The sequence below is a fragment of the Undibacterium sp. Xuan67W genome, assembly GCF_049340165.1.
GTDB lineage: Bacteria > Pseudomonadota > Gammaproteobacteria > Burkholderiales > Burkholderiaceae_D > Undibacterium.
Genome location: NZ_JBMPPN010000015.1, coordinates 1 through 104,306, shown reverse-complemented (window position 1 = coordinate 104,306; position 104,306 = coordinate 1). Strand labels below are relative to the sequence as shown.

96 protein-coding genes, 2 tRNA genes and 1 riboswitch are annotated in these 104,306 nt (G+C 48.3%); of the genes, 41 read left to right on the top strand and 57 right to left on the bottom strand.

The annotated features are described in order from the left end of the window. Window positions 1-455: 455 nt before the first annotated feature. Window positions 456-3,173, bottom strand: coding sequence for a TonB-dependent receptor (locus tag ACO0LE_RS14190; RefSeq protein WP_422961003.1), 2,718 nt, complete (start codon window positions 3,171-3,173; stop codon window positions 456-458). 884 nt (window positions 3,174-4,057) lie between these two features. Here ACO0LE_RS14190 and ACO0LE_RS14185 point away from each other — a divergent pair. Further along, window positions 4,058-5,029, top strand: a complete 972-nt coding sequence (locus tag ACO0LE_RS14185) for a cupin-like domain-containing protein (protein ID WP_422961002.1) — start codon at window positions 4,058-4,060, stop codon at window positions 5,027-5,029. A gap of 2 nt (window positions 5,030-5,031) precedes the next feature. Here the strand turns inward: ACO0LE_RS14185 and ACO0LE_RS14180 are convergent, their stop codons facing one another. After that, window positions 5,032-5,919 carry a pirin family protein gene (locus ACO0LE_RS14180; RefSeq protein ID WP_422961001.1) on the bottom strand — a complete coding sequence of 296 codons (888 nt, stop codon included), beginning with the start codon at window positions 5,917-5,919 and terminating at the stop codon, window positions 5,032-5,034. A 122-nt stretch (window positions 5,920-6,041) separates the two neighbouring features. Between ACO0LE_RS14180 and ACO0LE_RS14175 the strand changes: the two genes are divergently transcribed. After that, a complete protein-coding gene (locus ACO0LE_RS14175) occupies window positions 6,042-6,776 on the top strand; it encodes a YoaK family protein (protein WP_422961000.1) in 735 nt (244 codons plus the stop codon). A gap of 69 nt (window positions 6,777-6,845) precedes the next feature. On the opposite strand, the gene ACO0LE_RS14170 is transcribed toward ACO0LE_RS14175, so the two are convergent. Next, window positions 6,846-8,477: a peptide chain release factor 3 gene (locus ACO0LE_RS14170; protein ID WP_422961007.1), complete on the bottom strand. Its 1,632-nt coding sequence runs from the start codon at window positions 8,475-8,477 to the stop codon at window positions 6,846-6,848. Between the two features lie 145 nt (window positions 8,478-8,622). After that, complete coding sequence (locus ACO0LE_RS14165; RefSeq protein ID WP_422960999.1) at window positions 8,623-9,039, bottom strand: hypothetical protein; 417 nt, start codon at window positions 9,037-9,039, stop codon at window positions 8,623-8,625. 480 nt (window positions 9,040-9,519) lie between these two features. Here ACO0LE_RS14165 and ACO0LE_RS14160 point away from each other — a divergent pair, with 480 nt between their 5' ends. The 4 genes from ACO0LE_RS14160 to ACO0LE_RS14145 all read left to right on the top strand — a co-directional run bounded on the left by ACO0LE_RS14160 (window position 9,520) and on the right by ACO0LE_RS14145 (window position 14,291). Continuing rightward, entirely contained in the window at window positions 9,520-10,233 is a 714-nt protein-coding gene (locus tag ACO0LE_RS14160) for a PEP-CTERM/exosortase system-associated acyltransferase (protein WP_422960998.1), read from the top strand. Window positions 10,234-10,383: 150 nt separating this feature from the next. Then, window positions 10,384-11,397 carry a S1/P1 nuclease gene (locus tag ACO0LE_RS14155; RefSeq protein WP_422960997.1) on the top strand — a complete coding sequence of 338 codons (1,014 nt, stop codon included), beginning with the start codon at window positions 10,384-10,386 and terminating at the stop codon, window positions 11,395-11,397. A gap of 228 nt (window positions 11,398-11,625) precedes the next feature. Next, the gene (gene sppA / locus ACO0LE_RS14150) at window positions 11,626-13,482 is read left to right on the top strand and encodes a signal peptide peptidase SppA (RefSeq protein WP_422960996.1); all 1,857 of its coding nucleotides are present in this window, start codon (window positions 11,626-11,628) and stop codon (window positions 13,480-13,482) included. Between the two features lie 299 nt (window positions 13,483-13,781). Beyond that, window positions 13,782-14,291, top strand: a complete 510-nt coding sequence (locus ACO0LE_RS14145; protein ID WP_422960995.1) for a GAF domain-containing protein — start codon at window positions 13,782-13,784, stop codon at window positions 14,289-14,291. Window positions 14,292-14,411: 120 nt separating this feature from the next. On the opposite strand, the gene ACO0LE_RS14140 is transcribed toward ACO0LE_RS14145, so the two are convergent. From ACO0LE_RS14140 to ACO0LE_RS14120, 5 genes are all read right to left on the bottom strand, one after another. Next, window positions 14,412-16,109: a long-chain-fatty-acid--CoA ligase gene (locus ACO0LE_RS14140; RefSeq protein ID WP_422960994.1), complete on the bottom strand. Its 1,698-nt coding sequence runs from the start codon at window positions 16,107-16,109 to the stop codon at window positions 14,412-14,414. A gap of 160 nt (window positions 16,110-16,269) precedes the next feature. Then, on the bottom strand, window positions 16,270-17,034 hold the full coding sequence (locus tag ACO0LE_RS14135; protein ID WP_422960993.1) for an SDR family oxidoreductase: 765 nt from the start codon (window positions 17,032-17,034) through the stop codon (window positions 16,270-16,272). Window positions 17,035-17,138: 104 nt separating this feature from the next. Next, window positions 17,139-18,368: an acyl-CoA dehydrogenase gene (locus ACO0LE_RS14130; protein ID WP_422960992.1), complete on the bottom strand. Its 1,230-nt coding sequence runs from the start codon at window positions 18,366-18,368 to the stop codon at window positions 17,139-17,141. A gap of 62 nt (window positions 18,369-18,430) precedes the next feature. Further along, window positions 18,431-19,213: an SDR family oxidoreductase gene (locus tag ACO0LE_RS14125; protein ID WP_422960991.1), complete on the bottom strand. Its 783-nt coding sequence runs from the start codon at window positions 19,211-19,213 to the stop codon at window positions 18,431-18,433. A 10-nt stretch (window positions 19,214-19,223) separates the two neighbouring features. Beyond that, window positions 19,224-19,958, bottom strand: coding sequence for a histidine phosphatase family protein (locus ACO0LE_RS14120; protein ID WP_422960990.1), 735 nt, complete (start codon window positions 19,956-19,958; stop codon window positions 19,224-19,226). A gap of 104 nt (window positions 19,959-20,062) precedes the next feature. Between ACO0LE_RS14120 and ACO0LE_RS14115 the strand changes: the two genes are divergently transcribed. Then, entirely contained in the window at window positions 20,063-20,974 is a 912-nt protein-coding gene (locus ACO0LE_RS14115; RefSeq protein WP_422960989.1) for a LysR family transcriptional regulator, read from the top strand. A 164-nt stretch (window positions 20,975-21,138) separates the two neighbouring features. Here the strand turns inward: ACO0LE_RS14115 and ACO0LE_RS14110 are convergent, their stop codons facing one another. The 9 genes from ACO0LE_RS14110 to rpsP all read right to left on the bottom strand — a co-directional run bounded on the left by ACO0LE_RS14110 (window position 21,139) and on the right by rpsP (window position 27,461). Then, window positions 21,139-21,837 (bottom strand): hypothetical protein, encoded by a 699-nt coding sequence (locus ACO0LE_RS14110; protein WP_422960988.1) that lies wholly within the window; start codon window positions 21,835-21,837, stop codon window positions 21,139-21,141. 462 nt (window positions 21,838-22,299) lie between these two features. Further along, window positions 22,300-22,638: a DUF3579 domain-containing protein gene (locus ACO0LE_RS14105; RefSeq protein ID WP_422961006.1), complete on the bottom strand. Its 339-nt coding sequence runs from the start codon at window positions 22,636-22,638 to the stop codon at window positions 22,300-22,302. Window positions 22,639-22,960: 322 nt separating this feature from the next. Continuing rightward, entirely contained in the window at window positions 22,961-23,398 is a 438-nt protein-coding gene (gene yiaA / locus ACO0LE_RS14100; RefSeq protein ID WP_422960987.1) for an inner membrane protein YiaA, read from the bottom strand. 84 nt (window positions 23,399-23,482) lie between these two features. Then, window positions 23,483-24,433 (bottom strand): CobD/CbiB family protein, encoded by a 951-nt coding sequence (locus ACO0LE_RS14095; protein WP_422960986.1) that lies wholly within the window; start codon window positions 24,431-24,433, stop codon window positions 23,483-23,485. Between the two features lie 116 nt (window positions 24,434-24,549). Continuing rightward, window positions 24,550-25,215, bottom strand: coding sequence for a CoA pyrophosphatase (locus ACO0LE_RS14090; protein WP_422960985.1), 666 nt, complete (start codon window positions 25,213-25,215; stop codon window positions 24,550-24,552). Between the two features lie 119 nt (window positions 25,216-25,334). After that, a complete protein-coding gene (gene rplS / locus ACO0LE_RS14085; RefSeq protein ID WP_422957791.1) occupies window positions 25,335-25,718 on the bottom strand; it encodes a 50S ribosomal protein L19 in 384 nt (127 codons plus the stop codon). 115 nt (window positions 25,719-25,833) lie between these two features. Next, a complete protein-coding gene (gene trmD, locus ACO0LE_RS14080; RefSeq protein WP_422960984.1) occupies window positions 25,834-26,583 on the bottom strand; it encodes a tRNA (guanosine(37)-N1)-methyltransferase TrmD in 750 nt (249 codons plus the stop codon). Between the two features lie 47 nt (window positions 26,584-26,630). Beyond that, window positions 26,631-27,173 (bottom strand): ribosome maturation factor RimM, encoded by a 543-nt coding sequence (gene rimM / locus ACO0LE_RS14075; RefSeq protein ID WP_422961005.1) that lies wholly within the window; start codon window positions 27,171-27,173, stop codon window positions 26,631-26,633. A 36-nt stretch (window positions 27,174-27,209) separates the two neighbouring features. Beyond that, window positions 27,210-27,461, bottom strand: coding sequence for a 30S ribosomal protein S16 (gene rpsP, locus ACO0LE_RS14070; protein ID WP_262838614.1), 252 nt, complete (start codon window positions 27,459-27,461; stop codon window positions 27,210-27,212). Between the two features lie 197 nt (window positions 27,462-27,658). On the opposite strand from rpsP, the gene ACO0LE_RS14065 reads away from it, so the two are divergent. Beyond that, complete coding sequence (locus tag ACO0LE_RS14065) at window positions 27,659-28,075, top strand: NINE protein (protein WP_422960983.1); 417 nt, start codon at window positions 27,659-27,661, stop codon at window positions 28,073-28,075. A 66-nt stretch (window positions 28,076-28,141) separates the two neighbouring features. On the opposite strand, the gene ACO0LE_RS14060 is transcribed toward ACO0LE_RS14065, so the two are convergent. The 9 genes from ACO0LE_RS14060 to ugpQ form a co-directional block, all read right to left on the bottom strand. Continuing rightward, window positions 28,142-29,932: an acyl-CoA dehydrogenase gene (locus ACO0LE_RS14060; protein ID WP_422960982.1), complete on the bottom strand. Its 1,791-nt coding sequence runs from the start codon at window positions 29,930-29,932 to the stop codon at window positions 28,142-28,144. A gap of 153 nt (window positions 29,933-30,085) precedes the next feature. Beyond that, entirely contained in the window at window positions 30,086-31,015 is a 930-nt protein-coding gene (locus ACO0LE_RS14055) for an electron transfer flavoprotein subunit alpha/FixB family protein (RefSeq protein WP_422960981.1), read from the bottom strand. Window positions 31,016-31,086: 71 nt separating this feature from the next. After that, window positions 31,087-31,839, bottom strand: a complete 753-nt coding sequence (locus ACO0LE_RS14050) for an electron transfer flavoprotein subunit beta/FixA family protein (protein WP_422960980.1) — start codon at window positions 31,837-31,839, stop codon at window positions 31,087-31,089. Between the two features lie 309 nt (window positions 31,840-32,148). Continuing rightward, window positions 32,149-32,376 carry a sulfurtransferase TusA family protein gene (locus ACO0LE_RS14045; protein WP_422957783.1) on the bottom strand — a complete coding sequence of 76 codons (228 nt, stop codon included), beginning with the start codon at window positions 32,374-32,376 and terminating at the stop codon, window positions 32,149-32,151. Between the two features lie 178 nt (window positions 32,377-32,554). Then, window positions 32,555-33,076: an NUDIX domain-containing protein gene (locus ACO0LE_RS14040; RefSeq protein WP_422961004.1), complete on the bottom strand. Its 522-nt coding sequence runs from the start codon at window positions 33,074-33,076 to the stop codon at window positions 32,555-32,557. Between the two features lie 10 nt (window positions 33,077-33,086). Then, window positions 33,087-33,605, bottom strand: a complete 519-nt coding sequence (locus ACO0LE_RS14035; RefSeq protein ID WP_422960979.1) for a GNAT family N-acetyltransferase — start codon at window positions 33,603-33,605, stop codon at window positions 33,087-33,089. Further along, complete coding sequence (alaS, locus tag ACO0LE_RS14030; RefSeq protein ID WP_422960978.1) at window positions 33,602-36,214, bottom strand: alanine--tRNA ligase; 2,613 nt, start codon at window positions 36,212-36,214, stop codon at window positions 33,602-33,604. Before alaS ends, ACO0LE_RS14035 begins: the two co-directional genes overlap by 4 nt. A 224-nt stretch (window positions 36,215-36,438) precedes the next feature. After that, a complete protein-coding gene (locus ACO0LE_RS14025; protein ID WP_422960977.1) occupies window positions 36,439-36,774 on the bottom strand; it encodes a hypothetical protein in 336 nt (111 codons plus the stop codon). A 170-nt stretch (window positions 36,775-36,944) separates the two neighbouring features. Further along, window positions 36,945-37,676 (bottom strand): glycerophosphodiester phosphodiesterase, encoded by a 732-nt coding sequence (ugpQ, locus tag ACO0LE_RS14020; RefSeq protein WP_422960976.1) that lies wholly within the window; start codon window positions 37,674-37,676, stop codon window positions 36,945-36,947. 55 nt (window positions 37,677-37,731) lie between these two features. Here ugpQ and ACO0LE_RS14015 point away from each other — a divergent pair, with 55 nt between their 5' ends. Both ACO0LE_RS14015 and ACO0LE_RS14010 read left to right on the top strand, forming a co-directional pair. Continuing rightward, window positions 37,732-38,988 (top strand): CaiB/BaiF CoA transferase family protein, encoded by a 1,257-nt coding sequence (locus ACO0LE_RS14015; RefSeq protein ID WP_422960975.1) that lies wholly within the window; start codon window positions 37,732-37,734, stop codon window positions 38,986-38,988. Window positions 38,989-39,100: 112 nt separating this feature from the next. Then, a complete protein-coding gene (locus ACO0LE_RS14010) occupies window positions 39,101-39,664 on the top strand; it encodes a glycine zipper 2TM domain-containing protein (RefSeq protein ID WP_422960974.1) in 564 nt (187 codons plus the stop codon). A gap of 81 nt (window positions 39,665-39,745) precedes the next feature. On the opposite strand, the gene ACO0LE_RS14005 is transcribed toward ACO0LE_RS14010, so the two are convergent. Next, window positions 39,746-41,599, bottom strand: a complete 1,854-nt coding sequence (locus ACO0LE_RS14005) for a M2 family metallopeptidase (protein WP_422960973.1) — start codon at window positions 41,597-41,599, stop codon at window positions 39,746-39,748. A gap of 443 nt (window positions 41,600-42,042) precedes the next feature. Here ACO0LE_RS14005 and ACO0LE_RS14000 point away from each other — a divergent pair, with 443 nt between their 5' ends. The 4 genes from ACO0LE_RS14000 to ACO0LE_RS13985 all read left to right on the top strand — a co-directional run bounded on the left by ACO0LE_RS14000 (window position 42,043) and on the right by ACO0LE_RS13985 (window position 45,488). Continuing rightward, entirely contained in the window at window positions 42,043-43,131 is a 1,089-nt protein-coding gene (locus ACO0LE_RS14000; RefSeq protein WP_422960972.1) for a sensor histidine kinase, read from the top strand. Between the two features lie 54 nt (window positions 43,132-43,185). Beyond that, window positions 43,186-44,034: a LytR/AlgR family response regulator transcription factor gene (locus ACO0LE_RS13995; RefSeq protein WP_422960971.1), complete on the top strand. Its 849-nt coding sequence runs from the start codon at window positions 43,186-43,188 to the stop codon at window positions 44,032-44,034. Window positions 44,035-44,049: 15 nt separating this feature from the next. Next, the gene (locus tag ACO0LE_RS13990) at window positions 44,050-44,535 is read left to right on the top strand and encodes a GNAT family N-acetyltransferase (protein WP_422960970.1); all 486 of its coding nucleotides are present in this window, start codon (window positions 44,050-44,052) and stop codon (window positions 44,533-44,535) included. A gap of 389 nt (window positions 44,536-44,924) precedes the next feature. Next, complete coding sequence (locus tag ACO0LE_RS13985) at window positions 44,925-45,488, top strand: hypothetical protein (RefSeq protein WP_422960969.1); 564 nt, start codon at window positions 44,925-44,927, stop codon at window positions 45,486-45,488. A gap of 108 nt (window positions 45,489-45,596) precedes the next feature. On the opposite strand, the gene ACO0LE_RS13980 is transcribed toward ACO0LE_RS13985, so the two are convergent. Together ACO0LE_RS13980 and ACO0LE_RS13975 are read right to left on the bottom strand one after the other, a co-directional pair. Beyond that, a complete protein-coding gene (locus ACO0LE_RS13980) occupies window positions 45,597-46,388 on the bottom strand; it encodes a DUF1223 domain-containing protein (RefSeq protein ID WP_422960968.1) in 792 nt (263 codons plus the stop codon). Window positions 46,389-46,482: 94 nt separating this feature from the next. Then, the gene (locus ACO0LE_RS13975; RefSeq protein WP_422960967.1) at window positions 46,483-47,592 is read right to left on the bottom strand and encodes a DUF2157 domain-containing protein; all 1,110 of its coding nucleotides are present in this window, start codon (window positions 47,590-47,592) and stop codon (window positions 46,483-46,485) included. Window positions 47,593-48,038: 446 nt separating this feature from the next. On the opposite strand from ACO0LE_RS13975, the gene ACO0LE_RS13970 reads away from it, so the two are divergent. From ACO0LE_RS13970 to ACO0LE_RS13950, 5 genes are all read left to right on the top strand, one after another. Continuing rightward, a complete protein-coding gene (locus ACO0LE_RS13970) occupies window positions 48,039-49,817 on the top strand; it encodes a glutamine--tRNA ligase/YqeY domain fusion protein (protein WP_422960966.1) in 1,779 nt (592 codons plus the stop codon). Between the two features lie 54 nt (window positions 49,818-49,871). Then, on the top strand, window positions 49,872-50,675 hold the full coding sequence (locus ACO0LE_RS13965; RefSeq protein ID WP_422960965.1) for a pentapeptide repeat-containing protein: 804 nt from the start codon (window positions 49,872-49,874) through the stop codon (window positions 50,673-50,675). Beyond that, the gene (locus tag ACO0LE_RS13960; protein ID WP_422960964.1) at window positions 50,672-51,292 is read left to right on the top strand and encodes a nucleotidyltransferase domain-containing protein; all 621 of its coding nucleotides are present in this window, start codon (window positions 50,672-50,674) and stop codon (window positions 51,290-51,292) included. Before ACO0LE_RS13965 ends, ACO0LE_RS13960 begins: the two co-directional genes overlap by 4 nt. Next, window positions 51,289-51,570, top strand: a complete 282-nt coding sequence (locus ACO0LE_RS13955) for a hypothetical protein (protein WP_422960963.1) — start codon at window positions 51,289-51,291, stop codon at window positions 51,568-51,570. The genes ACO0LE_RS13960 and ACO0LE_RS13955 overlap by 4 nt, the downstream gene beginning before the upstream one ends. A 236-nt stretch (window positions 51,571-51,806) precedes the next feature. Next, on the top strand, window positions 51,807-51,941 hold the full coding sequence (locus ACO0LE_RS13950; RefSeq protein WP_422960962.1) for a hypothetical protein: 135 nt from the start codon (window positions 51,807-51,809) through the stop codon (window positions 51,939-51,941). 481 nt (window positions 51,942-52,422) lie between these two features. Here ACO0LE_RS13950 and ACO0LE_RS13945 read toward each other — a convergent pair whose 3' ends face one another. Further along, window positions 52,423-53,040 (bottom strand): SOUL family heme-binding protein, encoded by a 618-nt coding sequence (locus tag ACO0LE_RS13945; protein ID WP_422960961.1) that lies wholly within the window; start codon window positions 53,038-53,040, stop codon window positions 52,423-52,425. 181 nt (window positions 53,041-53,221) lie between these two features. After that, window positions 53,222-55,432, bottom strand: coding sequence for an OsmC domain/YcaO domain-containing protein (locus ACO0LE_RS13940; protein ID WP_422960960.1), 2,211 nt, complete (start codon window positions 55,430-55,432; stop codon window positions 53,222-53,224). 448 nt (window positions 55,433-55,880) lie between these two features. On the opposite strand from ACO0LE_RS13940, the gene ACO0LE_RS13935 reads away from it, so the two are divergent. The 3 genes from ACO0LE_RS13935 (at window position 55,881) to ACO0LE_RS13925 (ending at window position 58,080) form a co-directional block, all read left to right on the top strand. After that, window positions 55,881-56,192, top strand: coding sequence for a hypothetical protein (locus tag ACO0LE_RS13935; RefSeq protein ID WP_422960959.1), 312 nt, complete (start codon window positions 55,881-55,883; stop codon window positions 56,190-56,192). A gap of 508 nt (window positions 56,193-56,700) precedes the next feature. Beyond that, window positions 56,701-57,072, top strand: coding sequence for a hypothetical protein (locus ACO0LE_RS13930; RefSeq protein ID WP_422960958.1), 372 nt, complete (start codon window positions 56,701-56,703; stop codon window positions 57,070-57,072). Between the two features lie 147 nt (window positions 57,073-57,219). Then, entirely contained in the window at window positions 57,220-58,080 is an 861-nt protein-coding gene (locus ACO0LE_RS13925; RefSeq protein ID WP_422960957.1) for an alpha/beta fold hydrolase, read from the top strand. Between the two features lie 62 nt (window positions 58,081-58,142). On the opposite strand, the gene ACO0LE_RS13920 is transcribed toward ACO0LE_RS13925, so the two are convergent. Beyond that, a complete protein-coding gene (locus ACO0LE_RS13920) occupies window positions 58,143-58,745 on the bottom strand; it encodes a LysE/ArgO family amino acid transporter (protein ID WP_422960956.1) in 603 nt (200 codons plus the stop codon). 104 nt (window positions 58,746-58,849) lie between these two features. Between ACO0LE_RS13920 and ACO0LE_RS13915 the strand changes: the two genes are divergently transcribed. Beyond that, window positions 58,850-59,749, top strand: a complete 900-nt coding sequence (locus tag ACO0LE_RS13915) for a LysR family transcriptional regulator ArgP (RefSeq protein WP_422960955.1) — start codon at window positions 58,850-58,852, stop codon at window positions 59,747-59,749. A gap of 107 nt (window positions 59,750-59,856) precedes the next feature. Here the strand turns inward: ACO0LE_RS13915 and ACO0LE_RS13910 are convergent, their stop codons facing one another. After that, on the bottom strand, window positions 59,857-61,725 hold the full coding sequence (locus tag ACO0LE_RS13910; protein ID WP_422960954.1) for an AI-2E family transporter: 1,869 nt from the start codon (window positions 61,723-61,725) through the stop codon (window positions 59,857-59,859). A 310-nt stretch (window positions 61,726-62,035) separates the two neighbouring features. Here ACO0LE_RS13910 and ACO0LE_RS13905 point away from each other — a divergent pair, with 310 nt between their 5' ends. The 7 genes from ACO0LE_RS13905 (at window position 62,036) to ACO0LE_RS13875 (ending at window position 69,075) form a co-directional block, all read left to right on the top strand. After that, window positions 62,036-63,517 carry an aminoacyl-histidine dipeptidase gene (locus tag ACO0LE_RS13905; protein ID WP_422960953.1) on the top strand — a complete coding sequence of 494 codons (1,482 nt, stop codon included), beginning with the start codon at window positions 62,036-62,038 and terminating at the stop codon, window positions 63,515-63,517. A 367-nt stretch (window positions 63,518-63,884) separates the two neighbouring features. Further along, window positions 63,885-65,957, top strand: coding sequence for a M13 family metallopeptidase (locus ACO0LE_RS13900; protein ID WP_422960952.1), 2,073 nt, complete (start codon window positions 63,885-63,887; stop codon window positions 65,955-65,957). A 379-nt stretch (window positions 65,958-66,336) separates the two neighbouring features. Continuing rightward, window positions 66,337-66,717: a glutathione S-transferase N-terminal domain-containing protein gene (locus tag ACO0LE_RS13895; RefSeq protein ID WP_422960951.1), complete on the top strand. Its 381-nt coding sequence runs from the start codon at window positions 66,337-66,339 to the stop codon at window positions 66,715-66,717. Between the two features lie 100 nt (window positions 66,718-66,817). Beyond that, on the top strand, window positions 66,818-67,171 hold the full coding sequence (locus ACO0LE_RS13890) for a TfoX/Sxy family protein (protein ID WP_422960950.1): 354 nt from the start codon (window positions 66,818-66,820) through the stop codon (window positions 67,169-67,171). 276 nt (window positions 67,172-67,447) lie between these two features. After that, window positions 67,448-68,119, top strand: coding sequence for an energy transducer TonB (locus ACO0LE_RS13885; RefSeq protein WP_422960949.1), 672 nt, complete (start codon window positions 67,448-67,450; stop codon window positions 68,117-68,119). A gap of 141 nt (window positions 68,120-68,260) precedes the next feature. Next, complete coding sequence (locus ACO0LE_RS13880; protein ID WP_422960948.1) at window positions 68,261-68,695, top strand: hypothetical protein; 435 nt, start codon at window positions 68,261-68,263, stop codon at window positions 68,693-68,695. A 203-nt stretch (window positions 68,696-68,898) separates the two neighbouring features. Continuing rightward, window positions 68,899-69,075, top strand: coding sequence for a hypothetical protein (locus ACO0LE_RS13875; RefSeq protein WP_422960947.1), 177 nt, complete (start codon window positions 68,899-68,901; stop codon window positions 69,073-69,075). Between the two features lie 63 nt (window positions 69,076-69,138). Here the strand turns inward: ACO0LE_RS13875 and ACO0LE_RS13870 are convergent, their stop codons facing one another. Both ACO0LE_RS13870 and ACO0LE_RS13865 read right to left on the bottom strand, forming a co-directional pair. Then, a complete protein-coding gene (locus ACO0LE_RS13870; protein WP_422960946.1) occupies window positions 69,139-69,609 on the bottom strand; it encodes a WbuC family cupin fold metalloprotein in 471 nt (156 codons plus the stop codon). A 132-nt stretch (window positions 69,610-69,741) separates the two neighbouring features. Further along, window positions 69,742-70,308, bottom strand: coding sequence for a GNAT family N-acetyltransferase (locus ACO0LE_RS13865; RefSeq protein WP_422960945.1), 567 nt, complete (start codon window positions 70,306-70,308; stop codon window positions 69,742-69,744). A 353-nt stretch (window positions 70,309-70,661) separates the two neighbouring features. Here ACO0LE_RS13865 and ACO0LE_RS13860 point away from each other — a divergent pair, with 353 nt between their 5' ends. From ACO0LE_RS13860 to ACO0LE_RS13825, 8 genes are all read left to right on the top strand, one after another. Then, window positions 70,662-71,393: a flagellar brake protein gene (locus tag ACO0LE_RS13860; RefSeq protein ID WP_422960944.1), complete on the top strand. Its 732-nt coding sequence runs from the start codon at window positions 70,662-70,664 to the stop codon at window positions 71,391-71,393. Window positions 71,394-71,530: 137 nt separating this feature from the next. Continuing rightward, the gene (locus tag ACO0LE_RS13855) at window positions 71,531-71,902 is read left to right on the top strand and encodes a hypothetical protein (RefSeq protein ID WP_422960943.1); all 372 of its coding nucleotides are present in this window, start codon (window positions 71,531-71,533) and stop codon (window positions 71,900-71,902) included. A gap of 15 nt (window positions 71,903-71,917) precedes the next feature. Continuing rightward, complete coding sequence (locus ACO0LE_RS13850; protein ID WP_422960942.1) at window positions 71,918-72,256, top strand: single-stranded DNA-binding protein; 339 nt, start codon at window positions 71,918-71,920, stop codon at window positions 72,254-72,256. A gap of 62 nt (window positions 72,257-72,318) precedes the next feature. Next, window positions 72,319-73,194, top strand: coding sequence for a KPN_02809 family neutral zinc metallopeptidase (ypfJ, locus tag ACO0LE_RS13845; RefSeq protein ID WP_422960941.1), 876 nt, complete (start codon window positions 72,319-72,321; stop codon window positions 73,192-73,194). Between the two features lie 350 nt (window positions 73,195-73,544). Further along, on the top strand, window positions 73,545-74,369 hold the full coding sequence (locus ACO0LE_RS13840) for a DUF2726 domain-containing protein (protein ID WP_422960940.1): 825 nt from the start codon (window positions 73,545-73,547) through the stop codon (window positions 74,367-74,369). Between the two features lie 152 nt (window positions 74,370-74,521). Further along, window positions 74,522-75,310 carry a head GIN domain-containing protein gene (locus tag ACO0LE_RS13835; RefSeq protein ID WP_422960939.1) on the top strand — a complete coding sequence of 263 codons (789 nt, stop codon included), beginning with the start codon at window positions 74,522-74,524 and terminating at the stop codon, window positions 75,308-75,310. 325 nt (window positions 75,311-75,635) lie between these two features. Beyond that, window positions 75,636-76,145 carry a DUF1993 domain-containing protein gene (locus ACO0LE_RS13830; RefSeq protein WP_422960938.1) on the top strand — a complete coding sequence of 170 codons (510 nt, stop codon included), beginning with the start codon at window positions 75,636-75,638 and terminating at the stop codon, window positions 76,143-76,145. Between the two features lie 22 nt (window positions 76,146-76,167). Next, a complete protein-coding gene (locus ACO0LE_RS13825; protein WP_422960937.1) occupies window positions 76,168-76,782 on the top strand; it encodes an alpha-ketoglutarate-dependent dioxygenase AlkB family protein in 615 nt (204 codons plus the stop codon). A gap of 207 nt (window positions 76,783-76,989) precedes the next feature. Here ACO0LE_RS13825 and ACO0LE_RS13820 read toward each other — a convergent pair whose 3' ends face one another. Further along, a complete protein-coding gene (locus tag ACO0LE_RS13820) occupies window positions 76,990-77,592 on the bottom strand; it encodes a hypothetical protein (protein ID WP_422960935.1) in 603 nt (200 codons plus the stop codon). 304 nt (window positions 77,593-77,896) lie between these two features. Between ACO0LE_RS13820 and ACO0LE_RS13815 the strand changes: the two genes are divergently transcribed. Continuing rightward, window positions 77,897-78,484 (top strand): GNAT family N-acetyltransferase, encoded by a 588-nt coding sequence (locus ACO0LE_RS13815; protein ID WP_422960934.1) that lies wholly within the window; start codon window positions 77,897-77,899, stop codon window positions 78,482-78,484. A gap of 268 nt (window positions 78,485-78,752) precedes the next feature. On the opposite strand, the gene ACO0LE_RS13810 is transcribed toward ACO0LE_RS13815, so the two are convergent. The 14 genes from ACO0LE_RS13810 to ACO0LE_RS13745 form a co-directional block, all read right to left on the bottom strand. Next, window positions 78,753-80,210: a Ppx/GppA family phosphatase gene (locus tag ACO0LE_RS13810; RefSeq protein WP_422960933.1), complete on the bottom strand. Its 1,458-nt coding sequence runs from the start codon at window positions 80,208-80,210 to the stop codon at window positions 78,753-78,755. Window positions 80,211-80,416: 206 nt separating this feature from the next. After that, window positions 80,417-81,310, bottom strand: a complete 894-nt coding sequence (locus ACO0LE_RS13805) for a class I SAM-dependent methyltransferase (RefSeq protein ID WP_422960932.1) — start codon at window positions 81,308-81,310, stop codon at window positions 80,417-80,419. Window positions 81,311-81,457: 147 nt separating this feature from the next. Then, window positions 81,458-81,533: transfer RNA gene (locus ACO0LE_RS13800), tRNA-Lys, on the bottom strand. A 115-nt stretch (window positions 81,534-81,648) separates the two neighbouring features. Beyond that, window positions 81,649-81,724, bottom strand: a tRNA-Lys gene (locus ACO0LE_RS13795). Between the two features lie 91 nt (window positions 81,725-81,815). Beyond that, window positions 81,816-82,586: a tol-pal system protein YbgF gene (ybgF, locus tag ACO0LE_RS13790; protein ID WP_422960931.1), complete on the bottom strand. Its 771-nt coding sequence runs from the start codon at window positions 82,584-82,586 to the stop codon at window positions 81,816-81,818. A 156-nt stretch (window positions 82,587-82,742) separates the two neighbouring features. After that, window positions 82,743-83,282 (bottom strand): peptidoglycan-associated lipoprotein Pal, encoded by a 540-nt coding sequence (gene pal, locus ACO0LE_RS13785; RefSeq protein WP_422960930.1) that lies wholly within the window; start codon window positions 83,280-83,282, stop codon window positions 82,743-82,745. A gap of 60 nt (window positions 83,283-83,342) precedes the next feature. After that, entirely contained in the window at window positions 83,343-84,614 is a 1,272-nt protein-coding gene (gene tolB, locus ACO0LE_RS13780; protein ID WP_422960928.1) for a Tol-Pal system beta propeller repeat protein TolB, read from the bottom strand. Window positions 84,615-84,620: 6 nt separating this feature from the next. After that, entirely contained in the window at window positions 84,621-85,526 is a 906-nt protein-coding gene (tolA, locus tag ACO0LE_RS13775; protein WP_422960927.1) for a cell envelope integrity protein TolA, read from the bottom strand. Window positions 85,527-85,665: 139 nt separating this feature from the next. Continuing rightward, complete coding sequence (locus tag ACO0LE_RS13770; protein WP_422960926.1) at window positions 85,666-90,057, bottom strand: translocation/assembly module TamB domain-containing protein; 4,392 nt, start codon at window positions 90,055-90,057, stop codon at window positions 85,666-85,668. 30 nt (window positions 90,058-90,087) lie between these two features. Next, complete coding sequence (locus tag ACO0LE_RS13765) at window positions 90,088-92,058, bottom strand: autotransporter assembly complex protein TamA (protein ID WP_422960925.1); 1,971 nt, start codon at window positions 92,056-92,058, stop codon at window positions 90,088-90,090. A gap of 5 nt (window positions 92,059-92,063) precedes the next feature. After that, entirely contained in the window at window positions 92,064-92,504 is a 441-nt protein-coding gene (locus ACO0LE_RS13760; RefSeq protein WP_422960924.1) for an ExbD/TolR family protein, read from the bottom strand. Window positions 92,505-92,510: 6 nt separating this feature from the next. Further along, window positions 92,511-93,206, bottom strand: coding sequence for a protein TolQ (gene tolQ / locus ACO0LE_RS13755; RefSeq protein WP_422960923.1), 696 nt, complete (start codon window positions 93,204-93,206; stop codon window positions 92,511-92,513). Between the two features lie 242 nt (window positions 93,207-93,448). Then, on the bottom strand, window positions 93,449-93,847 hold the full coding sequence (gene ybgC, locus ACO0LE_RS13750) for a tol-pal system-associated acyl-CoA thioesterase (RefSeq protein WP_422960922.1): 399 nt from the start codon (window positions 93,845-93,847) through the stop codon (window positions 93,449-93,451). Window positions 93,848-93,999: 152 nt separating this feature from the next. Then, window positions 94,000-94,752 carry an SDR family NAD(P)-dependent oxidoreductase gene (locus tag ACO0LE_RS13745; RefSeq protein ID WP_422960921.1) on the bottom strand — a complete coding sequence of 251 codons (753 nt, stop codon included), beginning with the start codon at window positions 94,750-94,752 and terminating at the stop codon, window positions 94,000-94,002. Window positions 94,753-95,226: 474 nt separating this feature from the next. Next, window positions 95,227-95,363: riboswitch (ZMP/ZTP riboswitch) on the top strand. Between the two features lie 113 nt (window positions 95,364-95,476). Between ACO0LE_RS13745 and glyA the strand changes: the two genes are divergently transcribed. Both glyA and nrdR read left to right on the top strand, forming a co-directional pair. Beyond that, the gene (gene glyA / locus ACO0LE_RS13740) at window positions 95,477-96,727 is read left to right on the top strand and encodes a serine hydroxymethyltransferase (RefSeq protein WP_422960920.1); all 1,251 of its coding nucleotides are present in this window, start codon (window positions 95,477-95,479) and stop codon (window positions 96,725-96,727) included. Between the two features lie 294 nt (window positions 96,728-97,021). Beyond that, window positions 97,022-97,492, top strand: a complete 471-nt coding sequence (gene nrdR / locus ACO0LE_RS13735) for a transcriptional regulator NrdR (protein ID WP_422960919.1) — start codon at window positions 97,022-97,024, stop codon at window positions 97,490-97,492. 29 nt (window positions 97,493-97,521) lie between these two features. Here nrdR and ACO0LE_RS13730 read toward each other — a convergent pair whose 3' ends face one another. From ACO0LE_RS13730 to ACO0LE_RS13705, 6 genes are read right to left on the bottom strand one after another with little or no spacing between them, the layout of a single operon-like run. After that, window positions 97,522-97,992 carry a type IV pilin protein gene (locus ACO0LE_RS13730; RefSeq protein ID WP_422960918.1) on the bottom strand — a complete coding sequence of 157 codons (471 nt, stop codon included), beginning with the start codon at window positions 97,990-97,992 and terminating at the stop codon, window positions 97,522-97,524. A gap of 1 nt (window position 97,993) precedes the next feature. Next, window positions 97,994-101,497, bottom strand: coding sequence for a pilus assembly protein (locus tag ACO0LE_RS13725; RefSeq protein ID WP_422960917.1), 3,504 nt, complete (start codon window positions 101,495-101,497; stop codon window positions 97,994-97,996). Between the two features lie 7 nt (window positions 101,498-101,504). Continuing rightward, window positions 101,505-101,999, bottom strand: a complete 495-nt coding sequence (locus ACO0LE_RS13720; protein WP_422960916.1) for a pilus assembly PilX family protein — start codon at window positions 101,997-101,999, stop codon at window positions 101,505-101,507. Continuing rightward, window positions 101,996-102,928 carry a PilW family protein gene (locus tag ACO0LE_RS13715; protein ID WP_422960915.1) on the bottom strand — a complete coding sequence of 311 codons (933 nt, stop codon included), beginning with the start codon at window positions 102,926-102,928 and terminating at the stop codon, window positions 101,996-101,998. The genes ACO0LE_RS13720 and ACO0LE_RS13715 overlap by 4 nt, the downstream gene beginning before the upstream one ends. Window positions 102,929-102,939: 11 nt before the next feature. After that, entirely contained in the window at window positions 102,940-103,452 is a 513-nt protein-coding gene (gene pilV / locus ACO0LE_RS13710; protein WP_422960914.1) for a type IV pilus modification protein PilV, read from the bottom strand. A 12-nt stretch (window positions 103,453-103,464) separates the two neighbouring features. Beyond that, window positions 103,465-104,100 carry a GspH/FimT family pseudopilin gene (locus ACO0LE_RS13705; protein ID WP_422960913.1) on the bottom strand — a complete coding sequence of 212 codons (636 nt, stop codon included), beginning with the start codon at window positions 104,098-104,100 and terminating at the stop codon, window positions 103,465-103,467. Between the last annotated feature and the right edge of the window lie 206 nt (window positions 104,101-104,306).

Below are 104,306 nucleotides of genomic sequence, written 5' to 3'. Positions count from 1 at the left end.
AACTCGACTACTTTGACCCCTAATCCGTTGATCAGGGCGTACACGAGTACGACGTGAAATGCAACGACCAGCCCTATCCCTAGCAACTTCTTGCCCGGCTCTTGCTGGCGATTTGAAAAATCCATACAACAACTCCTGCGTCTCTTACGCTTATTCAGTTAACTCAAAAAAATGCACTTACGTCTTATCAATGAAGGAAGCAATTGATCATATGATCCAGGCAATCCAGGCAATCACTTGTCAATACAAAATGTGACAGGAACACATCTGCGGGAACTAGTTACAAATCACACGAGTATGGAAATCCACACAACCGGTCAAACTGGTTGCAGTCAGAATTTTTTATTGGTGAGACGATTCTGACAAAGAAGAAAGTGATGGAGCAACGCTCCATCACTTCGTGCCAGAGAAAAATATCGCAGGCGTGCTAAGGCTCAGCACGCCCTAAATATCTATTACATCTTCGCGCGCAATGTCAGATAGAACTGACGACCACTTTGATAAATCGAACGCGGCTGGTCTTCGTTCAGTGCATAGTATTTCAAAGTTGGATTATTTAGATTCTGCGCATCCAGAGAAATGCTGAAGTTGTCATTGATTTTATAGCCAAAAGAGGCGGACACTGCGCCCGTTGCTGCCTGGGAGAATGCTGTTTCACGATCAAGACCACTGAAGAAACTGGAACGATAGCTGTAAGATACGCGCGCATTGAACTTGTCGTCTTCATAGTAACCGCTCAAGTTAAATGTATTCTTAGATGCACCAACGACCTCTTTGTTATCTGCATCTTTTGCATCGGCATAGGTGTAGTTAGACGAGAAGCCGAAATGATTACCCAAAGGCTGTTCATAGGCCAGCTCAATACCTTTGACTTTAGCGCTGGTGTTGATCGGCACAGATAAGATGTAAGGAACCATCGCACCCTGTGGCACCTGAGCACTGTAAGTCATATAGCTCTTGGAAACTTGACCAATACCTACATAGCTAGTCAGATCCATGTAGAACAAACCAGCAGAAACCAGCGAACGTGGCGCGAAATACCATTCCAAAGACGCGTCAAAGTTGTTCGAACGAATTGGCTTCAGATCTGGGTTAGCACCACTACCGCTACCAACGCCGCCGACTACGGCAGGGGGACTCAGACTGATAGAGCTCGCTAGAGCACCGAAGTCAGGACGTGTCATCGTTTTAGAAACTGCAAAGCGAGCGACTACATCTTTTTGTACGTCAAAGCGTAAATTACCGCTAGGCAGAACATCATTGTAAGTATTATCAAACTGTTGACGCACGAATGGACCAAACAATGAAGTTGTGATGACGCCAGGTGCTTTTGCGTCAGCAGAGAAAGGTAACAAAACGCTTTCTTTGGTCTGTACAAAACGCAAGCCGACGTTTCCGCTCCAACCTTGGCCTTCCAGATTGCTTTGAATATACGCTGCTGTGGTATTTTCTTTCAGCGCAAACTCAGAAGCCCAGTTTTCGCGTGATCCATCAGTTGGACGCAATGCATATTTAGAGGCATAAGCTGCCAGTTGGTCCGCCGTGTAAGACCAGACATTAGTCGGGAAGTTGCCCCCTAGGCCGCTACCGAAATTACCTGGATAAGTTACTGTACCACCAGAAGGTAACGCACTCCATACTGCGCCACTCAGCTCAGGACGTTGATTGTTAACGAAGTCATTATTACGCTTATGCTCAGTACCGCGCACACCAAATTTCAATGTAGTGAACACACCTTGATTAATCGCATACTCACCATCAAGCTTTGCCCACGTTTCTTTGTCTTTAACGTTAATTTGCTGATCACCGAAAATCCAGTCAAGACTGGTGTTAGCGTTACTTGCATTATTCGCAGAACCCAGACCCCAGCTAGCGGCACTGCCGATACCGTTCAACGCCCATGATGCGCCAGTGCCCTTACCTGTATCCCATTCAGCGACGTCTTGTGTGGTCGTTTTGCCGACGCCACTTGAAGTGCCTAACTGCGCATTCAACTTCAACGAACTATTGACTTTCCAATTTGCATCAACGTTGTAGAAATTGGTTTCAGAACCAGCATCAGGACGAGAAATCTGATCGTAGATACCATATTGCGTACCAGCGACACCTGTAAAATTAGCTTTAGTCAAAGTCTTCACGCCGTTAGTTGTCGTGACAACATAACCGGCATCCGGTGCCTGACCATCGCCTTTATTGATGAAGTGAGTGCCCCACATCATGTAGTTGCGATTGTAGTTTGCGGCATCCAAGGTCGAGCTGAAAGCATTAAAATCAATCGAAAAATCATTGCTAGGCTTGAATTGAAAATCGATCAGACCACCTTGACGCTTACGTGTTTGTTCAAACAACGCGGAACCAACCAACACCGGATAATAAGCACCGGCTAAGTCGGGATTCGATTTTCCGACTTTGCTATTCGCACCAATCTGCTCGTAACCCAGTAATTCCTGACCATCGCGACGCAGGCTGCGCTTTTCCGAGAACGCCTGAACCATGACACCGAAAGTGTTTGTTTCATTTTTCCAGTTCAGCAAGGCACTGACTTGTGGATCTGTCTTTTTAGGCAGATCGGCATACACTGCGCCCAAAGTGACTTCTGCGGTGAATTGCTTTTTGAACTCTAGCGGCTTACGCGTGATGATGTCGATAGAACCGGCAACGCCGCCTTCTACCAGACTGGCTTCAGAGCTCTTATGAACTTCAATACGGCTGACCAGTTCGGATGGCAGCAGTGTATAACTGATGCTACGACCAACACCAGGACCACTTTGATTCAATACAAACCAGTCGCCTGCAGCCATATTGTGGCCGTTGATCAATGTCTGTGTCAGACTTGGGTTAGTACCACGCATACTGACGCGATCGTTTTCATCGAAACCACCTTCATTACCACTTGCGGAGCTGGTCGTTACGCCAGGAACGCGTTGCAGAGAATCAGCAACGTTCTTGTCCGGCATCTTGCCAATATCTTCTGCAGTGATCACTTCCAGATGTGATTCCGCATTACGTTTTTGATTTAAAGATTGTTGTGCCGCGGCACGGATACCAGTCACAACAACTTCTTGCGCTTTAGGTTCAACCTGTTGCGCGTGTGCCGACATCGCGGCTGTCATTACCAGCACAGCAACGCCAGAGGCAATCGGCGTCAGTTTAGGTGTCGAATTACTTTTCATTTACTCCCCCAAGATTGATCAATCAAAACTACTTGATGCTCCACTGCCAGAGCTTTTTTTTTTCCATGCAGATGAGCGTTTCGATACAACTTACCACTAAGCTTGAATTGCAAAACCACTTAAATGCCACAATTGAAAACATATTTTTTAATGCGCTCTATAAATGCCTGCTCTTTGAACTATTTCTGCTTTTTATGCGATTAAGATCAGGCTTCCTACACCAACCTTAGCAAAACCAGCAGAACCAATTGCGAAACCTCGTCGTACCGATACCAGATTCTAGTGGCACGACATTTTCCGAAATTTTCACCTCAAGATTTTTGCATTGAACTCACTGTAGATACCTCAAAAGTGGCTGTCAAGCGGTATCTACGTGGTATTATCGAAACCATTATTGGTATTAAAAATAGTCATTAAGAAAAACATATAAGCATATGTTTTTAAACTATTTTTATTTAAATAATTTAATTTTTTTAGAGAAGTGGACTGATTAGTTTTTACAACAGCAGAAAAATCTCACCTAGTCTTATGAGAAGAATGTTTTTGTGATGAAATTTTTAATATCTGTGCAACCAATACAATCAGGGATTGCCTGACAATCTGGTGCCGAGCGATGTTTTAAGTACCAGACAGATAGAAAAACAGGCCTTGATCATGTAGCCAGCAAGAAAATTGCTATTTGTTTCGTCAAAAATGCAAATAGTAAGCCCGTAATAGTCACATGTATTTTCATTCGTAAATTGGTATTAATGTCTTATTAAAAATTGGACTTTTGGGTACAATAAATACCAAATGCAAAGATCCCTGAACGAAGCCTATCGCCAGTAATCACAATTTCGCCCACCACTGATCAGTGGCGGCGATCAGTAACGACATATACAACCATGACAACAGAATTAGCCACCATACGTGAATGGCGCGACGTCAGCAAAACGACACTTCTGAACGAGATTATTCCGGGCGGACAACCAGCAGTATTGCGAGGGTTTGTCGATGCTTGGCCCGCCGTCCGGCATGCCAAAACATCGGTCGCAGCGATTAGCACCTATTTAAAAAAGCTCGACACGGGCAAACCTGTGGAAGCAATTCTGACTCCACCAGAAGTCAGGGGAAGGATTTTTTATAACGAAAATCTGGATGGTTTTAACTTTTTACGCAATCAGGTCAGCGTATCTTCCGTCGTCGATCAGGTACTGCGTTACGCACAATTTGCCACAGCGCCTTCTGTCGCAATACAAAGCGCGATGATTACCGAATGTATGCCGCGCTTTATCGATGAGCATGTACTGCCCTTTGTGGATACACAGATTTTGCCACGACTCTGGCTGGGCAATGCAATTACCACACCCGCACATATCGACACATCCTACAATATCGCTTGTGTAGTTAGCGGCAAACGTCGTTTCACACTGTTTCCGCCTAGTCAGGTCGCCAATCTATATATCGGTCCGCTCGACTTCGCGCCGACCAATTCACCAATCAGCATGGTGTCATTTACGCAGCCCGATTTTGTTCTCCATCCCAAATTTAAAGATGCACTAACACAAGCACAGTTCGCTGAACTGCAACCCGGCGATGCGATTTTCATTCCGCCCTTGTGGTGGCATCATGTGGAGTCACTAAATGCCTTTAATGTACTGGTCAATTACTGGTGGAGCAATGTAGTCGCTCCCGCGCAAGCGAGCACACCCTTCGAATGCTTGCTTCACTGCCTGAACAATTTCAAGCATCTGCCACCCGATCAACGCGAGGCCTGGGGAGCGCTTTTTCAGCATTATGTATTTGATGGCAGCGTCGATCCTGCAATGCATCTACCCGCCAATCGGCGCGGGGTACTTGCTGGCCGCTCGATATAAAATTAACGCTCCGGCAGCGGAATCCACTCGGACTCACCGGGTACTGGCGGAAAAATAGTGGCGTCCTGATTCGTCCATGCAATTTTTGCGGCATCAATTTTTTCCTTACTACTGGCGACAAAATTCCACCATAAAGCTGGTGGCGATTCCAGCGCCGCGCCGCCCAATAACATCAATGTCGTATCAGCAGTTGCCAGGAGTGTCGCATTCTGACCTTGCTCCAGCACAATCAGCGTACCAGCAGGAATAGGCTCGCCATCCAGAAGGACACTGCCCTCAACGATGTACACGCCGCGCTCGGGATAATTCGCGGTCTCACTTGAGATAAGCAAGCTGCGGCCTTCGGAAATCCAGCCTGCCACATACAAGGTAGGACTATGGCAAGCGACTGGAGAGATCTGTCCGTAAGCCTGTCCCGCCAGCACATGCAAACGCACGCCATCTTGATCTACCATTGGCAAAACCTTCGCGGGATAGTGATGAAAAACTGGCGCAATATCCTCATCACTGGCGGGCAAAGCTACCCACATTTGCAAGCCCTGAATTGCTATTTGCTGTTCACGGATGTCTTCCGGCATACGCTCAGAATGAACAATTCCACGCCCTGCTGTCATCCAGTTGATATCACCGGGAACAATGCGCTGCACGCTTCCCAGACTATCTCTATGCATCATCGCACCAGAAAACAAATAGGTAACCGTTGCCAGACCAATATGCGGATGTGGCCATACATCACCAACATGCGTTCCGGCCTCAAACAATGCAGGCCCCATATGATCAAAAAACACAAAGGGGCCGATACGGCGCACCTCTGCATCCGGCAAGAGGCGCCGGATAGGAAAGCCGATGTCACGAGTCTGTCCATGGATTAATTTACGGATGCTAGTCATTACATGTCCTTTGTATCTGGATGGTCGTTTTTCTAGATTAATTGAGGGTAGCAGCTTGCAAGATTTTCTGTCAGCGCGCTACACTGAGTTTTTGCCCAGCATAAAGTCTGTTAAAGCCTGCCATGCCAATTCAGTATCTCGCTCAACTTACCTCACCTAAGCGCACAGCTCAAGCGAATCTGCACTTGGGCGTCACGTTAGCGAGTATCGCAGGCGCATTGAATGCAGGCGGTTTTCTGGCAGTCGGTCAATATACCTCGCACATGACTGGCATTGTCTCATCCGCAGCCGATGACTTGATCCTTGGCAGACTGATTCCCGCCTTTGCCGCGACGTTGATGCTGTGCGCCTTTGTTCTCGGATCTGCTAGTACCGCACTCATGGTGAATTATGCCAAGCGTAATACACCACAGTATATTTACACCCCCGTGTTGTTGCTGGAAGCGAGTCTGCTAATCGTATTTGGTTTGGTTGGCACAAGTTTGCGCCAGCACGAAGTCATCACCGTGTCCTTCACAGCGGTATTGCTATGCTATGTAATGGGATTGCAAAATGCACTGATTACCAAAATATCCAATGCAGAAATCAGAACGACACATGTCACGGGATTAGTAACCGATGTGGGAATAGAGCTAGGCAAAATGATTTACTGGAACAGGGACAAAGTCAATCCAAGTCACGGGGAAGTTGCTGCTAACCGCTACAAACTGAGATTGCATCTCATGCTGATTAGCGCGTTTTTTTGCGGGGGATTATTGGGTGCGGCTGGGTTTAAATATCTGGGTTTTATTTCGACATTGCCCTTGGCTCTGGCACTGGTGGTGCTATCGATTGCACCACGATTCAAATCCGCATAAATACAGATAAACAAAGCGCCTCATCACGATCAGTGATGAGGCGCTTTTATTCTTTACTACAGACAAGGATCAATCTAATTTAGCAGCATGCTCACGCGTCGCATGGAACACAACACCTGGCCAGCGCTCCTGAGTGAGTTTTAAATTCACGCCCGAAGTCGCAAGATAAGCCATGTTTCCGGCTGCATCAAAAGCAATATTGCCACCAGCACTAGAGCGTTCAAAATCTGCCAGCATTTTTTTATCATCACAGGTAATCCAGCGCGCACTGCTGATGCTAGTTCCTTCAAATACGGCATCGACACCATATTCGTTTTTCAAACGACTGGCGACCACTTCGAACTGTAAGACACCAACTGCGCCAAGAACCAGATCGCTGCTGACTACAGGCTTGAAAACCTGTACTGCGCCCTCTTCACCTAGCTGCTGCAAACCTTTTTGCAATTGCTTTATTTTGAGTGGATTCAGAATACGCGCCGTGCGGAAAAAATCCGGTGCGAAGTAAGGAATACCGGTGAATTGCAACAGCTCACCTTCAGAGAAACTATCGCCGATCTGCATATTGCCATGATTCGGCAAACCAATAATATCGCCGGCATATGCTTCTTCCACTTGCTCACGTGAGGATGCCATAAAAGTCACCACAGACGATACTTTGATATCGCGGTTCAGACGCAAGTGTTTAAGTTTCATCCCGCGCTCAAAACGACCTGAGCAAACCCGCAGGAAAGCAATGCGATCCCGGTGAGCCGGATCCATGTTCGCCTGAATCTTAAAAATAAAACCGGAGAACGGCACTTCAGTTGGCACGACAGAACGCACACTAGCATCGCGCTCACGCGGTGCCGGTGCCCAGTCGAGCAGAGCATTCAGAATTTCACGCACACCAAAGTTATTGATTGCCGAACCGAAAAATACCGGTGTCTGCACACCGGCTAAGAAATCAGCAAGACTGAACGGATGGGACGCGCCATGTACCAGCTCGACCTCCATCTTCAGTTGTTCGATTTCCAGCGGAAACATTTCTGCCAGACGCGGATTATCGATACCTTTGATGACTTCGAACTCTTGATCCGCACGTTCACTACCGGGAGTGAACAACAAGATTTCGTCGCGCAAAATATGGTAAACACCGCGGAAAGTCTTGCCCATACCGATAGGCCAGGTAACAGGCGCGCACTGGATCTTCAGTACCGATTCCAGTTCATCGAGCAACTCCAGTGGATCACGTGTTTCACGATCCATCTTGTTGACGAAGGTAATAATCGGCGTATTGCGCATGCGGCAGACGTTCAGCAGTTTCAGTGTCTGCTCTTCCACGCCCTTGGCGGCATCGATCACCATCAGCGCAGAATCAACAGCGGTCAGCACACGATAGGTATCTTCGGAGAAATCTTGGTGACCAGGCGTATCCAGCAAGTTCACCACATGATCGCGGTACTCGAACTGCATGACCGAGGACGCAACGGAAATACCGCGCTGCTTTTCGATCTCCATCCAGTCAGAAGTAGCGTGACGACCGCTCTTACGTGCCTTTACCGTACCCGCCAACTGGATCGCGCCGGAAAACATCAGCAACTTTTCAGTCAGTGTTGTCTTACCCGCATCCGGATGGGAAATAATACCGAAAGTACGTCGACGTGCGACTTCACGCTGGATCAAATCGCTGGAGACAACACTGATATGAGCGTCGGACTGAATTGCTTCAGATTCGTTGGAAGGAGTAATGTCAGACACGGTAATGACCAAATTAAGCAAAGCTGACTAGTTTAACGGTGTTTGAGGTTTGTGTCGAATTAGCTGCTACTAGGCACTAGCGCGTTTCTAGGAAAGAATCGTGAAATGGTCATGCATGAGATTTCGGATAGTTAATGCATTGCTGCTGAATCCAGTTACGAGCCACATCGTAGTCATCGAAAAATTTGATTGGGCAAATACCTTGGTAAAATTTTTCGTAAATGGGTTCAATGAAATTTCGCCCCTCCACCTCGGGTGACGCGACATAGACACTGCCGACAAATTGGCGTTTATCAACGGCAATACGAGCTCTATCAGTAAGCAACTCCAAGGCTTCTTTTGGGCAAAGCAGAGAATTTTTGACGATAGCAATGGTTCCCCATGAGCCTTTTGCCGATAGCTCCTCGATCGTCGGCATCATTGCCTCTACCCATTGCGTTACGAGCTCTGTATTCCAGGGTCCGGTCACTTCTGAGACCAAAATCTGTCCATCTACATAAATTTTAAAACTTCCGTGGGATCGCATACACTATTCTTATAAATGTCATAACAAATTTTCAGAAATGCGTACTACTATTGGCATATCTTGAAAACCAAGTTGATTCAACATGTGTGTTCAAGGACTAAAGAAACTTTATCGACAAAGCGTCGATTGTTTCCTTAGAAAGAACGCTGTCGGCATAAGGCCACATCTTTTCAAGAAAAATAGAAATGAACGTTGATGTCATGTGTTAATTTTAGAGTTATTTATGATTTAACAATGTGAATGAACGTTACGCATTGGCTCAACAATTGTTAAACAATCTAAAACTTGATGTGCAACCAAATTGATTAAACTAAAAAAAGCTTTTTAAATGCAATGCGGCAAAAATTAACTGACACGACGTCATTGCAATCATCGAACGGAAATACAATTACAGGCGAGACTAGATCTGCATCGTCTCAGGTTTAAAAAGCGAGATGCTCGAAATCAATACTTTTTAGCCCCGTCTAAACAAGGCTGCTGATGTTTTATGTAAAAAGAGTAAAAAAGCAGGAAGAACTGCAGAAAATATTTGGATTGCGTTACCAGGTCTATTGTCTCGAAAAGATGTTCCTGGACGCTAAGGACTATCCAAAAGAAATAGAAAGTGACGAATATGATGAATCAGCGATTCATTTAGGTGCCTTTACCGAGGGCGATAACATCGTTGGATCATTGCGCCTTGTTCGCTCCACTAACATGCATTTTCCAATTTTTGATCACTGCAAAGTTGCCCAACTTCCCAAGGGAACGACCTCATTAGAATTTGCCGAAATTTCTCGCCTGATCATTAGTAAAAAAAAGAGAGCCATGATACGGCCTGCGAAGCCAACGACATCCGTCGCAATTGGCGCTATTCGCAGTGATTTCACCGATTTTGGTATTTCAGATTTACTGATGGAACTGTTTCGTGTGATGTTCACTTATTCCAAGCAGCGCGGTATCAAATACTGGCTTGCAGCGATGGAGCCAAGTCTGATGCGACTTCTTCAGTATCACCATTTTAATTTTCGACAAATTGGGCCGGCTACTGACTATTACGGTCAGGTCATTCCCTGTATTGCGTCTTTAGAAGAAATCGAGACTCAATTCTCACAAAAAAATCATGAATTCTTTTTGGAATTCGCCAAACACCTAACCGATCCGAGAATTGGAATTAATGAGGAAACCATGTGGCCTCCTAAAGAATTCAGATAATGGTTATATCAAAACGTGAACCCACGGCATAAAACTCCGTGGAACAATCCGGCAGACATAGCGGTCTGAGTAAAAAGATGGTTTAATCTTTCTCTTGGTTAATTTATTTCAGCGCTGAGATTAGCGCCTCTGAATTTCACTGGATTTCGCATGACAAAAAAATTTATTGCTGGCGTGTTAGCCAGTATCGCCCTGCTTCCGCAACTCGCCTTCGCGTGGGGAGCAGACGGCCATCAGACCGTTGGGGCTATCGCTGACAATATGCTCGCTGACACCAAGGCAGGTAGCAAAGTCAAAAATCTTTTAGGCACGCGCACACTGGAGCAAATCTCGGTCTGGGCGGATTGTGCCAAAGGGATCAGTCCCGAAAAAGATTTTGCCTATACTGTGACTGGCCGCTTCGCTGAATGTCAGCCATTTGAAAATCCTGAAGATATTCAAGCCTTCGCCGATTTTGTACGCCGAAATAACAATGCCTGCAATCCTGGCGCGGATGAAGAGACCTGCCACAAGCAATATCACTATACCGATATCAGCCTGCAGCATGATCATTACAAAACCGGTTTTGCCGGCACCAATGATCACGACATCGTGAACGCTATTCAAGCAACCATCGCTGTCTTGCGCGGGCAAAAAGCACCAGCCCCGTTCAATATCAAGGATGAGCGCGAAGCCCTGATGCTGCTGACTCACTACGTTGGAGATATCCATCAGCCTCTGCATGTAGGATCGATTTTTCTGGATGCCGACGGCAAAATCATCAACCCGGATGATAAGGGACTGGACAAAACCACGAATACGATAGGTGGTAATGCCCTGCAATGCCCTTGCGGCAATCTGCATTCCTTATGGGATGACCTGCCGCAGAACTTCAAGCGCGGCAGAATGAACGACTTCTTGACGAAGAAAGCCAAGACGATCGCAAAAGAAACAGCCCCTACTGAGCAATGGGCAGTCCTGTGGGCCGATGACGCCATTCGCAATGCGCGTATCGTTTTTGCCGGCGCTCAGTTCAGTGAACGCACGCCCAACGTCAAGGGCAATAACTGGTCAATCGCATTGCCTCTGGCGTATGAAAGAACGATGGCGCAAGTCAAAGAAGAGTCGCTGACCAAAGCAGGCGCTCATCTGGCTCAATTGCTGCAAACGATCTGGCCTGACTAAGCAGTAAGATGAATACCTCATCAGGATTACTGTCTTGCCTCAATAAATCCTGACAAACTGAGACATTCATTACTTTTTTGAACTAGTCGTTTGAGATGCTCGTTTTCTGTATTTTTGTTTATTGTAGTCGTTACGCGTAGTTGTTCGGATCGCCATAGATACGTCACTATTTCATTGAACGCTGTCGTCTTTCAGCAGCGTGTTTAAAATCTACAACCAGGAGTGCCCATGTCTTTCTCACCCTTTCGCTGGATCAAGAACAGTATCGTTTTTGTCTGGAGGACGCTGGATTTTGGCCGCCGGCTGATCCTCAATTTCATTTTACTGGCGCTCCTGATTGCACTGGCGGTAGGCATATTCGGTGGGTCTGCGAAAAAAATTGACGATAAAACGGCTTTGCTGCTAGATCTGAAAGGCGCACTAGTTGAACAGAATGCCGGCAGTCTCCGCGACAACGTCCTGGCTGAAGCGCAAGGTAACGCTAAAAAGACAACGCAACTGCGTGACATCCTGACCGTACTTGATGCAGCAGGCAAAGATCCCAAGATCACCAGCGCAGTCTTGCTGCTTGATGAGATGCAAGGTGCAGGCTTGCCGATGCTGCGTGAAGTCGCCGCCGCGATTGACCGCTTCAAAGCCAACGGCAAAACGGTCGTCGCCTGGGGCTCAAGTTACGATCAGCGCCAATACTATCTGGCCTCACATGCCACCGAAGTTTATTTGCACCCTATGGGCAACATCATGCTGAACGGCTTTGGCCGCTATCGCAATTACTATCGTGATGCGCTCGATAAAATCGGTATTACCGTCAATCTGCTGAAGGTCGGTACCTATAAGAGTTTTGCCGAACCGTATATTGCTAACGAACCATCTGCCGCCGCGACCGAAGCCGAGAGTTTCTTGTACAACGCGATGTGGGCAACATATACCGGTGATGTAGAAAAAGCGCGCAAGCTGCCTGCTGGCAGCATCATGCAAGGCATCGACCAATTACCAGAACTACTCAAAGTCACAGGCGGAGACATCGCCAAAATGGCTGTCAATACCAAACTAGTCGACGGTCTAAAAACACGCGACGAGTTGCGTCAGCTGATGATAGGCAAAGGTGTCAAAGACGATCAGAACAAGAGCTTCAAGCAGGTCGGCTTTGACGATTATCTGGCTCGTCAGGTACCTAAATTTCTCGGTGATGCCGTTGGTGTTGTGATTGCATCCGGCGAGATCAGCGAGGGCACTGCGCCAGCCGGATCAATCGGCGGACTGTCAACAGCAAATCTGATTCGCAAAGCGCGCGAAGACGACCAGATCAAAGCAATTGTCTTACGCGTCGATTCACCGGGCGGCAGCGCCTTCGGTTCAGAACTCATCCGTCGAGAACTTGAACTGACTCGCAATGCAGGCAAACCCGTGGTCGTCTCTATGGGCAATGTCGCCGCCTCTGGAGGTTACTGGATCTCGATGTCGGCAGATGAAGTGATTGCCGATGCCACGACAGTGACAGGATCAATCGGTGTGTTTGCCATTTTGCCGACGGCTGAAAAAGCTCTGGATAAAATTGGTGTGCATACCGGTGGTACAACGACGACCTGGCTGGGCGATGGTTTTAACCCGATGCGTCCTTTGAATCCAAAATTCGGTGAAGTCATTCAGGCAAGTATCAATCATATTTACGATGACTTCACAAGCAAGGCTGCCAAAGCACGCAAGACCACACCAGAAAAAATCGATGCTGTGGCACAAGGCCGCGTCTGGACGGGTCAACAAGCCAAAGAACGCGGCTTGATCGACACGGTGGGCAGTTATGGTGACGCGATTAAATCTGCGGCAACACGCGCCAAACTCGGCAAAGATTTCCGCGTTTCTTACATCGAACGGGAACCCTCAAAATTTGATCGCCTCTTCACTATGTTCGGCGCCTCTGTTACCCAAGTCTTGAATGATCAGTTTAAGCTCGCCTTAGTACCGACGGGTGTGCCGCCTGCGGCGGCAACGCAAATTGCTAAAGAATTGAGCTGGCTGGCAGATCTGAACAAAGAAGGCAAAGGTTACGCAGTGATGACGCATTGTCTGTGCGGCGTTCCCTGAATCGTCGATTCTCAGATGATCTGAAAAAGCGAGCCTGATAGCTCGCTTTTTTATTTTCTGTCTTTTTATTTTCAGCCTTTTTATTTTCAATGCTGACAGTTTGAGTTTTTTAAAATTCTGAGCCTCTGTATTTCCAAACACCAGGAAAAAAATAATAGCAAAACCAATTGGCAATTTTGTGAGATTAGTTGCACCCAATAATTACCATACGCCGTTACGCAAGCTAGAACTCGGGCCCAGCACTCACGTCAGCACAGCGATATAATGCTCAGCCCTAGTCATTATTTTTCAGTCCTACTATGTTCACACCTCCTGCCGCCAGCACACAACCCGATTACGCTCTGCTCGCCCGTCAGGTCAGCAGTATCCTTGAAGGAGAAACCGATCTTACGGCGAATGCCGCGCAATTTTCTGCGCTGGTGTATGACACGATTGCCGATCTTAACTGGGCCGGTTTTTATCTGGTTAAACCGGCGAAAAGTAGTTCCGGCGATACGCAGCAAGAATTATTAGTTGGTCCGTTTCAGGGTAAAGTTGCCTGCGCCCGTATTCCATTCAGTAAAGGTGTCTGCGGCGCATCGGCATCGCAACGCCGGACTATCCTGGTGCCGGACGTGCATGCGTTCCCTGGTCATATCGCGTGCGACTCGGCGTCAAATGCAGAGATCGTGATCCCTGTGATAAAAAATGGCGAGCTGTATGGTGTGTTTGATATCGATAGCCCGAGCCTGAATCGGTTCAATGAAGAAGATCAGGCGGGCTTAGAGGCAATGGTTGCGGCCTTTGTCGCTGCGACCGATTTCACATAATCGTTTTGCAAAAAAACAAAAAAGCACCGTGAATGCCGGTGCTTTTTTTACGCCTCAAATTTTGTTAAAACTGAGTTACTGAGTTACTGAATTTATTCGAATAAGCTCGAATTGCAATGATTAAGCACGGGACTTTCTTGCCTCTTCTTCATATAACTCTTTTTTAGATAATTTACCGACTGGTGTCTTTGGCAAATCCGCACGGATCTCCATTGCCTGCAACATCTCATGCTTGCCCAGTTTGTCTTTCAAGAACTCTTTTAATTCTTCCAGTGTAAAGCCCGCAGCGCCGGCTTTGAGCTTGATAAAAGCTTTCGGTGACTGGCCGCGATACTCATCAGGAATGCCGATCACGCTGACTTCGGCTACCGACGGATGTTCATATACCGCCTCTTCGATATTGCGTGGATAGACGTTGTAACCGCCGCACAAGATCATATCTTTCGTACGATCGACGATGTACACAAAACCTTCAGCGTCCATGTAGCCGACATCACCAGTACGGAAAAATCCGTCCGCCGTAAATGACTCGGCAGTGGCCTCCGGCTTCTTCCAATATCCTTTCATGATATTCGCTCCGGCGACGCAAATTTCTCCACGCTCACCTATGGGGACATATTTGCGTGCGTCATCAACGCTAGCAAATTTAAACGTAATACCCGGAGTCGGTAATCCGCACGATCCAGGCTTGCGCGGGCTCATGATCGATGTAAAGGTACCGGTCGGCGAGGTCTCAGTCATTCCCCAGCCTTCAAGCAAAGTACAGCCGGTGATGCTCTGAAATTGTTGCAGGACTTCCGCAGGCAAAGGTGCACCGCCGGAGTTGCAGAATTTTAGCGAACTCAGATCATGGCTCTTGATGTCGGGATAATGGATGATCGCGGTGTACATCGTTGGCACACCTGGGAATACGGTAATTTTTTTCGATGACAAATCTTTGACTACGGCATCGACATCAAAACGCGTATGCAAAACGATCTCGGCGCCCAGCCGTATGCCAAATAGCATGTCTACGGTGAGGGCATAGATATGGAATAGCGGCAGCACAGCAAGCAGGCGCTCTGCCCCCTCTGTTACTACGGGCGGATCGACATTCAGGGTCTCCATGATCTGACTGACCGCAGTGGTCAGGTTGCCATGCGTGAGCATCGCACCTTTTGGCAAACCCGTGGTACCACCGGTGTATTGCAAGACCGCGACCGTCTCTTTGGGATCTGTCGCAGCGATTGTCTGATACTGTCCGTCATTCGCCAATAACTGCGCGAAAGGCACGTGCAAGGCGTCTGCCGGAATGGCGCATAGCTGCTGCGCCTTGTCGAGACTGGCGCGCACTGCATCTGGGTAAGGCGACATTTCGGCAATGTTACCGATGATGAGTTTTTGCAAGCGCGTATGACCAAGCATTTTCGCCATCTGCGGATACAGCATTACCATATCTAGCGTGACGAGCATATCGGTCTCGCTATCGGCGATCTTATGTTCGAGGACTTTTTCAGCGTCGAGAGGCGAGTAATTGACGACCGTACCACCCGCTTTGAGGATTGCAAAAAAACTGATCACATAGTGTGGGGTGTTAGGCAAGAACAGACCAACATGAACGCCGGGCTTCACACCGATCTGCTGAAATCCTTTGGTCGCCTGATTGACCTGGGCATGCAATTCACGATACGTCGTTTTCTTGCCCATGAATTCCAGCGCAACATGATCCGGCCATTTGGCGAAGGCCTCATCGAGCAATTGCGGTACTGGCATGATGGGTAACTCCGCATCCCAACGTACACCAGCGGGGTAAGATTGTATCCAGGGAAAATCACTCATATTGTCTCTCTCACTCGGTTGGAAATGAAATATATTATGGGTAGCGAATTACTATACTCCCACCTGTATTTTTTAAGTGCCTAATTAAAACTTGAGGTATATGCCCTATTTTTAAGCATACTCCCTTTTAAATCCATATTTACTGGTGCAAAGACCAAGGTCAGATTGCCGTCAACCCTCCATCCACCGCCAGCTGATGTCCCGTCACAAATGATGATAAATCAGAACACAGCCACAGCGCTGCATTGGCGATTTCTTCGGCTTCGCCAATGCGGCCAATCGGATGAATACTCTTGATGGTTTTTTCGCGGCGAGGTTCGCGCTCAAGCGCATGTGTCAGCATCGGCGTACGGATCACACCGGGACAAACGGAGTTGACGCGAATACCGGCTCGACCGTATTCCGCCGCCGCAGTTTTGGTGAGGCCAACTACCGCATGTTTGCTTGCAGCATAAATAGGCTGCAAGGGTGCGCCGACCAGACCTGCGACTGAGGCAGTATTGACGATATTGCCACCGCCTTGTTTCAGCATCTGGGCAATCTCATACTTCATGCATAACCATACACCTTTGACGTTCACATTCATGATTTTGTCAAAGGTCGCCTCGTCCGAACCAGCGAGTGGTAAATGTTCAATCTCGATCCCGGCATTATTGAATGCGCAGTCAAGCCGTCCGTAAGTATCGACAATCCCGGTGATCAGTGCCTCTACTTCGGCGGCGTTCGCGATATCCGTTTTGACAAAACGTACCGTACCACCTGATTGCGCGATCATCGCCTGCGTCTCTTCAGCACCAGCCACATCAATATCCGCAATCGTCAGGCGGGCATCGGCTTTGGCAAATGCCAGTGCCGCGGCGCGACCAATACCGCTGGCCGCTCCCGTGACCAACACGGATTTTTCTTTAAATGTCATGTCTGTCATTGCTGCGTTCCCGTTGAATTAATTTATAGTCCTATGATGCGAAAATGCCCAGCAGCCTTCAACGTCGAATTGAAGGTTACCGGGGCGAAGAACAGCGTTGCTGATTAGTGGGCGCTGATCTTATATTTTTTCAATTCCATTTTGCCGATCTGGTTACGATGAACCTCGTCAGGGCCATCCGCCAGACGCAAGGTACGCGCTTGCGCATAGGCATAAGCAACTCCGAAATCATTCGAGACCCCGCCGCCGCCATGCGCCTGGATCGCCCAGTCGATGACGGTACAGGCCATATTCGGTGCAGCAACTTTGATCATCGCGATTTCTTTCGCGGCAGCTTTGTTACCCACGGTGTCCATCATCTGCGCAGCATTCAGAACCAGCAAGCGGGCCTGATCAATCAGGATGCGGCTATTGGCGATACGCTCCAGCGTGACCCCCTGCTCTGCTACCGGCTTACCGAAAGCAACACGCTGCAACGAGCGTTTACACATATCTTCCAGCGCGCGCTCTGCCAAGCCGATCAGACGCATGCAGTGATGAATACGGCCGGGACCAAGACGACCTTGGGCGATTTCAAAACCACGCCCTTCACCCAACAAAATATTCGATACCGGCACACGTACATTGTCAAAAACGACCTCGCCGTGACCATGCGGCGCATCGTCATAGCCAAAGACGGGCAAGGCGCGCAAAATCGTTACACCCTTGGTGTCACGCGGTACGATGATCATCGATTGCTGCTTATGACGATCGGCATTATCCGGATCGCTCTTACCCATGAAGATAAAAACTTTACAGCGTGGATCATTGGCGCCGGACGACCACCACTTGCGCCCATTGATGACATACTCGTCACCATCACGCACAATCGATGCTTCGATATTCGTGGCATCTGATGAGGCCACCGCAGGCTCGGTCATCGCGAAGCAAGAGCGAATCTCGCCATTCAGTAAAGGTTTCAGCCATGTTTCCTGATGCTCCGGTGTGCCGTAGCGGGCAAAGACTTCCATGTTGCCGGTATCCGGTGCAGCACAGTTAAAGACTTCAGCAGACCACAGAGAACGACCCATGATTTCGCACAATGGCGCATACTCAAGATTAGTGAGACCCGCGCCGTGGCTGGATTCTGGCAAGAACAAGTTCCACAAATCGGCTGCACGCGCCTTGGCTTTCAGTTGCTCGACAATCTTCGTCGGAATCCAAGGATTGCCGGCTTTACGGTTCGCTTCGATCTCACCATAGAAGGTGACTTCATTTGGATAAATATGTTCATCCATGAAGGCGATTAGACGCGCCTGCAGCGCTTTTACTTTTGGGCTGTATTGGAAATCCATGCTGTGTCCTTGCTAAAAAATGGGAGCGTCGTTTGTTTTACAGAAATGAGTTAATGAGCTAATCAGCTGATCAGGTAACCACCATCAACGTTAATACAGGCGCCAGTGGTATAGCTTGCGGCCTGCGACGCGAGATACAGGACAGTGCCCGCCATCTCGCTGGGTTCGGCAATCCGTTTCATCGGAATACGGCTTAAGGCTTTTTCCAGAATCACCGGATTGTGAAATAAAGCAGAGGCAAATTTAGTATCGGTTGCACCAGGTAATAAGGCATTGACACGGACGCCCATGGGAGCACATTCCAGCGCAAACGATTTAGTCATGGCGATGACTGCGGCCTTGGTGATGGAATAGATACCTTGCATTGCCCCCGGAATCACGCCGTTGACAGAAGCAACGTTGACGATGCTGCCACCACCATTTTTTGCCATCAATTTGACGCCGGAGGATGACATGAAGAAGTAGCCACGAATATTCACATCCACCGTTTTTTGAAAGGCACCGGCATCGGTCTCAGCGATATGTCCAAAGTGAGGGTTAGTTGCGGCGTTGTTGACCAGAATATCGAGCCGTCCGTGCGCAGCCTCGATATCGGCAAACAAGGCGTCGATCTGCGCCATCTCACCGATGTGGCAGGCACGTGCTTCCGCCTTGCCACCAGCAGCTTTGATGGCGGCGACAACCATCTCACAGGCCTCTGCCTTGCGGCTGGACACGATCACGGCGGCACCATGCGCTGCCAACGTTTTTGCCACTTCTTCACCAATACCGCGACTGGCACCGGTGACGAGCGCAACTTTGCCGCTCAGATCAAAGAGATCAACCACATCAGTCGAATTTGCCATGCGCCAGCTCCTATACGTAGGTAATGTGTTTGGGGAGATTTAATTGTTCAAGATGAGAAAAATTATTCAGGTAAGCAAGCGCCAGCCTGGCGGGCTTACCCTCCGATGGCGGCTGTAGGTGAAGACGGGTCACAGCGCTGTTCACCAGCGACCAATTCAGCTCAGAAAACTTCGCGTCGGGAAAACCCAGCACATGCTGACAAATGGCAGAGATCGTGCCACCCGAGGTAAATATCACGATGTTTTTTGCGGTGTCAGGATGGTGAATCTGACGCTCTAGTGCAGTAATACAACGCTGACGAAAAGACGTCCAGGTTTCTGAATATTCGTGATCAAACTGCCCTGACATCCAGCGCGTAATCGCCTGTGCAAAAATATCTTGAAACGCCTGCTTGCCATTTGGTGTCGTAAGCAGGAACCGCTTTACCTCAGCCGGATCATCGAAGGCGGGCACATGTTTGGCCAATACTTCATGATGGTTGTACTCGTTAAAGTCGGGGTCACACTCCCAGTCCGCAACATTGAGCCTGTCTTCGGCTATGCCATGCAAGCAAGCAATCGCCGCACGCGCAGTCTGTATATGGCGGTGCAGTTTACCTGTGACTACCCGCGACACTGTAAGGTCGCGTGCTGCCCACCAGCGCCCCAGATGCTGCGCCTGTTCCTTGCCTAACTCAGATAGCTGATCATAATTTTGATTGCCGAAGGACGCCTGCCCATGTCGAACCAGATAAATTTGTGCCATTGCGACGACCCTTCAGTTTGCGGTGCGAATTCAGAATGAGTCGAGTGTAAGGCTCAGGATATAATTGATCAAATAAATAGTTATTATCAAGTTAAATTAATCTGATGCATATATCAAAAGTCGATCTGAATCTGTTCACGGTATTTGAGGCTATCTATACCGAGGGCAGCGTGACCCGCGCAAGCCAGAAGCTATTCCTGACGCAACCAGCGATCAGTCACGCACTGAACAGGCTGCGCGTCATCTTTGAAGACCCCCTATTCACACGCCAAGGGCATGCCATGGTTTCTACACCATTGGCACGCAGCATCATAGAACCCGTAAGACAAGCGTTACGCGGCCTGGAAGTTACTCTGGCGGATGCAGGCAAGTTCGATGCGATGCTGGCGAACAAACAATTCAACTTTGCTTTGCGCGACGTACTGGAATCAACGGTACTACCGCCTTTACTTAAGAACATCACTGAGCAAGCGCCACAGGTCAGCCTTGCGGCGATTCAGGTCGAGCGCCGCGAACTCGTCAGCGAACTTGCCGCAGGGAGCATTGATCTGGCGATTGATATGTTATTACCCTTACCGAATGAAATCCGTCGTCAAAAAATAGTGCAAGACACCACCGTCGTCATCGCACGCAAAGATCATCCAGCAATTAAAAAAGGCAAGTTAGATCTGGATACTTATTTGCAAGCAGAGCATGTGCTCGCCAGTTCAAGACGGAAAGGTATGGGATTAGAAGATTTTGAATTGAGTCGCCTCGGCTTGCAAAGGCGCATACGGCTGCGCTGCCAGCACTATTTTGCGGCTTGTCGTGTCGCCAGTCAGACAGATCTGTTGCTCACTATGCCGGAAGGCTATGCACGGATTGCGAATCAACAGTTTGACAATCAGATTTTGCCGTTTCCAGTCAGTATGCCATCTTGGGATGTCTACCTTTACTGGCATCAAAATGTCGAGCGTGATCCAGCTAATCGCTGGTTACGCGAGCAACTCATTCAGTCTGTGTCTGGAAATAATTGATTGATTCTGGCCTTAGACGCGTCTAGGCATAAAGTGCTTTAATAAAGCAAAAGCATAAAAAAATGCCGACATACCGAACAGCAGGAACAGCAGGAACAGTATGTCGACACCAGCTATGGCAATGTAGTACTTAACAGAGCGACAACAATCTTACAGCTTTGAAATTAAAACCCAGAAGCGTATTTAAACAGGTTTCCCGGTTGTGCAGTCACGACAGAATTCGTCGTATCAAAGTAAATCAAAATACCTCTGACGCCATTGTCATACGCCATCCAAGTATTAAGTGCGTATGTCGCAGTTCGCTTGGTTGAGCCGGGTAGATAAGTGCAACCCAAGGTCTGATTAACTTGCGCCATCGTCATACCAACGGTAATACGATTGTATTTATCCAGATTGATGTTCGCCGAAGTGCATGTCGCAGAGACAGTGCCCGGCTGTTGTGGCGTAAAACCAAAGCGCACCAGCGGCATTACTGTGCCATTTGGCAATTGCAAGGTTGCTGTAGTCGTGCTGGTAAAGTTAATCACTACCGAACCAACCGCATCATTTGTTACTACTGCACTCTTGTATTGACCGTTTAAAGTCTGTCCACTGCTATACGATATCCATTTCCCCTGATACAAAACATCAGAGGTCATAGGCGCGGGACCAGAGACATACCAGACTGGTGCACCAGCGTTGTCGTACATAAAACCCGCCATAAACATGGAACCGTTTTGTACTTCAATCGCAAAACCGCGTCCACCTTCGGCCGGGTTCCACCACCATCCATTTTCGGGTGGAGTTGCACCAGCAAATCCTGCACTCAATAACAAAGTAGCCGCAACGGCAACTTTTAATGTTTTTATTACGCGATTCAGCATATTTCCCCTATCAAAAACAACTTTATGGAATCCTTGCAGGCGTTAATCAATACGAGCAAAAAGTTGTCAGTATTCACCTGAAAGAAACATGTGTATTTTATCTAGTTATACTTTTATACATAATAAATAGATTGTAACTATTAATTACAAAAAAATAACATTTACCAATATCAAGCAAATAAAGTTAAAAAATATATTACTTTTTATGCAAAAAATATTTTGGTGAAACCAAGTAAAAAGAATAGCGACCGTATCGCATTAAAATTTACAAGCAAGGAAAAATTCATGTACTTGCAATGCACTTGATCAAAAGGGAAATGAGAAGGTCAGGAGGTTAGTTGCATCTCAGCAAAATGATGCGATGACACCGTCACATAACAGTAGAATGTAGTGACAAGAAAAAATGTAAACCAGAGCAAATATACGTTCTAGTAAAAGGCAAATGCATGCAGATTGGCGGACTTACTTACTGGTGCCCGGCTCATCTGGCAATAAGCATGCATCAATGATCTGCAAATCATTATCTTTGGCAAAGTTCACCACAAAATGATAGGCAAGTGGCTCGATATCGCGGATAGCTTCATTCACCACCACAGAACGCACACCATTCAAAAGGATTGGCCGCACATAACGAGAGTATTGAAGGTGCGAATGTCGCCCGCCATCTGGACTGAAACATGACATGGCACCGCACAGGCGCTCAGCCCAATCGCTGGGACGAAACTGTTTTCCATCACTGGTAACTCCCTGGATGAAAAATTCGCGTATCGGTGATGAAGTGTTTTTGATGGAATCGGCCATGTGATCGGCTTGCTCTGAACCTAAGAAGACAACCTGGCATCCATTGTAGGTCGGTAAACCTTGCGCCAAGCTTTCAAATAACCTGAGTATTATATCTTATAGAAGACTTGATTCAAAAACTGATCGCAGATAAACCCGTTTTGATGCACGCGAAGAAATGTTACTCACTAACTATAGTGTATTTACGAACTTAGTAAAGCTTACTGGCGGAACGACATAGTAAAACAGTAACAAACTACGGGTCGAACTGTTCAATAAGAAAAAGGCTTGCCGGAATACGCAAGCCTTTTTTATCGCCTTGACACAGATGCAAACTCTCGCGTCAGGCATCCTCAGAGGTAAGGTCCGAAGCACTCATTTCAGTTTTGAACAGCGCTGCATCCCGGACATTTTTTTGCACCGCTACGGCCGCAAACAAACTCAGTACGTAAGACATCGCGTAAAAACCTTTTTCGCTCAGGACAATCGTTGCATTCCACAAACCTACGGCAAGTAAGAGCAAGGCGGCACCAACCGATAACCAGCACAATCCAAAGTACAGCCCTGTCACTGGAATACCTTCCTGTTTGTCACGCACGGATTTTTGTAAAGAAATCGCAGAGAACAGTCCATATAAAATGAGCGTGAAGTAATAACCTTTTTCATTCAGCTGCATGGTCGCATTCCACAGACCAATTGAATAAGTAAGGGCACCGATAAACAAGGCAAGCCAGGACGCACCGATAAATGCCCCGGATGGGGCGCTTTGTTTTAGTTTCAATTGGTTTCCTTCAGTCTTTTTTGCAATTCTGCTATGAGTAAATTAGATACATCTTACCTGTGAGAAAAGGGGCGCACGGCAAATTTATAACCAAACCGCAAAGGAGAGCAATAACAACAGCAGCATCCACAATAATAATGCCCGCCAGACCAGTCCAACGGCACTTTGCAATGATCTCGGTGAGGCTTCTGCACCAGGCTGGCTTTCGATATCCAGGCTATCAACATCCACAGCACTGGCATCAGCGCTCAATACCATCGCTTTTGCTTCAGGTTCGCCAAGACGTACTCCCAAGGCGCCACCACCTGCCGACAGAATGATTCCTACCAGTTCATCTGACCAGCGGTCAGCATAATTACGCCATGAGTACACTGCGTCCTCAAAATTACCTACGACAGCAAATGCAATCGCCGTAAGATGCGCCGGGATCCAGTCTATCCAGTAAAAAATTTTCGTTGCATATTGCCCAAACTCTTCGTTCTTCATGTGTTCTGGCTCATTCCAGGCTCGTGCCAAGTACTCGGCAACGCGGTACATTACGGCACAAGCTGGCCCAACCGGCATCAGAAACCAGAAAAATACACCGAATACATTGCGGTGGGTTGCAATCAGCGAGCGCTCAACCGCGAGCCTGGAAATTTCAGAGATATCCATGCCGGACGTATCGAGATGCGTCCATTCGGCGAGATGTGCTTTAGCGGCATCTTCGTCACCAGAGCTCAGTGCAAGCTGGATAGAGGTGAAGTAATGACTATAGCGCCGGAAACCGAGAGTCAAATAAACGATCAGAACATTCCATACAAGCGCTGCAAATGGATTTATACGCAAACACAGCCAATAGATCAATGCCGTAGGCAAAGTCAGTGCGATAACAAGTATCCACCATCCCATGCGGCCGTGTTTGGCCTTACCTGCGTTACACCACGACTCGATCTTTTCGGCCAGATTTTGTACCTGTAAATAAATCGGATTGTCGACCCGCAAAGGTTTCAATTGTTCGATCAGGAGCGCACAAAGTATGGAAATGAATGTCATGGTGAGTTAGTTTAAATCGTTTCCAGCTTGAAATGGATTTGTTATTGCGGCAAGTGTAAACTGATTTAGCTGGTTTATGAAGCCCAGCATTATTGTGCGTCTAAGCGCTTATAGCCTTATGCCCGCAAAAAATGAAATAAGTTGCGTAACATGCCTGCCGTTGCCCCCCAGATGAAGTGCTCACCGTAGGGCATCGCATAGAAAGTTCTCTGACCTTTTCCGTCAGGCAGGTCAATTATGCGGCGCTGATGATGCCGTCCATCCATTAAAAAAGACAAGGGCACTTCGAATAATGAGGCAACCTCAAACGGATCTGTTTTTAAACCAAACGGAGGCTGCACTAACGACACAACCGGCGTGACCTGATAACCAGTACCAGTCTTATAATCGGGCAACACGCCAAGAACATTTACGTGCCTGCGGTGCAGGCCAATTTCTTCCTCAGTCTCGCGCAAGGCAGTCTCGATCGCTGACCGATCGCTATCCTCAAACCTGCCACCGGGAAAACTTATTTGCCCCGCGTGATCATTCAAATGGGCCGCCCGGTGGGTCAGCAACAGAGTTAAGCCCGTGTCGCGCAACACAAGGGGCATCAATACTGAAGCAGGTTTAAAGCTGCGAATCGTCGAGAGCAAATGCTCATCAGTTGTTTCCGGAGTCCAAACTCCCGGCTGTGCAAAACGCTGTTTTAGCCATGCTGAGGATAAATGGGATTCTGGTACGGCATCCTCTCCTGCAACAGAGTGCACAGGCAATTCCTCTGGATTGAACTTCAATTTCACACCGACTTCCTTAATTAAACTACTCGGGGCTTTTAGCGATGAGCTAATATTTATTTCATTTCAAAATGCAAAAAAGGGACGCCGAGGCATCCCTTTCTTTCAACGCATGACAAACAATATTACTCTGCTTTCGCAGCTGCTGTCTTACGTGTTGGCAATTTCTCTTTAATACGAGCAGATTTGCCTGAACGTTCACGCAAATAGTACAACTTAGCGCGACGTACATCACCGCGACGTTTAACTTCGATCGAAGCGATCAGCGGAGAATACAATTGGAATGTACGCTCAACGCCTTCACCAGATGAAATTTTACGAACGATGAAGTTTGAATTCAAACCACGGTTACGACGGGAGATGACAACACCTTCGTAAGCCTGTGCACGCTTACGAGTGCCTTCAACTACGTTGACGTTAACAACTACTGTATCGCCAGGAGCGAATACAGGGATATTTTTGCCGAGGCGTGCAATTTCTTCTGCCTCTAATTTTTGGATCAGATCCATTTTTTACTCCTGATACCATCTTGCTGACGCTATAACTGCTGTGCTCAGTAGAGGATGGGGTTAAACAAGCAGGTCAATACCTGCACTTAAAGTCAGATCCTAGGAAATGACTGAACTACAAACTACTCAAAAACTTCTCGTCAGCCTTACTGAGCAAACCCACCTCACGTGCCTGAGCAATCAGGTCGGGACGTTTACGCAAGCTCGCTTCCAACGATTGTTCACGACGCCATTTTTCAATGTCAGCATGATTCCCCCCCGTTAAGACGGCAGGGACCGGAATTTCTTCAAATACATCCGGCCTGGTGTAATGTGGGCAATCAAGGAGGCCATTTACAAAACTATCCTGTACGGCAGAATCATCATCATGCAAAACTCCTGGCAATTGCCTGATGACGGCATCCATCAAAGCCATCGCTGGAATCTCACCACCAGATAATACGAAATCGCCCAGGCTAACTTCCTCGTCCACATACTGATCAAGCAAACGCTGATCAACCGCTTCGTACCTGCCACAAAGTAAAACAACACCATCCAGTTGCGATAACTCCATTACACGCCGATGCGTCAACGGACGTCCCTGCGGTGACAGATAAATTACTCTGGAAGCAGCATTACTTCCGGACTGCACCTGACGCTGTTTCGCTGCATCAATTGCTAACTGCAAAGGTTTAGCCAGCATCACCATACCAGGACCACCACCATAAGGCCGGTCATCCACGGTACGATGTCTATCTGTTGTGAAGTCACGGGGATTCCACAGAGATATAGCACACTTCTCCTGCTCAAAAGCACGACGGGTGACGCCGGATTTGGTCAGCGCAGCAAACATTTCAGGAAACAATGTAATGACATCAAACTGCATATCGCATGCCTTTCGATCTCATCAAACTATTTCTCATTACAGCACGCTTAATAATCCAAGCCCCAGTCAACGATAATTTTGGCGGCCTTCAGATCGACCTCTTTTACAAAGCTGTCTACGAAGGGGATCAAACGTTCCGATTTAGCCAAATCAGCCTCAGGGACGTCAGCTGCTGCAACCCGTAAAATAGGATGAGCACCGTTATCCATCAAGTCTCTAACCTGACCTAAGTCTTCACCTTGCAAGTTGTGCACTGATGCGCCGATCAGATCCACCCAGTAAAACTCTCCATCCGGTAAGGCTGGAAAATGACTACGGGGAATCTTAACAATTGTGCCTTTAAGCGCTTCCGCTGCATTTCTGTCGGCCACGCCCATTAGTCTCGCAACAACATCCTCGCCGTGAATCTTGGATTCCATGCGATCTACGTCGTGCAATTCAGGCCATATTTTTGCATTCTCCAGCCACCATGTTTTGGCGCTGAGCAACGCATCGGCATCATTGGAGTAAGGGTGCACTCTTACCCAACCATGAATGCCGTATGCTCCCGAGACGTAGCCCACCAGGACTAAATCTTCAGGAACATGCACTCCAACTGATATCACTTGCTAACAATCACGCAGCAATTAAGCTGCAGCTTTGCCAGATTGCGCTACCAGACGAGCAACTGCTGGTGACAATTGTGCACCAACGCCTTGCCAGTAAGCCAGACGATCTGCTGCAACACGTACTGTCTCAGCATTACCATTTGCGATCGGATTGTAAAAACCGATGCGCTCGATGAAACGACCATCACGACGATTGCGTGAATCTGTTGCAACGATATTGTAGAAAGGGCGCTTTTTTGCGCCACCACGAGCTAAACGAATAACGACCATAATATTTCCAAAAAATGTCTAAACGCGGAAAAAGCCGCAAATTATAGCCTGCTTCGAGACCAAACCGCAAGCACTATCCAAGATTCAGTCGTGTTTTACCGACGATGTCCGGGCGACTAACCCAGCCGAGATTTGAGAATAAGCCAGCAGGGGGCATCGTCTTGCTCTAGAATCACGTATTACTTTGCAGAACACCTATGAATACCATCCATAAAAACAAAACCATCACTACCCTGCTTGCCGCAACACTCGGAAGCGCGGGTCTGCACCGCTTCTATTTAAAAGGCAAGCAAGACATTTGGGGCTGGTTACACTTAGCAACACTACCATTGTCATGGCTGCTTGGTCATTTCTTTTTCGGCTCGCCACTACCTGTGACTGCAAGTCCATTTATCTTGTCATTTTTAATTGCTATGCTAGAAGCATTAGTACTTGGACTGACAGCCGATGAGAAATGGGATCAGCAATATAATGCGCAATCTGGGCAAACCAGTGAATCCTCATGGCCTTTAGCGCTGATTTTAGTATTAAGTCTTGGTGTGGGAGCTTTTGCATTAATCGCCACAATTGCACGCGCTTTTGACCTGTTATATACGGGTGGCTCTTTCGGCTGACATAAGAAACAATCTCAATAAAAAAGCAGCCTCAGCCGCTTTTTTATTTTTTGATCAGCACACTAATCAGAACTGATCTTCAGTCAATGCCAAAACACCGGCACTACCTTCTACAATAGAAGTACGCAATCCCTGAGCCGCAGACAATATGTGATCTGCGAAGAAACGTGCCGTAGCGATTTTAGCCTTATAAAAACTAGAATCACCCTCACCCGCCTGCAATTTATCCTGGGAGATCAATGCAGCCCTAGCCATTTGCCAGCCGCCAAGCACAATACCAGCCAGTTTCAAATATGGAACGCTACCGGCAAACACCGCTTTAATATCCGTTTTAAAATTCGCCGCGACAAAAGCAACTACCTCTTCCATAGCATCTGCACCCAATAACAGCTGGCGCTGGATTGCCTGCAAATCATCGGATTGCACTGCAGCTAATTCAGATGCTGTTTGACGCACCTGGGCAATCAGCGCCCTGGCCGTTGCGCCGCCGTCACGAGCAGTTTTGCGACCAACCAGATCGTTTGCCTGAATCGCCGTCGTACCTTCATAAATCGTCAGAATCTTGGCATCACGGTAGTGCTGAGCCGCCCCAGTTTCTTCAATAAAGCCCATTCCACCATGTACCTGAACACCTGTTGACGTAACATCCAGAGACATTTCAGTAGACCAGCCTTTGACAATAGGCACCAGATATTCGTAGCAAGTCTGATTTGCTTTACGCACAGACTCATCGACGTGGTGATGAGCTGCATCACTCGCAGCTGCGGCTACATAAGCAAGCGCACGGGCACCCTCAATCTGCGCACGCATCGACATAAGCATACGACGCACATCAGGATGATGAATAATAGTGACGGGGCCAGCAGAACCCGATAAATCACGCGACTGAACACGGTCTTTCGCATAGCCTACGGCTTTTTGATATGCGCGCTCAGCGATACCAATACCTTGCAGACCGACCCCGAAACGAGCTGCGTTCATCATGATGAACATGTATTCAAGGCCACGATTCTCTTCGCCAACTAACGTACCTATCGCACCACCGTTATCACCAAATTGCAGTACTGCCGTCGGACTCGCCTTGATACCCAATTTATGCTCAATCGAGACGCAGTGCGCATCATTGCGCGCACCCAGAGAGCCATCCGCATTTACCAGGAATTTAGGAACAATAAACAGAGAAATACCTTTGACGCCCTCGGGTGCGTCTGGTGTGCGAGCCAACACCAGGTGAACGATATTTTCAGCCATATCGTGCTCACCATAGGTAATGAAAATTTTCGTACCGAAAATTTTATAAGTACCGTCGCCCTGAGGAACTGCGCGTGAACGTACCATTGCCAGATCTGATCCCGCCTGCGGTTCAGTCAAATTCATCGTGCCAGTCCATTTACCGGCAATCAGATTTTCAAGATAAATCGCTTTTTGTTCATCACTGCCTGCCGTCAACAATGCCTCAATCGCACCATCACTTAATAAAGGGCACAAGGCAAAAGAAACGCTCGCCGAATTCAACATCTCGATACAGGGTGTAGCGACCAGCTTTGGCAAACCCTGACCGCCAAAATCAGCCGGATGCTGCACGCCCTGCCAACCTGCCTCGCCAAACATTTTGAACGCTTCTTTAAAACCTTTAGTCGTGAAGACCTCGCCGTCTTTCCAATAACTCGGCGCCTGGTCTCCTGGCCAATTTAAAGGGGCAACAACTTCGCCAGTAAATTTTGCATTTTCCTCTAATACAGCTTCAACAGTTTCCAGCGTCGCGTCTTCGCAACCTGGCAGGGCATTGACTTCGGCAAGACCCGCCAGCTCACTCATCACGAACAGCATGTCTTTCAGTGGCGCTACATAGCTCATATTTACTCCATGAAAAAGGACAGGATGATCAGGATCATGTCAGAACCAGAGAAAATACTCTGTCAGCTTCACGACAAACCTGCCTATCCTGTCCTGTTAATATTCCAAGACTGCTCACGACAAACCGTGTTTGCCGTGCTCACATTGAATTGATTAGCCTAACTCGGCAACCAATTGCGGTACGATTTCAAATAAATCACCAACGATACCGTAATCAGCCACAGAGAAAATTGGTGCTTCAGGATCTTTATTAATTGCCACAATGGTTTTTGAATCCTTCATACCTGCCAGATGCTGAATTGCGCCAGAGATACCGACAGCGATATACAACTGCGGAGCAACGATCTTGCCGGTTTGACCAACTTGCCAGTCATTTGGCACAAAGCCAGCATCAACTGCCGCACGCGACGCGCCCATCGCAGCTCCAAGGCGGTCAGCCAGAGGTTCCAAGACTTTAAATGCATCACCAGAACCCATACCACGACCACCAGAAACGATCACTTTCGCCGCAGTCAGTTCAGGGCGATCTGATTTAGCGACTTCACGGGAAACGAACGCAGATTTACCTGAATCAGCAACAGCAGCAATGCTATCAATCGCAGCAGATCCACCGGTACCAGCAGCATCAAAACCCGTACTACGCACAGTGATCACTTTCACCGAATCGGCAGACTGTACGGTTGCGATTGCATTACCTGCATAAATTGGACGCTCGAACGTATCAGGCGAATCTACTTTAGTAATTTCAGAAATTTGTGACACATCAAGTTTAGCCGCAACGCGTGGCAAAATGTTTTTGCCGTAAGCGGTAGCAGGCGCCAGAATGTGGCTATAAGCGGAAGCAATTGCCAGCGCTTGCTCAGCAACATTTTCAGCTAAGCCATCAGCGAAATAAGGTGCATCTGCGTGCAACACTTTGCTGACACCAGCAATCTGAGACGCCGCCTGTGCAGCAGCAGCAGCATTATGACCTGCGACGAGGATATGAACGTCACCACCACATTGAATAGCAGCAGTAACTGTGTTTAATGTACTTCCCTTCAAGGAAGCATTGTCGTGTTCAGCGATGACAAGTGTAGTCATGATGTTTTCCACATTGATTGAACCAGATCATCTGGCACAAAGATTATTCTTAAGGACTAAGGACAAATGAATTAGCTGATAACTTTAGCTTCGTTCTTTAGCTTGGCAACCAGAGTCGCAACGTCAGGCACTTTGATACCAGCAGAGCGTTTTGCTGGCTCAACGACTTTTAAAGTCTTCACACGTGAGGTCACATCTACGCCCAGATCCACTGGCTTTACATTGTCCAATTGCTTCTTCTTGGCCTTCATGATGTTTGGCAAAGTGACGTAGCGCGGCTCATTCAGACGCAAATCTGTTGTGATAATCGCTGGCAAAGTCAACGATAAAGTTTCCAGCCCACCGTCAACTTCGCGCGTCACGGTCGCTTTGCCGTCAGCAACGACAACCTTGGATGCAAAAGTCGCTTGCGGCCAACCCAACAAGGCTGCCAGCATCTGACCTGTCTGATTGCAGTCATCATCAATTGCCTGCTTGCCCAGGATAATTAGCTGAGGCTGCTCTTTGTCAGCCAGTGCTTTCAACAGTTTAGCCACTGCCAAGGGCTGCAATTCGGCGTCGCTCTCAACTAAAATACCGCGGTCTGCGCCGATCGCCATCGCTGTACGCAAAGTCTCCTGGCATTGCGCGACACCACAAGATACTGCGACAACTTCAGTCACAACGCCTGCTTCTTTCAAGCGCATTGCTTCCTCTACGGCGATTTCGTCGAAAGGATTCATCGACATTTTGACGTTGGCGATATCCACGCCAGTGCCATCGGATTTGACGCGTACTTTGACGTTGTAGTCGACTACACGTTTGACTGGTACCAGGACTTTCATAGTTCTGCCTTTACTGAGCTAATTTTTGAACAGAGATGGTGAAACGGATTAATTCTGATGAAACGAATGTTGCGAGTGCAGCAAATTGACGTATACGTAAACTTCATCAATTATAAGACTAAAATGATCTAAGCCACACAATTTAGCACGATCGTTCTTTTCAATCCAGAACCACAGTAGAGCGGAACCCCTAAACGAAGGGCTTTCCACAACAAACGACTACATGGATCATGCATAAAAAAAGCTCACTTATCGTGAGCTTTTTTATACTAAGAATTGGCAAACTATTGCTGACATGCTGTCACGCTATTATTTACGCTTAATAAAATATTCGTACTCTTTGCTGTTTTCCAAATGAGAAAGTAGTTCATTGCCAGTTTGCTTGGAGAATGCTTTGAAATCTCTCACTGAACCCGGATCAGTTGCAATGACGTGCAATACCTCACCAGTAATCATATCTGCCAGAGCTTTTTTGGTCTTCAAAATTGGAAGCGGACAATTCAATCCACGAGCATCCAGTTCTTTATTGTATTGCATGATTTTTTCCAGTAGCGGGAATAAACAATTTGAACAGCAAAATACTTACTAAAACATTTGCACCAATTCTACCGGAAATTTAATCAAGATGGTGCAACGCAACAACGAGACCCCAGATTCCACATTGATTAACAATTGTTTGCACAATTTTAGTGAGTATCTGTTGTTAGCTGATCACTCAAGAACTTGCCCAATCAGCAAATACGGGATCCAGACCTTGAGTACGCATCCAATCTGCCATCGCATAACCAGTTCCGGCACGCCAGGGACGTAATTTTTCCGGGCTGACAAGACGATACTCTAATAATTCGGTGGACAATTGAATACTGCCCGAAGCTTTTACATGGTAGGCGATAATGACTTCGTTTTTTTTGATGAACTCATATACGCCGATGAGACTCACCTGATCGGCGTCGAGATTAGTCTCTTCTTTCAGCTCGCGTGCAATCCCCTCTTCCGGCGTCTCACCACGCTCCATAAAACCAGTAATCAGGGCGAAAGTTTTTTCTGGCCAGGCAGCATTTCTTGCAAGCAAAATATGGCCCTCAACTTCGACCAGCGCGGCCAATACCGGAAGTGGATTGTCCCAATGTGTCCAATGACCTTCCGGACACGCCAGTCTAAGTCGGGAGGCTTCTTGCTCATCTGCGCGGTACGCCAGTGACGCGGCACATACGGGACAAAATTTTAGTTCCATTATTGGGGTTCGTTTAACGACCAGTGCGAGGAATTTGCGGCTGCTTAGGATGAAAGCGCGCCATAGAATATGCGTCTACAAATACGCCGTTGCGCAGCGAGTGCGCACGCATCGTGCCCTCGATCTCAAAGCCAAACTTATTATACAAATGAACTGCCGCCGCATTATCACAATACACCGTCAATTCAATACGCAATACGTTGAGCCAGTTATCTGAGAGACTTAATATCTCGGCAAGTAAAGCAGTGCCAACACCGCGCCCGGTGAACGAATCCGCGACAGCCATGCCCAGACCTGCCACATGACGACGGCGTGATTTCTTTTCGAGATGCAAACCTGCCGTGCCCACTACAACACCGTCATACACTGCAATTAGCAAAGTGTCGTCGGGATTAAATTGCTTTAATCGTTCCTGCCACATTTCCACCGTCGGGTGCGGCAATTGCAAGGTACTTGTAAACGCATTGGTACTTGCATACACCCGTTGGATCTGGGCAGCATCTGCTGGTTCGGCACGGCGTATAAAGATCATAGGCGCTCTTTAATCCAGTTAGGTACATCAGCCAGCGCTTTTAACAGACCGCTAGCATCAGTACCGCCGGCCTGAGCAATATCAGGGCGACCGCCGCCTTTACCACCAACCTGTTGCGCTACGAAATTGACCAGCTCACCTGCCTTAAGTTTAGAGGTTGAATCCTCAGTCACACCAGCAACCAAACTGACCTTGCCATCGTTCACAGCAGCTAAAACAATTGCGGCTGTTTTCATCTTGTCTTTCAGCTTGATCATGGTTTCGCGCAGAGCTGTCGCATCCGCCCCCTCCATGACCGCAGCCAACACTTTGACGCCGTTGACGTCTAAGGCTTGTTCCAGCAAAGCATCACCCTGATTCGCTGCCAGCTTGGATTTCAATAGCGTTAATTCTTTTTCAAGAGACTTAACGTGATCTTGCCATTGTGATATGCGCTGTGTCAATTTCTCCGGTTGCGTTTTTAATGCACCGGCGATGTCATTGACACGTTGATTTAAGGTTTGCACCAGATCCAGCGCAACTTCACCAGTCACAGCCTCAACACGGCGAATCCCTGCGGCAACACCGCCTTCAGACACTATTTTAAACAATCCGATGTCGCCTGTACGCGACACATGGGTACCGCCGCACAGCTCACGCGACGTACCGATGTCCAGTACACGCACTTCGTCACCATACTTTTCGCCGAACAACGCCATTGCACCATGCTTGATCGCATCGTCATACGACATCACCTGCGCCTGCGCAGCGGCGTTAGACAAAATTTCACGATTAACAATAGTTTCAACCTGCAAAATTTCGGCATCGGTCATCGGCGCGTTGTGGCTGAAATCGAAACGGGTCTTTTCAGCATCAACCAGTGAACCTTTTTGCGAGACATGAGCACCCAGCACTTCACGCAACGCCTTGTGCATCAAATGCGTTGCAGAGTGATTACGCACAGTTTGAGCGCGTACTGAGGTAGCTACTTGCGCATGCAAACTTTGACCGACCTCTAAAGTACCTGCGGTCAGAGTGCCGTGATGGCCAAAAACATCCGCCTGAATTTTTTGCGTATCAGCGACTTCAAATTCGGCACCGCTAGTCGATTTCAACACACCAGAGTCACCGCACTGACCGCCAGATTCAGCATAAAAAGGTGTTACGTCTAGTACCACGATACCGGCCTGCCCAGCTCCTAATTTGGACACAGCGCTGCCATCGACATATAAGGCAATGACTTTACTGTCGTTACTCAATTGCTCGTAACCGACAAATGTCGTTTTGTCGCCGCTATATTCGATCGCTGCGGCCATTTTGAATTTGCCTGCGGCACGAGCGGTTTGCTTTTGATGCGCCATGGCAGCATCGAAACCTGCCTCATCCAGAACCACATTGCGCTCGCGGCAGATATCTGCAGTCAAGTCCAGCGGGAAGCCGTAAGTGTCGTACAGCGTAAATGCGGTTGCGCCGTCCAGATTTTTACTATCTTTGGCCAGAGCTGCTTCCAGAATCTTCATACCATGTTCCAGCGTTTCGCCAAAACGTTCTTCTTCCTGTTTCAAGACCTGAGCAACGCGCTCGCCAGCCTCTGCCAACTCAGGATAAGCAACACCCATTTCTTTCACGAGATCCGCCACCAATTTGTAGAAAAACGGTTGTGGCTGACCCAGCTTGTGTCCATGGCGCAATGCACGGCGCGTGATACGACGCAAGACATAACCGCGTCCTTCGTTACCAGGAATAATGCCGTCAACAATCAGAAAACCTGCGCAGCGGATGTGATCGGCAATTACTTTTAAGGAATTGTGGTTCAGATCTGTACAACCGGTTTCACGCGCTGCCGCCTTGATCAGATGCTGAAAGGTATCGATCTCGTAGTTGGAATGCACATGCTGCAACACCGCAGCAATACGCTCCAGTCCCATACCGGTATCGACGCACGGCTTTGGTAAAGGATGCAAAACGCCTTGCTCATCCTTGTTAAATTGCATGAACACCAGATTCCAGATTTCGATAAAACGATCACCGTTTTCATCAGGTGAGCCTGGAGGGCCACCCCAGATATCCGCACCATGATCATAGAAAATTTCAGAACACGGACCACATGGACCTGTGTCTGCCATCTGCCAAAAATTGTCTGATGCGTAACGAGCGCCTTTGTTGTCGCCGATGCGGATGATGCGTTCAGGCGGCACGCCAATCTCGTTTTTCCAGATATCGTAGGCTTCGTCATCTTCCTGATACACCGTCACTGTCAGCTTGTCTTTTGGCAGGCCATAGACGACGGTCAGTAATTCCCACGCATAGTTGATCGCGTCACGTTTAAAATAATCGCCAAACGAGAAGTTGCCCAGCATTTCAAAAAATGTATGGTGGCGCGCTGTATAGCCGACGTTTTCCAGATCATTATGCTTGCCACCGGCACGTACGCTGCGTTGCGCTGTTGTCGCGCGGGTGTAATTGCGCTTGTCCTGACCAAGGAAGACATCCTTAAATTGCACCATACCGGAGTTGGTAAACAACAAAGTCGGATCATTACCAGGGATCAGGCTGGACGAACGGACTCGTGTATGGCCTTTGGATTCGAAAAAGCTGAGGAATTTATCGCGGATTTCAGACGAGTTCATAGTAATTTTCAGGGCAGATTGATGCGGTTTTAAAGTTTAGCTCTTGATTATACGTGATAACTTCGCGCATTTTCTCGTCAAAACTCATTTCGACCAGGCAAGTTTCAGAGGCTCTTGACATGCCAACTGAGAATAATATTCTCAGCACCACCGATAAAACAAAACCCGTCTGGCATCGAATACCAGACGGGTTATACAGAAAATACTACAGTAAAACGTTTTTCTTATTGTGCGGGAGTACTTGCGGTACGTGCATTGTGTTTTTTCGCGTAGATTTTTTTACTTGCGCGATTTTCTTCATGCTCCAGTTTCGCACGTTCTTTTTTCGTTACTTTGCCATCTGCTTTAGCGGCTTCCTTATCCGTTTCGATTTTTGCTTCACGCTTTTCAAGGTTCGCTGTTTCTTGTGCAGTCAAAGCACCACTATTCACACCATTAGCGATACGTTTTTGTTGGTTCTCTTGACGCTTGTCGATGTTAGGCGTGTTTGTGTTTTGAGCAAACACAGGGATAGCAAACAAAGTTGCAACGAGTACGGAAACGAGTTTAACTGATTTCATGATAGTGCCTTTCTGCGTTGTAAAAGTGGAGCGCTTCTTAATTAATCTGAGTCATTTTTTGTATCACTCATGAGCCTATAACGAGGTCGAATACAAGCCTGATGACATGAAAACTGTAAGCCATGTAATGAATCGTAACCATCAGCTCAGGCGATAATTCCAACAATACTCTAGGTAATAAAGTCGTGAGAAATCAAGTCAATCCTGTCGGTACAAAACGCATCCACACCCCACCCTACAATTTCGCGCGCCCGCTCTGGTGCATTTACCGTATAACAAAATACGCCATAACCCGCAGCCTTGATTTGCGCAGTAAGCCCAGCAGTCAAATGACGGTGATTTGTATGCAAAGCGATCGCTGAAAGAGTTTGTAGTCGCTGTTGCCAGTCGCTCTGAATCTGATCAGTCAGATATCCGCGAGGGATCTCTGGAGCGGATTCTCTGGCACTCATCAGAGCATCAAATGAGAAAGATGAAAATAAAACTTGTGCCCCCGCTTGCATTTGCCGGGTCATCTGCGCAACCACCCTACCCGTTTCCGTCTCAAAACCTGGCACGGGTTTAATTTCTACATTCATCCAGATACCGTGCTCCAGGCAGAATGCTAATACTTGCTGATAGCTTGGGACGAGCGTCCCTGCAAAATCATTTGAAAACCAGCTACCAGCATCCATCCGCAATAAGTCATGTGCCGTCGTGCTCGCAACGCCGCTCTCGCCACGGACAGTTCTGCCAAATAAAGGATCATGCATCAGCACAGGTATGCCATCCTTTGATAACATGACATCGAATTCAACCGCACGGAAGCCATGCCTGAAACCACACTGCATCGCAGCAAGGGTATTTTCCGGAGCCAGAGTGCCGCCGCCCCGATGAGCGACAACTTTAGGATAAGGCCACATCATTGCTCTCCATGTTGACTCTCCGATTTGCACAAAAAGAAAACGTACAGGATATATGCAGACCACAGAAAAAAACAAGACCTCACTCGGACATATCCGGGTCCTCGATCTGACACGTGTACTTGCCGGTCCATGGTGCGCACAAAATCTCGCAGATCTCGGTGCAGAAGTAATTAAAGTTGAAAAGCCCGTGTCTGGCGACGATACCCGCACCTGGGGTCCGCCGTATTTGCGAGACGCAGAGGGCTACAACACGACTGAAGCAGCCTACTATCTTGCCGCCAACCGCGGCAAACAAGCAATCACCATCGATATAGCCACAGCAGAAGGTCAGCAAATTATTCGAGAACTTGCACAGCAATCCGATGTGGTTCTTGAGAATTATAAAGTTGGCCAGCTTAAAAAATACGGACTGGACTATGACAGTCTAAAGTTATTAAAACCAAACCTAGTGTATTGCTCGATCACCGGTTTTGGACAGACAGGCCCATACTCTCATCGTGCGGGTTACGACTTTATTGTGCAAGGCATGGGTGGCTTTATGTCGTTGACTGGTGAGCGCGATGACCTGCCCGGCGGAGGTCCGCAAAAAGCAGGTGTTGCCATCGCCGATCTGATGACAGGAATGTATTCAACCATCGCCGTAATGGCAGCGCTGACCCATCGTGACCGCACTGGCGAGGGCCAATATATAGACATGGCATTGCTTGATGTACAGGTCGCGATGCTGGCTAATATGAACACGAATTATCTTGCCAGTGGTAAAGCGCCAAAACGCTGGGGCAATGCCCATCCCAACATTGTGCCTTACCAGACCTTTGCAAGCTCTGATGGTCATATCATTGTCGCGGCAGGTAACGACGGCCAATATCGCAAATTTGTTCAGGCAGGTGGTCGTCAGGATCTGGCCGATGATGTACGTTTTATCAGTAATCCACTGCGCGTGCAGCACCGCGACATTTTAGTTCCGCTGCTGGCAGACATGGTGCAGCAAAAAACAAAGCAAGAGTGGATCGATGTGCTGGAGGCAGCAGGCGTACCTTGCGGCCCGATCAACTCGCTTGATGAAGTTTTCGAGAATCCTCAAGTTATCGCACGGCAGATGCAGATGGATTTACCGCATCCAAGTGCCGGCAAGGTAAAACTTGTTGGCAGTCCGATGAAGATGTCAGTCACGCCAGCGGTATATCCGCTGGCGCCGCCCCTGCTTGGACAGCATACCGATCAGGTGTTACAAGACTTACTCCATTATGACGATGAAAAAATTGCCGGACTAAGACAGAGCGGCGTCATTGGTATTAAGCCGCTATAACGTAATACAAAATTAAGGAATTAACGATTATTTACCTTGCCTCGCAAACCAAGGTCAACAACCGGGCGCCACGCTGCGTTAAGGACATATCATCAACGTTGCGGAGTCTGTCATGCGTAAAGTAGCGATCCTCATTTCTGTCCTGGTCGCGAGCCAATTAACGGCTTGCGCCACGCGGGGTTATCAGGGATACCAGAATTCTTCCAGTTCCCCATATCCGTCAAACTACCAGACACCGTATCCGGCACAGAACCCAGCGTATCCTAATCAATATCAGCAGCCAGCCTACCCTCAATATCCGCAAGGATATCAGGCACCCGCCCCTGCTTATGTCGAAGTCGCTACCATTGTCGGCATGCGTGAAGTCGGGCAAGCCAGTCATAATCAAGGCGGTGCTGGCGCTCTGGTCGGCGCTGTATTAGGTGGTGTGATCGGTCATCAGGTCGGCAAAGGCGATGGCCGCAATCTGGCGACACTCGGCGGCGCAATAGCTGGTGGCATCGTCGGCAACGAAGTCGAACGAAACAATGCTCCGCAAAAAATAAAAACCGAAATGACCTTGCGCATGCCAAACGGAGAGCAAAGAACGGTGCTAATTGAACCAGGCTCCTACTACCGGATTGGTGACCGCATCAAGGTCATTTATCAAAATGGCCAGCTGAACATTGTTCAATAATTTTTACTAAACGACTAATGATAAAAAGGCTGAACCACCTTCGTGATTCAGCCTTTTACTTTAATACGATAACGCTTTGATTTATTGCGCTAACTGCTTGTTCTGTGCGTCAAGCCAGACTTTCAGCGGTGCGAAATAATCGAGAATCGCCGAGGCATCCATCTTATCTTCACCAGACACCGCCTTTAGCGCCTCATTCCATGGTCGACTTGCTCCCATCGCCAGCATTGCCTGATATTTCGCACCAGCCTTTTTATCCTCAAAAATAGAGCAGCGATTCAGTGGGCCAATATAACCTGCTTCTTTACACAGGCCACGATGGAACTGGAATTGCAAGATATGTGCGATGAAATAACGTGCATAAGGCGTATCGGCTGGGACATGGTATTTAGCACCGGCATCAAATCCATTCACCTCCATCGGTGCAGGACGTTTGATCCCCTGATATTTTTCACGTAGTTCCCACCAGACTTTATCGTAATCCTTCGGTGCGACTTTGCCGGAATATACCTTCCAGCGCCATTGATCCACCAGATAGCCAAACGGTAAGAACGCCACTTTTTCTAATGCACGACTCAGCAAGACACCGATATCCTGCGATGCATCGGGGACTTCACTGAGTAAGCCGATTTTTTTCAAATACTCTGGCGTCACGGATAAAGCTACAGTGTCGCCAATCGCCTCATGGAAGCCGTCATTCGCACCGCCTTTAAATAAATGCGGTTGCTTGCGATACCCGAGGTCGTAGTAAATATGTCCCAACTCATGATGAATTGTGATGAAGTCCTCTGTTGTCTGATTAATACACATCTTGATTCGGACATCGGTCAGATTATCCAGATCCCAGGCTGACGCGTGGCAGACCACTTCACGGTCACGCGGTTTCGTCAGCATGGATCGCTGCCAAAACGACTCAGGCAATTTCTCCATTCCCAGTGAGGTGTAAAAGCCTTCTGCATATTGCGCCATCGCCTTGGCACCGATATTTCTTTGTTTCAATACCGCGCCGACATCCAAGGACGCAGCCTGCTCTTGCGGCTTCACAGTCGGGTATAAATTTTCCCAGGATTGACTCCACATATTCCCGAACAAATGCGCGGGAATCGGGCCCGTCAATGGTACGACATCAGGACCATAGGTCTGACGTAATTTCAAACGCACATACTGGTGCAATGAATCGTATAAAGGCTTCACTTGCTGCCACAAGCGCTCTGTATCTGCCTCAAACGCATCCGACGACATATCGTACTGAGAGCGCCACAAAGCGCCGGTATCAGCGAAGCCCATTTCACGTGCGCCCTTATTGGATACCGCAACGTAATTCACATAGCTGTCTTTATATTTGCTGGCCTGCTGATGCCAGCCCATCCACACATCTTTTAGTACGGCAGGATCATGGCTCTGTGCCATGATTTCTTCCATCTGTCCCAGATCCAGGCAGGTACTCGCATCGGCAGGATTCTTACAATATTTTGCCTTGCCATATTCCCCGGCGAGTGAAGTGGATAAACGGGTATAGGCCTCACGATCCGCTGCATCTTTAAAACTCAGATTCAATTGCAGCAGCTTTAGCTTGCGCTTACTGTCTGCGGATAAAGGCAATGCGTTATAACGGCGTGCCTGGATCGCAATCTCACTACCCACCGTCAATGCCTGCTCACTCGCCTGTGCCGACATCGCCTCAGTATCATCGGTAATATGCGTCTCGTACACCCACGCTGCGCGCTGCGCAATCACGGACAACTGCTGCAAGCGCACTTCAGCATCACGCAAAAAACGCTCCGCTTCCGCCACCGTAGGTGCAGATGCTGTGGATGCCGCCTTTTTCACAGGAGGGGTCGTTTGTGCGAAACTACTCACTGGATAAGCAAGTGCCAGCGACATCGTCATCAGTGCGGGAATTCGTGGTGAAATCAGGTGTTGGAAGTAACGCATAAAAATCCTTTTTCGGGCTCTTCGCCATGGATAATGGCGAGACCAGATGATCAATTTAAGAGGATGGTGTTGAATTAAACCCTGATTTTTTATCTAACTCAGCGATGTGCGCTGGTTCACCGAAAACCTACATCCATCCATCATTTCGATGAAATGGGTCGGGTTAGCGAAAAATCTGGATTTAAATTTAAAGGCCGCCCAATATATCAGCAATCTATTTGACTTGTTACACTGTGTTGCGTTTATACAATGGCATTATTTTCACGATGAAACGATGACCATTGGCGACATAAATACCGGCGTTCATCGCTTTCACCTGGCGACTAACAGCAGATTGAGAGATCATTCCGATCAGGCTAAAACGTTCAACACGAGAGCGGACAATTCCAGATGTACTGGATCACTTAATGAAACTTAACCTCATCACTGACCACTGACTCACTATGTTTCCATTGCTTTTCCCGCGCGGTGATCAAAAAGTTATTCTCATTCGCACAATACTAGCGCTGACCGGGTTTAATACGCTGATCGCCCTGTATCTGACATTTATTCGAGAGGGTGGAGGAACATTTCAACTCAACTGGGTGTTTTCGATGCTAATTGGTACAAGCATCACACTGTTAGTCGATGGCAGTCGCTGGCTAATATGGCGACGCAACAAACCACATCCCATTGGTTTTATCATGATCTGCATCGTCGCTGCACCGATTGGTTATTACTTCGGGCATTTTCTTGGCATGCTGGTATTTGGATTTCCAACCTCCGAATTGACTAATCTCAGTGAACGCGGTGATCGTGCGATGGTCATCATGTGTATTTTTTTGAGCGTGATTTCGGGTTTCTTTTTCTGGAACCAAAGCAAGCTCGCAGACTTAAAAGCTGAGGCCGAGAAAGAAAAAGCCCGCAACGCGGCCATAGAACGTCAGGCGATGCAGGCACAGCTACAGCTTCTGCAAGCGCAGATTGAGCCGCATATGCTGTTCAATACACTAGCGAATTTGCAAGGTCTGATCGCGATTGACCCGCATCGGGCGCAATACATGCTAGAGCAATTAATTCTGTATCTGCGTGCCAGTCTCAATTCCTCGCGCACCGATAAGACCACGCTAAAACAAGAATTTGGATTGATGAATGCCTACCTTGAGCTACTCGCAATCCGTATGGGCAAGCGCCTGAGTTACAGCACTCACCTACCGCCAGAATTACAAGAAATAGAAATCGCTCCCATGCTACTGCAACCACTCGTTGAAAACGCGATCAAGCATGGCGTAGAACCCAAAATGGAAGGTGGCACTATCCAGGTTACGGCATCAATGGAAGGAAAGGTCTTACACGTCAAAGTCAGCGATACCGGTATGGGACTACCTTTTGATTATCACGAAGCACCGCCAGCCAATGACAGCGCCAGCCATGTTGGCAATGCCAATGTGCGTGAACGGTTGCTTGCGCTCTATGGCAAAGACGCCCGACTCAACCTGAGCGCCAATCAGCCTGAAGGCGTGGTGGCGCACCTGATAATTCCCATGAATTAGAGTAAAAATTACAGCACGAATAATCCAACGAACTGACCAATTCAAATCACGACCATGACACAACTACGCGCCCTCGTCGCTGAAGACGAACCGATTCTGTCCCTGACACTACTCAAGCATTTAGAAAAATTATGGCCCGACCTGCAGATTTGCAGCGTCGTCGATAACGGTGTATTCGCAGTCCAGGAAGCCCTCGCCCAGTTACCGGACATTTTGTTTCTGGATATTAAAATGCCAGGCAAGACAGGGCTCGAAGTCGCACAAGAATTAGTCGAAGAATGGCCCGACAGCAAACCATTCCCGCTGATTGTCTATGTCACCGCATATGACGAATTTGCTGTCGATGCGTTTGAACATGCCGCCTCAGATTACGTACTAAAACCAGTCAGCGAAGACAGGCTGAGCAAAACGGTTAAGCGCCTGCAAACCCGTCTCGACAACGGCCAAGAACGATCCGGCGAACTGGAACGGGTAGTGGCGCAACTACGCAATCTGATGCCGGGCATCGGCAATCCCGCGAACTCCGGCGGCATCGTAAGCATGCACCATGCTAGTAACAATTCAAACAACAGCATCGAAAAACTCAGCTTAATACGTGCAGCCATCGGCAACCAGATTCGTATGATCCCGATTGGCGACGTCTTATATTTTGAAGCGACAGACAAATACATCAATGTCGTTACTGCCGAACATTCCTCGCTAATACGCGTGAGCTTGCGCGAGCTCTTACCGCAGCTGGACGGCAACCAGTTTTGGCAAATCCATCGCAGCACGGTCGTCAATACACACTACATTCATACCGCCATCAAAGATGAGACCGGCAAACTGACACTCAAACTGCGTGGCAGTGATGATAAGCTTCAGGTTAGCCGTGTGTACGCACATCTCTTCAAGCAAATGTAAAATCAAGATCGCTTTATGACTACCCAATCCACAGAACTGCAATGGCAATGTGCCAGTCTCGATGCCATGACGGCCACTCAACTCTACGATGTGTTTGCCGCTCGCAGCGAAGTATTTGTAGTCGAACAAAACTGCGTTTTTCTCGACATGGACGGCGTGGATAAAATCTGTCTGCATCTGACAGGCTGGGGTAAGTGGGACGGCAAAGAAGCAGTCGCCGCCTATCTGCGTATTGTTCCGCCGGGTGTTACTTTTACCGAAGCATCGCTAGGACGTGTCATCACGACCAAAAATTTTCGCGGCAGCGGTGCAGGTAAAGAACTGATCACACAAGGGCTGCTCCATCTGGAAAAACACTATCCGCAACAGCCAGTACGTATCGGTGCACAAGCCTATCTGGAAAAATTTTATGGCAGTTTCGGCTTTGTCACCGTATCGGAAATGTATCTCGAAGATGATATTCCGCACGTGGAAATGCTGCGTCCAGCGAGCAGTGTGTAGTCAGACTATTTGATTAAATCACACAACCGGAATCATTCAATCAGCTTGCCTATCAGTCCACATCATCTCATCAGCTCTGCCAGATGCTCCCGCTCACTAAGCTGATTGAAATCTATTTGAACCTCACCCTTTTCTCTTGTACAATCCGGCATGCTGTCAATTAAAAAAACAGCATAGCCGGGCGTAAAGGGACGCCATCCCGCACAAGAGGCTCTCACCCTTATTTACTCCTTCCGTTTCTGGATGTGATTGACCAATTCGTATGGCGCAGCGGGCAGCCGATACACGAAAAGGAACAAGCACATGCAAACACTTCCCAGCAATTTTTCAAATGCTCTCCAGAGCAATCTAGGCCCCCTATCGATCTCAGGCATCATGGGAGAACCATCATGAAGCAAGCGACCGACGAACTCAAAACCCGCGCCCGTATTTTGCTCAATGCCCTGGAGAAGCAAACCCCGGCAGCATTACTCAAAGTCCAGCAACTCTCTAAGCGCGCCCGCCGTCCTCAGCCCGACACATACAGTCTGCAACTCTGCCTGAATCTGGTCTCAATCGAGGTTGGATTTCGTAGCTGGGATCACGCACGCACCGTACTGCAAGGCGAGGCAAAAATTGGCGACGACATGGGGCAATTCTGGTATGACGATAAAGCCTGCAGTGTCTTTATGAACGCCTGGTTTGTGGAATACGACGTCGCGCTAGCCTTTGTCCAGGCACGCACAGATCGTTTTTTGCTGCCCTATGGTACGCAGTTTGTCGTGGTCGAACCACCCTATCTGGCAGTGATTGGACTGGAGGTCGATACGCCGCGCTGGCGTACGGCAGGCTATGATCTGATGGCCAGTTACGGCAGCACTGACTGGCAAGTTTTTGTCACTCAGCGACTTCTGGCAACACGTGGCAACCTGCATCAACCTATGCAACAACCTCCGCAACAACTGCCACATTAGTTGCAGCCTTATTGGCTAACTTAGTAGCGATGTCAGTTGCAACATAAAGCTCAACACTAATGCTTACCGTCGTCACAGTATCTTGCATGACGGTAGGCATTTCCTGTTTTACAGATTACTACACAAGGGCAAAGATAATGCCTGTAAGACCTCACCTTTATCCGATTGCACAAACGCGGCAACCGCCAGATTCTTGCGTACCGCATTGGCCGGAATACTGATCTGTCGCGCCACGTTAGCAATGTTATTCATCATGCGAACCGGCTCGCCCCACTCGCGCACCACATAATCATGTTGCAAGCTCACACCACGGTTCTCGCCTGCCTGCACATTCGACACCAGATTATTTTCAAGCAAAGCAAAATACAATTTACCCGGATGCTCAGTCTTGCTGTCGATATGCACCGACAATTGCTGACCATGTAACTCGTCCAGACTAATGCGGATATCAGCACGCGCTGGCACCTGATTAATGCGCTTGACTGTCTCCTTCACATCCCCGCGCCAGTTGCGTAACTCATGCCCGGCAACGAACACCTCAGGCGTGTACACACTGTGTGATGAGGCTAGTTCTGCCAGCCAGCGCTGGCGTTGCGTGAAGGCGGGTTTAGCGAATACATCTTTCCAGCCAATGTAATCCCAGTAGTCGACATGCAAGGACAGCGGCAATAATTGATCAGTGGTCAAGCCTGTGGTTTGGTTGAGCTTGCTGACGAACTTATCTGCGGGCGGACAACTGTCGCACCCTTCCGAGGTGTATAGCTCCAGCAAGGCTATCGTATGCAGCGGGCTGCTCTTAGTGCATACGGGTGTACTTGCTGCGGTGGCGGTGTTCGCCACCAAGACTAGTATCAGTATTGACGTTAGACAAAACATCCGGCGGGCAATATTGTGCTGCATAGAACCTCCTCTGCGACATTGGCGATGGCGACGCAGTACGAACCGCATCCAGTTCATCATAGTCGCAGAAGAGCCCGGTTTCCTTACAACATAGTCATGCGATACCGCGCAAGATCAGTCGCGACTGCAAAGACTCCGGCAATATCGCCGACAATGCCGCCGTGATACGTGCCACATGCTTGCTCCACCACACACCCGCCGCAATCAGCGCAAAGCCCAGCAGAGTCAGCAAAGCCACAAATACAAAACTGTCTTTGAACAAATGCCAGGATAAATCCCCCAGCACCATCGCCAAACCAATCCCGCCAAACACCGCAAATACCCGGCGTGCCAGAATCGCCCCGATAAAAATCAGACCAGCATTAATCGCCAGATAAATCAGCTTACCCGACAGCGCGCCATTTCCCATCGACGACAACGCGCCCCAGAACGTCAGCAAGCCAAACAGATACAGCCAGAACGCATAATCAACCCCGCGACGCGAGCGCAAATCCACAATCAGCGCCAACATCAGCATCCCCAGACCAAACACCAGCGAAATCTGCTGACGCACATGCCAGTTACCGATCAACATGCCAGCATCATCCTGCATCAGGATCGCAGGCACCACATCCATGCCCATATAAAACAAGGTCACCGATACCGGCATCACCAAAAAGCTATATTGAAAGCGCCACAGCATCAGCGCGCCCGCCAGCAAGGTCGCCAGCTCCATCGTCAGCCAGTGCCAGTCTATCCAGCGATGAAAATCCCGATAATGCTCTGTCGTAGCGCTGTCAGCCCACCAGCCCAGCACATGCTGGAGCGCGAATATCGCCAGCGGTACCAGCGCAATCGCCAGCGTCGCAAATATCCCCGCCGGCACGCCCAGGCCGCGCTTATCCAGCCAGGTCGCCAGTGCAACAGCAAACAACAGATACACCAGACTCATATCGAGCAGTACCGACATGCCCCAACGCTCCACCGCCAGCGTACTGAATAACGAGCACGCCGCAATCGCCAGCATCCCGCCCAGGTAATACAGCACCGTCGTACCGCTAAATCGTGTCGGCGCCTGGCGACCGATCATGCCGCTATGCCCTTTGTACCCAGCTTTGCGCGCCCGCGCTTCCAAAAACTGCAACAATGGATCTACCTGTCCGTAGTGCAACAAGCCCAAATCTGCCGCCTCCATCAAAGCGTCTCGCTTACATAATTTGCTCATTCTGTGTCCCTCCGACCTCATCATTTTTTTACTGCAGAGCTTATTAAAATACTTTTTGTCCGCGCGTTGGAAAGTACTCAGGAAGTATCGCAAGCCGATACTTCAGGTCGAAAATATTGACCTTAAAATAAGAAAAATCTGTGCAGCTGTTTCTACAGATCACGTTTTGCCGGGATATTTGCGGCGATTTTTACCTCGATGTTTGCCACACCACCAGATATTTCCTGCCATAACTAAGACCAAAGCTACAGCAAGCCACAGCAAACTAACGCCAAGATGACCCCAGACACACCATGCGCCGCTGGCACAACAGCTAAGCCGCTCAGCCACCCACCAGCACACCCCAACAACCACAATCCCAGATTTATGCAGCTCTGCACTACGGGATCGTAGTGCCCTGCGGTAAAATGCTTGTCATCACATTATTTATTGGAATGACTGGCACCATGAGCAACGACGCAAACACTAAAAAAACCGATACCAAATCTGACGCATCCGCCAACACCCCTGCCCCAGTATCGAATTTCCTGCGTGGCATCATCGATCACGACCTCGCCGCCGGTACTTACACCCGCGACGGTCTGCCCAACGTCATCACCCGCTTCCCGCCAGAACCCAACGGCTACCTGCACATCGGTCATGCAAAATCCATCTGCCTGAACTTTGGACTGGCACGCGATTACGCTGGCCGTTGCCATCTGCGCTTTGACGATACCAATCCAGAAAAAGAAGATCAGGAATATGTCGACACCATCATCGACAGCGTCAAATGGTTAGGCTTCGACTGGAACGACAGTCCTGAACAAGGCGATGGTGGCCAACCCCGTAGTCACCTGTATTACGCCAGCGATTATTTCGACACCTTCTACGCCATTGCCGAGTACCTGATCAATGCCGGACACGCCTACGTCGACAGCCAATCTGCGGACGACATGGCTGCCAATCGCGGTGATTTTTCCAAGCCCGGCGTCAACTCGCCTTTCCGCGACCGCACAGCAGCAGAATCGCTGGATTTATTCCGCCGTATGAAGGCTGGCGAATTCCAAGGCGGCGAACACATCCTGCGCGCCAAAATCGACATGGCGTCACCCAACATGAATATGCGCGACCCCGCGATCTACCGCATCCGTCACGCGCATCATCACCGTACCGGCGACAAATGGTGCATCTACCCGATGTACGACTACGCCCATCCGCTGGAAGACGCGATTGAAAACATCACCCACTCGATCTGCACCTTAGAGTTCCAGGATCACCGGCCGTTCTACGACTGGATTATCGAACGCGCAGCCGAAGGTGGTTTCTTCAAACAACCCGTGCCACGCCAATACGAATTCGCCCGCCTCAATCTGACCTATGTCGTCACCAGCAAACGCAAACTGCGCCAACTGGTAGAACAAAACATCGTCAGCGGCTGGGACGACCCACGCATGCCCACCATCGTCGGCATCCGTCGTCGCGGCTACACACCAGAAGCACTACAACTGTTTTGCGAACGCATCGGCGTCACCCGCTCCGACGGCTGGATCGACTACAGCACGCTAGAAGGTTGCCTGCGTGAAGACCTCGACCCCAAAGCACCACGCGCCACCGCCGTGTTGCGCCCGCTCAAACTCATCATCGACAATTTCCCTGAGAACGAGAACATTGCCTGCAGCGCACCAGTTCACCCGCACCACCCAGAGCGTGGCAACCGCGAATTCACCATCAGCAAAGAACTCTGGATCGAGCAAGAAGACTTTATGGAAGTCCCAAGCAAAGGCTACTTCCGCCTCTTCCCAGGCAACAAAGTACGTCTGCGTTACGGCTATGTAGTCGAATGCACGGGCGCAGACAAAGACGCTGACGGCAACATCATCGCCGTCCACTGCAACTATTTCGCCGACAGCAAATCCGGCACCGAAGGCAGCGCCAATTACAAAGTCAAAGGCAACATCCACTGGGTCAGCGCAGCCGATGCATTAGAAGTCGAAGTCCGTTTATACGACCGCCTGTTCACCGATGCAAACCCAGATGCCGGTGGTAAAGACTTCATGGCACTGCTCAATCCCAACGCATTAGAAATCGTCAAAGCCTATGTAGAACCGAGCATGAAAGACGTGACACCAGATACGCGTTTGCAGTTTGAACGTCATGGATATTTTGTAGCGGATCGTGTGGATTCTGTGGTGGGTAAACCTGTGTTTAATCGGGTGACTACTTTGAAGGATAGTTGGGGAAAATGATTTACAAGTTATTGGATTTCAAAGAGAGCATCAACAACACGAGACGAGACGAACATGAATTTCCGAGAACACGTAAAAAAGAAAATTCAAGAGATAGAGTACGTGAGTGATGTGGGGTCCGAAGACTTGTCTCGCATGGACTTTAGTCGAGTGTACGCAGTAAAGATCACGTTCACCGATGTAAGCTTTAAACAATCAACTTTCAGCTCGTGTTATTTCAAGAACTGCCGTTTTATTAGATGTGATTTTACAGGTGCACATTTTAAAGAATGCTATTTAAAAGGTTCAAATTTTCCTGACTCAAATCTTAAATATGTAACGCTCGAAAAAACTCTTATTGAGGAAAACGTTCTTGAATGCTGTCTTCCTCCAGAAGAAAATATTGCTCGCGATTTAGTTCGTTCGCTTCGGGTTAATTTCATACAGGTTGGAAATTACGAAGCAGCAAATCAGGCTGCTGCGATCGAAGTAAAACTGACCGAGCGGCATTTATACAACGCCGCATATTCTCGTCAAGCTTATTACAGAAGTAAAGACAAGTACTCAGGTTGGAATAGGTTGGACTTTGCTTATAAGCACCTCAAGTGGAAGGTACTTGGGTATCTTTGGGGAAACGGAGAAAGTGTTAGCAATGTCATTTATTCCGGCATTATTTTTATTCTTTTAATCTCGATTTCTGTATTTTCATTCACACCAAATACGTTTAAAGACGCGTTTATTTTGACGTTGAACGAATTCTGGGGAATTAAAAATTCCAATCCACTGGTGTTTCCATATCCACTAGTTCTTACAATCGGCCGCTTCATCTGGGTCGGTTTATTTATGTCAATTTTAATTAAGAGACTTGCAAAGCGATGAACGGTGACGTTTACATATTTGGATCTACCGTTCGCGGCGAAATTCAGAATAATTCTGATATCGATGTCTTGGCCATACCTTCAAATATCAATGAGCGAGAAATCTTTCCAAACTTTTGGAGCGTATATTCCCGAGAAACAATCAGAAACTATTTTGAAGAGGGGCGTTTATTTGCTTGGCATCTTCACCTAGAGGCGAAATGCGTATTTAGCGATAGCGAAACACCCTTCTTGCTAAGTTTAGGTGCTCCGAGACCTTACATAACTTTTATCGAAGACATATCAAACCTTGAGATGCTTTTTAATGACTCAATTTTGGAACTGGAAAATGACTCTCCAAATCTCATTTACGAACTCGGTATTGTATACACAGCATTACGGGACATAGCGATGGTCGCATCCAGTCGCTTGTTGAAGCAGCCGTGCTTTTCAAGAAATTCGCCGTATTTACTGCCGATAGAATTTCCAGTGCCAAATGAAATTTATATGTGTGCTATGGAAGCTCGACTGCTGTCGACAAGGGCGATATCGAGCGATGTCAATTTTAAAAAAATTAAAGAGAGCATCATTTTGCTCCCAATAAAATCTTGGATAAACGCTATCAAGGAGTCCTTATGACAAATACATTTATAAATAAGGTCTCAGCGGAAAGAAAAATTCTCACAATAGTAAATACGAAAATTTCAGATGGTACGGAGCTAACTGGACTAACGAAATACGCGATTGATGCATGGACAAAAAAAATGAATTTTCCAGCTGAAAGTAATATCGCACTAACGCTCAATACCTTAGGGATGCTTTGTCAACGTCTATCTGACCGAAGTCAAGAGTCATTTCATTCGTTAGATCCATTAACAATGAAAAAAATTGACGAGGAATTATGTAAGTTACTTTAGCAAGCGTAGCTTGAGTATCTCCGTATGGTGCGCCATGCGAACCGCTTCACCGCATATCTTCATTTTTACGCCGTTCGTTCTCCCACCATTGATGCGCAGATGTACCCGTAATGTTTATGCGGCTTGTGGCGTGTTTTTGTGCCACGAGGCGCGTCTTTTCTGGGGGATCGTTTCTCAGAGATTGACGAGTCATTGCGTTCAAGGCACGCTGTGATTTTATTTCTCCTGCATTTCTCATGTCTAATTACCGACGATCAAATATCGCTGGCGGTACGTATTTCTTCACCGTAAATCGCTTTCGCCGTCGGCCTATTTTGACCGCCGAATCTTTGCGCGACGCCTTACGCCTGGCGATCCAAAAACACGTCTGACACATCCATTTGAGATTGATGCATGGGTGCTTCTGCCGGATCATGTGCATTGCATCTGGATGCTGCCGCAAGGTGATGCGGACTTCTCTGTTCGACAGTCGATGATCAAACGTTTGGTCTCACAAGCTTGCGCCGATGCGTTTGGCGTGGACGATTTATCTGCTTCACGAACGTAAAGAAAAGAATCGGGCATTTGGCAACGACGCTTCTGGGAACATCCAATCCGTGACGACTGGGACTTTGCACGGCATGTCGATGATATTCATTGGAACCAGGTAAAACATGGTCTGGTTACACGTGCGGGTGATTGGCCACATTCGACATTTCATCGTTATGTGGCACAAGAGATGTTACCGCCAGATTAGGGGATTGGTGCCGATGTTGCCGGGGACTTTGGGAAGTAGGTAATTGCTATGGATAGATTGGTGGGCATGGCGCACGCTACTCTTCTTATCACCCTCAAAATTGCGCCCTATTTCCTCTATATCACCACCCGTATCCAGATCTCATTTCGACGAAAAAACGGTAATGAAAATGGTGAGTTGTAGCGTGAAAAAACAGGTTCACCTTCCAATTTCAAACCAGCTTCACTGGCGAGCTTTTTGAGCAGGCTGAGTTTTTCTTCATATAGCGATTGCGACCAACTACCCGAATAAGTGATCACTGCATAAGTTTGTGCGGATATCTCGCGCAGTTTAACTTTAGGATCGGTCGGCTCCGGCAAGGTGTCCAAGGTAAATTCTTTGGGCATGGTGAATTGCACCAGATAGCCACCCTCGGCCGCAGTCTGCGAGACAGGTGCGGTCATTTCGATTTTGACCGGCGTTGGCGCTGCGGTTTGTGCAACCGGCGCGGTCATCGCGATCTTTTTGCTGCCTTTATTTTTACCGAATATATACCCGCCGAGATATTCAAAACCCTTATTGCCGGCGTTATCCGCCGGGCCGGGTACGATCACTTCGGCAACTAAGTAGGCATGGTATTTTCTGATTTCAAACTCGGGGTATTGTTTTACCAGGTCATACCGTGGTTCTTCAATCGCAAAAGCATTCATGGTCACTCCCCAAAAAGCAATCAACAAGGCAAGCATCTTTTTCATTCGTCTTCATCCTCAATTGTTTTTTGGTAATGACAATGGCAATCGCTATAGCAAAGTGGCATTACATCCGTTGACCACCTAACTTTAAGCAGTATGACCTATTAATGTCCCCACACAAGCAGATACTCTGACATGGATCATTCGTCTGTGCGGTAGACAACGTTATGATCCATTATCAGTCTTACGCCTTACCAGATGCCGCCGACAGCTTAGCCCGCACAAGATGCAACTTCTTGTAGCTATCAATCAACCGCTGATGACGATCCAAGCCTTCCAACTTCATGCTCGTCGGTGTTAAACCAAAGAACCGTATGCTGCCATCGACCGAGCCCAGAACCGCGTCCATACGCTCATTACCAAACATGCGCCGGAAATTGACTTCGTAATCGGCTAGCTCTAAATCGTCATCCAGCGTGACCTCTAGCACAACGTTTAAAGCTTGATAAAACAATCCGCGCTCAACCGTGTTGTCGTTGTATTGCAAGAAGGTTTGCGCCAGCTCTTGCGCTTCCTCAAATTGTTCTAAGACTAAATTGATTAGGAGTTTTAATTCCAGGACAGTGAGTTGTCCCCAGACCGTGTTCTCGTCAAATTCGACGCCGATCAAGGTGGCGATGTCGCTGTAGTCGTCTAACTCGTTATTTTCTAATCGATCGAGTAGCGCTTCTAATGCATCATCGTCGAGTTGATGCAAATTCAAAATATCGTTGCGGAACAATAAGGCTTTGTTGGTGTTATCCCAGATCAGATCTTCGACTGGATACACTTCAGAATAACCTGGCACTAGAATGCGGCAGGCGGTCGCGCCTAACTGGTCGTACACCGCCATGTAGACTTCTTTGCCCATCTCGGCAAGAATGCCGAACAAGGTAGCGGCTTCGTCAGCATTGGAGTTTTCGCCTTGACCTGAAAAATCCCATTCCACAAATTCGTAGTCGGATTTGGCACTGAAAAAGCGCCATGACACAACGCCACTGGAATCGATGAAATGTTCGACAAAATTATTCGGCTCAGTGACAGCCTGGCTGACGAAGGTCGGTTGCGGCAAATCGTTGAGGCCTTCAAAACTGCGACCTTGCAGTAACTCTGTCAGGCTGCGTTCTAACGCAACTTCAAAGCTAGGGTGCGCGCCGAAGGAGGCGAACACACCACCGGTACGCGGGTTCATCAGAGTCACGCACATGACTGGATATTGTCCGCCAAGCGAGGCATCTTTCACCAGCACCGGAAATCCTTGTTCTTCCAAGCCCTGAATACCCGCCAGTATGCCCGGATATTTCGCCAGCACTTCTTGCGGGACATCGGGCAAGGCGATTTCACCTTCGAGGATTTCACGTTTGACTGCTCGTTCAAAAATTTCAGACAGACATTGCACCTGCGCTTCGACCAGCGTATTACCCGCGCTCATGCCGTTGCTGGCAAACAGATTTTCGATCAGATTCGATGGAAAATAGACGGTCTCACCATCAGATTGGCGCACGTAGGGCAAGGAGCAAATACCGCGCTCTGTATTACCAGAATTGGTATCAATCAGATGCGAGCCACGTAACTCGCCGTCGGGGTTGTAAATATCCCGGCTGTAGTCATCCATTATTTCTTTAGGCAACGCATCTTTTTTGCCAGGTTTAAACCAGCGCTCGTTCGGGTAATGGACGAACTCGGCATTGGCGATGTCTTCGCCCCAAAACGAACCGGCGTAAAAATGGTTGTTGCTCAGACGCTCAATATACTCGCCCAAAGCCGATGCCAAGGCGCTCTCCTTGGTCGCGCCTTTGCCATTGGTAAAACACATCGGAGAATGCGCATCGCGGATATGCAACGACCATACATTCGGAATGATATTGCGCCATGAGGCAATTTCAATTTTGATGCCGAGACCCGCCAGCAAGCTGGACATATTGGCGATGGTTTGCTCTAACGGTAAGTCTTTACCGAGGATATAGGTCGCTGCGTCAGCATCTGGATTCAGGGTCAGCAAGGCTTGTGCATCGGCATCGAGACTCTCTACTTCTTCGATCACAAATGTTGGGCCTTCTTGTACGACTTTTTTGACGGTGCAACGTTCAATCGAACGCAAAATGCCCTGGCGATCTTTGTCAGAAATATCGGCGGGCAATTCAACTTGAATCTTAAAGATTTGTGCGTAACGATTTTCTGGATCAACGATATTGTTTTGCGAAAGGCGAATATTCTCTGTAGAAATATTGCGCGTGTTGCAGTACAACTTCACAAAGTACGCCGCGCACAACGCCGATGAGGCCAAAAAGTAATCGAAAGGCCCGGGGGCTGAGCCGTCACCCTTATAGCGGATAGGCTGATCAGCGATCACCGTGAAATCATCGAACTTGGCTTCGAGACGAAGCTTATCGAGAAAGTTGACTTTAATTTCCATGAGAGTGTTCCAAAAAGGCGGCCAAAATTGAACTAGGCGCCATTATCCGTTCTTTTGGCCGTGCAGGATAGGCGGCGGTTAAGTTCACTCAACCACTCAGGAGTTGCTCACTTAACTACCACTAAAGATCTTCAAGGCGAGCGATACTAAACTGTCATCATCTTCTTTCAGGCAATATGAGGTGCACAACTCAGCAAGTTGCGAAATTAGGAAGACCACCCAGAGTGCGCCGTATTTCATCCCCTATATTCGCTTATGAATAGATAAATAGATCGGTCATAAGTACCTATCGACGTGAGCCTGTTAGACTGTCCTTACATTCAGCAGTACGTAATTATTTCTACCCGCTCACTGTCTTCTCACTGCGTTTTCTCTTATACTCGCGCCTTTTGGCAAATAGGCTGTAGCGCTTGCTGGCTCTTTGTCTGACATATTTAAAGGAATCCACATGACGCACGCCCATCCACAATCTTGGTCTGAATTATCACCGCTCGCTATTTCTGAAGACGCGGTACGTGAATTGCATCCGGCGGAATCTCATAAGCTTTATTTGAATACCTACCCGGCGGCAGAAGCGGTCAGCATCAAGGCGGGGCATGCTTTTGTGCTGTATGTACTGCAAGGCGAATGCACACTGACAATCGCAGGCACACCGTTAGTAGTGTCAGCTGCACAGTTAGTCCATCTAGAGGCTGGCATAACCGATTGCGTAGCCGGTTCTGACGGCGTGAGCTTGATGAAGGTATTTCAGCGTGGCTAATCTTGTAATTTATTTCGCCTGATTGTTGAGGTGAATTTTGCAGTTGATAGAAAAAACCACCGTTTATCGACAGAAAACGTAGCACGCATGTCCCGGTAGTGCGCGCAATGCGCACTACGTCAAACGATGAAGATCCATGATGGATCTCATCATCTGAACACTCAAGCACACATCAAGTTCTTTCTATCTTCCGCTTTCTGTATTGTCTGATTATTTAAAAAAATACAGGCATATGAAATGCGGGATAGATAAAGCTAAGACCATTTCGAACATTTCCAATCAACGCATTAACTTAATGTGCTGCCATCTATTGTTTTGTAAATATGCTATATCCTTTACATCCCAGTGCCTCTAAGCTACGTCAGCATAGGTAATGAGATCGATAGAATATTTTAAATAAATATTGAATAAATATTTTCGTTCAAATAAAAAAGGTAACTGGTAGCAGGGAGTTAACTGAGGCTACCGACCACATGCACGAGTTTAGATCCAACTTGACGAGGTTTTCATGATAGTAGAATTAATCGACGCACTGATGGAATCGACTAGGTGGCTCTGGCCTAAGGTAAAGAACGAGAAGGAATTACAGCGGCTTCGTGAGGAAGCTAAAGCTCAGTTTCTGGCGCATCAGGTGACGTCCGGTGATGCCCGTTTTATCTTCAGCGGTGCTGACGCTCTGGTCATGAAGGAAGATGAGGAGATTCGCGAGGACGGGGGTACCGTCTTGTATTATTCGCTGACCATTTTCGCCAGGAATACAGCCGGTGAATATTTTATGTTTGTTTCAAATATGGATGGCAAGCCGTTTTTTAAACATGTGAATCACAGTAACGCCAAGATCGTCCTTGGTGAGATTGATGGCGCTCCATCAGTGAAATAATTTAGCGCGTATCTGTCGCGCTGTCCTATCCGTTTACAGCTCTTAATGCCAACTACCCCGATTGAACTATTGCCAAGAATTCTCGTCAGAGATGAGGTCTTGTCATCATTAACATCCGACCCATCGTTTAGAAAACTAAGGATACACATGAAAATTTGCCTCTCTGGTTTGTTGTCTGCTCTGTTGCCAGGTCTGTTGATTGTCGCCGCTTTGTGTTCCGGCGGCTGTACTACCGTGAATTACACCGCGCAGCAGTTCGTTCCTAAAGATCCGGGCAAAATTAGTTTGTTAAAAACGACTGCACCGGCGTATCAGATTGAGAATCTGGAATACACACAGGTTGATGGTGCAGTAAGTCGCGGCGTCTATATACGTAAGCCCGGTGCGGTCTTCACTGTGCTGTACTTTATGGGGAGCGGTGTCCGGATCGATGCGAACGGTGCTTATTTTGCGAAGGCATTTACGGACTTGAACGCGAATGTGATCAGCTTCGATTATCGCGGTTTTGGCCGCAGCGATTCGAATGGCAAGCCGCATAGCCTGATTGAGCTAGAAAGTGATACGCTGGCCTTATACGATTATGTGCGCAAGATGGTACAGGGTAAGCTGGTAGTGCACGGCCATTCTTTCGGCAGTTTTGTAGCGGCTAGGCTAGCCAGTCAGCGCGCGGTTGATGCACTGGTGTTAGAAGGTACCGGAACCACCGCACTCGCCTACTCAGAAAATATGGTGCCGTGGTTCGCTAAACCTTTCGTCAAGATCAACCTGGATCAGGAACTGATGTCCATCGACAACCGCGCTGCATTACGCAGTTACACAGGTCCCGTGCTAATCGTCAACGGCGCTAATGACGTACAAACGCCGGCACCAACGGCACGCGACTTGTTTACCAGCATTCCGCGAACTAACAAGCGCTATGAAGAAGTCGCAGGTGCGGGTCACATGAACGCGATGAGCAAGCCGGAAACGCTCAAAGCTTATCGCGAGTTTTTGAACGGTCAATTCTGAGTGTTGACTTGCTTGCAGTGCGCTCACTCGGATAATTGGATTTGGTAGCAACTTCGGCCAATTCATAGCAACAAATTCAGGGCGAGCGCCAACATCATTATTCCGATACCACCATCAAGAATACGCCATGCAACTGGCTTGGCAAACAATGGCGTCAACAACCTGGCACCATAACCGAGCGCCATATACCATAGGGTCGCATTACACAGCGCACCCAGTCCGAACCAGAGCTTGCCCTGTCCCTCCTGCTGTGCACCGACCACACCCAGTAGCACCAGCAAATCCAGATACACATGTGGATTCAGCAGTGTGACTGCCAGCGCCGCTAGCAATGCCTGTACCCAGCTACTTTTACCTGTATCGCCAGCGACTTGCAGAGTCTGTGTTCGTAAAGCCGAACGCAAAGCACGCGCACCATACCAGAACAGGAAGGCGGCGCCTCCCCAACTGGCAACACGCATCCACGCAGGGTTGTGGCTCAGTAGACTGCCCATTCCCATGATACCAATCGCGATCAATGCAGCTTCGCAAGCGACACACACCAGTACGGTAATCGCGACATGATCACGCCGCAGCCCCATGCGCAGTACATGTGCATTTTGTGAGCCGATTGCCATGATCAGGCTGGCACTCAGCCCCATGCCTTTTAAGAAAAACGTCAACACCTGCGCCGCTCCTACTTCTTTGAATAAGCTTGCATAGTGCGTCTCTTTACGACTAAGCTGAAGTCAATTTAATTTATTTACGACTTCTTTAAAATTTCTTAATTATGAAATTCGATACTCGCCAGTGTTCAGCCTTGATGTGCGTGATTGATAGTGGTAGTTTTGAAGCGGCGGCTCAGCAGCTAAGCCTTACCCCGTCTGCCCTCTCGCAAAGAATCAGGGCGCTGGAGATCCAGCTTGGCACCACCTTGGTTATCCGCAGTCGTCCCTGTCGTGCCACACCTGCAGGACAGCGCCTATTGCAGCACTTGCGACGCGTCGCTGAAATGGAGCAAGACTTATCTGGCATGTTTGCCGATCAGGCGCAGACACCGGTCAGCATTGCGCTTGCCGTCAATGCGGATAGTCTAGATAGCTGGGTCTTACCTGCATTAGCGGATTTTCTGATCAAAGAAAATATTCTGTTGGATCTATGCATCGACGATCAGGAACACACACATGCCTTGCTGGAAAACGGCATGGTACTTGGCTGTATCTCGGCTGAGCCGCAGGCTATGCGCGGCTGTGAGGCCGAGGCGCTGGGCTACATGCGTTATCAGGCGGTTGCCAGCAATGCATTTTGCGCACGCTGGTTCCCGCAAGGAATGCAACGCGAAAGCGCACGACTGGCACCGGTGCTGACCTTCAATCGCAAGGATAAATTGCAATCCCAGTTTTTGCTTGAGCATTTCGGTTTGCCCGAAAATGCCTGCCCGCGTCATCACATTCCCGCTACTGCGCCGTACAACCGCGCCATTGCGCTTGGCCTGGGATGGGGCATGATTCCAGAGCTGATGTTGAAAGAAATGTCACCAGAACCAGACCTCATCTGTCTGGCACCAGAGCGTCCCGTAGACGTCGCCTTATACTGGCATCGCTGGAAAGTACAATCGCCACGACTAGCGCGGTTATCTGCAAAGTTGGTTGAAAGCGCCAGGCATGCGTTGCTCCCAACGGCAAGATAAAGATATGCCGACAATATCTGGCATCAATTCTTTTTGCCATTTGTGGCAATGACACTCCCCCGGTTTGTCCGGTCTTACCTAACCGAGAGTTGATGATGCATTTGGCGTTACTGTTGATTCGCCTTGTCAGGTGCGACAAATGCAAGTCCCTCCTCGTAGGAGCGGAACACCATATCGACGTGTTGACTTACAACTGACTGCTCACCGAGATTTTCCTCTGAAAATAATCGGATGGTCACAATAAGTGCATGCGGCAAATTGGTTCGCAGATCTTTAACGAAGGGTATCCAGCTATCCAGCATGGTGGCCAGGGGATAGGTGATAAACACGGTGGAAACAAGGTTTACTCCCTCTTCACCAGGTTTAGATGCTTCTCCGTCAAATGTAATACTACGGGCATCAACTGCTGCCTCCCTGAGCGCTAAGACAAGTAACTCGCTTAGCAAATCGTCGCGCTCGACAGAGAATCCCGCGCACAAAACAACAGAGCGCAGCGGGACATTAAGTGATCCTTGCCAGCGACCGAGACGCTGCTGGCGCAGCTTGCGTAAATGGGCGCCGACGCTGGCGTCGAGCAACGATACCTTACGCTGTTTACGGTTTTTCACGCCTCCCCTGGCGCTTTGACTTACAGTTTCAGCGAGAATAGTAATGGCATTCCGAATGCTCTCTTGTTGCTGCATTTCGATGCGACCATTCTGGTAGTCATCCGCCCCCAGAGCAAGTCCAGGCAGGAGGATATGATCACAATATTTGGCGAAGCTATATTTATGTAAAAAAATATCGGCGTCGTGCACGATGGAATCGATATCTGATGAGAGAGCCCGGTGGAAGAAACGCTGCGCGTCGTCAATATTTGGCGCATCAGAAAACAGCACAGTAATCGGCGCCAGTGCGCTGACGTGGCGTCCTGCCACAACTAAACAAAGCGTGAGCGGCGTCGATAGTAAAAGTCCCACAGGTCCCCACATAGCGCTCCAGAAAAGGGCTGATAACATCACGGCAAGTGGAGACAGCCCGGAACTGTGACCATAGACCTTAGGCTCAATCACGTTTGCTGCGATAAGTTCGATCGACAAAAACACGATCAGACATTTGACCGCCAGCGCCCAACCGGGGTTAATCGCAGCGACAAACAAAGTAATAGCAGCACCCGCTACCATCGCGCCTAAATAAGGGACAAAACGCAGCATGCCACTGAGCGCACCAAACAACACAGCATGCGGAATCCCAACCGCCCACAATAAAACGCCAACGATCAAGCCAAAACTTGCATTCACCAAAAATTGTGAAAAGAAAAATCGTGATACTCCTTCGGTCGCATCCCCGAGTGCCTTGATGGTTCGACTGACATCGCTCTGACCAGTCAGACGGATCACGCGGTCTCTCAACGACTCGTGATCTAGCAAAATAAATACTAATAGCACCAGTACGAGGCCAGCCTCGCCAACAGGACCAGATATCGTCGAAATCAACCGCGTCACTGTTTCGGTTGTAGTCAGTTGCGGCGTACGTATTTCCACAGGAATTGGCTGGCTTTGTCCGTTGCGCAATTTTTTTTCTGCGCTTGGCTGACGATTTTCTGACGCAGAACTAAGCGGCGTGACCGCCTTAAACTCTGCCTCCAAAAGAAAAAACGGCCGCTCAGTCATCTCCTGCACAGCTTTAAGTTTGGCATGAATCGCCGAGCGATACTGAGGCAACTCCGAAGTAACCGCCACCAACTGATAGGTCAGAATACTACCAATGCCAACCACGGCAGTACCAACTAAAAGTAGCGATGCGAACGTAGCAGTCACCCTTCCCATCCCAAACCGGTACAAACCATTGATAAGTGGGGCAATGATCAAGCTCAGTATCAAAGCAAGGGCAACGGGCTCAAGTACATCGCGTCCGAAATGCAAAAGCGCCAGTATGCAAGTAACGGTAACAATAGAACCAGAGCCAAGCCTGGACATAGTTGGGAAAGTGGACATGTTTCTCCAGAGGTGATCAAACGCCGTAAATGCTGAAAATTGCCACGACATGCTAGGACAAACCTTCTTTTCAGTAAGAAAGGATTATATGCAATTGGCCTGCAAAACAGTAACCGTTATTTCTAAGGAAAATCAATCTCCGGCGGGGTCTATTCGTTTATGCGATTGTCTGTACTGTCAGTCTGATTGTCCGCTTACTGGTTCTTATTGCCTGCATCCCCGCACAGGCAACGCTCGCTAACCAGATCTGGCGGTATGGTAAGATTGCCGCCCTCAGCCTTCTCTACTGGGGCGCAACAGGATACGCATCGTGACGATAACTTCTAGCATCAACCAACTTTTTCCTCAATCTTTGTGGCAATGGTTTTCCCAGGTATGTGCGATTCCACATCCGTCAAAACATGAAGCGGCATTGAGCGCACACATTCAGTCTTGGGCGAAAGAACGCGGCCTGTCTGTGGTAGTCGATCATGTCGGCAATCTGATCATACGCAAGCCAGCGACCACAGGGATGGAAGATCGCAAGACCGTCGTAATTCAGGCGCATCTGGACATGGTGCCGCAGAAGAATGCGGACAAGGTGCACGACTTTGTCACCGACCCGATTCAGCCATGGATTGACGGTGACTGGGTCAAAGCGACCGGCACCACACTAGGCTCGGATAACGGCATCGGCATGTCATCGGCACTGGCAATTCTTGGTTCTGACGATATCCGACACGGCCCACTAGAAGTCTTGTTGACGGTTGATGAAGAGGCTGGCATGACAGGTGCGTTTGGCCTGCAAGCGGGCATGCTGGATGCTAAGATTCTGATCAATACGGATTCCGAACAAGAAGGTGAAATCTACATGGGTTGCGCCGGTGGTGTCGACGCCGAGATCAGTTTGCCACTGCAATGGCAGACAGCTCAAGCGGGCCACATCGCCTTCACACTGAGCATCTCTGGCCTCAAGGGCGGTCATTCTGGCGTGAACATTCATTTGGGTCGTGGCAATGCAAATAAATTACTAGCACGCTTTTTGGCAGGTCATGCCTCAGAGTTGGGGCTGGCGCTGAGTGAGATCAAAGGCGGCTCCTTGCGCAATGCAATCCCGCGTGAAGCGCAATGCAGCTTTACGATGCCAGCGGATAATGCCGATTTGCTGCAACAGCGCGTGACGCAATACCAAAATATCTTACAAGCGGAACTCGCGAAGGTCGAGCCAGCAATAAAGCTTGCCATCACCACACTGGCTGCTACCACAACTCCGGTACGCGTCATGCAGGCAGCCACGCAAAAGACATTGATCAACCTAATCAATAGCTGCCCGAACGGCGTGATCCGTATGAGCGACGAGATTATCGGCGTGACCGAGAGCTCACTCAATGTCGGCGTCATCAGTACGCTCGACGACAGCGTCAGCATCGTCTGCATGATCCGTTCGCTGATCGACAGTGGTCGTGAAAACATTGAAAACACCCTGCAATCATTGAGTGATCTGGCAGACGCCAGTATCACCTTCACTGGCTGCTATCCGGGATGGAAGCCAGACACAAGCTCCCCTGTAATGGCGATCGTGAAGAATACTTACGAAAGTATTTATCACAGAGAACCGACGATCATGGTGATCCATGCGGGACTGGAATGTGGTCTGTTTAAAAAACATTATCCCGATCTGGACATGGTCTCAATCGGCCCGACAATCCGCTTCCCACATGGCCCGGATGAGATGGTGAATATCACGACGGTCGGACAATTCTGGACACTATTGCTGGCGGTATTGGAGCGGATTCCGGCGAAGGCGGCTTAGGCTATTTTCGGGAACGTAAGCTCATCACATCGCACATTATCGTTATCCATGTTGGTCACCCATTTATCTCATGTGAGAGATGGGTGATGCGCCTGTATCAGCAAGCTTATTAAGTGCCGGATGTATCGTATTAGTGCATCGACCTAACATATGGCATCTGCACATCGCATTAGCGCATCACACCGGCGAGTCGAATCTCATTGCAATCCCGATCAGCCACTTGACGATGGACAGGAACTTAGCCGAACATCATGATGTCTAGCATCTAACGATACAAAATAGCCTGCAATAGTACTGTGTCACTCTTACACTGCGTCATACGGTAACGGCCGTCCAGAATTTATCCCTATCTGAAAGTAACGATGTCATGAAACGCCTCCTTCTCAGTACCCTCACAGCCAGCATCCTCAGCACACTCAGTGTTGTGAGCACACTTAGCTGCCCAGTTTATGCGGCGGATACCGCATTAATCGTTGGCACAGTAAGCTCAGGCATACAAACGGACAGCATCGACAACACAGTGCGGGCGCAAAATGATTTTTACCGGTATTCACAAGGTGCGTGGCTGAAGGCAACCGAGATTCCGTCAGACAAATCCGACTGGGGTACGTTCATGAAAGCGCGTGAAGACGTGCAGCAGCAATTGCGTACCATCGTTGAAGAGGCTGCCAATCAGTCAAACAAAATCGCAGGAAGCAATCAGCAAAAAATCGGTGATCTGTACAACAGCTTCATGGATCAAAAAAAGCTCGATGCGCTGGGTATCCAGTCACTCAGCACAGAGCTGGCAACGATAGCAGCACTGAGCGATAAAAAACAACTGACCGCACTGATCGCCCATCTGCAATCCATTGGTGTGACCACACCATATCGGATGAACGTGGGTCAGGATAATAAAAATTCGACGCAGTACATCGTCGGTATCGCCCAATCGGGACTGGGCTTGCCCAACCGTGATTATTACCTGAAGCGAGACGATGCCAAGATGGCAGACATCCTTGCGAAGTATCAGGCACATATTGAAAAAATGCTGAGTCTCGCGGGCGATAAAGAGGCCGCAGCCAATGCCAGAAACATCGTTGCCTTAGAGACCGGACTAGCCAAAGTTCAATGGACGCAGGTACAGAATCGCGACCCGATCAAAACTTATAACAAACTCGATATCCAGCAACTCAACGCGCTGACACCAGCCTATGACTGGTCCACCTATTTGCAAGCCGCCGGCGTTGCAGGCAAGGTCAATGCCGTCGTGGTGGAGCAACCCAGTTTCCTTACAGGGATGAACGAGATAGTACAAAATACCTCACTCGATACCTGGAAGACCTATTTCACATGGCATCTGATCAGTAACTCCAGCCCTTATTTATCGACTGCGTTTGTTGATGAAAATTTTGCGTTTAAAGGTGTGATCCTTGCTGGCATCAAAGAAAATCGTTCACGTGATAAGCGCGGCGTAGCACTGGTTGATCAGGTCATGGGCGAAGCCGTCGGTCAGGCCTATGTCGAAAAATATTTTGCACCTGAAGTCAAAGCCCGCACAGAAAAAATGGTCCGCTACTTCCTCGCCGCATTTAAAGAAAGTATCAATACTCTCGACTGGATGAGTCCAGAAACCAAAAAGCAAGCACAAGCCAAACTCGCCAAAATCAGTGTCAAGATCGGCTACCCCAGCAAGTGGCATGACTACTCTGCCATTCAGATCAGCAAAGACGATTTGCTCGGCAATCTGATGCGACTGCGTATGGCAGAACATGCCTTACAAATGGCCAAACTCGGTAAGCCTATCGATCGTGAAGAATGGCACATGACACCGCAAACGGTCAATGCCTATTACAGCCCGGAAATGAATGAAATCGTCTTTCCCGCAGCGCGCCTGCAATCACCGCTATTTAATGTGAACGCAGAAGACGCCGTTAACTACGGTGCGCTCGGCATCTCGATTGGTCATGAGATCAGTCACGCCTTTGATGATCAGGGTTCGCAATATGACGGCGATGGCAATCTGCGCGACTGGTGGACCAAAGAAGACCGCGAAAAATTCAATCGCAAAACCAAGGCATTGGTTGAGCAGTACAACGGCTATAGCCCGGTGCCAGGCCATTTTCTAAATGGTGAATTGACACTCGGCGAAAACATCGCGGATAACGCCGGTATCGTTATGGCACTGCGCGCCTACAAGTTATCGCTGGAAGGCAAACCCGCGCCGGTGATTGACGGCTGGACGGCAGAACAGCGCTTGTTCATGGGTCTGGCACAAGCACGTCGCAACAAATCGCGTGAACAACGTTCGCTGGCGCTGATCAAAACCGATCCGCATTCTCCCGGCGAATTCCGCGTTAATGGGAGCTTGAAGAATCATCCGGATTTTTATACCTCCTTTGATGTGAAGCCGGGTGACCAGATGTACCTGCCACCGGAGCAGCGCGTATCGATCTGGTAAGTACATAAAAAGTGAGTCGCAGATGGCGGACAAATACTGTCCGCCATTTTTTTGTTCCGAGCTTATCTGCTTGCGTACTTATTGAGGTATTTATTTGGGCATTGCTGAGTAATTTTCGTATTTTTTAAAATGAATCCGCAACACCCATGAGGCTTCCAGAGCATTTATGCGCCACGAGGCGCTTAAAGTATGCGGTTCGCTTTTTAGAATTTTAAAAAAACGCCCTACTGATCATATCGCTTCAGAGCTAAAGCCACTAAATGGACGACGGTCTCAGCTACAATGCCGGCACGACGCTGATCACGGCAACACTACATTCAATGACCGAGATTGCCTGCACAGCTCCCGGCATTACTCACTGTTTCTACCGAAAGAATTCATGAAATACTTTTTCAGATTCATCCGTACCATCCTTGGTCCTTTCATGTTGCTGAACGAATATCTGGCGCGGCCAAAAGGTCTGGAGCGCACACCCGATGCGCAAAAAAATGTCGATGCCGCTTGTAAAAAACTGGCGCTATATCAGTTCAACACCTGCCCGTTTTGCATCAAAGTCCGTCAGGAAATGCGCCGACTCTCTTTAAGCATAGAACTGCGTGATACTCAGGGATCAAAACAACACCGCGACACCTTACTGGCACAAGGCGGTAGTCCGAAAGTGCCTTGCCTGAGCATCACCAACGATGATGGGAGCGTGAAATGGCTCTATGAGTCACGTGACATCATGGCATATCTGGATCAACGTTTTGCAAAAAGCTGAACGTCTGTTCAATTGCAACTGAGTGGAATCCACGCTGTTTTAGAGCGACATCGATAGCGACAGCAGATAAACATATAACGGTCATCAGACAGGAATCACCATGGCAAGTCAGGCGAGCAGTGTTGAATTTATTGTGGATCAGTTGAGTGGCTGTGGCGCCGTCACGGCAAAACGTATGTTTGGCGAATATGACCTGTATTTATCGGAAAAAATGTTTGCCGTCATTTGTGATGATCAATTATTTATCAAACCGACGGATGCCGGACGCACTTTTCTCGACACGGTAACCGAAGCACCACCCTACCCCTCAGCCAAGCCCAGGTTTTTGCTGGACGCTGATATGTGGGAAGACCGCGAGCGCCTTTGCCAGCTTGCGCTCTCCACCGTCGCAGCATTACCTGCTCCGGTGAAAAAAGTAAAAAAAACGAAACCGTCTGCAGCGAAGACTTCATAAAATCAGGCAACGCCTGAGCTCGCAGGCAAACCCCGGCGCATCGCCACAAAACATCTGCCAGAACGCATAGGGCAAAATGAGACTCAGTCAACTCACATATTACTTATCATCAAAGAAATAAATTGATTGAAAAGCAATATTTATTGTAGGATACTGTTTGTGTTGATTTTTGTTAGCCATTACTCAACAATAATGTATCGCAGTACCGTTTTTGTAGATGGCGATGCGACCAATCCCAACCAACCCAATCCCGCTCAGGGATAAAGCGAGTTCTGCATGCCTCAACTAATAAAAAATTTCCTCGGCACCCTTCTGATCAGCGTGACGACTCTGTCGTATGCTCAAGACACAGCGACCACAGCGGCGCCAGCGTCAGCTACAGAAACGCCAGATAGCCGCCCTGATTTTGATCTTTTGAGCCGCTGCCGCAAGCCGGAATATCCTAAGGTTGCACTACGCAATGCCTTTCAGGGTAATTCCATCATCGGCCTCACTATTGATGAGAGTGGCAAAATTGAGGGAATCAGTATTCTGAAAAGTAGCGGGTGGCGCATACTTGACGATACGGTCACCAATGCGATCACAGGCTGTCAGCTAATGGCAACGGCACCGAATATAAAAGTGACGAAGGTCGTTGCGTATAAATGGTTCTATGAGGGCGCGATTGAATATCAGCCTGAACTGATCCCGGAAAGCTGCGCCGAATCTGAGCTGGTGCGCTTTGCCAGCGACAAAGAGCCTGGCCGGGGCATTGTGGTTGGCGCGTATATCTCCGACATCGGGATGCCAGGGCGTTTTTCGCTGGAGTGGGGGAGCGGCAAACTAGAGCTGGACAGAGCCAGCGTAGAATTGGTCAAAACCTGTAAATTCAAAGCAGCAAGCCGTGACCAGAAAAAACTCAGTGCGCCGGTTTCTTTGCGCTTGTTCCCTAAAACTCCCGTTCAATAATTGCTCTGATTACACAGCCTGATTTTGACAGTTACCCCTAGTGACCAGCACCAGGTCAGCAACGGCAAGCGTTGAACAAACTGAGTACAATCATGCCTTAAACTGTACTTGATATGTACCTACACCGTACAAATTTAGCTAATGAAAATACATGGTGAATGGGAGATTTCCCTCGTTCGTAACGTGTTGGTTCGCACCACCGCTGGCAGCTTCAACGAGCAAGGCACTCTGGCCTGCTTTCGTGATACACAAAAAAAAGCGCCGATAGGCACGCCGTGGGCGGGGCTCACCAATGCAGCACATTGGGAAATGTCCAGCGCCTCATCCCTGCAAGCTTTTCCGCAAATGCGTGAATGGGCTTTCCAGCACGGTTGCGTCTGCCTGGCCGTCATCGTACCGGATCAGATGCGCCAGGCAATCCATCAGCGACAGACCGGTAACTTACCGGAACATCTGGTGAGCTATTTTTCGGATATGCAAGAAGCCTGTACATGGCTGACGTTGAAAGGCTTTCCCTTTGCACCGACAGACTATCCGCACGCGGCATTTATTGAGCGGACCAAGCCAGCTCATTAATCAATATTGGCGAATGCCTGATAGCCATACCTAGACGTCGATAGGATTGATAGGCGGAAAAGATGGTTTGGCGACGTCCGTCATCATCAGGACGCACACCGCGTGTGTTCCACACGACGATATCAGGCAAGCATAATCTGGATGGGACTTGTATTCGATTCTGGACGCCCCATCTCAGTTTCTCATCCTATTAAGAGTAAGCTATGTTTTGGTTACATCATCCACAACCGGTACGTCCGCGTAAAGCAGTTGCTGAGCAGACGGTCAAATCACAGGTCCTTGCGCCGATGGACAAGAACGTCATTGTCATAGAAAAAATCCCCGCAGCTAGCGAGGATCCTGACTGTCATTCAGCTGGAAGTAAGACCGGAAATAACTGATCTCATTGCAGCATCACTCTTGAATTACCGGCGCACGTCCAAACTCCAACTGACTGATGATTACTAGGCAAATTGCGCTGTCATATTTTGCAGATAGGCGACGCAGGCAGAATCACCTTCGGCTGGCGCCCATTGCGCCTTCTCTTCTTCAGCTAGAGCGGCATAGGGTCCGGCTTTGCTCTCAAAAAATATCGAACCACTTTCGAGTGCCACCATGCTGTGAAACACACCGGCCGGGATGGTGATGCCAAGACTGCCCTGGGTTTGCGAGAGTACGACGGTCTCGCTTATCACACCCTGCTCGTCAAATAACAGCACGCCGAAGCTACCGCGAATCACCATCATGGTCTCATCTTTTTCCGTATGCAAATGACGATGTGGAGCGACGTAGGTACCGGGCTCTAAGGCATTTAACAATCGATGACAAGCGCTGTCATTACTGGTGTGAAAGTTCAAATTTTTGCGCAAGCGCGGACTCTCTTTGGCAGCGCGCGTCAACTCGGCTAAGGTTTGCTGGGTGATTAAACGGGTCATATTAAAATATCTCTGTGTTCGTCAAAATAGATGCATCTGTTATTTGTCCGGCGATGGATGCTGATCCGGCACCGAGATCTGATCAAAATTAAATCAGTAATCAGATCGGGAGTACGATGACTTTGTGTGTGACTAAGGTTTAGACCGATTCAATTGCTCCCAATCACTACGCAACAAGGCATACATCGTAATATCGATATGCTTGCCGCGGCTGAAGGCAGCGCCGCGAGCGATACCTTCTTTCAGATAACCACAATTGATGGCGACTTTTTCTGAGGCGATATTATCGACATGCATATGAATCTCCAGCCGGTTGAGCAGCGTGGTGTTAAACAGGTAGTCAGTCAGTAACTGAACCGCTTCGGTCATGATACCTTTACCTCGCATCTTGCTGATGAACATGCCATAGCCAATTTCACGCGAGTTAAAGTAAGGCACAGTCTTGAAGTGAAAAACGCGGCCAAGTATTGTGTCCTTCTTCGTGCCTTGATTAGCCTCTTGCCCTTCAATAATGAGGAAGCTCTCACTAATGTCTTTGGACTGGGATTCAGCCTCAAACTTCTTTTCCAATGCGCCAGGCAACATCACCTCAAGTGACAAAAATTCGCCTTTGGCTTCGGCCGAATTCATTAGAGTGATCAGTTCGGGAACATCCTCCTTACGAACGTGACGTAAATGAAAGCAACTACCTTTGATCATGTTAATGGTCTCCTGTCCAAAAGCCGTCAACGATAAAAATACGGGGAATTGTCAGCGCGTAATGCACTGACAATAGTGTAGCAGTCCATGCCGCCATTTCTAACGACAAGTACCACTTTATCTATTGACTTAACAGGCAGCTGCTAATTTCACTTTCGATGTGCCCCCTTATTCTCCCTGATTCCTTTGGTGCTATTTTTACTAAGACGGGGTAAAGGTGGTACGTCTGCGCAATCAAGCGGTGAAATCCGGGGCCCGATAATCAGTATCTTGTTACATATACAGCCAAACGGTATTGACCTCTTTACTCCCAGAGAGTATTTTCATATACATCATTATTTGGAGAAAAATCCATGTCGGCGTCCTTGAGCAACGACGAAATTGAGGATCGCTATTTTTTGCTCGGTAAGATGGAGATATTGAATGTATTCAATGATCTCATCCACCGCAGAGAGCCCGTCACTGTTTATTTTAACGGTGGTCAGGAATTCATCCTTAGCATGTTGTTGGAGGCGCGCGCTGAAGCCTTGATTTTTGATCTGGGTGGTGACGAGAGGGCAAATAAGCTTCTCCCCAAAAGCGCGACCTGTGCGTTTGTTGCCATGCCTGATGGTATCCGCGTGCAATTCACAGGATTACAGCCTAACCGTTTCATGTGGGGCGAGCATCAGGCGTTCTGGATGCCTTTGCCTGAACGTATTATCCGGCTGCAGCGACGCGAGACCTACCGGAATTTATTACCGGTGGCTAATCCGCTCAAAGTAGCTTTATTCATAGAAGACGGGACAAAAAACCATGAACTGGTCTTGCATGACCTGAGCGTTGGAGGTTTTGGGGCAACCATAACCGGACTGCCATCACTACGCGCAGACGATAAAATTATGCAGCTCGAAATACCTCTGTCAGACAAAACAATCTTGATCTGCGCCGGTCACATCAGGCACGTGACCTTGATCAGCAGGGATGGACATGGACGCTACCGGGTCGGGGTGAAGTTTTTTAAGTTACCGCATGCAATGGAAGTTGCTATCCAGCGGTTTATTATTAAAACGGAATATGAGCGGCGTAAATTGCTGATGATCTAGGCGAACGGATAACGCACCCGAATCTAGCAAGTAAGTGGATTCTGTTAGTTCATAAACATTGCGACATAAAAAGAAAATTGTCGATATCTGGCAAGTCTGTAAATGATCTGTTTTACTATTGAAAATGAGGAAATTGCATGTACGATGATAATGACTTTTTTGCGACAGCGAAATTCTTAAAGCTCGGCGTGAGAATTGCCATCAAAAATCCCATGGGGCAAAACTCCTCGTTTTCTACGAGCTTCCCTACTCCCAAAGGTACTACGGTCTCTTTTGATGAAAAATCTTTATACGATCTGGAACGCAAATTACGCAATTTGCTGGCGAGCGATATTCCAGTCAAAACTAAACTTGCTCCATTCGATTACTTAGGTACAAATTTTCGCGGAATCATTTTCCATCTGAAAGATATGAATGAATATGTGCTGCAAGAAACCCATGATCTGTTCGGGACAGCATCTAAACGTATCGTCAGAAAATCTGAGCACTTTTTTCAATTACTTAAATAACACACAAAGGTTCATGTGATAGATGCACTCATTGCTGGCAGATTGTACGGTCAGGCACAGCAACGGCAAGGCCAGTCAGGCAGCCATTATGTCACTTGTAAGCTACGCGTTGCGCTCGCTGACGGGGATACTATTTTTTGTAATGTGATTGCGTTCGACGACGATTTGCAAGAAGCGCTGCTCGCATTAGGTGATGGTGACGCGATCTCACTCTCAGGCGCTTTGACGCCTAAGATATGGGAAGACAAGCAAGGCAATACCCGGCCGGCCGTTGACTTGATTGCGCATGCGATACTGACCGTGTATGACGTACAAAAAAAACGTGAGGCTTTGCAAGTCGATGACCTTAATTAAATACACTTTAATAAATGCACTTTAAATACCCTTGCACCTAAATTGCAACTGGAAGGATTCGTATGAAATGGGAAGGTAATCGCGAAAGCGATAATGTGGAAGACCGCCGCGGTGATGAAAATACAGGCGGTGGCTTAGGCGGTCGCCATATCGGTATCGGCTCCATCGTCATCGCTTTAGTGGCCTCCTACTTTTTTGGCGTGAATCCTCTGACGGTATTGAGTTTATTAAGTGGCGGCGGTGGTGGGCAGGTGTCAACAAATCAGCAGGCTCATCAGAGCCGTCCTGCTGCCAATGACAGAGAAACCAAGTTCGTACGTACGGTACTAGCTGATACGGAAGACGTCTGGACCGAATTATTTCGTGCCAGAAGCGCGCAATATACAGCGCCGCATCTAGTTATTTTTGACAATCTCACGTCTACCGCTTGCGGCAAAGGCGAGTCAGCAACGGGGCCTTTTTACTGTCCGTCTGACAGCAAGGTGTATATCGACCTGAGTTTTTATCGATTGATGCGAGATCGGTTTAATGTCGGCGGTGAGTTCGCACAAGCCTATGTGATTGCGCATGAGGTCGGCCATCATGTACAAAATCTGCTGGGCATCTCTGAAAAAGTACATGATGCTCGCGCTCGCGCCTCGCTGATACAAGGGAATGCCCTTTCAGTCAGAATGGAATTGCAGGCGGATTGTTTTGCAGGAGTCTGGGCTTTTCATGCAAATCAGGCCCGTAGCATCCTGGAAAAAGGAGATGTAGAAACCGCTCTGAATGCAGCGACCGCCATCGGTGACGATGCGCTGCAACGCAAAGCCCAGGGACAGGTTGTCCCCGACTCCTTCACCCATGGTAGTTCGGAACAAAGGGTTCGCTGGTTTAGCCGGGGACTAGAGAGCGGAAAAATGGAGCAATGCGATACGTTTCAGACAAAGCAGTTGTAAATTAACCACCTCGATATTCAGTCGGTTTTTAAATCGCTTGTAATACGTTTTTAACTATTTTTTTAACATTATTTAACCTAAATGTCGTTCAAATAGTAGTATTAAGATAACAAAAAGCTTGCCTTTTTTGCAAATAAAGTTGAAAATTGAAACCTTTATTTGCGGCACATTGCCGCAAATCGACACATCATTCCTAAAGCGCGTAATCTCAAGATAAAGATTGAATGCGCTTTGAGACAACAAATTTGGACATGATCGTGAAGACATGCAGAGCTTGATCCAGGCTGACAAAAGATGCAGCTGAGATTGTACAAATGCTCCGCATGCCACTTTGAACATAAGGCTGATTGATGTTTTCTTTCCCTTTCAAGAAAAATAAAAATACGACCGCAGCGTATGAGGAAAAACCCTTCTTTGAAAAAGAAGAACAAGTTTTTTTCGGACGCTTGCGTCGTGCTCTGCCGAATTGCTATATTTTTCCGAAAGTGGATCTGGTCGATTTGCTTGAACCAATGAGTACGGACGCCAAATTACGACGCACAGAACAAGCCGATCTCGAAGATCGAAAAATAGACTATGCGATTTTTGACGCGAGCATGAGTTTATTGTGTGTGATCGAGCTCAACGAAGAACTCGGTGATGATGGAAAGTACCTGACCAATGAAGCTTTTTTTAAAGCCGCAGGTATCAAGACCATTCGCTGGGAAAGACAGTCGCTGCCGATTTTTGATCAGATATTACGTACCTTAGCGCCCTTTTCAAGCATCGCCGCTCCCAAGCCGGATATCGCTGCCAGCACAATTATGCGCAACCAGCAATTAGCGGCGACTACCACGCCACCGAACCCCGATACAGTTCAGGCAATCTACTCGTCGCATCCGACACCGAGCAACATCGTTGCCATGTCGATTAATGATATTGAGCGGCTGACTCCCAGGAAATACATTAAAACGGCTTATCCTCATTTATGGCAGCGTATTTGCCTGTTCTGCAATGAGCCTATGCACCTGAAGCGTTATCTGACCTCTCTGGTTATTCAAGGTCCAGGCGAGGATAGAGTCGGATTTCCGAACGAAGTACTGGTTGAAATCGCCAGTATTCAGGCAGAAAATGAACGGCACCTGGACAAAGCAGCACCGAGGACGACCTGGGATACGGCATTTATTAATCGCTGATCACGATTGCCACTGAATTGCTCCGACCGCCTATCCAGATCCATGACGTTCTGGTCTACGATAAAACCATTTCATCGCAAACAGCTCGCAGTTCGCCACGTCTTTCTGCATACTGCGACGGCATTGTTTGATCTAACCTATAAGGAAACAACATGACTACTCTGACTCGTTTTGTGCATCGTGTTTGCGTCATTGGCCTAGCATTCGGCGCAATTGGACTGGCAACTTATGCTCCGGCTGCAAGTGCCGCGGATTGGAGCTGGAACTGGGCATCAGGCAAGAAAATTGCCGGATCAGGTAAGGTACAAATAGAAAACCGTGCCGTCAGTCAATTCACTTCCATCAGCGTAGGTCTGCCAGCCAATGTGGAGTTACAGCAAGGAAGCAGTGAGGGTATTTCTATTGAAACCGACGATAACCTGCTCGCGCTGATTGAAACCATCGTGGAGAATGGAACGCTTAAAATTCGTCCTGTTGAAAAAAACACGAATTTCGACACCAAGACCATGAAGATCGTGATCCGCCTAAAACAGATTGACGAACTGGATGTCGGTGGTTCTGGTACCGTTCATGCGGACAAACTGCAATCGACTAAACTGCGCGTAACCGTCGCAGGTTCGGGTGCGGTGAATCTGAGCAGTGTGGCTGCCGATAGTCTGGCATTATCGATTGGCGGCAGCGGTAGCTTTAAAGTCGCCGGTGCTGCATCAACCGTGTCTATGAGCATAGGCGGCTCTGGCTCTATCGACGGTGCAGCGCTCAAAGTCAATGATGCCAAAATCAGTATAGGTGGATCAGGCAAGGTCAGCACTGCGACCAAGGATAATTTAAAAGTCAGCATCGGCGGATCCGGCACTGTCAGCTATTACGGCGATCCACAAGTGAGCAAAAGTATAGGCGGCTCCGGCAGCGTTGTACGTGTGGGAAATTTTCCATCCTGACAGATATGAGCTGTAGCTAGTCCGTGCCATATTGCGCTATACCCGTCGTCAAAAAATCGCTGAGGCAATTGAATTGTCTCAGCGATTTTTTAATTACAGGACTTACGCACGATAATTCCAGCGAGACACGGTAATATCTTCGCAGCAGTTTTACGTGAGTCTTCTAGCAGCACTGATCAAGCAAAATTCAGCCCCCTCATACGCGCTTTCTGGTAACTCACTATAATCATCATGCTTTGCGAAGAGACGCTGTGTTGCTGCATGCCAATCGTCGCAATATCAGTCACAACAACATCCCGCTGCCATCACTTTTTCAGGAGTTCCTATGACGATTTCTATGTATGCCGCCTCTGTACCCGTGTTCCGCCAAATGCTCTTGAGCTTAAGCGACGTCCTGGCAAAAGCCGAGGCACACGCAACGGCCAAAAATATCGAACCTTCGGCTTTGTTGCAGTCACGTCTGTTTCCAGACATGCTGTCATTCACCCGCCAGATCCAGATAGCAGCCGACTTTGCGAAAAGCGTCTCGGCTCGTCTTGCTCGTATTGATGTCCCATCCTACGAAGACAATGAACAAAGCTTTGCAGACCTGCAAGCGCGCATCACAAAAACATTGGCACTGCTCGACACGCTGACACCGGCACAATTTGACGGCAGCGAAGAGCTTGATATCGTTTTACGTCCTGGCACGCCGAAAGAAAAAAAACTCAGCGGTCAAAATTACCTGTTGGCCTATGGCTTGCCACAATTCTTTTTCCATGTAACGACGGCGTATTCACTGCTGCGCCATAACGGTATTGAAATCGGCAAAAAAGACTACATGGGCGCCTATTAAATGAAGCGATTTGCCAGCTGCCATGCATGATCTTTTTTCTGCGCCGACAACACTGGAGCAACTGACGATCGTCGATGGTGAGCTGGCATTTGCGCATCAATTTTATGCGGCAGAGTATGCAACGGACTTATTTCACGAGCTACTCAATACCACCCCTTGGCGCCAAGATCCCATCACCGTGTGGGGCAAAACACATCTGCAACCACGCTTGACTGCATGGTATGGTGACAAACAAAGTAGCTATGAATATTCGGGATTGGCACTTGCCCCCTACCCCTGGACGCCAACGCTGCTAGCCATTAAACACGCAATAGAAGAGCTGACACAACAGTCCTACAATAGCGTCTTACTCAATCTGTATCGCGACCAGCATGACAGTGTTGGCTGGCATAGTGATGACGAACCGGAACTCGGCCCGTCGCCCGTCATTGCATCCCTGAGCCTAGGTGACACACGTCGCTTCAAACTCAGGCACAAAACAAATCCCATGCAAAAACCGCTGACCATCGCCCTAAGCAACGGCAGCCTACTACTCATGTCAGGTCAGCTTCAGAGTAAATGGGAACATGCCGTTCCAAAAGAAAGCCGATTGCACACACCGCGCATTAATCTCACGTTCAGAACTATATTGCGCTAGTGTTTATGCGGTTCTCCGGCGCGTTATCCTTCAAAAACCTTATGAAATAAGCGGAATAGTTTTTGGAAGTACAAAAATCTCTACAATATTTAACCCGGGTTTTGGATTAGAACAGCGGTCATATTGTTCCTTTGAAAGCCGCATGCCATCTGGATTATTAGAAGTGATCGCGGTCGGATGGAGAATCATGATTTAAGCTATTAGCTGCTAGTCAGCACCTGGCCCACCCTGATTCATACCACCGGATCCACCAGGCATACCGCCGCCACTTTGTCCGCCCGGTCCACCTTTACCGCCGCGAGGTCCACCACCTTGCTTCTGTCCGTCACCACCGGCGCGTGAGTCTCTCGGCTGGTCTGCTACAAGCGTCAATTGCTCCATCAGCAAACTCATGACAATCTCATGCTGCTTATCGTCCAGAGCATCATGCATGGTCATCCATAGTTCCCTGAGCTGCTGATTCTCCTGCAAAGAAATTAACTCATCCTGATCCATCACTTTGGCGAGGTCACGTAATTCGGTATTTTTGTTTTGTATGCCATTTTTAATGGATTCTTGCACGTTACGACGACGAGCCTCGCGGGTGCGGATAATATTGCGCACTTTGGCTTCGGTCTGCTGCCACAGCAACTGCTGATTGGCGCTTAAGCTAAGATTTTTTTTAACTTCCTCGAGAATTGGCAATGCATCTTCCGCACGAAATTCCGATACAGGAATCGCTAGTACAGGTTGGACGAAAGACAGCAACGCGCACGCAAATACAATGCAAGCTGCAAATTTGAGAGGAAAGCGGGAAAGTGGCAAGGACATCTTGCTGCTCCTGATAAGATGAAAGAAAAGACGCCCAAAACCGGGCAAAAAAAAGCTACGCCATAAGAGGCGTAGCCGAAAACCACTTTGGGAGTGGGATCAAGAAAAGTAAAATGAAGCAATGCCAATATAGTCTGCCCTCAGCATCATATTGATGACTATTACATTTTTTTACGGGATGATGGTGCCGCGATACTTAAGCGATACAAAAACAGGCAAAAGTTTTACATACAGATACACTATGTAAAAAATGACACCCTCTGTTTGAGGCGGACATAAAAACATCACGACTAACGGATCAGGCATGGCAGCTTCTACACCACAAAAATCCGAAGACTACTTCCCAGAATTGCATTCGCAACGCTTTGTTCTCAGGCAAATAGTACAAGACGATATCGGCAATATTTTTAAAGGCTTATCACACCCAAAAGTGATTGCTTATTATGGTATTTCTTATGACAGTCTGATTGCGACACAAGAGCAAATCGAGTGGTATCAGCATTTAGAAGCAGAGCAGACTGGCCGCTGGTGGGCAATATGTCCATGCGGGATGCCGGATCAATTAATTGGAGCTTGCGGGCTGTATGAGTGGGATAAGGACAATCACAACGCCGACCTCGGCTATTGGCTACACCCAGATTACTGGCGTCAAGGTGTGATGCAAGAATGCTTACGCACCATGCTAGTTCACGCATTTAGCGCAGGACAATTACACAGAGTCGAAGCAGAAGTTGAAAGCGCAAATAAGGCCAGTAGCGAACTTTTATTGAAACTGGGATTTCAGCTGGAAGGATGCCGCAGAGAAGTCGCATGGAAAAATCAACGTTACATTGACATGGACTACTACGGTTTACTGGACCACGATTTTTCAGAAAAAATAAAAGCGAATTGACCCACTTGTGCCATAAGGACAGCAGTAATTGCGCATCGTGATGGCATTACTCCGCAGAGCACCGCACCACTCAGGTGTCGGCGAAGCAATAGCGCTCCAATGGTAAATTCCAAACACTCTTTAATCGATCTTTCATGAAGTCACTTACTCTTGTCTTATCTCTGTGTCTCCGTGCCTCGGTGGTGAAAGGTCTTGGTTTTTGCGTCAGTCCTGTCGATATGGTTTTTCAATGCGGAGGTTTTTAGAAGTTCCCTACTGAAAAATCCGGTTAGATATTTGCTTTCACGACAAACTCGACGCCGACCTCACGCCAGCATTCGATTTCTTTTTGCAGCCCGAATGCGACTGTCGGGTGCAAGGTAACCCAGTCCTGGCGAATTTCGAGTTCGATTTTATTTTTCATTTTCAAACGAAAATCAGCATAATCAAGCTCAACCCGCGAGTGCATAAAAGTCACAGACAAACGCAGCGCCAGTACCGCTTTGGCAAAATCAAGATCGGCAAAACTATCACTGATTTTTCTGAGATTACCTTTTTGACTCAAAATCAATTTGCTCATTACACGCTGTTCACGGGTAGTGAATCCGGCCATATCGGCATTCTCAATCATGTAGGCGCCGTGCTTGTGGTAGCCCGTATGCGACACTACCATGCCAATCTCATGCAGCATCGCACTCCAGTGCAGATGACGGGTATAGGTATCGGAGGAAGGTTTCAGTTGTGCATATAAAGACTTCACCATATCGGCTACGCGATTAGCGCGTGTCACATCAGCATGGAATAGAGTCGCAGCGTTATGCACTGCCTGCTCACGCCGGTCGCGCTTGGTTGAGCGCAAATACAAATCCCACATCACGCCCATACGCAAACCCGCTTCAATCGGGAGAAGTACATCAATATTAAATTCTTGCAGCAGCCCGATTAGAATCGCTAGTCCACCGACAACCATTGCAACGCGCTCTGGTTTGATGCCGGTTAATTCCAACTGACTGATCTGTCCGCATTGCACGCAATACTGTTTTAGCGTGGTCAGGCTTTGTAAGGTGATGCTGCCGTCACCGAGACTGTTTTTTGAGAGTGCATCCGAGATCGCACGTATTGTTCCGGACGAACCATAGGCGTTACGCCAATGCTCAGGCTGATATGGCGGCGCGGCATCTTCAAACAAAGATCGTGCAGATAAGATGGCGGCTTCGAAACCAGCTTCGGTGATTTTCCCTTGCGGGAAAAAAATAGAACTATGTTTGACTGTGCCGATGCTGAAGGATTCGACTTTAACGATCTCATGCCCACGCCCGAGAATGACTTCGGTTGAGCCTCCGCCGATATCCAGAACTAAGCGACGTTCCCCGGGGATCGCAATGGAATTAGACACCCCCATGTAAATCAGTCGCCCCTCCTCCTCACCTGAAATCACTTCTATGGGATAACCGATCGCCGCTTCCGCTGCGGGCAATAAGACTCCCGCATTTTTGGCAATCCGTATCGTATTCGTCGCGACAACCCGCACCGCATCAATAGGGAACTCGTCGAGGATGAGTTTAAAACGCGCCAGACTATCCACCGCACTTTTGATCGCTGCCGCTGTTAAGTTGCCTTGACTATCCAGGCCTGCTGCAAGCCGGATAGGGTCGCGCGCACTTTTGACGACGCGAATCACATCACCTTCATGACGTCCTATATGCAAGCGAAAACTATTTGAACCAAGATCAACGGCTGCAAACATACTGCGACTCTCCAATTAGATATATCGATACAAAATGCATCATGCAGCAAGTAATTTTTAGCAAAAAAACTGATTGGACCACATCATCAATCAAGGGAGTATCCAGATGATATTCTCTGGTGACTCACTATTCTGATAAATGATATTAATCATTATTTATGACGTCAGAATGACGGCATCTACGCTAACAAATCGTCTCTGCGATCTCATACGGGAGTGAAAAAACGCCCCCGCATAGATTCCAGTCCAGTACTTTTCAGTACTTCAGCCAGACGCTCCGCAGGGCGTTTCGCAGGTAAGCCCTTATATTCAGCAATGATCAGCTCGTTTTTCATCGAGTGCTCCCAGCCAACCAGTTCTGTCACACGCACTTGATACCCGTGCGCCTCAAGCTGCAGGCAGCGTAATACATTGGTGATCTGGCTACCGAATTCGCGCGTATGGATGGGATGACGCCACATTTCAGACAACGGATTATCCCTGACTGCATCCGCTTTATGTTTGCGCAATTCAGCCGCAACTTCCGCCTGACAGCAAGGAACCAGCACCATGAATTTTGCTTTCTTTTTTAGGCCAAATTCGATTGCGTCGTCAGTCGCGGTATTACAGGCATGCAAAGCCGTCACAATATCAATCTGATCCGGCAATTGTGTTGAACGAATGGATTCTGCAACAGATAAATTCAGGAATGACATCCCCGGGAAATCCAGGCGCTGCGCGAGTTCCGTCGATTTGCTTACCAGCTCGTCACGCGTTTCTATGCCATAGATACGGGAAGCATCCTGACCTGCTGTCGCCTTAAAAAACAAATCGTACAAAATAAAACCGAGATACGATTTGCCCGCGCCATGGTCAACCAGACTCAGATCTGCGTGAGTCTCCCGCAACTGCTGTAACAGAGGCTCGATAAATTGATACAGATGATAAACCTGCTTCAGTTTACGACGACTGTCCTGATTCATCTTGCCGTCACGGGTCAGGATGTGCAGCTCCTTGAGCAACTCAATGGATTGACCGGGACGAATCTCATGATGCTGCTCTTGCTTATTGGCAGCCTTCGGTAATGGAATAGGTTTGTTTTTATCCTGCTTATGCTTCATCAGGCGGCCTTGATAGGTGAATTGGAACATTGTGCGACTAGCGCACTGGAATAAGCACAGTGCAATAAGTATAGACACTTCTCAGCACCAGAAAAAACAAAAAAGGATCCAGGCTTACACCTGAATCCTTATATTTGCTTGTAACTTTGGTAGGCCGTGCGGGATTCGAACCTGCGACCAACGGATTAAAAGTCCGCTGCTCTACCAGCTGAGCTAACGACCCAAAGACTGCTGTTTATAATCAATGCGCGATCTGCAGAAAACGAATGCAAATTCAATAACGCTCTTGCTTATAAATGAAAAAGACTTAGATTTTCACCTAAGTCTTTCGAATTTCGTGGTAGGCCGTGCGGGATTCGAACCTGCGACCAACGGATTAAAAGTCCGCTGCTCTACCAGCTGAGCTAACGACCCGAAAGAACGAAATTATAGTATGTTCCATAATCCCTGTCAACGAGCTTGCCGGATTTTTTCCTGTGCAGGCATGTTCTCTCAGATCGCAGGCTTATTTTGTGGCGGCCAGACGACTCTTTGCCGCTTGCGCTGCATCGGTATCAGGGTACTGTGCAATCACTGTTTCCAGTGTTTTTTTGCTACCCGGTTTGTCTTTTAATTCAAGCTGACAAGACGCAATATTCAGCATTGCATCCGGGGACTTAGGATGATCAGGGTAATTCTTCACTAACTGCTGCAAAGAAGAAATCGTGTTTTTGCAGTCACGTTGTGCATACCATGAATTGCCTAGCCAATACTGCGCAGAGCCTGCATAAGCGGACTGAGGATAGTTCACATTGAACGCGGTAAATGCCGCACTCGCATTTTTATAATCCGCCGCTTTAAACAAGGACAGCGCCGCATCGTAGGCGCGTTGTTCGCCAAGATCGACCGTCGCTTCTTTGCCATCGATCGTCATTTTTTTTGGTTCTAATTTGCGCACGCGATTATCAAGATCGACATAAAAATCTTGCTGACGACGTTGCGTGTTTGCGAGATCATTGGTCAAGACTTCTACTTGACCACGCAATTTCGCAATCTCACCGCGCAATTGCTCGATCTGATTTGCCAGTTCCAATGCACTGCTTTTATCGGCCTTTGTATCTAGTTTATTGTCTAACTTGGCACTGACGGCATCGACCTTGGCACGTAAATCCAGTATCGCCTTACGCGCTTCGTCGTCATCAAAAATGCCTGCAGAGGCGCTCAATGGCAACGCAGACACCAGCAACATCGTGCATGTCATCACCCGCATCGATTGGGGAAAAGTAAACAATTTCATGGGATTGGCAATTTAGTGAATTGAAGCAGAAGACTGGAAAGCAATGAGTGCTTTACGAGGATGGTCAGATGATATTTTGAACAAGCGAATCTCATCTGACGGCCGTCAATCTACATAATAGAGGATTGCTCTTCACAGGCAATCCTCAACCGCAGATTATTGATAGACGATATCGGAACGGCGATTCTCGGCCCATGAGGCCTCGTCGCTACCCGTTGCTTTTGGTTTTTCTTTACCAAGAGAAACCGCTTCAACTTGTGCCTCAGGTACACCTAACAGCGCCAGTGCTTTACGAACAGCTTCAGCACGTTTTTGACCGAGAGCCAGATTGTATTCACGGCCACCGCGTTCATCGGTATTGCCCTGGATCAGAATTTTACGGCCCTTGTTTGTCACTAGGTATTTAGCGTGAGCCTCTACCAGTGCTTTGTATTCGTCTTTGACAACATAGCTGTCATAGTCAAAGTAAACGCTGCGTTTTGCCAGGACACCTTTAGGATCATTCAAAGGATCAACAGAGCCTGTATCAACAGCGCTGACAGTGCGTGTATCCGGTGTTGTTGGAACCGTGGTAGTTGCAGACTTATCTTCCACTTTAGCTGGTTCTTCCAGTTTGACCGGTGTGCTGCAAGCAGTGATCAGAGCGATGCTAGTCAACAGCAATGCGAGGGTAGTGGATTTGATCGGTGAGCGCATGTAATTCTCCTTTTTGTAAACTAAAAACTTAGAAATTTCGGTAAAAATATAATCAAACAATTACTTCATGAAGGGACCCCACGTGGGCTCCCGAATATCTCCGGCTTGCACCGTCAATTTTTGCTTCACTCTACCATCGACCGAGACTACCGCTAATGAACCGCGGCGACCGGATTCGGTGGCGTACATGATGTATCTGCCATTCGGTGAAAAACTTGGTGATTCGTCTTTGACCGTATCGGATAAACGCTGCTCCTGGCCGCTGGCCAGATCCAGTGAGTACAACTGAAACTTACCTTCACGGCGGGAAATAAACGCCAGGGTTTTTCCGTCTGGCGATATCCTAGGAGTAATATTATAACTGCCGCCGAAGGTCACGCGCTTGGCATCACCTCCCGCAGCACTCATGCGATAAATTTGCGGACCGCCACTACGATCACTGAGAAAATAAATATATTGTCCATCTGCAGAAAACTGTGGCTCAGTGTCGATACCGCTGGTCTGCGTCAAGCGCTGCAATCCCGTGCCATTCGCATTCACCTGATAAATCTGGGTTAAGCCATCACGTGATAATGAAATCGCCAGTTTGCTACCATCCGGTGACCACGCTGGTGCCGAATTACTCCCTTTGTAATTCGCAATCACGGTGCGCTCACGCGTGATCAGATTCTGCACATAAATCACCGGCTTCTTCGCCTCAAAAGACACATAGGCTACCTTAGTTCCGTCCGGCGACCAGGCTGGTGAAATAATCGGCTCATTCGAGCGCAATGCGACTTGAGTACCATCACCATCGGCATCGGCTACTTCCAGGCGAAATTCATTACCGGCTTTAGTCACATAAGCAATACGGGTAGAAAAAGCACCGCGCGCACCGATCAGTTTTTCATAAATATCGTCGGCGATTTTATGTGCGGTCAGGCGTGTATTGGCTGGTGGCGTCGCCATTGCAAACCCGGATAATGTCGACGATTTGATGGTGTCCAGCAATTTATAGCGCACATCAAAACGACCGTCACTCAGCTTCTGCACACTACCGACGACTAGCGCCTCGGCACCACGCGACTTCCAGCTATCAAAATTGACGGGGCTGGTTTCTGTGATGACCGTACCAACATCAATCAAACGAAAATAACCACTGCGGGTCAGGTCGTCTTTGATGATGGATGTAATTTGTTGCGGTGTTAAAGCTTCATCTGCAAAACTCGCAATCGCAATCGGAATCTGCGTGGAGCCGACACCCGATACCTCAACCCGTAATTGCGCATAGGCCACATTAGCGGCCAGGCTAGCACTCAATCCTAAGACTTTAATCAAGGAAACTATCTTCATTCCGGTTTATTCTTTCATTCTATGAACGTACACAATACTTGGCGGCACTTCACCAGATTTGTCTCTCGGGAAAGGTGCAGATTTCTCAATCGCTTTTTCCACTGCTTCATCAAATCCGGGGACACCTGAAGATTTTAACTTTCGTATTGGACCACGCAGAGAACCATCGGGCAATAGCTCAATCCGGTATTCCACGGTAGGATTGTTACCAGACGTTTCAGGGGCATTAAATACGGTGTTTGAACGTACTTTGGTACCAATACGTGCGGCATAACTTGGATCGCCGCGATTATTACCCGTTGATTTGGCTGCATCACCAGTGCCGCCGCTGCCTGTCGCGGTCGCCTGCCCGGTCAAACGGCGCATATCTTCTTCGCGCATTTTTTCTCTGGCAAGCTGCTCTTTATTTTGCTGCTTTTTGCTGTCAGCAAGCTTTTTCTTATCGGCGTCTTCTGCCGCCAGTTTCTCTGCTTTGATTTTTTGCTCAGCGAGTTTCTCTTTTTCTTTTTTCAATGCCAACTCTTGGTCTTGCTTGCGCCTGGCCTCTTCGCGCTCAATTTTTTGCTGATCTTCGAGTTTTTTCTTTTCGACGAGCTTACGCTTTTTTTCTTGCGCCAAGGCGATCTCGGGGTCTTCGACCGGCTGCTCTTTTACGACGGGCTTTTCCTGCGCTACTACTTTTTCAGGTTCAGGCGCGGGCTCTACCGGTACAGGTTTAGGTGCGGCATCTCTGGTGCTCATATCCCAGACTTCCGCTTCCACTGCCATTGTTTCTTTATTCTGCCACTGCACACCAACCCATAGAAAAATCAGCAGTAACAAATGCACCAGTGCGGCCAGGCTGACGGAGCGCCACTGGCCGGGCTCACGTGGAAATCTGTCTGCGGGGATATTCAGGGAAAATTCTTTCATGACTTTATATGATGCACCAATTGCTGCTTAGTTCCTTGATATGATCTACAAATGATTACCTGAGTGTTATTTTCAAGCGGATATTGCATTGCAAATAAAATTATAAGCGGGATCACTGAGCGAAGTCGGGAATTACGGTCTAATTAAATGAAAACGTATAGTAAGCATCGACCGAGGACTCATTACCTGTCCTGCCGATAATGCTGATGCGCCGGGTAAGTTGCCAGCTCAATTTAATTGCACCACTGGCATCGGACAGACCACGCTCAACCGACAGCACAATTCCCGGTGCCAGCCGCTTGCCGATGGTAACGACCTGATCACCTGAACTTGATCCTAAAGAGGTAGCGCCAGCAATCGTCTGGCTGGGCAACTTAGAGCCGTTGCCGGTATCCGCAGTACCCATCGAAAACTCGTCAAAACCCAGCCCATGCACCAAATCCCGTGGAATATTGCGGCTGCCATCTCCGCCGAAAATAGCGCTCGCTGCCGACATGAGTAAGGAGGCATCATTCCCGGCGATCTGATCTGAGCCGCGGCCGAGTACCAGCCATGACAGCTTTTCGGCATCGGGCACGCTGGGCTCAGAAACCAGGCGTACTTGCGGCGCAGCAACCGTACCGACCACTTCCACGCCCGCCTCTACCGCCAGTCCCAGCCGCAAAGCACGGATATTCAAACCAGGATTAGTCGGCGGCCCCTGAAAATTCAAAATGCCACGCTCTATCGCCAACTGCTGTCCATAACCTTCATAAGCACCGCCAACCGTACTGATGGAGCCACTGGCCTGCATGGGATTACCATCCGCAGCGCGCAAGCGTATGGTGCCTGCCAGCGCCGTATCTAGCCCACGGCCAACAAATACAAATCGGGGTCCCATATCAAAACTCATGTCGAGCCGGGACTTCAGCGCTTTCTTGCTGGCATCTTCTGCGGCCTTGGCTTGTGCTGCTTTATCCTTACTGCGGATCACGACGACATCGCTAGACAAACTCGGCGGTGGCAATTTGGGCAATTTAAAATATCCACCATCGGCTTTAAGCTTTCCCGTCAGGTTCCAGACGTCTTTGACATTCACGATATTTGTCTCGCCACTGACCACGAGCCAGCGGTCATTTCGCTGCAGTAACGGGAACTGCGTCATCTTCGCCTGAATATTGCCACTCTCATTACGGATGTCGATATCACCGCTAGCACTGAGCTCGCCTTTTTGCCCTATCCAATTGACTCCCTGAAATTGTGCATGACGAGGCATCATCGATACGGTATTCGAAAATTCAAGGCGATTCAGCCGTACATGACTTTCATCAATGACAGCGTCCAACACCCCATTGGGCAAGAGCAAGCCCTCAGACGCAAATGCCACTTCGAGTTCTCGGCCACTGAGCTTGGCCTGATACTTCGGCTGCTTCATCTGTCCGGCCAGTTGCGCGTCAATTAGTAATTTACCTTTTAATGCCAGGCCGGGATTGATCCATGGTCCCAGCCACTGCACATCGGGAATATCTGCCTTAACCTGGCCAGCAAGAGCGGCGTCGGAAGCAAAAGTCCAGCTACCGGATCGCTTGCTGACGGCAGAGTTTGCCTGCAATTGCCAGCGCCCCAGCCGCGCGCCATCGGCAGTCGCATTCAGCTCCAGTTTGTTAGCATCACTGCCAGCAAGCAATCCACCTAAGACGAGATGCATTTGCAAATCACGGATGCCTAAAGGAATCGCTTTACCGGTACCATCAGCATCATTAATACGCACATCACCGCTCTGACGTTGCATATGCAACTCTCCTTGCAGGTGATCTTTGAGTTGTAGATTCCATGCGGTATCGAGCAGCAGATCTCCCTCGACGGCATATTGTGGCCTAATCAAATTTGCCAATGCAATGGCATTCATCGCGGCCCACTTCCCTTGCGTTTTGATACCGTCCGGCGACCACTCGAACTGGATAACATCCAGACGGCCAATCGATCCTGCCAAAGCTAGGTCACTTACACTCAGTGATTGACCCGAGGCGCGTAACTTCACTGGCGCAAGCAAATTGAGATCTGGTTTGCCCGTCAAACCGGCACTCAGAATTTGCCCTTGCCACTGCAAAGCGTCAGCAGATTTTTCAGCTGCATTTGCCTTGCCTCCCAAACTACCAGTGGCTTGCATCGTTAAACTACGTGCTTTGGTAAAGCGAGTATTCAGGCTGATCGTATGTGACTCGCGCGTGCCCTTCAGCAGCAAGCTGATTTGCTCCGCTAGGATTGGCAAGCCCACTTTTTTATTCGTATTCAGCGCATCTGTTGTTTTGCCTGGCACAAGATCACTGTGCAAATTTTTGATTTGAATATCGCCATCAAAAGCACCCTGTACACCACGCGCCAAATCGAGCTTGGCCTGGACGCTATCAACTTCCCATTGCTGACCAAAGTGCAGTTTTTGCGCGCTGATATCGATCATTCCAGCGGGCTCAGTCATTTTTCCGTGAAGGCGCAACTGAGCTTTTAGATTGCCCGCCAAGGCTTGTTGTGAGGGCAACCATGGCGAGATTGCCGTCAGATCGCTCATCTCTATCGTCACTTGCAATTGATCCTTATCGTTCCCCCAGACGCCTTGTCCGGTTATAGAATTTTTACCCCAATGCAGATCAAGCTGCTTAATGCTTAAGGCAAGATCTTGCTGCCAGTGGGCATCAATCGTGCCATTCAGGCTCTGTCCTGCGTATTGTCCTTGCAAGGCAGGTAACTGCAATTCAATATCAAGTTTTGGCTGAAGATGACCAGAAGCCGAAAAGTTGGCATTAATATTCCCCGCCGGCGTCTTGATCCAGCGAGCGGGATCAAGGTGCTGCATGCTGCCTTTGACATTAAATTGCATCGCACTGTTCAGACTCATCTCGCCCTGTGCTTGCAAACGCGACTCCGCTGAAGTCAGATCGAATTTTGTCAATCGTAGCAATGCTGCTTTTTCTGCCGTTGCTATGATTTTTTTCGGCGCTGCAGCTAAACCATTTTTCACATCCAACTCTGCTTGTGCTTTTACTCCCGGAAAATAACTTGCCTCGGCATTCAGACTGGCACGCGGATCGCTCAATTGCGCTTGAAAATTGATCTGATGATCCGGACGTGATTGCGCCTGAATACGTCCCTTTAACTGAGTCGGCTGAATATGTTGATCCAGCAGCGCCAGGTCGACGTCTGCCACATCAAAGCGAGCATCAACTAGAGGCGCGCCTCCTGATGGTAACTGCACCGTCCCTGAACCTGAGATTCGCCCTTTTCCCGCCAATTGCATCTGCATCTGATCCAGTGAAAAGTGATCGCCGTTCCAGACGACTGCCGAAGTCAATTTCGTGAAGGGCAATCCGTTTTGATCAAAACGCCTGGCCTGCGAATTACCGATCTGTATCTTGCCAGTCAGATGCAAACCCGTTGAACTGACGGATGTCGTACTGGCAGATTTCTTCACTGCGGGTGTCGATGCGAATGTCGATATCGATGTCGCTGACACGACAACAGGTTGTATGTCAGCGCTGATATTCAAATTAGCAGCGGGCGCCTGTGCGACAAACTCAGCAGGATTTAAACCAGAGATCGTTGCCTGCAAACTGCGCATTGGCTGAGCGGCAAAAGGCGTGAGCACCGCCTTCAGTTCTCCTTGCAAGGCCGGCGCTAGTTGCGCTCTCTGGACAGTTTTAGTTGCAGTTACAGTTGCATTGGTATTTGTTTCAGCGCTCACCGTCTTCTGGCTTAATGTCGCTCTGGCATCTACCAGCAATTCTTCCAAGGATCCAGAAAGATTGGCGACCACACCGATCTCAGGTAATTCAATATCAGGCTGACCGCGATAATTGAGCTCTGCCTGGGTTTTAAATGGTCTCTGTGTCGCCATCGTCATGCGGGCACTGACATGACCAAAGTCTGTTTTGAGGCTGGCTTGTATTTGATGCTGCAATTGACCGGAGTGCAGTTGCCCCGTAACCCCCGTCAACGTCATCACGGGAGTACGCTTGAACTTACTGCAGTCTGCCACAAAACTGGCAAGTCTGATTTGTCCCATCGCCATCTGATCCAGCACGATCTCAATGCCTGGACTGAGGCTGGCTGGCAAACTCGCCGGTGTTTTATCCTCTAGCGTGTCAATCTGCAAGCTGACAACTTGCAGATTTTGTATAGAAAGTTTTCTATACAAAAGGGCCGACGGTTGCCAGCGCAGGCTTACACCTTCTGCTTTCACATGAATTGTCGCCGTCTGATAACGCAACTCACCTATCGCTAACTCATTCATCAGGTGACCACGGACATCCGCAAAGCTGAGCTGTCCCGCCGTCATCACTTGTATCAGCTTGAGTAAGCTGGTTGTCCCTGATTGAGTCCAGCCTACCCATCCCGTCAATCCTGCCACAACAGCTAGAATAAAAGTCAGGCTCCATAGGAACCGGGAAACAAAACGGATTTTATTTTTTTTCGCCGTGCTCATATTTGCCAAGACAGACGTTGCAGATACGCCGGTAACAATACCCTGCTCAGATTGTGAAGAGTCCTGATTCATGGTGCATTCATGGTGACAGTTGTTGCATCATCAAAATGCAATCGCGATCGAAAAATCGAGGCGGAATTTTTTAATATCTTTGCCGTAGGCGAGATCCAGTGCGACCGGCCCGGCAGGCGTTTTATAACGTCCGCCAATGCCGTAGCCTTGTTTGGCACTGTGATCACGCCAGTTATCTGCCGCGTCGCCAAGATCGATAAACGTCGCGGCACCCCAATTGGATTTGGTCCAATGCACATACTCGGCACTCGCCACACCCATGACTTTGCCACCGGTGACGGCGCCCGCATTTTGAATACCTAAGCTTTGATAAGCGTATCCACGCACCGTGTTACTACCGCCGGTGCGAAACAAATATTCTTCAGGAATACCATCGCGACTTTGCGACAGGATCTGGCCTATTTCTGCACGCAGGATAATGCTGTCACGCTGCCCTACCGGTATCCAGCGCTGGTACTTGGCATAGGTGCGGATAAAACGTTGGTCTGACAATAAAGCCTTTTCTGAAAATGCCAGATCGAGCTGAGCAATCTGACCTTTGCGCGGCGCAAAACTATCGTCGACATCGCGCCATGTCCATCCTATTGAGGTCACTAGGGCTTTATTAAACTTTGGCAGCTCGCCGTCGATTTCTACTTTTTCACGCAAAAAATTCAAGCCGATACGCTGCTCCAGGTGATTGCGCGTACTCGTGCGCTTGACGCCAAGAGCGGTGCGAGTCAGCAACAATCCCGAGATGTCCTGACGGTCTGCCAGCACACCAAAAGAATCTAAAAATTGCGTGTCTCGCGGCGGTAAATAAATATCGGCATAGCCGAGCTGACGCTTTTGTTCGATACGAACGGCACTGCGTAAATCCCATGCCTTACTCAGGATATCACGGTCACGGTAAGACACTTCTGCCCGGAATCCAGTATTGCTGCTATAACCCGCACCAAAACCCAGATCACGCGCTTTACGCTCAACCACACTGACCTCGACAGGCGCGTTATCGGCCTTGGCCGGATCGGTATCGACATTCACTGCAACGGTGGAGAAATAGGCAGAATTTTGTAAGGCTCGCTGATATTCCAGCAGGCGGGAGCGCGAGTACGGCTCGCCTTTTTTTGGTGGCTGATAACGGTCCAGTAACCATGAGGGAAACCTCTGCAAACCAGTTACCGTCATCTCACCCAGTGTAAATGGCGGACCGCTATCGATATCAACGTCCAGCATTGCTGTATTACTGTCTGCATCAACCGTCGCACTGCTATTGGCGATGGAGGCTGACGCATAAACATCAGAACGCAAGGCTTCTATCAGAGTCGTCTTTGCCTTATCCCAATCCTCATCACGAAACGCGGCGCCAGCAGGTAGTCCCCAGTTGGAGGTCAGTGTAGTCTGCCGCTTGACGGCATCTGCCTGCCCCGTTTTATACGCTTCGTTCAGCGCGCCGGAAAATTGTAGCTTGACGTCCTTGATCAGAGTTCTGGCGCCAGCATCAATATTGACCCGAATAACAGAATTTTCACCTGACCTGACGCCGCTTGTTTTTTCGCTGGTATCATTAGCATCAAATGAAATAAGCGGAGAAAAGTAGCCCTCCGTCGCCAGAATATTTCCTATGTCGAGCCGTAATTTGCGCAGCAAAGTCGGTGTCACGTTTTGCGGATCTGTGCCTGGAGCAAGCTCGGGAATATGCTGCTTGATCAGTGCCAGCCAGTCTCCGCTGGCTTCTCCGATCTGAAAGCGCTTTGCGGATGCGGAAACCACGATGGCGTCATTGATGTTGTCACTGCTGACATCGCTAACGACATTACTGTTCACCACATCATTTTTTATGTCGGCAGGCGCATCAGCCTGCTGATTAAGTGGCTTCTCGGCTGTGCTTACTGTGGTCTGCGTTGTAACTGGCGTGACTGACTCAGCAAGCAAGCTGAGCGGCGGCTGTTCTGACGCAAGACAATCGGTAAGTCCCGCACTCAATACCATCAAACTGCAAGAGAGAACAACTGAACGCACAGGCATCACTTGGTCGCCAGGCCAACCCGATTGATACCGAGTTTTTTCGCTTCGGAAATAACTTGAATGATTTCGTCGTACTTCATCTCTTTATCCGCCGACACCATGACCGACAGATCCGGCTTGGCATCGTGATATTCCTTGAGTTTTTGCATCAGCTGCTTGTGATTAGCGGCGGTCTCTTTCGACTCTTGTTTGCTATTGCCGTTGCTACTGCCTTTGGTATTGATGCTGATCGCGTATTTATTCGTATCAAGCGTGATTTCTATATAGTCTGACGGCGGTTGTGTCGACTGCCCCGCCGTCGGCAGATTGATGACGCTGGGATTGGTCATCGGTGCTGCCACCATAAAAATCACGAGCAATACCAGCATCACATCGATATAGGGAACGACATTAATTTCAGCTTTAAATTTGCGTTTACGTTCGCCACGCAGAGAACTCATGGTGACTTAGCGGGATTGTCTTTGCAAAATATTCGAGAACTCTTCGATGAAGGTTTCAAAGCGAATCGCCAGCCTGTCGATGTCATGTGAGTAGCGGTTATAAGCCAATACCGCCGGAATCGCTGCAAACAAACCAATCGCTGTCGCAATCAGTGCCTCGGCAATGCCCGGAGCGACCGCTGCCAGCGTCGCCTGCTGCACATTCGCCAGGCCACGGAAGGCATTCATAATCCCCCAGACGGTACCAAACAAGCCGACGTAAGGAGACACTGAACCGACCGATGCAAGAAACGATAAATGTGCCTCCAGATGGTCCATCTCCCGCTGATACGCTGCGCGCATCGCACGACGTGCACCATCGAGCATGGCGGTCGCATCGAGGGTTGCCTTATTTGCTGCTTTGACCTTGTGGTACTCACTCATACCAGCTTCAAAAATACGTTCCAGCGCGCCGGTCTTATCGCCGCTGGAGCGACGATTCGATGCAGCAACCTGATAGAGCTCGCCGAGATTGCCCCCGGACCAGAAATTACGTTCGAATTCTTCTGTCTGCTTGCGCGCTCTTTTGATCGCAAACATTTTACTGAAAATATAATTCCAGCTAGTCACGGAAACGCCTAGCAACAGCAGCATGACCAATTGCACCAGAACCGACGCATTGGTAATCAGGGTGATGAACGATAAGTCTTGAGTAACAGTCATGGTTTCTTTACTATAGATTTTTACAAAAATTTTCGGGCGGTTAATATCAACTAGAACTAGATTCTGGTGCCAGTCTCATATCACTCTGCCCCAATCAATTTTTTGCAACGCCTACTTTTTTCGCCGCCCTTTAACTACGTGGTCTATCGAAAAATTAACGGCGAAGCTTGAAGACAATCGAGCGCAAATATTGATTTAAAACGATGGCAGCGAACAAGTCATTGGCAAGCGCTGCGGCAAGCTTAGGCAATTTTTTGCAAAATATCACCCGGAATAGCCGCTGGACGCACCGCACCAACACTCACACAGCCAACCTTGATTTTGCCCGTCACCAGCAAAAGATCGCCACACCAGACTTCTTGAATAAACTGTACGGAGGCACGTCCCAACTTTTCGACCACAACGCTGATCCTGAGTTCATCATCCAGTCTGGCGGGAGCATGATACTCGACAGCCGTGCCTTTGACGACAAACATCACCTGATACTCAGCACTCATGATCTGCTGATTGATCCCGGCAGCACGCAACCATTCAGTCCGCGCGCGTTCAAAAAACTTCAGGTAGTTTGCATAAAACACGATGCCACCCGCGTCCGTGTCCTCGTAGTAGATACGCACAAACCAATTAAATTCTCGAAGCATAGAGCTCAATGATTTTATATAAAAAGGGGGAGTATATTTATTTTTAATGCTAATTGCGCAATATCCGTAAAGACAAATAAAAATACTCTCTCCCAGTATGACAAATTACAACCGTTTAGCAATCGATTAGCAGCCGATTAGCAACCGCTCTCTTATACCGCGTTGCGCTTGATATTAAAACCGCCGAAGCCCTGACAGGTCGGCAGCATTTCGATGTAGTTGATATTGACATGCGGCGGCAGGGTTGCGACCCAGTACGCGGACTCTGCAATATCCACTGCCGTCAGAGGCACGGTACCTTCATAGACTTTTGCGGCAGCATCATCATTACCCTTGTAGCGCACATTCGAAAACTCAGTACCGCCGCATAATCCCGGCGCGATGTTCGTTGCACGTACTCCGGTGCCCACCAGGTCAGCACGTAAGTTCAGCGTAAACTGATCAACAAACGCCTTGGTTGCACCATATACATTGCCGCCCGGATAGGGAATAGAGCCAGCGATCGAACCAATATTGATGACCAGACCGCTACCACGCTGCACCATAGCGGGCAAAATCGCACGGGTGACACGGACCAAGCCCTTGGTATTGGTATCGATCATCGTCTCCCAGTCATCCAGATTCGCCTGATGCGCCGGCTCAGTACCGAGAGCCAGCCCTGCGTTATTGACCAGGACGTCGATTTGTTGCCAGGCAAGCGGCAATTCTGCCAAAGCATGCTGAATGGACTCTTTATCTGTTACGTCCATTTTGACCGGCAATAGCGCAGCACCCAACTCTGCATGCAATGCGGCCAGACGATCTGTGCGACGCGCTGCGGCAATGACTTTGTGTCCGTGGCTGACAAATTTTCTTGCCATCTCTTCGCCAAAACCGGAGCTGGCACCTGTAATTAAGACAATCATGATTACCTCTTATCGTTATTGAAATGCATACGCCGTGCTTTTAACCGAGATTATCCATCTGGATTTACCTTAATGAACGTTGATGACGGATACACTTTTCGAGGCAGCCTTAACCTGAATAAAGTGATAAGGACTAGCCATGAGCCAATAATAAGGTTCAAAAAGTGGCCCAAATGACCAAAAATGCACCGTCAGCACTTAAATAACAGCTTTAGTGCGCCTGATAGAAAATCTTGGTATAACTGTAGCCGTTATTCTATGCGGTTTTATGACATCCGTCTGAAGCGACTGGCGCCATTCGTTGCGCTTCATCAGACTCGGTATCGGATAGAGAGGGATGTCAGAACGACTCCCCCACCAGCCACAGAATCAATTTTCTTAATGTAATCCACGTCTTAATCTACTTTTTAATCCATTTATATCGCAGGCTATTCTTGCTCAATCAGAAGGCTTGACGTAAAATTTGCAAACCATTTCGTCTCACGTGACTGGCGAAAACGTCTTAATCTTGCTATGAATTGCAATAGAACATTCTGGCAGCGACTAACGACGAAGATGGAGATCCATCGGGAAGCGTGAGATTTCAATAGCCGTGCGCCTGGGTAGCCTGGATGGTAAGAACGATCAAGGCTGCTCGCTCTATTTGTCTATGCGCTTTATCTGGCTCGGGCACCTGATCCACTACATTCACTGATTCACCTTCTATCTCAACAGGAAGCTTGTCATGTTCGCAAAAAATCATACTCTCGCCAATATTGATCCCGATTTGTACGCTGTGATCCAACAAGAAAATCACCGCCAACAAGAACACATCGAACTCATCGCCTCAGAAAACTACACCTCGCCAGCAGTCATGGAAGCGCAAGGCTCACAACTGACCAACAAATACGCCGAAGGCTACCCCGGCAAACGCTACTATGGCGGCTGCGAACACGTAGACGTCGTTGAGCAACTTGCGATTGATCGCCTGAAAGAATTATTCGGTGCCAACTTCGCAAACGTACAGCCAAACTCAGGGTCACAAGCGAATCAGGGCGTATTCTTTGCGCTGCTGAATCCAGGCGATACCATCATGGGCATGAGCCTGGCCGAGGGCGGTCACCTGACACATGGTATGCCCTTGAACATGTCGGGCAAGTGGTTCAATGTGGTTTCTTATGGCTTGAACGCGCAGGAAGACATTGATTACGACGCCATGGAAAAACTCGCACGAGAAACCAAACCAAAACTGATTATCGCCGGCGCATCGGCATTCGCATTGCGCATTGATTTCGAACGCTTCAGCAAAATCGCCAAAGAAATCGGCGCTTACTTCATGGTCGATATGGCGCATTACGCCGGCCTGATCGCCGCTGGCGTCTACCCTAACCCGGTACCGTTTGCCGACGTCGTCACATCAACAACCCACAAGAGTCTGCGCGGCCCACGCGGCGGCATCATCTTGTCGAACGATGAAGCGATTGCAAAAAAAATCAACTCCGCAATTTTCCCTGGCCTCCAGGGCGGCCCGCTGATGCACGTCATCGCAGGTAAAGCCGTCGCGTTCAAAGAAGCACTGACACCGGAATTCAAAGCCTATCAAGAGCAGGTCGTAAAAAACGCAGCCGCACTGGCGAACACGCTGACCGAACGCGGTTTGCGCATCGTTTCTGGCCGCACAGAATCTCACGTGATGCTGGTGGATCTGCGCCCTAAAGGCCTGACAGGAAAAGAAGCCGAAGCTATTCTCGGCTCCGCCCACATGACCTGCAACAAAAACGGCATTCCTAACGATCCACAAAAACCAATGATCACCTCTGGCATCCGTCTCGGCAGCCCCGCCTTCACCACACGTGGCTTCAAAGAAGCAGAAGCCATCAAAGTCGGTCATCTGATCGCAGACGTGCTAGACAATCCGAACGATGCAGCAACCATCGAACGCGTCAAAGTCGAAGTCAAAAAACTGACTGACGCCTTCCCTGTCTATGCAGCATAAAACCCCAGCTTGCTAATAAAATGCCACTCAATTCGAGTGGCATTTTTTATACATCAGTCGCTTTAGATAGTCTGGATTGAAGCGTGAAAATAAAATGGGGTAATTCAGGTCGTCAATACACGACAAATCAACGCATCATCAGCGATTAACACGAGCAAATAGCAACATACTCCCACCATGTATTTATGAACCACGCAATACTTTGGTGCGTGAGAAGTCATTTTATGTAATATTGCAGGGGAGTATATAAAATGTATCGCATCTACTGCGACATCATCGATTGGAATAAACATCATGAAATGCCCCTACTGTCACAACGATGACACGCAAGTCATCGACACCCGCGTGCCCGAGGACGGCAACACTATCCGCCGCCGCCGCCGCTGCGCCAATTGCGATAAACGCTTCACCACCTATGAACGTATCGAACTCATCATGCCATCCATCGTCAAAAAAAATGGCAGCAGAACAGAATTTGAACCCGCAAAATTACGCGCCAGCCTGATGTTAGCCCTGCGCAAGCGCCCGGTATCGGCAGAAGCAGTCGACACCGCAATCCAACGCATAGAAGAAAAATTATTATCCAGCGGCGAACGTGAAGTCATCTCTGGCTACATAGGAGAGCTCGTCATGAGAGAACTCAAACGTCTGGACAAAATCGCCTATATCCGCTTTGCCTCTGTGTATAAGAGCTTTGAGGATGTGTCTGAGTTTGCTGAGGCGATTCAGGAGATTGCCAAAGAAAAAAAGCTGAAACCCGATTGAGTTTCAGCTTTTTAAGCATGTCACTAAATTTATCTGGCCCAACAATCTGCTGAAGTTTGCGGTGCAACCAAGTTTGCGTTAGTTTGCTGACCGATGTTATTTAAAATATATGATCCACATTTATCACCAGCCATTGCTTTTCCTGCCACTGGGACTGCCTGTATCGTATAACCAGCAGCGGTAGGTGAACCAGCTACGAACGAAATTGTGTACTGACTAGGATTCGCAGCTTTGGGTGATGATAACCAAGGCAGAACCACTGCAGTACCCGCTAAATTTTGGTCATAACGATTGTTCTCGGTAAAATATCGCTCCAAAAATTGCGCATTCTCCAGCAATACGCCCCTAACCTCTGCACGCCTACTTTTACGAACGTTTTCGAGATAACTTGATACCGCGATTGCGGTGAGTATCGCCATAATCACAGCGACAATCATCATTTCAATCAATGTAAAACCATTCATCTTGGTCTTCTGAAACATATCTGAGCTCGCTTTCATATCAATCTTTACCAAGAATTTGGCGCCATAATCTTAAGGAGGGAATCTGTTGCGCACCGCCCAAATTACCTCCGGTGCCAACTGGTGTGCCACCAGTTAAATTTCCTTTCGTGTCGGTTTGGTAGGAGATAACACCTCCTTTTTTTCTTAATATAGTATTGCCGAATGTCAATGGACCCGCAACACCGCTAGCCGTGACGTCGCTTGCATCGATAACATTATCATGATTAGTATCAAATGCTTTAAATGGAGTAGCACCGCCAGTAACGGCATCTATCACCAAGTTGACCGATGTTCCATCAGTAATACAAGGATCAGTAGAGCCACCAGGAATAATTGTGGTGTAGGCGACCGCGGTATAGACTACCTCAGGATCAATCACCACTCGCTCTCCCGCTGCAAGATTAATATACCAACCTCTCTTTGTCGCCCAATTCACTGAATTATTACTCAACAGCGTCAGACCAGTACCGGCCGGACTAAAGGTTTGTTGTACCAAACTGGACAGACTTCCAATCGTAGTTGGTGTGACATTAGGAATGCCACTATTGTCCCAAACTCCGTAGATAGATTGAATATCTACAATTGATGGATCGGTACTCTCAAATAATTTACCAGTGCCAAAAGTAACGATTAATCCACCTAATGGATGCAGATATAAATCGGGCTGCACAGTAATAGGTTGAGCCTTACCCGACATTACCGCCTGATATAATCGTGATCCAGAGAAAGCTACCGATGCTCCAGATGGCGTAAAGTCGAATTTCCACAAATTGCCTTGCAAATCTCCTGCATAAGCAGCAGAAATAGTGGAATTACTGTCGATAACCAAGCGCGGTGTAGCCAAACCATTCGGTAAAGCCGCACTTCCGACACCCGTATCTACTTTAGTAATTGCGCCAGTACTCAAATTCACGATAAACAGCATCGCTCTTTTCGAATTACTCTCATAACCATTACCAAACACAGCGACCCAATCACCATTGGGAGCTCGTCCAACTTGCGGACTGCCAATCGTATAACCCAGTTCTGGATCATCTGATGAATTAACTTCCCACAAAACATCGGTACTACTAAAATTAGCCGACGTAGTAATGTCCAAGGCATAAATACCACGTCCGCCAGCACCTGTAGAGCCGACCAACACAGTCTTCCAGCCCCCCAAATACGCGTCTGCAATAGTCGGAGTGCCGTTTACATAAAATTTATGCGTATAAGCAGGGTCTGCCAAACTAGGCAAATTCGCGATCACTGTCTTAGGAATATAGGCGAAATCCTCACGACCATCACTCGACCTGAACGCGTGTAGCATACCGTCGTTAGCGCCAACATACACCCGAGGATTGCCACGGTTCTTCTTAATACCACTATAGAATGAATAGTATGTTGATTGCCCTGGAGTGCCAACGGGCAAATAGGTATATCCCTCGTTTTCACCCTGTGCGATAAACTGAGGAGAAGATCCAACGATATCTCCAAGCATGTTCTGACGATCTCGGAAATACCCCCCACTTAACACTTCTTTAGATTTATCGCCCTTGATGTAATTTACAATATCGGTACCGTTAACAGCACCGGCAAAAATGGTAGTTGCCGCAGTTGTAAAATAGGCCTGATCGGTTGTAGCCAAATTTGCATAGTTAAAAGCAATGCCTTTGGTTGTACTGTCCTTGTAACTAAAAACATTGCGGGGCGCTGGCCAAGTGGTATTTTGATCGATAGTCCAGTCTGTGCCACTCACAGCACCAGTGCTTGTGAGGTTTAATTGCTTTAAACCACCAGACCAATCTTTTGTATTGTAAGTTGCAATATATAGTTTAGCGCCTGAGCGAACGGTGTTGCTGGACGTACCAACAGCAGCCGCATCACCGGAACGTGCAGCAATATCGTTCAAAGCCGTCGCTAAAGAATTAGCGAATTGCTTAGGATTGCCGGCACTAAAATACTGTCCATGCCCATTGACAGCTGCATGCCAAAGATCATCCACATTGTTAATCGAATTTGCCGCAGGCACAGGCCATGACTTGGTCCCAGCAGTAATCGCTGGTAGATCCGTCGTTGGATCTAAACTACCAACTACACCCAGTCCAACGGTATAAGTAACCAAGTGCTGCCAAAAAGCCGGATCAACCCCAGTGTTAGACACAGGCACGTTCTTCTTTGATGTCGCCCAATCTGGTCGCAAATCAGTTTTCCAGTAATACATAGCCACATCAGCGAGCGTATCCGAATTATTATCTTTATAAGGATTGACAGGTGTGTATTGATAAGTCGCGCCGCTGGAACTAGTCATCGTAGCGCCATTGGTTCCGTCATTGTTTTGGTTCGCTGGATTGGAAGCACCGTTACCATTCCAAAAACCATCCGTCATTAAAATATGATAATTTTGGCGACAAGTCGCCTGATCTGTGGTCGTATTACCCGTGTTTGCAACGTTTTGCCAAGGCCCCCCGATATCCGTTCTCTGAAAATATTTACCGACCTTGTCCATTGCTTCACGCAAAGGCGTACCTGAATTCGGCATAGGATGCTGATAAAGCAAGTCAAAAAAACTAGACCGGTTAGTTCCCGCAAAATCAGAACTAACACCCCGCTTAACAACCGAGGTGCTTACGCCATTAATGCTAACACTTGGTGCATTAATAGCACCAAATCCAACGCGGAGATTTGTCGCCTGTTTCGCAAAAGCGGATCCACTGCCGCCGCGCGCCATCAAAATACGCGATCTCCAATACTGAAACCAGTTTGCGAAATTCTGCATCTCTTCGGTATAGGTACAGTCTGAGCCAACACAGTCTGTGCGATTTGCAGTTTTTATAAATGGGGCAGCTGCGGGCTTAATCTCTACGCGAGTAAAGCAAGCGGTACTGCCTGACGTCTTTGCACCAGTACAACCAGTTCCACCGGTATACCTAAAATGCGTAGCAGGATAAAAATCTCTACTCTCCTGCTTTGCGGCAACATTCGGGTCTCTGGTCCAGTTAACATTGGTCCAGATGGCACTTTGTGCCGATGTAGTCAGATTAATCGTTGTCTGCAACGCGCCATTCGAAGGTGCAATAGGATTAAATAGCGCAGCCAAAGGATTCGCCGGTAGCATCGGACTACCATTTGAACCGATCCACGGATCGTATCGGGTGTCCGGATCGTAATACAAAGGGTTGTAGTCCGAAGAGCGATAACGCTGAACGTAAATCGTCAAAAGATCACTAGCAGTAGCACCAGAGCCGAATCCCATTACATCATTCGGATTGGCTTGTCCGCCATAATAAACGCCGTTAGGCTGCGGAAATCCAGTCGCAGCATAGACTGTTGAGTCAGGAACAGCCTCCCATTGCATTGATCCAGAATCGTCTAGCGTAAAGAAAATATTTGGCGGCACATTAGGTTTGACCAATGGCGGCAAATTAGAAATGGCCGCGTGCGCATTTGATGTAAGTGCACATTGCAGAAGCAGACCTTGGATTAGTAAGGCGCTTATAATTCGTTTTGATTTATTGTTCATAATATCCTCACATATTTCCGGTTCGGATTGTCGATTGCAACCAGACTACCGCACCGCTGGTAGCCCCCACGCCACGAGCGGTAATTAAATAAACGTCACCTTCTCGCCCACTACCTTTGGGAACCCCCGGAGTTGGTCGCATAAGCCATTCTTCAATCATACATTGTGGCTGCGTAATTACATTCGCGACGGTACCTGCCGGCAAAGTAGTAGCAAATCCACCCGCCTGCCAGTTGGCTTTAGTACTCCACTCAGTTGGCATATCTGTAACCCCCAATTTACGCACGGCAATAGTACCCACTGTTTCCAAATCATTCTGACAGTACCTCAATGCTCGTTCTGCTGCCTGAAAAGCTAAATTCTGCTCTCGTAAGTTGCCAGCGACCTTCTCATCCAACGTTGAGCGGCGAATGGCTGTAATGGCTAAAATAGTCATAATTAGCAAAAAAATCATACTCGTTGCCAGAACAAAACCTCGTTGAGATTGATATATAGGTTTCAATTTAAACTCCCTGCGGCACTACGTCGTATAGCAACGACCGTAGAAAAAGTTTGATATAAGCGCCTGTCGGTAGCTGTTTTCGTCGTGCCACCACAATCAATGTAAAGTTGAGGGGCGGTAGTAATTCGATCATTCGCCGAACGTGCGACGAAGCAAATTTTGACCGAAACTACTTTAGACCACGGCGTCCCTACAGTAGGAGGAGTCATAGCATCAACCTGAGAGGCAGAAATGAAACTATCTACTGACTGAGTGTCACGTTGGTTAACATAGTCATAGCCGTAGCCATAAGATATTTTCATATCAATGATATTTTCAGCAATAGGCTGCGCAAGGCTTGTAAAAGTTGCTGCTGCGGCAGCAGTCTGACCACTACCTTGGCAATGCAACTCCGGCAATCCTGTAGTGGCATTATTTGCAATGAAAAATCGGTTCTCAACAACAGCTGGCACCCGAATAATTGCTGCCCCTAAACAATCTGTAGGCGCTCCGGCTGACTGATTAGCGTTATTTTGATCAACAACGTATCGCACGATTATCGCATCGGCAGCTGTGCTCGGAGGACTAGTGGCACAAGACCGAGCAACGGTTGATGCCGCCGCATTTGCAAAACCACCTGAGCATCCTTCCAAACCATTCATCTGAGCTATCGCATTGGCACCAGACTGTAAATTTGTATTATTAGGATTTACATAGACAGCGGATGTTAACTCACCGTATCCCGCCATGCGAAGATGGAAGGCCAGTAAATTGAGTGCTAATCGTCCCTCCTCCTCTAGCCGCCCTTTATCGTCAGTAGTCTTAAAAGTTTGTTTATTACTTATAAATACAGATGCAATACCTATGAGCAACACTAAGCCTATGGTCAGCGCTATCATAACTTCGACTAATGAACGTCCTTTTTGACGCTCATATCTATTGATAATCATCACGCTATTCCTTAAGGCGTAAAAGTAACAACATAACAACGTACCCCGGCACCCGGAGCAGAGGGCGCATTTGCACAGGCTGGATCGACTGCCGTATAGCTCGGTTCCTTCCACATCACGGTGACATCAAAACCACCATTTAAATTTGTGGTAATAAAACCAGCCCCTCCTAACAATCTCCGGGATAAGCCCAGAAGCCATTCCGCCTGATCAATAGCTGCAATCTGAGCCGAAGTACAAGGAGCGACACAGGTAGGCACCGTCGGAACCGTCGCCGTGGTAGTAGCGTATGCCGTGGTGTACAAGTAAACATTTGCTTTTGCGGCAAGTGCATTTGCTCGCATCCGCTCACTAATATCGTAAGCCGATTGCATTGCCTCTGAGCGCTGAGCAGAAGTTTTTTGGAATTTCAAAGCGTTAATTTGCAGTCCGGCAATACCCAGTAAGCCAACCGCAATAATTGAGATCGCAACTAAAATCTCCACCATTGACACACCAATTTGTTGATTAATATTATGATTCACTATGATTCCTGCTTAACAAGTTGAGGTACTGACTCTTGCTCGACCACCTGAGGCGATACAGATATAACGATCGTGATTTATATCGTTATCCCAATGTGGTCTGCTTACCGCCATCTGGATGTATGTGCCAAAAACCTGGCCCGTGGGGCCAAATGTAATAAATTTTTTTACTGTGTTCGGAATGATAGCAATGTCCGATAAATCTTTTGCAAATGACCCTTGAGTAAAAATCAAGATATCTGGCGGATTATTTCCCGGTTGATATGTACCGTTATTATTTTCATCAGTAAATATAATCCATCCATCAGCCCAGCCTGAATTACTAACAGGCAAACTATTTGTTGTTGAACAAGAGGGCGCAGCTGTGTTTGCTGTTTCACTTCTGCAAATTGTTACGTTCTTTCCTCTCTTTATTGCCTCTGTTCTGGCGAGTAACAACGCGCCATGCAGCGAACTTGTTGCTGCCGCAATTTTACTTGTACTAATAAATGTTCTATATGACGGAATTCCGATGCTCGCCAAAACCCCAACAATAACAATTACAAGCATTAATTCAATCAATGTAAATCCTGATTGTGGAATGCAAAAAGTTTTGTTTTTTAACATGATGCAATAGCCCTTTAATTTGCAAATGATACCTAACAACATCAGTTAATGTGAGCCCTTTGAGATTGACGGTGAATTTCACCAGACGTACGGTTTTCATTGTGAGGCAAACGGTGAAATAAAGCATCCGAACCCTGGTGTGAATTACGCGGTGATCAAGACGGGGTTTGCGTTCTAGGCTGACGTTTTAGTAAGGCGTTAAAGCGTGCTGAAGAGATAGTCTCAGGGTCCTCGGTTTTTTTTGAGAG

Coding starts and splice junctions, on each gene's coding strand:
- ACO0LE_RS13715 (WP_422960915.1), bottom strand. CDS start 102,928: ATGATTATCAATAGATATGAGCGTCAAAAAGGACGTTCATTAGTCGAA.
- ACO0LE_RS13760 (WP_422960924.1), bottom strand. CDS start 92,504: ATGAGTTCTCTGCGTGGCGAACGTAAACGCAAATTTAAAGCTGAAATT.
- ACO0LE_RS14010 (WP_422960974.1), top strand. CDS start 39,101: ATGCGTAAAGTAGCGATCCTCATTTCTGTCCTGGTCGCGAGCCAATTA.
- ACO0LE_RS13985 (WP_422960969.1), top strand. CDS start 44,925: ATGAAGCAAGCGACCGACGAACTCAAAACCCGCGCCCGTATTTTGCTC.
- ACO0LE_RS13825 (WP_422960937.1), top strand. CDS start 76,168: ATGCATGATCTTTTTTCTGCGCCGACAACACTGGAGCAACTGACGATC.
- ACO0LE_RS14115 (WP_422960989.1), top strand. CDS start 20,063: ATGCATATATCAAAAGTCGATCTGAATCTGTTCACGGTATTTGAGGCT.
- ACO0LE_RS13840 (WP_422960940.1), top strand. CDS start 73,545: ATGTTTTCTTTCCCTTTCAAGAAAAATAAAAATACGACCGCAGCGTAT.
- ACO0LE_RS13930 (WP_422960958.1), top strand. CDS start 56,701: ATGATAGTAGAATTAATCGACGCACTGATGGAATCGACTAGGTGGCTC.
- ACO0LE_RS13820 (WP_422960935.1), bottom strand. CDS start 77,592: ATGTCCTTGCCACTTTCCCGCTTTCCTCTCAAATTTGCAGCTTGCATT.
- ACO0LE_RS13900 (WP_422960952.1), top strand. CDS start 63,885: ATGAAACGCCTCCTTCTCAGTACCCTCACAGCCAGCATCCTCAGCACA.
- nrdR (WP_422960919.1), top strand. CDS start 97,022: ATGAAATGCCCCTACTGTCACAACGATGACACGCAAGTCATCGACACC.
- ACO0LE_RS14065 (WP_422960983.1), top strand. CDS start 27,659: ATGAATACCATCCATAAAAACAAAACCATCACTACCCTGCTTGCCGCA.
- ACO0LE_RS14185 (WP_422961002.1), top strand. CDS start 4,058: ATGACAACAGAATTAGCCACCATACGTGAATGGCGCGACGTCAGCAAA.
- ACO0LE_RS13705 (WP_422960913.1), bottom strand. CDS start 104,100: ATGTTGTTAGGTATCATTTGCAAATTAAAGGGCTATTGCATCATGTTA.
- ACO0LE_RS13725 (WP_422960917.1), bottom strand. CDS start 101,497: ATGAACAATAAATCAAAACGAATTATAAGCGCCTTACTAATCCAAGGT.
- ACO0LE_RS14180 (WP_422961001.1), bottom strand. CDS start 5,919: ATGACTAGCATCCGTAAATTAATCCATGGACAGACTCGTGACATCGGC.
- ACO0LE_RS14190 (WP_422961003.1), bottom strand. CDS start 3,173: ATGAAAAGTAATTCGACACCTAAACTGACGCCGATTGCCTCTGGCGTT.
- tolB (WP_422960928.1), bottom strand. CDS start 84,614: ATGAAGATAGTTTCCTTGATTAAAGTCTTAGGATTGAGTGCTAGCCTG.
- ACO0LE_RS14130 (WP_422960992.1), bottom strand. CDS start 18,368: ATGGATTTCCAATACAGCCCAAAAGTAAAAGCGCTGCAGGCGCGTCTA.
- sppA (WP_422960996.1), top strand. CDS start 11,626: ATGTCTTTCTCACCCTTTCGCTGGATCAAGAACAGTATCGTTTTTGTC.
- ybgC (WP_422960922.1), bottom strand. CDS start 93,847: ATGCTTCGAGAATTTAATTGGTTTGTGCGTATCTACTACGAGGACACG.
- rpsP (WP_262838614.1), bottom strand. CDS start 27,461: ATGGTCGTTATTCGTTTAGCTCGTGGTGGCGCAAAAAAGCGCCCTTTC.
- ybgF (WP_422960931.1), bottom strand. CDS start 82,586: ATGAAATTGTTTACTTTTCCCCAATCGATGCGGGTGATGACATGCACG.
- ACO0LE_RS13770 (WP_422960926.1), bottom strand. CDS start 90,057: ATGAATCAGGACTCTTCACAATCTGAGCAGGGTATTGTTACCGGCGTA.
- ACO0LE_RS13870 (WP_422960946.1), bottom strand. CDS start 69,609: ATGACCCGTTTAATCACCCAGCAAACCTTAGCCGAGTTGACGCGCGCT.
- ACO0LE_RS14060 (WP_422960982.1), bottom strand. CDS start 29,932: ATGAGCTATGTAGCGCCACTGAAAGACATGCTGTTCGTGATGAGTGAG.
- ACO0LE_RS14110 (WP_422960988.1), bottom strand. CDS start 21,837: ATGCTGAATCGCGTAATAAAAACATTAAAAGTTGCCGTTGCGGCTACT.
- ACO0LE_RS13940 (WP_422960960.1), bottom strand. CDS start 55,432: ATGGAAATTAAAGTCAACTTTCTCGATAAGCTTCGTCTCGAAGCCAAG.
- ACO0LE_RS13810 (WP_422960933.1), bottom strand. CDS start 80,210: ATGTTTGCAGCCGTTGATCTTGGTTCAAATAGTTTTCGCTTGCATATA.
- ACO0LE_RS13860 (WP_422960944.1), top strand. CDS start 70,662: ATGTCGGCGTCCTTGAGCAACGACGAAATTGAGGATCGCTATTTTTTG.
- glyA (WP_422960920.1), top strand. CDS start 95,477: ATGTTCGCAAAAAATCATACTCTCGCCAATATTGATCCCGATTTGTAC.
- ypfJ (WP_422960941.1), top strand. CDS start 72,319: ATGAAATGGGAAGGTAATCGCGAAAGCGATAATGTGGAAGACCGCCGC.
- ACO0LE_RS14175 (WP_422961000.1), top strand. CDS start 6,042: ATGCCAATTCAGTATCTCGCTCAACTTACCTCACCTAAGCGCACAGCT.
- ACO0LE_RS14055 (WP_422960981.1), bottom strand. CDS start 31,015: ATGACTACACTTGTCATCGCTGAACACGACAATGCTTCCTTGAAGGGA.
- ACO0LE_RS14050 (WP_422960980.1), bottom strand. CDS start 31,839: ATGAAAGTCCTGGTACCAGTCAAACGTGTAGTCGACTACAACGTCAAA.
- ACO0LE_RS13970 (WP_422960966.1), top strand. CDS start 48,039: ATGAGCAACGACGCAAACACTAAAAAAACCGATACCAAATCTGACGCA.
- ACO0LE_RS14105 (WP_422961006.1), bottom strand. CDS start 22,638: ATGGCCGATTCCATCAAAAACACTTCATCACCGATACGCGAATTTTTC.
- ACO0LE_RS14095 (WP_422960986.1), bottom strand. CDS start 24,433: ATGACATTCATTTCCATACTTTGTGCGCTCCTGATCGAACAATTGAAA.
- ACO0LE_RS14155 (WP_422960997.1), top strand. CDS start 10,384: ATGACAAAAAAATTTATTGCTGGCGTGTTAGCCAGTATCGCCCTGCTT.
- trmD (WP_422960984.1), bottom strand. CDS start 26,583: ATGCAGTTTGATGTCATTACATTGTTTCCTGAAATGTTTGCTGCGCTG.
- ACO0LE_RS14035 (WP_422960979.1), bottom strand. CDS start 33,605: ATGATCTTTATACGCCGTGCCGAACCAGCAGATGCTGCCCAGATCCAA.
- tolQ (WP_422960923.1), bottom strand. CDS start 93,206: ATGACTGTTACTCAAGACTTATCGTTCATCACCCTGATTACCAATGCG.
- ACO0LE_RS13855 (WP_422960943.1), top strand. CDS start 71,531: ATGTACGATGATAATGACTTTTTTGCGACAGCGAAATTCTTAAAGCTC.
- ACO0LE_RS13880 (WP_422960948.1), top strand. CDS start 68,261: ATGAAAATACATGGTGAATGGGAGATTTCCCTCGTTCGTAACGTGTTG.
- ACO0LE_RS14015 (WP_422960975.1), top strand. CDS start 37,732: ATGCAGACCACAGAAAAAAACAAGACCTCACTCGGACATATCCGGGTC.
- ACO0LE_RS14135 (WP_422960993.1), bottom strand. CDS start 17,034: ATGACAGACATGACATTTAAAGAAAAATCCGTGTTGGTCACGGGAGCG.
- ACO0LE_RS13895 (WP_422960951.1), top strand. CDS start 66,337: ATGAAATACTTTTTCAGATTCATCCGTACCATCCTTGGTCCTTTCATG.
- ugpQ (WP_422960976.1), bottom strand. CDS start 37,676: ATGTGGCCTTATCCTAAAGTTGTCGCTCATCGGGGCGGCGGCACTCTG.
- ACO0LE_RS14120 (WP_422960990.1), bottom strand. CDS start 19,958: ATGGCACAAATTTATCTGGTTCGACATGGGCAGGCGTCCTTCGGCAAT.
- ACO0LE_RS14140 (WP_422960994.1), bottom strand. CDS start 16,109: ATGAGTGATTTTCCCTGGATACAATCTTACCCCGCTGGTGTACGTTGG.
- ACO0LE_RS13955 (WP_422960963.1), top strand. CDS start 51,289: ATGACAAATACATTTATAAATAAGGTCTCAGCGGAAAGAAAAATTCTC.
- ACO0LE_RS14005 (WP_422960973.1), bottom strand. CDS start 41,599: ATGCGTTACTTCCAACACCTGATTTCACCACGAATTCCCGCACTGATG.
- ACO0LE_RS13910 (WP_422960954.1), bottom strand. CDS start 61,725: ATGTCCACTTTCCCAACTATGTCCAGGCTTGGCTCTGGTTCTATTGTT.
- ACO0LE_RS13975 (WP_422960967.1), bottom strand. CDS start 47,592: ATGAGCAAATTATGTAAGCGAGACGCTTTGATGGAGGCGGCAGATTTG.
- ACO0LE_RS13925 (WP_422960957.1), top strand. CDS start 57,220: ATGAAAATTTGCCTCTCTGGTTTGTTGTCTGCTCTGTTGCCAGGTCTG.
- ACO0LE_RS13835 (WP_422960939.1), top strand. CDS start 74,522: ATGACTACTCTGACTCGTTTTGTGCATCGTGTTTGCGTCATTGGCCTA.
- ACO0LE_RS14165 (WP_422960999.1), bottom strand. CDS start 9,039: ATGCGATCCCACGGAAGTTTTAAAATTTATGTAGATGGACAGATTTTG.
- ACO0LE_RS14160 (WP_422960998.1), top strand. CDS start 9,520: ATGTTTTATGTAAAAAGAGTAAAAAAGCAGGAAGAACTGCAGAAAATA.
- ACO0LE_RS14000 (WP_422960972.1), top strand. CDS start 42,043: ATGTTTCCATTGCTTTTCCCGCGCGGTGATCAAAAAGTTATTCTCATT.
- ACO0LE_RS13885 (WP_422960949.1), top strand. CDS start 67,448: ATGCCTCAACTAATAAAAAATTTCCTCGGCACCCTTCTGATCAGCGTG.
- alaS (WP_422960978.1), bottom strand. CDS start 36,214: ATGAACTCGTCTGAAATCCGCGATAAATTCCTCAGCTTTTTCGAATCC.
- ACO0LE_RS13965 (WP_422960965.1), top strand. CDS start 49,872: ATGAATTTCCGAGAACACGTAAAAAAGAAAATTCAAGAGATAGAGTAC.
- ACO0LE_RS13805 (WP_422960932.1), bottom strand. CDS start 81,310: ATGAAGCATAAGCAGGATAAAAACAAACCTATTCCATTACCGAAGGCT.
- ACO0LE_RS14145 (WP_422960995.1), top strand. CDS start 13,782: ATGTTCACACCTCCTGCCGCCAGCACACAACCCGATTACGCTCTGCTC.
- ACO0LE_RS13815 (WP_422960934.1), top strand. CDS start 77,897: ATGGCAGCTTCTACACCACAAAAATCCGAAGACTACTTCCCAGAATTG.
- ACO0LE_RS13745 (WP_422960921.1), bottom strand. CDS start 94,752: ATGATTGTCTTAATTACAGGTGCCAGCTCCGGTTTTGGCGAAGAGATG.
- ACO0LE_RS13890 (WP_422960950.1), top strand. CDS start 66,818: ATGGCAAGTCAGGCGAGCAGTGTTGAATTTATTGTGGATCAGTTGAGT.
- ACO0LE_RS13950 (WP_422960962.1), top strand. CDS start 51,807: ATGTCTAATTACCGACGATCAAATATCGCTGGCGGTACGTATTTCTTC.
- pal (WP_422960930.1), bottom strand. CDS start 83,282: ATGCGCTCACCGATCAAATCCACTACCCTCGCATTGCTGTTGACTAGC.
- ACO0LE_RS13730 (WP_422960918.1), bottom strand. CDS start 97,992: ATGAAAGCGAGCTCAGATATGTTTCAGAAGACCAAGATGAATGGTTTT.
- ACO0LE_RS13915 (WP_422960955.1), top strand. CDS start 58,850: ATGAAATTCGATACTCGCCAGTGTTCAGCCTTGATGTGCGTGATTGAT.
- ACO0LE_RS13960 (WP_422960964.1), top strand. CDS start 50,672: ATGAACGGTGACGTTTACATATTTGGATCTACCGTTCGCGGCGAAATT.
- rplS (WP_422957791.1), bottom strand. CDS start 25,718: ATGGATCTGATCCAAAAATTAGAGGCAGAAGAAATTGCACGCCTCGGC.
- ACO0LE_RS13980 (WP_422960968.1), bottom strand. CDS start 46,388: ATGCAGCACAATATTGCCCGCCGGATGTTTTGTCTAACGTCAATACTG.
- tolA (WP_422960927.1), bottom strand. CDS start 85,526: ATGAAAGAATTTTCCCTGAATATCCCCGCAGACAGATTTCCACGTGAG.
- ACO0LE_RS14125 (WP_422960991.1), bottom strand. CDS start 19,213: ATGGCAAATTCGACTGATGTGGTTGATCTCTTTGATCTGAGCGGCAAA.
- ACO0LE_RS13945 (WP_422960961.1), bottom strand. CDS start 53,040: ATGAAAAAGATGCTTGCCTTGTTGATTGCTTTTTGGGGAGTGACCATG.
- ACO0LE_RS13865 (WP_422960945.1), bottom strand. CDS start 70,308: ATGATCAAAGGTAGTTGCTTTCATTTACGTCACGTTCGTAAGGAGGAT.
- ACO0LE_RS13875 (WP_422960947.1), top strand. CDS start 68,899: ATGTTTTGGTTACATCATCCACAACCGGTACGTCCGCGTAAAGCAGTT.
- ACO0LE_RS13935 (WP_422960959.1), top strand. CDS start 55,881: ATGACGCACGCCCATCCACAATCTTGGTCTGAATTATCACCGCTCGCT.
- ACO0LE_RS13995 (WP_422960971.1), top strand. CDS start 43,186: ATGACACAACTACGCGCCCTCGTCGCTGAAGACGAACCGATTCTGTCC.
- ACO0LE_RS14045 (WP_422957783.1), bottom strand. CDS start 32,376: ATGCAATACAATAAAGAACTGGATGCTCGTGGATTGAATTGTCCGCTT.
- ACO0LE_RS13830 (WP_422960938.1), top strand. CDS start 75,636: ATGACGATTTCTATGTATGCCGCCTCTGTACCCGTGTTCCGCCAAATG.
- ACO0LE_RS13990 (WP_422960970.1), top strand. CDS start 44,050: ATGACTACCCAATCCACAGAACTGCAATGGCAATGTGCCAGTCTCGAT.
- ACO0LE_RS14025 (WP_422960977.1), bottom strand. CDS start 36,774: ATGAAATCAGTTAAACTCGTTTCCGTACTCGTTGCAACTTTGTTTGCT.